The sequence below is a fragment of the Pseudomonas sp. URMO17WK12:I9 genome (assembly GCF_900230165.1).
GTDB classification, from domain to species: Bacteria; Pseudomonadota; Gammaproteobacteria; order Pseudomonadales; family Pseudomonadaceae; genus Aquipseudomonas; species Aquipseudomonas fulva.
In genome coordinates, this window is sequence record NZ_OCMQ01000002.1 from 397,647 (window position 1) to 511,838 (window position 114,192).

At 60.1% G+C, this 114,192-nt stretch carries 108 protein-coding genes (1 of these 108 cut by a window edge); 48 read left to right on the forward strand and 60 right to left on the reverse strand.

Going from position 1 to position 114,192, the window contains the following annotated elements:
* The 4 genes from coaBC to argB all read left to right on the forward strand — a co-directional run.
* A protein-coding gene (gene coaBC, locus CRP40_RS06490; RefSeq protein ID WP_023532606.1) for a bifunctional phosphopantothenoylcysteine decarboxylase/phosphopantothenate--cysteine ligase CoaBC crosses the window boundary here: on the forward strand, positions 1-556 show its end. Its footprint begins 656 nt before the window's first position; 556 of the gene's 1,212 nt are visible here — the last part of the coding sequence; its start codon lies off the left edge, out of view; its stop codon occupies positions 554-556.
* A 5-nt stretch (positions 557-561) separates the two neighbouring features.
* On the forward strand, positions 562-1,017 hold the full coding sequence (dut, locus tag CRP40_RS06495; protein WP_027913372.1) for a dUTP diphosphatase: 456 nt from the start codon (positions 562-564) through the stop codon (positions 1,015-1,017).
* Between the two features lie 119 nt (positions 1,018-1,136).
* Entirely contained in the window at positions 1,137-2,528 is a 1,392-nt protein-coding gene (locus CRP40_RS06500) for a phosphomannomutase/phosphoglucomutase (protein ID WP_097223507.1), read from the forward strand.
* Positions 2,529-2,557: 29 nt separating this feature from the next.
* A complete protein-coding gene (gene argB, locus CRP40_RS06505) occupies positions 2,558-3,466 on the forward strand; it encodes an acetylglutamate kinase (RefSeq protein WP_023532327.1) in 909 nt (302 codons plus the stop codon).
* A 102-nt stretch (positions 3,467-3,568) separates the two neighbouring features.
* On the opposite strand, the gene pyrE is transcribed toward argB, so the two are convergent.
* On the reverse strand, positions 3,569-4,210 hold the full coding sequence (gene pyrE, locus CRP40_RS06510; RefSeq protein ID WP_027913370.1) for an orotate phosphoribosyltransferase: 642 nt from the start codon (positions 4,208-4,210) through the stop codon (positions 3,569-3,571).
* Positions 4,211-4,290: 80 nt separating this feature from the next.
* On the opposite strand from pyrE, the gene CRP40_RS06515 reads away from it, so the two are divergent.
* A complete protein-coding gene (locus CRP40_RS06515) occupies positions 4,291-5,070 on the forward strand; it encodes an exodeoxyribonuclease III (RefSeq protein WP_023532406.1) in 780 nt (259 codons plus the stop codon).
* Between the two features lie 34 nt (positions 5,071-5,104).
* Here the strand turns inward: CRP40_RS06515 and CRP40_RS06520 are convergent, their stop codons facing one another.
* Positions 5,105-5,473, reverse strand: a complete 369-nt coding sequence (locus CRP40_RS06520) for a DUF4870 domain-containing protein (protein ID WP_023532399.1) — start codon at positions 5,471-5,473, stop codon at positions 5,105-5,107.
* A 22-nt stretch (positions 5,474-5,495) separates the two neighbouring features.
* Positions 5,496-6,218: a ribonuclease PH gene (gene rph, locus CRP40_RS06525; protein WP_023532860.1), complete on the reverse strand. Its 723-nt coding sequence runs from the start codon at positions 6,216-6,218 to the stop codon at positions 5,496-5,498.
* 225 nt (positions 6,219-6,443) lie between these two features.
* Between rph and CRP40_RS06530 the strand changes: the two genes are divergently transcribed.
* Together CRP40_RS06530 and gmk are read left to right on the forward strand one after the other, a co-directional pair.
* Complete coding sequence (locus CRP40_RS06530) at positions 6,444-7,307, forward strand: YicC/YloC family endoribonuclease (protein ID WP_027913369.1); 864 nt, start codon at positions 6,444-6,446, stop codon at positions 7,305-7,307.
* 13 nt (positions 7,308-7,320) lie between these two features.
* On the forward strand, positions 7,321-7,941 hold the full coding sequence (gene gmk, locus CRP40_RS06535) for a guanylate kinase (protein WP_027913368.1): 621 nt from the start codon (positions 7,321-7,323) through the stop codon (positions 7,939-7,941).
* Between the two features lie 63 nt (positions 7,942-8,004).
* Here gmk and CRP40_RS06540 read toward each other — a convergent pair whose 3' ends face one another.
* Both CRP40_RS06540 and CRP40_RS06545 read right to left on the reverse strand, forming a co-directional pair.
* Positions 8,005-9,546 carry an APC family permease gene (locus CRP40_RS06540; protein WP_027913367.1) on the reverse strand — a complete coding sequence of 514 codons (1,542 nt, stop codon included), beginning with the start codon at positions 9,544-9,546 and terminating at the stop codon, positions 8,005-8,007.
* Between the two features lie 109 nt (positions 9,547-9,655).
* Entirely contained in the window at positions 9,656-11,038 is a 1,383-nt protein-coding gene (locus CRP40_RS06545) for a glutamine synthetase family protein (protein WP_027913366.1), read from the reverse strand.
* Positions 11,039-11,244: 206 nt separating this feature from the next.
* Between CRP40_RS06545 and CRP40_RS06550 the strand changes: the two genes are divergently transcribed.
* From CRP40_RS06550 to CRP40_RS06570, 5 genes are all read left to right on the forward strand, one after another.
* Positions 11,245-12,117, forward strand: coding sequence for a LysR family transcriptional regulator (locus CRP40_RS06550; protein WP_027913365.1), 873 nt, complete (start codon positions 11,245-11,247; stop codon positions 12,115-12,117).
* A 237-nt stretch (positions 12,118-12,354) separates the two neighbouring features.
* Entirely contained in the window at positions 12,355-12,618 is a 264-nt protein-coding gene (gene rpoZ, locus CRP40_RS06555) for a DNA-directed RNA polymerase subunit omega (RefSeq protein WP_012312123.1), read from the forward strand.
* A gap of 59 nt (positions 12,619-12,677) precedes the next feature.
* On the forward strand, positions 12,678-14,786 hold the full coding sequence (gene spoT / locus CRP40_RS06560; RefSeq protein ID WP_027913364.1) for a bifunctional GTP diphosphokinase/guanosine-3',5'-bis pyrophosphate 3'-pyrophosphohydrolase: 2,109 nt from the start codon (positions 12,678-12,680) through the stop codon (positions 14,784-14,786).
* Between the two features lie 23 nt (positions 14,787-14,809).
* Entirely contained in the window at positions 14,810-15,190 is a 381-nt protein-coding gene (locus CRP40_RS06565) for a RidA family protein (protein ID WP_009684531.1), read from the forward strand.
* Positions 15,191-15,247: 57 nt separating this feature from the next.
* Positions 15,248-15,979: a hypothetical protein gene (locus CRP40_RS06570; protein WP_027913363.1), complete on the forward strand. Its 732-nt coding sequence runs from the start codon at positions 15,248-15,250 to the stop codon at positions 15,977-15,979.
* Positions 15,980-16,039: 60 nt separating this feature from the next.
* Here the strand turns inward: CRP40_RS06570 and CRP40_RS06575 are convergent, their stop codons facing one another.
* Complete coding sequence (locus CRP40_RS06575; protein WP_027913362.1) at positions 16,040-16,891, reverse strand: SDR family oxidoreductase; 852 nt, start codon at positions 16,889-16,891, stop codon at positions 16,040-16,042.
* 165 nt (positions 16,892-17,056) lie between these two features.
* Between CRP40_RS06575 and exbB the strand changes: the two genes are divergently transcribed.
* The 6 genes from exbB (at position 17,057) to CRP40_RS06605 (ending at position 23,761) form a co-directional block, all read left to right on the forward strand.
* Positions 17,057-18,019: a tonB-system energizer ExbB gene (exbB, locus tag CRP40_RS06580; protein WP_027913361.1), complete on the forward strand. Its 963-nt coding sequence runs from the start codon at positions 17,057-17,059 to the stop codon at positions 18,017-18,019.
* Between the two features lie 3 nt (positions 18,020-18,022).
* Positions 18,023-18,451 (forward strand): TonB system transport protein ExbD, encoded by a 429-nt coding sequence (gene exbD, locus CRP40_RS06585; RefSeq protein ID WP_027913360.1) that lies wholly within the window; start codon positions 18,023-18,025, stop codon positions 18,449-18,451.
* Positions 18,448-19,179, forward strand: coding sequence for an energy transducer TonB (locus CRP40_RS06590; protein ID WP_027913359.1), 732 nt, complete (start codon positions 18,448-18,450; stop codon positions 19,177-19,179). The genes exbD and CRP40_RS06590 overlap by 4 nt, the downstream gene beginning before the upstream one ends.
* 94 nt (positions 19,180-19,273) lie before the next feature.
* Positions 19,274-20,200 (forward strand): hydrogen peroxide-inducible genes activator, encoded by a 927-nt coding sequence (locus CRP40_RS06595; RefSeq protein WP_023532770.1) that lies wholly within the window; start codon positions 19,274-19,276, stop codon positions 20,198-20,200.
* A gap of 3 nt (positions 20,201-20,203) precedes the next feature.
* The gene (recG, locus tag CRP40_RS06600; RefSeq protein ID WP_027913358.1) at positions 20,204-22,282 is read left to right on the forward strand and encodes an ATP-dependent DNA helicase RecG; all 2,079 of its coding nucleotides are present in this window, start codon (positions 20,204-20,206) and stop codon (positions 22,280-22,282) included.
* 75 nt (positions 22,283-22,357) lie between these two features.
* Positions 22,358-23,761: an aminoacyl-tRNA deacylase and HDOD domain-containing protein gene (locus CRP40_RS06605; protein ID WP_027913357.1), complete on the forward strand. Its 1,404-nt coding sequence runs from the start codon at positions 22,358-22,360 to the stop codon at positions 23,759-23,761.
* 32 nt (positions 23,762-23,793) lie between these two features.
* On the opposite strand, the gene CRP40_RS06610 is transcribed toward CRP40_RS06605, so the two are convergent.
* The 4 genes from CRP40_RS06610 to CRP40_RS06625 form a co-directional block, all read right to left on the reverse strand.
* Positions 23,794-24,168: a helicase gene (locus CRP40_RS06610; RefSeq protein WP_027913356.1), complete on the reverse strand. Its 375-nt coding sequence runs from the start codon at positions 24,166-24,168 to the stop codon at positions 23,794-23,796.
* Positions 24,169-24,314: 146 nt separating this feature from the next.
* A complete protein-coding gene (locus CRP40_RS06615; RefSeq protein ID WP_023532344.1) occupies positions 24,315-24,614 on the reverse strand; it encodes an HU family DNA-binding protein in 300 nt (99 codons plus the stop codon).
* Between the two features lie 189 nt (positions 24,615-24,803).
* A complete protein-coding gene (locus CRP40_RS06620; protein WP_027913355.1) occupies positions 24,804-25,952 on the reverse strand; it encodes an FAD-dependent oxidoreductase in 1,149 nt (382 codons plus the stop codon).
* A 14-nt stretch (positions 25,953-25,966) separates the two neighbouring features.
* Entirely contained in the window at positions 25,967-26,134 is a 168-nt protein-coding gene (locus tag CRP40_RS06625; protein WP_023532601.1) for a rubredoxin, read from the reverse strand.
* 167 nt (positions 26,135-26,301) lie between these two features.
* On the opposite strand from CRP40_RS06625, the gene CRP40_RS06630 reads away from it, so the two are divergent.
* Together CRP40_RS06630 and ubiA are read left to right on the forward strand one after the other, a co-directional pair.
* Complete coding sequence (locus tag CRP40_RS06630; RefSeq protein ID WP_027913354.1) at positions 26,302-26,859, forward strand: chorismate lyase; 558 nt, start codon at positions 26,302-26,304, stop codon at positions 26,857-26,859.
* The gene (gene ubiA / locus CRP40_RS06635) at positions 26,859-27,749 is read left to right on the forward strand and encodes a 4-hydroxybenzoate octaprenyltransferase (RefSeq protein WP_027913353.1); all 891 of its coding nucleotides are present in this window, start codon (positions 26,859-26,861) and stop codon (positions 27,747-27,749) included. Before CRP40_RS06630 ends, ubiA begins: the two co-directional genes overlap by 1 nt.
* A 94-nt stretch (positions 27,750-27,843) precedes the next feature.
* Here the strand turns inward: ubiA and CRP40_RS06640 are convergent, their stop codons facing one another.
* The gene (locus CRP40_RS06640; RefSeq protein WP_027913352.1) at positions 27,844-28,215 is read right to left on the reverse strand and encodes a hypothetical protein; all 372 of its coding nucleotides are present in this window, start codon (positions 28,213-28,215) and stop codon (positions 27,844-27,846) included.
* Positions 28,216-28,387: 172 nt separating this feature from the next.
* Between CRP40_RS06640 and phoB the strand changes: the two genes are divergently transcribed.
* The 3 genes from phoB (at position 28,388) to CRP40_RS06655 (ending at position 31,979) form a co-directional block, all read left to right on the forward strand.
* Positions 28,388-29,077 (forward strand): phosphate regulon transcriptional regulator PhoB, encoded by a 690-nt coding sequence (gene phoB, locus CRP40_RS06645; RefSeq protein WP_023532543.1) that lies wholly within the window; start codon positions 28,388-28,390, stop codon positions 29,075-29,077.
* A gap of 114 nt (positions 29,078-29,191) precedes the next feature.
* A complete protein-coding gene (gene phoR, locus CRP40_RS06650) occupies positions 29,192-30,499 on the forward strand; it encodes a phosphate regulon sensor histidine kinase PhoR (protein WP_027913351.1) in 1,308 nt (435 codons plus the stop codon).
* Between the two features lie 139 nt (positions 30,500-30,638).
* Complete coding sequence (locus tag CRP40_RS06655) at positions 30,639-31,979, forward strand: hemolysin family protein (RefSeq protein WP_027913350.1); 1,341 nt, start codon at positions 30,639-30,641, stop codon at positions 31,977-31,979.
* A gap of 33 nt (positions 31,980-32,012) precedes the next feature.
* Here the strand turns inward: CRP40_RS06655 and CRP40_RS06660 are convergent, their stop codons facing one another.
* The 8 genes from CRP40_RS06660 to CRP40_RS06695 all read right to left on the reverse strand — a co-directional run bounded on the left by CRP40_RS06660 (position 32,013) and on the right by CRP40_RS06695 (position 42,457).
* Entirely contained in the window at positions 32,013-32,909 is an 897-nt protein-coding gene (locus CRP40_RS06660; protein ID WP_027913349.1) for a M23 family metallopeptidase, read from the reverse strand.
* A 110-nt stretch (positions 32,910-33,019) separates the two neighbouring features.
* A complete protein-coding gene (locus CRP40_RS06665) occupies positions 33,020-33,916 on the reverse strand; it encodes a response regulator (protein ID WP_027913348.1) in 897 nt (298 codons plus the stop codon).
* Between the two features lie 165 nt (positions 33,917-34,081).
* Positions 34,082-34,852: a phosphate signaling complex protein PhoU gene (gene phoU / locus CRP40_RS06670; protein WP_027913347.1), complete on the reverse strand. Its 771-nt coding sequence runs from the start codon at positions 34,850-34,852 to the stop codon at positions 34,082-34,084.
* Positions 34,853-34,958: 106 nt separating this feature from the next.
* Complete coding sequence (gene pstB, locus CRP40_RS06675) at positions 34,959-35,792, reverse strand: phosphate ABC transporter ATP-binding protein PstB (RefSeq protein ID WP_027913346.1); 834 nt, start codon at positions 35,790-35,792, stop codon at positions 34,959-34,961.
* A 104-nt stretch (positions 35,793-35,896) separates the two neighbouring features.
* On the reverse strand, positions 35,897-37,513 hold the full coding sequence (pstA, locus tag CRP40_RS06680; protein ID WP_173645903.1) for a phosphate ABC transporter permease PstA: 1,617 nt from the start codon (positions 37,511-37,513) through the stop codon (positions 35,897-35,899).
* Positions 37,514-37,584: 71 nt separating this feature from the next.
* Positions 37,585-39,873 carry an ABC transporter permease subunit gene (locus tag CRP40_RS06685; protein ID WP_027913344.1) on the reverse strand — a complete coding sequence of 763 codons (2,289 nt, stop codon included), beginning with the start codon at positions 39,871-39,873 and terminating at the stop codon, positions 37,585-37,587.
* Positions 39,874-40,010: 137 nt separating this feature from the next.
* On the reverse strand, positions 40,011-41,009 hold the full coding sequence (locus CRP40_RS06690) for a phosphate ABC transporter substrate-binding protein PstS (protein ID WP_027913343.1): 999 nt from the start codon (positions 41,007-41,009) through the stop codon (positions 40,011-40,013).
* Positions 41,010-41,167: 158 nt separating this feature from the next.
* Positions 41,168-42,457, reverse strand: a complete 1,290-nt coding sequence (locus CRP40_RS06695) for an MFS transporter (RefSeq protein ID WP_023532734.1) — start codon at positions 42,455-42,457, stop codon at positions 41,168-41,170.
* A gap of 352 nt (positions 42,458-42,809) precedes the next feature.
* Here CRP40_RS06695 and CRP40_RS06700 point away from each other — a divergent pair, with 352 nt between their 5' ends.
* On the forward strand, positions 42,810-43,208 hold the full coding sequence (locus CRP40_RS06700; RefSeq protein WP_003253317.1) for an acyl-CoA thioesterase: 399 nt from the start codon (positions 42,810-42,812) through the stop codon (positions 43,206-43,208).
* 70 nt (positions 43,209-43,278) lie between these two features.
* Entirely contained in the window at positions 43,279-44,184 is a 906-nt protein-coding gene (locus tag CRP40_RS06705) for a D-hexose-6-phosphate mutarotase (RefSeq protein ID WP_027913342.1), read from the forward strand.
* A 15-nt stretch (positions 44,185-44,199) separates the two neighbouring features.
* On the opposite strand, the gene CRP40_RS06710 is transcribed toward CRP40_RS06705, so the two are convergent.
* The 5 genes from CRP40_RS06710 to CRP40_RS06730 all read right to left on the reverse strand — a co-directional run bounded on the left by CRP40_RS06710 (position 44,200) and on the right by CRP40_RS06730 (position 47,894).
* Entirely contained in the window at positions 44,200-44,733 is a 534-nt protein-coding gene (locus CRP40_RS06710; RefSeq protein WP_027913341.1) for a DUF3299 domain-containing protein, read from the reverse strand.
* A gap of 47 nt (positions 44,734-44,780) precedes the next feature.
* A complete protein-coding gene (locus tag CRP40_RS06715) occupies positions 44,781-45,026 on the reverse strand; it encodes a GlsB/YeaQ/YmgE family stress response membrane protein (RefSeq protein ID WP_023532347.1) in 246 nt (81 codons plus the stop codon).
* Positions 45,027-45,134: 108 nt separating this feature from the next.
* A complete protein-coding gene (locus CRP40_RS06720) occupies positions 45,135-46,217 on the reverse strand; it encodes a 5-(carboxyamino)imidazole ribonucleotide synthase (protein ID WP_027913340.1) in 1,083 nt (360 codons plus the stop codon).
* 10 nt (positions 46,218-46,227) lie between these two features.
* Positions 46,228-46,719 carry a 5-(carboxyamino)imidazole ribonucleotide mutase gene (gene purE / locus CRP40_RS06725; protein ID WP_023532690.1) on the reverse strand — a complete coding sequence of 164 codons (492 nt, stop codon included), beginning with the start codon at positions 46,717-46,719 and terminating at the stop codon, positions 46,228-46,230.
* A gap of 257 nt (positions 46,720-46,976) precedes the next feature.
* On the reverse strand, positions 46,977-47,894 hold the full coding sequence (locus CRP40_RS06730) for a LysR substrate-binding domain-containing protein (protein ID WP_027913339.1): 918 nt from the start codon (positions 47,892-47,894) through the stop codon (positions 46,977-46,979).
* Between the two features lie 182 nt (positions 47,895-48,076).
* Between CRP40_RS06730 and aspA the strand changes: the two genes are divergently transcribed.
* The 4 genes from aspA to CRP40_RS06750 all read left to right on the forward strand — a co-directional run bounded on the left by aspA (position 48,077) and on the right by CRP40_RS06750 (position 52,966).
* On the forward strand, positions 48,077-49,501 hold the full coding sequence (gene aspA / locus CRP40_RS06735) for an aspartate ammonia-lyase (protein ID WP_023532531.1): 1,425 nt from the start codon (positions 48,077-48,079) through the stop codon (positions 49,499-49,501).
* Positions 49,502-49,678: 177 nt separating this feature from the next.
* Entirely contained in the window at positions 49,679-50,671 is a 993-nt protein-coding gene (locus CRP40_RS06740; RefSeq protein ID WP_027913338.1) for an AraC family transcriptional regulator, read from the forward strand.
* Between the two features lie 148 nt (positions 50,672-50,819).
* Positions 50,820-51,863: a histone deacetylase family protein gene (locus CRP40_RS06745; RefSeq protein ID WP_027913337.1), complete on the forward strand. Its 1,044-nt coding sequence runs from the start codon at positions 50,820-50,822 to the stop codon at positions 51,861-51,863.
* A complete protein-coding gene (locus CRP40_RS06750; protein ID WP_027913336.1) occupies positions 51,863-52,966 on the forward strand; it encodes a polyamine ABC transporter substrate-binding protein in 1,104 nt (367 codons plus the stop codon). Before CRP40_RS06745 ends, CRP40_RS06750 begins: the two co-directional genes overlap by 1 nt.
* A gap of 49 nt (positions 52,967-53,015) precedes the next feature.
* On the opposite strand, the gene CRP40_RS06755 is transcribed toward CRP40_RS06750, so the two are convergent.
* Complete coding sequence (locus CRP40_RS06755) at positions 53,016-54,545, reverse strand: PLP-dependent aminotransferase family protein (RefSeq protein WP_027913335.1); 1,530 nt, start codon at positions 54,543-54,545, stop codon at positions 53,016-53,018.
* Positions 54,546-54,669: 124 nt separating this feature from the next.
* Between CRP40_RS06755 and CRP40_RS06760 the strand changes: the two genes are divergently transcribed.
* Together CRP40_RS06760 and CRP40_RS06765 are read left to right on the forward strand one after the other, a co-directional pair.
* Positions 54,670-55,116 carry a GNAT family N-acetyltransferase gene (locus CRP40_RS06760; protein WP_027913334.1) on the forward strand — a complete coding sequence of 149 codons (447 nt, stop codon included), beginning with the start codon at positions 54,670-54,672 and terminating at the stop codon, positions 55,114-55,116.
* 6 nt (positions 55,117-55,122) lie between these two features.
* Positions 55,123-55,800 carry a GNAT family protein gene (locus tag CRP40_RS06765; protein WP_027913333.1) on the forward strand — a complete coding sequence of 226 codons (678 nt, stop codon included), beginning with the start codon at positions 55,123-55,125 and terminating at the stop codon, positions 55,798-55,800.
* A 71-nt stretch (positions 55,801-55,871) separates the two neighbouring features.
* On the opposite strand, the gene oadA is transcribed toward CRP40_RS06765, so the two are convergent.
* Positions 55,872-57,680, reverse strand: coding sequence for a sodium-extruding oxaloacetate decarboxylase subunit alpha (gene oadA, locus CRP40_RS06770; RefSeq protein ID WP_027913332.1), 1,809 nt, complete (start codon positions 57,678-57,680; stop codon positions 55,872-55,874).
* Positions 57,681-57,777: 97 nt separating this feature from the next.
* Positions 57,778-59,193, reverse strand: a complete 1,416-nt coding sequence (locus CRP40_RS06775; RefSeq protein ID WP_027913331.1) for an acetyl-CoA carboxylase biotin carboxylase subunit — start codon at positions 59,191-59,193, stop codon at positions 57,778-57,780.
* Between the two features lie 190 nt (positions 59,194-59,383).
* On the opposite strand from CRP40_RS06775, the gene CRP40_RS06780 reads away from it, so the two are divergent.
* Positions 59,384-60,346: a LysR family transcriptional regulator gene (locus tag CRP40_RS06780; RefSeq protein ID WP_027913330.1), complete on the forward strand. Its 963-nt coding sequence runs from the start codon at positions 59,384-59,386 to the stop codon at positions 60,344-60,346.
* On the opposite strand, the gene CRP40_RS22155 is transcribed toward CRP40_RS06780, so the two are convergent.
* Together CRP40_RS22155 and hexR are read right to left on the reverse strand one after the other, a co-directional pair.
* Entirely contained in the window at positions 60,288-60,506 is a 219-nt protein-coding gene (locus CRP40_RS22155) for a hypothetical protein (RefSeq protein WP_080992801.1), read from the reverse strand. The genes CRP40_RS06780 and CRP40_RS22155 overlap by 59 nt on opposite strands.
* Before the next feature lie 122 nt (positions 60,507-60,628).
* Entirely contained in the window at positions 60,629-61,495 is an 867-nt protein-coding gene (gene hexR / locus CRP40_RS06790) for a transcriptional regulator HexR (protein WP_023532857.1), read from the reverse strand.
* Between the two features lie 104 nt (positions 61,496-61,599).
* Between hexR and zwf the strand changes: the two genes are divergently transcribed.
* From zwf to CRP40_RS06815, 5 genes are all read left to right on the forward strand, one after another.
* Entirely contained in the window at positions 61,600-63,042 is a 1,443-nt protein-coding gene (zwf, locus tag CRP40_RS06795) for a glucose-6-phosphate dehydrogenase (protein WP_027913329.1), read from the forward strand.
* Positions 63,043-63,124: 82 nt separating this feature from the next.
* The gene (locus CRP40_RS06800) at positions 63,125-63,439 is read left to right on the forward strand and encodes a hypothetical protein (protein WP_027913328.1); all 315 of its coding nucleotides are present in this window, start codon (positions 63,125-63,127) and stop codon (positions 63,437-63,439) included.
* A 137-nt stretch (positions 63,440-63,576) separates the two neighbouring features.
* The gene (gene uvrD / locus CRP40_RS06805) at positions 63,577-65,763 is read left to right on the forward strand and encodes a DNA helicase II (protein WP_027913327.1); all 2,187 of its coding nucleotides are present in this window, start codon (positions 63,577-63,579) and stop codon (positions 65,761-65,763) included.
* 166 nt (positions 65,764-65,929) lie between these two features.
* Positions 65,930-66,784: a Tim44 domain-containing protein gene (locus tag CRP40_RS06810; RefSeq protein WP_027913326.1), complete on the forward strand. Its 855-nt coding sequence runs from the start codon at positions 65,930-65,932 to the stop codon at positions 66,782-66,784.
* Positions 66,785-67,064: 280 nt separating this feature from the next.
* Positions 67,065-67,472, forward strand: a complete 408-nt coding sequence (locus tag CRP40_RS06815; RefSeq protein ID WP_023532298.1) for an SMI1/KNR4 family protein — start codon at positions 67,065-67,067, stop codon at positions 67,470-67,472.
* A 76-nt stretch (positions 67,473-67,548) separates the two neighbouring features.
* Here the strand turns inward: CRP40_RS06815 and CRP40_RS06820 are convergent, their stop codons facing one another.
* Entirely contained in the window at positions 67,549-69,309 is a 1,761-nt protein-coding gene (locus CRP40_RS06820; RefSeq protein WP_027913325.1) for a cation:proton antiporter, read from the reverse strand.
* A 330-nt stretch (positions 69,310-69,639) separates the two neighbouring features.
* On the opposite strand from CRP40_RS06820, the gene CRP40_RS06825 reads away from it, so the two are divergent.
* Positions 69,640-70,125 carry an acyl-CoA thioesterase gene (locus CRP40_RS06825; RefSeq protein ID WP_023532667.1) on the forward strand — a complete coding sequence of 162 codons (486 nt, stop codon included), beginning with the start codon at positions 69,640-69,642 and terminating at the stop codon, positions 70,123-70,125.
* On the opposite strand, the gene pdxY is transcribed toward CRP40_RS06825, so the two are convergent.
* Positions 70,122-70,994 (reverse strand): pyridoxal kinase PdxY, encoded by an 873-nt coding sequence (pdxY, locus tag CRP40_RS06830; RefSeq protein WP_027913324.1) that lies wholly within the window; start codon positions 70,992-70,994, stop codon positions 70,122-70,124. The two genes, CRP40_RS06825 and pdxY, sit on opposite strands and share 4 nt — an antisense overlap.
* 119 nt (positions 70,995-71,113) lie before the next feature.
* On the opposite strand from pdxY, the gene CRP40_RS06835 reads away from it, so the two are divergent.
* A complete protein-coding gene (locus CRP40_RS06835; RefSeq protein WP_023532824.1) occupies positions 71,114-71,506 on the forward strand; it encodes a DUF3301 domain-containing protein in 393 nt (130 codons plus the stop codon).
* Here the strand turns inward: CRP40_RS06835 and CRP40_RS06840 are convergent, their stop codons facing one another.
* From CRP40_RS06840 to zigA, 3 genes are read right to left on the reverse strand one after another with little or no spacing between them, the layout of a single operon-like run.
* Positions 71,507-72,478 carry a CobW family GTP-binding protein gene (locus CRP40_RS06840; protein WP_027913323.1) on the reverse strand — a complete coding sequence of 324 codons (972 nt, stop codon included), beginning with the start codon at positions 72,476-72,478 and terminating at the stop codon, positions 71,507-71,509. It lies immediately after the preceding gene.
* 40 nt (positions 72,479-72,518) lie between these two features.
* Positions 72,519-73,139, reverse strand: a complete 621-nt coding sequence (locus CRP40_RS06845; protein WP_027913322.1) for a DUF1826 domain-containing protein — start codon at positions 73,137-73,139, stop codon at positions 72,519-72,521.
* Entirely contained in the window at positions 73,136-74,344 is a 1,209-nt protein-coding gene (zigA, locus tag CRP40_RS06850; RefSeq protein WP_027913321.1) for a zinc metallochaperone GTPase ZigA, read from the reverse strand. Before zigA ends, CRP40_RS06845 begins: the two co-directional genes overlap by 4 nt.
* A 223-nt stretch (positions 74,345-74,567) precedes the next feature.
* On the opposite strand from zigA, the gene folE2 reads away from it, so the two are divergent.
* On the forward strand, positions 74,568-75,479 hold the full coding sequence (folE2, locus tag CRP40_RS06855; protein ID WP_027913320.1) for a GTP cyclohydrolase FolE2: 912 nt from the start codon (positions 74,568-74,570) through the stop codon (positions 75,477-75,479).
* Here folE2 and CRP40_RS06860 read toward each other — a convergent pair.
* Positions 75,463-75,990, reverse strand: a complete 528-nt coding sequence (locus tag CRP40_RS06860; RefSeq protein WP_027913319.1) for a DUF3617 domain-containing protein — start codon at positions 75,988-75,990, stop codon at positions 75,463-75,465. The genes folE2 and CRP40_RS06860 overlap by 17 nt on opposite strands.
* A gap of 130 nt (positions 75,991-76,120) precedes the next feature.
* Between CRP40_RS06860 and cls the strand changes: the two genes are divergently transcribed.
* Positions 76,121-77,560, forward strand: a complete 1,440-nt coding sequence (cls, locus tag CRP40_RS06865) for a cardiolipin synthase (RefSeq protein ID WP_027913318.1) — start codon at positions 76,121-76,123, stop codon at positions 77,558-77,560.
* A gap of 67 nt (positions 77,561-77,627) precedes the next feature.
* Here cls and cfaB read toward each other — a convergent pair whose 3' ends face one another.
* From cfaB to rpmH, 23 genes are all read right to left on the reverse strand, one after another.
* A complete protein-coding gene (cfaB, locus tag CRP40_RS06870) occupies positions 77,628-78,812 on the reverse strand; it encodes a C17 cyclopropane fatty acid synthase CfaB (RefSeq protein ID WP_027913317.1) in 1,185 nt (394 codons plus the stop codon).
* A gap of 111 nt (positions 78,813-78,923) precedes the next feature.
* Positions 78,924-80,975 carry a TonB-dependent receptor gene (locus tag CRP40_RS06875; RefSeq protein ID WP_027913316.1) on the reverse strand — a complete coding sequence of 684 codons (2,052 nt, stop codon included), beginning with the start codon at positions 80,973-80,975 and terminating at the stop codon, positions 78,924-78,926.
* Positions 80,976-81,327: 352 nt separating this feature from the next.
* The gene (gene glmS, locus CRP40_RS06880; RefSeq protein ID WP_027913315.1) at positions 81,328-83,163 is read right to left on the reverse strand and encodes a glutamine--fructose-6-phosphate transaminase (isomerizing); all 1,836 of its coding nucleotides are present in this window, start codon (positions 83,161-83,163) and stop codon (positions 81,328-81,330) included.
* A gap of 6 nt (positions 83,164-83,169) precedes the next feature.
* The gene (locus CRP40_RS06885; RefSeq protein WP_027913314.1) at positions 83,170-83,943 is read right to left on the reverse strand and encodes a DeoR family transcriptional regulator; all 774 of its coding nucleotides are present in this window, start codon (positions 83,941-83,943) and stop codon (positions 83,170-83,172) included.
* Between the two features lie 198 nt (positions 83,944-84,141).
* The gene (glmU, locus tag CRP40_RS06890) at positions 84,142-85,509 is read right to left on the reverse strand and encodes a bifunctional UDP-N-acetylglucosamine diphosphorylase/glucosamine-1-phosphate N-acetyltransferase GlmU (RefSeq protein ID WP_027913313.1); all 1,368 of its coding nucleotides are present in this window, start codon (positions 85,507-85,509) and stop codon (positions 84,142-84,144) included.
* A 120-nt stretch (positions 85,510-85,629) separates the two neighbouring features.
* Positions 85,630-86,049, reverse strand: a complete 420-nt coding sequence (locus CRP40_RS06895) for a F0F1 ATP synthase subunit epsilon (RefSeq protein WP_023532701.1) — start codon at positions 86,047-86,049, stop codon at positions 85,630-85,632.
* A gap of 44 nt (positions 86,050-86,093) precedes the next feature.
* Entirely contained in the window at positions 86,094-87,470 is a 1,377-nt protein-coding gene (atpD, locus tag CRP40_RS06900) for a F0F1 ATP synthase subunit beta (RefSeq protein ID WP_023532615.1), read from the reverse strand.
* A 27-nt stretch (positions 87,471-87,497) separates the two neighbouring features.
* On the reverse strand, positions 87,498-88,358 hold the full coding sequence (gene atpG, locus CRP40_RS06905) for a F0F1 ATP synthase subunit gamma (RefSeq protein ID WP_023532742.1): 861 nt from the start codon (positions 88,356-88,358) through the stop codon (positions 87,498-87,500).
* A 48-nt stretch (positions 88,359-88,406) separates the two neighbouring features.
* Positions 88,407-89,951, reverse strand: coding sequence for a F0F1 ATP synthase subunit alpha (gene atpA / locus CRP40_RS06910; RefSeq protein ID WP_023532736.1), 1,545 nt, complete (start codon positions 89,949-89,951; stop codon positions 88,407-88,409).
* A gap of 21 nt (positions 89,952-89,972) precedes the next feature.
* Entirely contained in the window at positions 89,973-90,509 is a 537-nt protein-coding gene (locus tag CRP40_RS06915) for a F0F1 ATP synthase subunit delta (RefSeq protein ID WP_023532623.1), read from the reverse strand.
* A gap of 12 nt (positions 90,510-90,521) precedes the next feature.
* Complete coding sequence (locus CRP40_RS06920; protein WP_011536505.1) at positions 90,522-90,992, reverse strand: F0F1 ATP synthase subunit B; 471 nt, start codon at positions 90,990-90,992, stop codon at positions 90,522-90,524.
* 57 nt (positions 90,993-91,049) lie between these two features.
* Positions 91,050-91,307: a F0F1 ATP synthase subunit C gene (gene atpE, locus CRP40_RS06925; protein ID WP_003097235.1), complete on the reverse strand. Its 258-nt coding sequence runs from the start codon at positions 91,305-91,307 to the stop codon at positions 91,050-91,052.
* A gap of 145 nt (positions 91,308-91,452) precedes the next feature.
* Positions 91,453-92,322 carry a F0F1 ATP synthase subunit A gene (gene atpB, locus CRP40_RS06930; protein WP_023532311.1) on the reverse strand — a complete coding sequence of 290 codons (870 nt, stop codon included), beginning with the start codon at positions 92,320-92,322 and terminating at the stop codon, positions 91,453-91,455.
* Positions 92,323-92,338: 16 nt separating this feature from the next.
* A complete protein-coding gene (locus CRP40_RS06935) occupies positions 92,339-92,746 on the reverse strand; it encodes a F0F1 ATP synthase subunit I (RefSeq protein WP_023532288.1) in 408 nt (135 codons plus the stop codon).
* Positions 92,747-92,894: 148 nt separating this feature from the next.
* Positions 92,895-93,767 (reverse strand): ParB/RepB/Spo0J family partition protein, encoded by an 873-nt coding sequence (locus CRP40_RS06940; protein ID WP_027913312.1) that lies wholly within the window; start codon positions 93,765-93,767, stop codon positions 92,895-92,897.
* Positions 93,768-93,776: 9 nt separating this feature from the next.
* Positions 93,777-94,568, reverse strand: coding sequence for a ParA family protein (locus CRP40_RS06945; protein ID WP_027913311.1), 792 nt, complete (start codon positions 94,566-94,568; stop codon positions 93,777-93,779).
* A gap of 18 nt (positions 94,569-94,586) precedes the next feature.
* Positions 94,587-95,237 carry a 16S rRNA (guanine(527)-N(7))-methyltransferase RsmG gene (rsmG, locus tag CRP40_RS06950; protein ID WP_027913310.1) on the reverse strand — a complete coding sequence of 217 codons (651 nt, stop codon included), beginning with the start codon at positions 95,235-95,237 and terminating at the stop codon, positions 94,587-94,589.
* Positions 95,234-97,126, reverse strand: a complete 1,893-nt coding sequence (gene mnmG, locus CRP40_RS06955) for a tRNA uridine-5-carboxymethylaminomethyl(34) synthesis enzyme MnmG (RefSeq protein WP_027913309.1) — start codon at positions 97,124-97,126, stop codon at positions 95,234-95,236. Before mnmG ends, rsmG begins: the two co-directional genes overlap by 4 nt.
* A 483-nt stretch (positions 97,127-97,609) precedes the next feature.
* A complete protein-coding gene (gene mnmE / locus CRP40_RS06960; protein ID WP_027913308.1) occupies positions 97,610-98,980 on the reverse strand; it encodes a tRNA uridine-5-carboxymethylaminomethyl(34) synthesis GTPase MnmE in 1,371 nt (456 codons plus the stop codon).
* Between the two features lie 87 nt (positions 98,981-99,067).
* On the reverse strand, positions 99,068-100,756 hold the full coding sequence (gene yidC, locus CRP40_RS06965) for a membrane protein insertase YidC (protein WP_027913307.1): 1,689 nt from the start codon (positions 100,754-100,756) through the stop codon (positions 99,068-99,070).
* Positions 100,757-100,758: 2 nt separating this feature from the next.
* Positions 100,759-101,004 carry a membrane protein insertion efficiency factor YidD gene (gene yidD / locus CRP40_RS06970; protein ID WP_078477749.1) on the reverse strand — a complete coding sequence of 82 codons (246 nt, stop codon included), beginning with the start codon at positions 101,002-101,004 and terminating at the stop codon, positions 100,759-100,761.
* Entirely contained in the window at positions 100,997-101,401 is a 405-nt protein-coding gene (gene rnpA / locus CRP40_RS06975) for a ribonuclease P protein component (protein WP_027913306.1), read from the reverse strand. Before rnpA ends, yidD begins: the two co-directional genes overlap by 8 nt.
* Before the next feature lie 13 nt (positions 101,402-101,414).
* A complete protein-coding gene (gene rpmH, locus CRP40_RS06980) occupies positions 101,415-101,549 on the reverse strand; it encodes a 50S ribosomal protein L34 (protein ID WP_003253163.1) in 135 nt (44 codons plus the stop codon).
* Between the two features lie 598 nt (positions 101,550-102,147).
* On the opposite strand from rpmH, the gene dnaA reads away from it, so the two are divergent.
* From dnaA to gyrB, 4 genes are read left to right on the forward strand one after another with little or no spacing between them, the layout of a single operon-like run.
* Positions 102,148-103,674, forward strand: a complete 1,527-nt coding sequence (dnaA, locus tag CRP40_RS06985; protein WP_027913305.1) for a chromosomal replication initiator protein DnaA — start codon at positions 102,148-102,150, stop codon at positions 103,672-103,674.
* A gap of 40 nt (positions 103,675-103,714) precedes the next feature.
* The gene (gene dnaN, locus CRP40_RS06990) at positions 103,715-104,818 is read left to right on the forward strand and encodes a DNA polymerase III subunit beta (RefSeq protein ID WP_023532585.1); all 1,104 of its coding nucleotides are present in this window, start codon (positions 103,715-103,717) and stop codon (positions 104,816-104,818) included.
* 14 nt (positions 104,819-104,832) lie between these two features.
* On the forward strand, positions 104,833-105,936 hold the full coding sequence (recF, locus tag CRP40_RS06995; protein WP_027913304.1) for a DNA replication/repair protein RecF: 1,104 nt from the start codon (positions 104,833-104,835) through the stop codon (positions 105,934-105,936).
* A 4-nt stretch (positions 105,937-105,940) separates the two neighbouring features.
* Entirely contained in the window at positions 105,941-108,361 is a 2,421-nt protein-coding gene (gyrB, locus tag CRP40_RS07000; protein ID WP_027913303.1) for a DNA topoisomerase (ATP-hydrolyzing) subunit B, read from the forward strand.
* A 278-nt stretch (positions 108,362-108,639) separates the two neighbouring features.
* Here gyrB and CRP40_RS07005 read toward each other — a convergent pair whose 3' ends face one another.
* Entirely contained in the window at positions 108,640-109,938 is a 1,299-nt protein-coding gene (locus tag CRP40_RS07005; RefSeq protein WP_027913302.1) for a sigma-54-dependent Fis family transcriptional regulator, read from the reverse strand.
* Positions 109,939-110,167: 229 nt separating this feature from the next.
* On the opposite strand from CRP40_RS07005, the gene CRP40_RS07010 reads away from it, so the two are divergent.
* From CRP40_RS07010 to CRP40_RS07020, 3 genes are read left to right on the forward strand one after another with little or no spacing between them, the layout of a single operon-like run.
* Complete coding sequence (locus tag CRP40_RS07010; RefSeq protein ID WP_027913301.1) at positions 110,168-111,052, forward strand: MBL fold metallo-hydrolase; 885 nt, start codon at positions 110,168-110,170, stop codon at positions 111,050-111,052.
* A gap of 37 nt (positions 111,053-111,089) precedes the next feature.
* Positions 111,090-112,361, forward strand: a complete 1,272-nt coding sequence (locus tag CRP40_RS07015; protein ID WP_027913300.1) for an FAD/NAD(P)-binding oxidoreductase — start codon at positions 111,090-111,092, stop codon at positions 112,359-112,361.
* Positions 112,358-113,176 carry a sulfite exporter TauE/SafE family protein gene (locus CRP40_RS07020; RefSeq protein ID WP_027913299.1) on the forward strand — a complete coding sequence of 273 codons (819 nt, stop codon included), beginning with the start codon at positions 112,358-112,360 and terminating at the stop codon, positions 113,174-113,176. The genes CRP40_RS07015 and CRP40_RS07020 overlap by 4 nt, the downstream gene beginning before the upstream one ends.
* On the opposite strand, the gene CRP40_RS07025 is transcribed toward CRP40_RS07020, so the two are convergent.
* Positions 113,165-114,052, reverse strand: a complete 888-nt coding sequence (locus tag CRP40_RS07025) for a LysR family transcriptional regulator (RefSeq protein ID WP_027913298.1) — start codon at positions 114,050-114,052, stop codon at positions 113,165-113,167. The genes CRP40_RS07020 and CRP40_RS07025 overlap by 12 nt on opposite strands.
* Positions 114,053-114,192 lie beyond the last annotated feature (140 nt).

Sequence of the window (114,192 nt, forward strand, 5' to 3'; positions counted from 1 at the left end):
CCTGGCCGAGGCGGCCGCCGAAGCCGGGGCTCGGGTGACCCTCGTGACCGGTCCCGTCCACCTGCCTACCCCCGACCGGGTCAGCCGTATCGACGTGGTCAGCGCGCGGGACATGCTGGCAGCCTGTGAGGCGGCCATGCCATGCGACCTGTTCATCGCTTCGGCGGCGGTGGCGGACTACCGCCCAGAGGTCATAGCGCCACAAAAGCTGAAGAAAGATCCTACGACTGGCGATGGCATGCTGCTGCAGATGGTGCGCAATCCCGATATCCTTGCCACCCTGGCCGGTCGCACCGACCGCCCTTTCAGTGTCGGCTTCGCCGCCGAGACCGAACACTTGCTCGATTACGCCACGCGCAAGCTCAAGGACAAGAACCTCGACCTGATCGTCGCCAACGATGTGGCCAACCCCAGCATCGGCTTCAACAGTGAAGAGAACGCCTTGACCGTGATCGATCGCCAGCAGCACCAGACCCTCTTCGCGCAGACCAGCAAGGGCAAGATCGCCCGTCAGCTGGTTGCCTTCATCGCCGAACGGCTCAATCAGGTTCAGTAAGTTACATGCACGCATTACAAGCCAAGATCCTCGACCCACGCCTGGGTACCGAATTCCCGTTGCCGCAGTACGCCACTCCGGGCTCCGCCGGCCTTGACCTGCGCGCGCTGCTCACGCAGGACACGGTGCTCGAACCCGGCCAGACGGTCCTGATTCCAACGGGCCTGTCCATCCATATCAGCGACCCGGGTCTTGCCGCACTCGTGCTGCCGCGCTCGGGCCTGGGCCACAAGCATGGCATCGTGCTGGGCAACCTGGTCGGGCTGATCGATTCGGACTACCAGGGCGAACTGATGGTGTCGTGCTGGAACCGCGGCACCACCGCCTTCACCATCGCTGTCGGTGAGCGTATCGCCCAGCTGGTGCTCGTGCCCGTGGTACAGGCGCAGTTCGAGATCGTCGAATCGTTCGATCAAAGCCAGCGCGGCGCCGGTGGCTTCGGTCACTCCGGCACCCGTTGAACCGGACATGAGCACATTCGCCATGGATGGCGAACTCCGGGCCGCAACCTTCGTCCAAGCGCTCTGCGTGCGCCTGCAACCGAGCGCTTCTGACTGATGGGGTTTTCCAGATGAACGACATGGCCCCGGCGGGCCGCGCCCACTTGCCGCCTGGTATTTTTCGCGCTTACGACATCCGCGGCATCGTCGGCAAGACGCTGCACGCTGATACCGCCTACTGGATAGGCCGCGCCGTCGGCGCACAGAGCCTGGCCATGGGCGAACCCCAGGTCAGCGTGGGCCGCGATGGTCGCCTGTCCGGCCCGCTGCTCGTCGAGCCGCTGATCCGCGGCCTGGTCGAAGCAGGCTGCCATGTGAACGACCTTGGTCTGGTACCCACGCCGGCGCTGTACTACGCCACTCACGAACTGGGCGGCAAATCGGGCGTGATGCTCACCGGTAGTCACAACCCCCCGGACTACAACGGCTTCAAGATCGTCATTGCAGGCGACACCCTGGCCAACGAGCAGATCCAGGCGCTGCTCGGCCGCTTGCAGGCCAATGACCTGACCCTGGGCACAGGGCACGTGCAGCAGGTAGCGATTCTGGAGCGCTATTTCCAGCGGATCGTCAGTGACGTGAAGCTGGCCAGAAGGCTCAAGGTGGTCGTGGACTGTGGCAACGGCGTCGCTGGCGTGATCGCCCCGCAACTGATCGAAGCGTTGGGTTGCGAGGTGATTGCGCTGTTCAGCGAAGTGGATGGCAACTTCCCGAACCATCACCCCGACCCCAGCAAGGCGCAGAACCTTCAGGTGCTGATCGACACGGTCAAGCGCACGGGTGCGGACCTCGGCCTGGCATTCGACGGCGACGCGGATCGCGTCGGCGTGGTGACCGAGGCCGGCAGCATCATCTACGCCGACCGCTTGCTGATGCTGTTCGCCCAGGATGTCCTGGCTCGTAACCCAGGCGCCGAAATCATCTTCGACGTCAAGTGCACCCGACGCCTCATCCCCCTGATCGAACGATTGGGCGGTCGTACCCTGATGTGGAAGACCGGTCATTCGTTGATGAAGAAGAAGATGCATCAGACCGGCGCCTTGCTCGCAGGCGAGATGAGCGGTCATCTCTTCATCAAGGAACGTTGGTACGGTTTCGACGACGGCATCTACAGCGCTGCGCGCCTGTTGGAAATCCTCAGCAAGACCGAACAGAGTGCCGAAACCGTGTTCGCCGCTTTTCCTGATGATATTTCCACGCCGGAACTCAATATTGATGTGACCGATGAACGTAAATTCAGCATCATTGATGCACTGCAACGCGACGCCGATTGGGGTGACGCGCGCCTGACCACCATCGACGGTGTGCGAGTGGACTATGCACAGGGCTGGGGCCTGGTGCGTGCCTCCAACACCACACCGGTTCTGGTACTGCGCTTCGAGGCCGACAGCGACGCCGAGTTGCAGCGTATCAAGGATGTTTTCCGCACTCAGTTGCTGCGGGTAGAACCTGACCTGCAACTGCCGTTCTGACCGACTATCTGGCCTCACAGGAGCCCTGCATGACCCTCGATCGCGATGCCGCCACCCACGTAGCCGAAGTTCTGTCCGAAGCCTTGCCCTACATTCGCCGCTTCGTCGGCAAGACGCTGGTGATCAAGTACGGCGGCAACGCGATGGAAAGCGAGGAGCTCAAGACGGGCTTCGCCCGCGACATCGTGCTGATGAAGGCCGTGGGCATCAACCCGGTGGTAGTGCACGGGGGTGGCCCGCAGATCGGTGATCTGCTCAAGCGGCTTTCCATCGAAAGCCATTTCATCGACGGCATGCGCGTGACCGATTCGGCGACCATGGACGTTGTGGAAATGGTACTGGGCGGCCAGGTCAACAAGGACATCGTCAACCTTATCAACCGGCACGGTGGCAGCGCCATCGGCCTGACTGGCAAGGACGCGGAACTGATCCGTGCACGCAAGCTCACCGTCAGCCGCCAGACGCCGGAAATGACCACCGCCGAGATCATCGACATCGGCCATGTGGGTGAAGTGGTGAGCGTGAACACCGACCTGCTGAACATGCTGGTCAAGGGTGATTTCATCCCGGTGATCGCCCCCATCGGCGTCGGCATCAATGGCGAGTCCTACAACATCAATGCCGACCTGGTAGCAGGCAAGGTGGCCGAAGCGCTGCAGGCCGAGAAGCTGATGCTGCTGACCAACATCGCCGGGCTGATGGACAAGCAGGGCCAGGTCTTGACCGGTCTGACCACAGAGCAGGTCAACGAACTGATCGCCGACGGCACCATCTACGGTGGCATGCTTCCGAAGATCAAATGCGCCCTGGATGCGGTGCAAGGCGGCGTGAACAGCTCGCACATCATCGATGGCCGCGTGCCGAACGCGGTGCTGCTGGAAATCTTCACCGACAGCGGCGTGGGCACCTTGATCACCAACCACAAGTCGCTTTCCTGACCTGCCAGGCCTGTCGCCGCCAAGCCGGCGACAGGCCAGAACTGGCGACACAAAAAAGGCGACCTCAAACCGAGGTCGCCTTTTTCGCTTTCAGACCCTGGGTCAGATCCCGTACTGCGCCCGGTAGGCCTCGACCGCAGGCAGGTGCTGCTTGAGTTGCGGGTCGTCAGCCAGGAACTCCAGCACCTGGGTCAGCGAGACGATGCTGACCACCGGTATGCCGAAGTCGCGCTCCACTTCCTGGATGGCCGACAGCTCGCCATTGCCACGCTCCTCGCGGTTCAACGCGATCAGCACGCCAGCGGCGTTGGCCTGCTGCGCCTTGATGATCTGCATGACTTCGCGAATGGCGGTACCGGCAGTGATCACGTCGTCGATGATCAGCACATCGCCTGCTAGAGGCGCACCGACCAGGCTGCCGCCCTCGCCGTGATCCTTGGCTTCCTTGCGGTTGAAGCACCAGGGCACATCTTGCCCATGCTGGTCAGCCAGCGCGACGGCAGTGGTCGCGGCCAGGGGAATACCCTTGTAGGCCGGGCCGAACAGCACGTCGAACGAGATCTTGCTGTCGACGATGGCGGCGGCGTAGCAACGCCCCAGCTCGGCCAGTGCCGAACCTGTGTTGAACAGGCCAGCGTTGAAGAAGTACGGGCTGGTACGCCCGGACTTGAGAGTGAACTCACCGAAACGCAGGACCCCGCGATCGATGGCAAAACGGATGAAGTCGCGCTGATACGGCTGCATGGAAAGTCCCGGACACCACGGATTTAGCTAAATGGGTTGAGCTCGGGTATCATACACGCACGAGATTTATGGGGCCATTTATGCGGATCATCAGTGTGAACGTTAATGGCATTCAGGCTGCGGCCGAGCGTGGTTTGCTCAGCTGGCTACAAGCCCAGAATGCCGACGTCATCTGCCTTCAGGATACCCGCGCCTCGGCCTTTGAACTCGATGACCCAGCTTTCCAGCTCGATGGCTATTTCCTTTATGCCTGCGACGCGGAGGTGCCTGCCCAAGGTGGTGTGGCCCTTTATTCGCGCATGCAGCCCAAGGCAGTCATCACCGGCCTGGGCTTCGAGACAGCCGACCGTTACGGGCGTTACCTGCAAGCAGATTTCGACAAAGTCAGTATTGCCAGCCTGCTCCTGCCTTCGGGCATGAACGGGGATGAAGACTTGAACCAGAAATTCAAGTTGATGGACGACTTCGCCAAGTACCTGGACAAGCAGCGTCGCAAGCGCCGTGAGTACATCTACTGTGGGTCGTTCTATGTTGCCCAGCAGAAGCTCGACATCAAGAACTGGCGTGACAGCCAGCAGTCGCCGGGCTTCCTGCCGCCAGAGCGTGCCTGGATGGATGCCATCACCGGCGAGATGGGTTACGTGGATGCCCTGCGCGAAGTCAGCCGTGAGGGTGACCAGTACAGCTGGTGGCCGGACAACGAGCAGGCCGAAATGCTGAACCTGGGCTACCGGTTCGACTACCAGATCCTCACCCCAGGCCTGCGCCGCTTCGTGCGCAACGCGCGCTTGCCACGCCAGCCGCGCTTCTCCCAGCATGCGCCATTGATCGTCGACTACGACTGGACGCTGACTATCTGAACAACCAGTGGGGCTGCCTTGCAGCCCCACTTGGCTATTTGATCGGCCGCCAGATCATCGGGTAGCGGTAAGGCTTGCCTTCGTTGGCGCGTACCGCAGCGATGACGATCAGAATCATCACCGCCACTGACAGCACGGCAAACAGCACCAGCCCGATCACCACGAATATCAGCAGCAGGCAGATGAACCCTGCCACGGTCACGCTGATCTGGAAATTCAGCGCTTCCTTGCCTTGCGCATCGATGAACGGGTCCTGCTCGCGCTTGAGGTGCCACAGCACCAACGGCCCCAGCAGGTGCCCGAGCGGGATCACCAGGCCAAGGAGCGCGGAAAGGTGACAGAGCATCGCCCACTGCCTGACCTCGGCACTGGGCGGGATGATCGAAAGATTCGGATCGGTCATGCCTGCACCCTCCTGATCAGGTTCAGTCTGCCAGCGCGGCTTGCTGCAGCTGGAAGATCTCATCCATGCCCTTCTGCGCCAGGGCGAGCATGGCGTTGAAGTCTTCTGGCTGGAACGGCGCACCTTCTGCCGTACCCTGCACCTCGATGAAACCGCCAGCGCTGGTCATGACCACGTTCAGGTCGGTTTCGGCTGCCGAGTCCTCCAGGTAGTCCAGGTCGAGCACCGCTTCACCCTGATACATGCCCACCGACACGGCGGCGATCATGTGCTTGAGCGGGTTGCCCGCCTTCAGGCCACCACGCTTCTTGATCACGGCCAGGGCATCGCAGACGGCAACCATGGCACCGGTGATGGAGGCTGTACGGGTGCCGCCATCGGCCTGGATGACATCGCAATCAATGTACAGCGTAATGTCACCGAGCTTGCTCATGTCCAGCGCTGCGCGCAGTGAGCGGCCGATCAGGCGCTGGATCTCCAGCGTGCGACCGCCTTGCTTGCCACGGCTGGCTTCGCGTTGGTTACGTTCGCCCGTCGAGCGCGGCAGCATGCCGTATTCGGCGGTCAACCAACCTTGGCCCTGGCCTTTGAGAAAGCGCGGCACGCCGTTTTCCACGCTGACCGTGCAGATGACTTTCGTGTCACCGAACTCGACCAGTACCGACCCTTCGGCGTGCTTGGTGTAGTTGCGGGTGATGCGGATCGAGCGGAGCTGATCGGCGGCGCGACCACTTGGACGTTTCATCTGGGATACCTGTACTGGGACATTGAATCTGGCAGGCATTATAGAGCCCGTAGCCTAGTGAGGACACGCCTATCGTCGCTGACGGTCGTGCGCGCCTGCATTTGCGACGGTCCTGTCCGTCGCTCAGGCGCACTGGCGCATTGGGTCGCAAGGCCCCAGTGCGCTACAATCCTGCGCCTCGCAGCCAGCAGGCTGCCATGTCCAATCTTTATGCGAGGTACCCCCATGGTGCACAGCATGACCGCGTTTGCGCGGGTCGAGCGCGCCGGCAGCCAAGGCACCCTGGTCTGGGAGCTGCGCTCGGTCAACCATCGTTACCTGGAACCGCACCTGCGTCTGCCCGACGCCCTGCGTGACCTTGAAGGTGGCGTGCGCGAAGGCCTGCGCCAAGGCCTTTCCCGAGGCAAGGTGGAATGCACCCTGCGCCTGAACGAGGACAGCAGCGGCAAGCCGTTGCAGGTCGACCGCGAGCGCGCTGCGCAGCTAGTGGCCGCCGCCGAGCAAGTGGCAGCGCTGATCCAGCAGCCGGCGCCGCTCAACCCGTTGGAAGTGCTGTCCTGGCCGGGCGTACTGGTCGCTGACGCCAGCGACCCACAGGCACTCAATGCCCAAGCCATGGCGCTGTTCAACGACGCGCTTGCCGAACTCAAGGCCGGGCGTCAGCGCGAAGGCCAGGAATTGGCCCGTCTGATCAACGAGCGCCTGGACAGCATGGCCGAAGAGGTCACGACGCTGCGAGCGCTGGTGCCACAGATGCTGGCCGCGCAACGCCAGAAGATCCTGGATCGCTTCAACGACCTTCAGGCCGAAATCGACCCGCAGCGCCTGGAGCAGGAAATGGTCCTGCTGGCCCAGAAGAGCGACGTGGCCGAGGAGCTTGATCGCCTCGACACCCATGTCGCCGAAGTACGGCGCGTACTCAAGGGTGCAGGTGCCGCCGGGCGCCGCCTGGATTTCCTGATGCAAGAGCTCAATCGCGAAGCCAACACGCTCGGTTCCAAAGCCTTCGATCCCCGCAGCACGCAGGCGGCGGTCAACCTGAAGGTCCTGATCGAACAGATGCGTGAACAAGTACAGAACATCGAGTAAGGCCACACCGACCATGAACCACACCAGCGGCACCCTCTATATCGTTTCCGCTCCGTCCGGCGCCGGCAAGACCAGCCTGGTCAACGCCCTGACCCAGGACGACAAGCAGATTCGTGTTTCCGTCTCGCACACCACCCGGGCCATGCGTCCTGGCGAGCAGCATGGTGTGAACTACCACTTCGTCGAGCATGACGCGTTCAGGGCACTGATCGAACAGGGCGATTTTCTGGAGCATGCCGAGGTGTTCGGCAACTTCTATGGCACCTCTCGCAGTGCATTGCAGCAGACGCTGGACCAAGGCTTCGACCTGATCCTGGAAATCGACTGGCAAGGCGCGCAGCAGGTACGCAAGCTGATGCCACAGGCGTTGTCGGTCTTCATCCTGCCGCCAAGCCAGGCCGCATTGCGCGAGCGCCTCGATGGCCGCGGCCAGGACAGCGACGCGATCATCGCCGGGCGCATGAAAGAGGCCGTCAGCGAGATGGTGCATTACGACGAGTACGACTACGTGATCATCAACGATGTTTTCGATACGGCACTGGCGGACTTGAAAGCCGTGTTCCGCGCCAATCGCCTGCTCCTGAAGAAGCAGCAACACCGCCATGGGGCGCTGCTCGAGCAGTTGATCGGCTGACGCGCGCGGGCCTTCCGGAAGGCCCTCGCGCAATCTTCTGCACGTCGCAGGTAGTGGCCCTGGTCAGTCCCGCAACGGCAAGGTAGCGTGCTGACGCAGCGTGGCTCCCAGGAAGTAGGCGGGGGCTCGCAGCCGGGACATCAGCATCAGCACGATCCCCAGGACGGAAATAATCCCCGCGATCACGAAGACCAGCCCGACCCCGCCGACGTGCGAGCCACTGCCGAAGTCCGGCGAGGCGCTGTCGATGGCTGTGCGCACGAAGATCACCGACAGGATGACACCGCCCACCAAAGGGCATAGCCCGCGCATGAGCAAATGCCGAAGGCTGCCGAACAGACTGCTGCGGAAATACCAGACGCAGGCGAACGCCGTGAGTGAGTAATAGAAGCAGATCATCATGCCCAGGGCGGTGATGGTGTCGGCCAGTACGTTTTCGCTGAGCGTGCGCATGGTGACGTAGAACAGCCCGGCGGCCACCCCGGCGCATACCGTGGCGTAACGCGGCGTCTGCGAGCGCGGGCAGACCTTGGCAAACTTCTGCGGTACCGCCCCGTAATAGCCCATGGCAAGCAAGGTGCGCGCAGGCGAAACGAAGGTCGATTGCAGGGAAGCAGCGGTGCTGGCCAGTACCGCGATGGACATCAGGATCGCCAGCGGCCCCATGACCGGGCCGGCCAGATGGGCGAACACGTTTTCCTGGATGCGCGGGTTGTTCAGGCCCAGCCCCGACTCGCTGATGCCGGCGAACTGCAACGTGGCAATGGCCGTCAGCAAGTACAGCCCCAGAATCAACAACACGGTCCAGGTGGCCGCCTTGCCCGGAACCTCTTCGCTGCCTACCGATTCTTCACTGACGGTCAGGCATACGTCCCAGCCCCAGAAAATGAAGATCGACAACGACAGCCCGGCGGCGAACGCCGAGAAGGATTCGACCCCGAACGGGTTGAACCAGGCGAAATCGAATGCCAGGGGCGGTGGCGCCGTCGTTTCGCCGAATGCTGCGAAGGCGAAACCAACCAGTACCAGCAGTTGCAACGCCACCAGACCGTACTGCACGGTCATGGTCGTGGTCATGCCCCGGCAACAGATCCACACGGCCAAGGCGATGAACACGCAACAGGTCACGATATTGATCAGCAAGTTGTCGGCAAGCGCCGCCAGTCCAGGGTTGCCTGTGATCTGGCCGAGGAACAGGTAGAAAAAGTCCACTGCCACACCGGCCAGGTTCGACAGCACGATGGTGGTCGCCACCACCAGCCCCCAACCGCCGATCCATCCAATCATCGGGCCGAAGGCTCGCGCCGACCAGGTGAACGACGTACCGCTGTCCGGCTCGGCCGAATTCAGCTCGCGATAGCCCAGGGCGACCAGCAGCATGGGCAGGAACCCGACGATGAACACCGCCGGCAGGTGAGCGCCGACCTCGCGCACGGTCGGGCCCAAGGCGCCGGTAAGGGTGTAGACCGGGGCGATGGTGGAGATGCCCAGCACCACGCTGGCCAACAGCCCTAACCGGCCTTTGGCCAGGCCCTTGCCACCCTGTTGGATGCTTTCGCCAGCCGCCACATCGGGTGGGCGGCCGGCTTCTGTGTAATCGCTCATGAATATCAGCCGTAGTGTTGGAATTGTTTTTAACAAGCCTCTCGCCAAGGCCTGCCCACTCAGAGCCCGCTGCAAAACCTTCCCCTGGCTTCATGCAGGCGCCTTGGCGCTACACGGTGTGCAGGTACCAGTTGTATTCGAGGTCGGAAATCGACACCTCGAATTCGGCCAGCTCGCTGTCCTTGCAGGCCACGAAGATATCGATGTAATGCGCACTGATGTACCGCTTGAGCACTTCGCTGTCTTCCAGCGCGCGCAGCGCGTCGCGCAGGTTGTTCGCAAGGCTCTGTTCCAGTTGCTCGAAGGCATTGCCTTCAATGGGCGCCTGCGGCTCGATCTGATGGGTCAGGCCATGGTGAACGCCAGCAAGAATCACCGCAAGCGTCAGGTAAGGGTTGGCGTCTGCACCTGCCACGCGATGTTCCAGGCGGGCGCTGTGGCTGTTTTCTGTGGGCACACGCAGGGCCACGGTACGGTTATCCAAGCCCCAGCCTGGGGCGTTTGGTACATTGAACTGGGCGCCGAACCTGCGATACGAATTGATGTTCGGGCACAGGAAGGCCATCGACGCGGGAAGTGTCTCCAGTACACCGCCGATGGCATGGCGCAGCGCTTCGCACCTGAGCGGTTCGTCGCTTGCAAAGAGGTTCTTGCCGCTGTGTTTTTCTACAAGCGACAGGTGAACATGCAGACCATTGCCCGCCTGATCGGGATAGGGCTTGGCCATGAATGTCGTGTCCATTTCATGGTCGTAGGCAACGTTCTTGATCAGGCGCTTGAGCAGGATCGCTTGATCACAGGCTTTCAGAGGGTCGGCCACGTGATGCAGATTGACCTTGAACTGCGCAGGCGCGCTTTCCTTGACGATGGCATCGACAGGCAAGCCTTGGGCCTTTGCCGCTTGGAGGATGTCCTGCAAACAGTCGGCGTACTCGTCCAGGTCGTCGATGAAGTAGGCCTGGGTCGAATGCGCACGCTTTCCGGACAACGGCGAGCGCGGCGGCTGCGGTCGCCCATTGAGGTTGTCCTGATCGATCAGGTAAAACTCGAGCGCCAATGCAACGCGCAGGGTCAGGCCAAGCGCTTCGAACCGGCCCACGACCTGACGCAAGACTTCGCGCGGATCGGCGAAGAACGGCTGGCCGTCCAGTTCGTGCATGGTCATGAGCAACTGGGCGGTGGGGCGCTTCTGCCAAGGTTCATGCGCAAGCGTACCGGCAATGGGGTGGCAGATGCGATCGGCATCGCCCATGTCCAGGCCCAGTCCAGTGCTTTCCACGGTAGCGCCGTTGATGTCGAGCGCAAACAGCGATGCTGGCAGATTGATACCTCGCTCATACACCTTGTGCAAGCTCGCCCGCTCGATGCGCTTGCCACGCACGACTCCATTCATATCGGCAATCAGCAAGTCGACGTATTGGGTGTCGGGGTGTGCCTGCAGGAAGTCATTCATCTCGCGTGAGAAGCGGGCGCACGGGGCTAGCGACGTCATGGCTGTACATCCTTTGCTTGGCTGCGGCGATGTGGAGAGACGGCTGGCGCCTGGTAGGCGACGATGGTTGCAGCTGTTGTTGTTTTCACTTTCCCATCGTGGGGATCGGTAACCGCAGCGGGCGCATTGATTCCCGGGGGTCGTTTCACTATAAAATGGCCCTGACGCAACAGACATTGGCAATTCGGCAACGAGAGCGTGCACCGATGCAATATCAAATTACCCATGCCGACCTTTCGCTGGTCCTGGCGTTGGAACGCGGGCGCTCTCTGGCCAAGGCGGCCGAGTTGCTCAAGGTGGACGTGTCGACCGTTTTCCGGTCGATACGTCGCCTGGAATCAGCGCTGGGCACGGCCCTGTTCGTCAAGAGCCGCAAAGGCTACTTGCCCACCGACACTGCACAGGCCCTGGCCGAGCAGGCCGAGCGCGCAGAACAGGCACTCGAGGCGGCGCGCATTGCCATGACCAGCGGTGAACAGGTCGTCAGTGGTACCGTGCGGCTGACCTGCACGGAGGCCGTCATGCACAGCCTGCTGCTGCCTGCACTGGCCGACTTCATGCAGAATTACCCCGCGCTGTCGCTGGAGATGGGCACCTCCAATGTGTTCGCCAACCTCAGCCGGCGAGACGCAGACATCGCCCTGCGCCTGACCAACACGCCGCCCGAGCACCTGGTGGGGCGCAACCTGGGTTCGACTTCCTATGTGATATGCGGCCAACCCCATTGGCGCGACCGCCTCGGTGAAAGCGCCAGCGCGGTGCCATGGATCGCGCCGGATGACGCCATGCAGGACCATCCGACGGTGGTCTGGCGCAACCAGCAACACCCTGGCCTGAGCCCGCGCTACCAGTGCAGCGGTATGTCCACCATTGCCCAACTGGTCACCGCTGGCCTGGGCGTGGCAGCGCTGCCGGACTACATGGTGCATAGCCTGCCAGGGGTCGATGCACTCAGCGGGCCGTTGCCGGGTTGCGACACCCAGTTGTGGCTCTTGACCCGACCGGACTGCCGCGCGCTGCGCTCGGTGCAGACCCTCTTCGAGGAGCTCACCCCACGGTTGCGTGACGCAATGCTCTGAGGTTATTGTCAGGGCCATTGCAAGGCGTCTATGGCGGTCCTTGCACTGCGTTCCAGCGGTATGATCAGGCCTGGCAAACGCGGACATGCATCGAAGTACCTGAATGATTCGCACCGCACCGCACGGCGACGCTCGACAAAACAGCGCTTCCCTATTGGCTGGTGAATTTTTATACTATCGAGTCCGCCTGCCCACTAATGGGCTGCACGCCTACCGCATTTGCTACTGAGGAAGACCATGGCCCGCGTAACTGTTGAAGACTGCCTGGAACACGTGGATAACCGTTTTGAGCTGGTCATGCTCTCGACCAAGCGCGCTCGCCAGCTGGCGACCGGCGGTAAAGAGCCACGCGTTGCATGGGAAAACGACAAGCCTACCGTCGTCGCCCTGCGCGAAATCGCCGAAGGCATCGTGACCAACGAATTCATCGCCGCTGAAGAAATTGTCACCGAGGATCCGGTCTTTGCCGCGTTCGAGGACGAGTCGAACGAGGCTGTCTGATTGATGCCCGGTCGACGTCGCGAGGCGCAAGGCCCCCTATCTCGGCAGGAGGCTAAGCCATGCCGGGTATAGAGGCCTTGGCCGAACGGCTGTCGACTTACCTAGGCCCCGAACAGGTCAACCTGGTACGGCGCGCCTACTTCTACGCCGAACAGGCGCACGATGGGCAACGTCGTCGCAGCGGTGAGCCCTACGTGACGCACCCGCTGGCCGTGGCCAGCATCCTTGCCGACATGCACATGGACCATCAAAGCCTGATGGCGGCCATGCTCCATGACGTGATCGAAGACACTGGTATTGCCAAGGAAGCCCTCAGCCAGCAATTTGGCGAGACGGTTGCCGAGCTGGTGGACGGGGTCAGCAAGCTGACCCAGATGAACTTCGAAACCAAGGCCGAGGCGCAAGCCGAGAACTTCCAGAAGATGGCCATGGCCATGGCACGCGACATTCGCGTGATCCTGGTCAAGCTGGCCGACCGCCTGCACAACATGCGCACCCTGGAAGTGCTGTCCGGCGAGAAACGGCGCCGGATCGCCAAGGAAACCCTCGAGATCTACGCCCCCATCGCCAACCGCCTGGGGATGCACACGGTACGCGTCGAGTTCGAAGACCTTGGCTTCAAGGCCATGCACCCGATGCGCTCGTCGCTGATCCATCGCGCCGTCAAGAGTGCACGGGGCAACCGCAAGGAAATCGTCGCCAAGATCGAGCAGTCGCTGGCCAACTGCCTGGCTGCCGACGGTATCGAAGGCGAGATCAGTGGTCGACAAAAACACCTCTATGGCATCTACAAGAAGATGCGCGGCAAGCGTCGCGCCTTCAACGAGATCATGGACGTGTATGCCTTCCGCATCATCGTCGACAAGGTCGATACCTGCTACCGCGTCCTCGGTGCCGTGCACAACCTGTACAAGCCGCTGCCAGGGCGGTTCAAGGACTACATCGCCATTCCCAAGGCCAACGGCTACCAGTCGTTGCACACCACCTTGTTCGGCATGCACGGCGTGCCCATCGAAATCCAGATCCGTACGCGCGAAATGGAAGAGATGGCCAACAACGGTATCGCTGCGCACTGGCTGTACAAGGCCAATGGGGATGAGCAGCCCAAGGGCAACCATGCCCGTGCCAGGCAGTGGGTCAAAGGCATTCTTGAATTGCAGCAGCGTGCAGGCAACTCGCTGGAGTTCATCGAGAGCGTCAAGATCGACCTGTTCCCGGACGAGGTTTACGTTTTCACGCCCAAAGGCCGCATCATGGAGCTGCCCAAGGGCTCCACTGCCGTGGACTTCGCCTACGCGGTGCACACCGACGTCGGCAACAGCTGCATCGCTTGCCGTATCAACCGGCGCCTGGCACCGCTCTCCGAGCCGTTGCAGAGTGGCTCGACGGTAGAGATCGTCAGCGCACCAGGGGCCCGACCCAATCCGGCCTGGCTCAATTTCGTGGTCACCGGCAAAGCGCGCACACATATTCGCCATGCGCTCAAGCAGCAGCGCCGCTCCGAATCCATCAGTCTGGGCGAGCGGCTGCTCAACAAGGTGCTGACCGGTTTCGACAGCGCGCTGGAACAGATTCCGCGCGAGCGCGTGCAGGCCATCCTCAGCGAATACCGCCTGGAGTTGATCGAAGACCTGCTCGAAGACATCGGGCTGGGCAACCGCATGGCCTACGTGGTCGCTCGCCGCCTGCTGTCTGCAGAAGGCGAGCAACTGCCGGCCCCTGAAGGCCCGCTGGCGATTCGCGGCACCGAAGGCCTGGTGCTCAGCTATGCCAAGTGTTGTACGCCGATTCCGGGCGACCCGATCGTGGGCCACCTTTCGGCGGGCAAGGGTATGGTCGTGCACCTTGAGAACTGCCGAAACATCAGTGAAATTCGTCACAATCCCGAGAAATGCGTCCAGCTTTCCTGGGCCAAGGACATCACTGGCGAATTCAACGTCGAATTGCGCGTAGAGCTGGAGCACCAGCGCGGCCTGATCGCCTTGCTGGCCAGCAGCGTCAACGCGGCCGATGGCAACATCGAGAAGATCAGCATGGACGAACGCGACGGCCGTATCAGCGTGGTCCAACTGGTGGTCAGCGTGCACGACCGCGTGCACCTGGCGCGTGTGATCAAGAAGCTGCGTACCCTGACTGGTGTAGTTCGCATCACCCGCATGCGTACGTAGTCCGCCAACCGCAAGGAGTCATCATGAGCAAGACCGTCATCAACAGCGACAAGGCCCCTGCCGCCATCGGCACCTACTCGCAGGCGATCAAGGCCGGTAACACCGTGTACATGTCTGGCCAGATCCCGCTGGACCCCAAGACCATGGAACTGGTCGAAGGCTTCGAGGCCCAGACCGTCCAGGTGTTCGAGAACCTCAAGGCTGTGGCCGAAGCAGCAGGCGGTTCGTTCAAGGACATCGTCAAGCTGAACATCTTCCTGACCGACTTGAGCCATTTCGCCAAGGTCAACGAGGTAATGGGTCGCTACTTCGAGCAGCCTTATCCCGCTCGCGCCGCCATTGGCGTAGCCGCGCTGCCAAAAGGCGCGCAGGTCGAGATGGACGCCATCCTCGTCATCGAGTGATGCCCCAGGCGGCGAGCATTGCCCTCGCCGCCCTCTCTCTCCTGAAAGGTTCCCGTCATGCGCATAGCTTTGCCTCTCACGCTGGCAGCCCTGGTTCTGGGCGGCTGCGCCAGCCACAAACCTGAAGACTTCAACGGCACCTGGATCAATCAGGACGCCATCACTGCGGCCGTCAAGCAAGGCAACCTTCGCCAGGCCCTGAACGAGCATGGCCCGGTGTTCGAGTGGAAGCTCGATGTTGCCACCCAGCGCGCCAGCTACAGCAATGGGTTCGAGGCCTCGGACGGTCAGCTCAGCGCCAATGACAAGCAGTGGCTGGCCACCTTCGAAGGCGGTGCCACCGAGCAATTGTCGCTGGACGGCGACGAACTGCAAACGGTCGACCAGCAGGGCGCCAAACAGCGCTTTGAGCGCGCCAAGACGCCCAGTGGCAACAATGCGCCATTGGGAAGCAGCTTCGAGCAGGCGCTGTATCAGGCCTGGCTCGGCGGCGCCTGGACGATCATGGAGGGCCCAGGCAAGGGTGCCAACGTGACGTTCAGCGACAGCGGCAACGTCACCGGCCTACCTGGTCCGGATCGCTTTGCCCTGTGCCTGGCCGGTGATTGCGCAACGATGGGCGGCAGCAATGACAGCCTATGGCTGGAGCGCAACCAGCGCGGGGCGCCATTCATCATCAAGCGCAATGGCAACCAGCTGGAAATCTTCCAGGCGGTAAACCGCGCCCAGCCGGATGAAATGCCGATGCTGGCCGCCGGCAAGCGTCAGTGGCTCCTGCAACACAACTGACCCTACCCGTCCAGTCAGCGCTCAGGTAGCACGCAGGCTACCTGAGCGTCAGCCAGGCGATCACTGCCCAAGGATTGCCCCGTAGCCTTCCTTGTAGCTGGGGTACTGCGGCGACCAGCCTAGCCCCCGTGCGCGGGCGTTGCTGCAGCGCTTGCTGCCCGTGCGACGCACTCGCTCCTCATCGGACCACTGCGTGACCCCCAACTGATGACGCAGCCAAGTTACGACGTCAGCCAGTGGCGCCGGGCTGTCGTCCACGCCGATGTAGCAATCGTCCAGCGCCTTGCCTTCGCTGTCGCATTGCAGCAGGAATGCCAGCAGACTGGCAGCATCGTCTACATGAATGCGGTTGCCATACAAAGGCGGTTGCTCGGCGACGCGATAACCCTGACGCACCTGACGCAACAGCCACTCGCGGCCTGGGCCATAGATGCCGGTCAGGCGAACCACGCTGGCTGGGACAGCACCGGATAACGCCAGCCTTTCAGCCTCGAGCATGATGCGCCCCGAGTAGCCGTCAGGTTCGGTGGCCGATTGCTCATCAACCCACTCGCCCCCCTTTTGCCCAAATACGCTGCTGCTGGATACGAACAAAAGGCGTCGTGGTCGTTGCCCTCGCTCGGCCAGCCAGCGCTGCACATGACGCAACCCCTGGACATACGCCGCCTCATAACCTGCCTCGTCATGCTGGCTGGCAGCCACGCAATACACCAGGTAGTCAGGTGCCTGCTCAGGCCAGGCGGCTGGAATGGTCGGGTCCGACAGATCAGCCGCGATCGGCACTACACCTTCAGGCAACTGCGCCACCGAACGGCGCAAACCGCTGACCTGCCAACCACGCGCAAGCATTTGTCGCGCGAGGCGACTACCGACGTCACCACATCCTACGATCAACACACTCAAGTCAGACATCTGAAGCCCTCTAGGGCCGATTACTCAGCCCGCCTGCAGGAGAAAAAGCAACAATATTACTTTTGTTAACAAGAATTACTTGCAATAATGGCGGCCAAATTGTTCTCGGCCTGCCTCGAGGCCTTGAAGAACGCTCACCCATCATCTTCATCAGGTCCGGCCAGCATGACACGTACCCAACCTTCCGCTTCGCCAACCCCATCGCGCGCCTGGCGCGCCACCGCTGCGCTGATTCTAAGCCTGGCGCTGGCCCCGGTCGCCATGGCCGATGAGCCCAATGCCACCGCTCCGGTAACGGCCCCGGCGGCCAGCGCTGCAGCGCCCGCTAGCGCTCCGGCCGGCGAAGCGGCACCGGGTACCGTCGCACCGGCTCCTGTTGCTGCAGACCCTAACGTGCAAGCCCTGGTGGAAGATACCTCGCTCGGCATGGCCCATGACCTGTCGCCCTGGGGCATGTACAAAAACGCCGATGTCGTGGTCAAGGCCGTCATGATCGGCCTGGCCATCGCCTCGATCATCACTTGGACCATCTGGATCGCCAAAGGCTTCGAATTGATGGGTGCCAAGCGCCGCCTGCGCGGGGAAATCGCCCGCCTGAAGAAATCGGCCAGCCTCAAGGAAGCCAGCGAAGTCTCCAACAAGGAAGGCACCCTGGCCCACACCCTGGTTCACGATGCGCTCGAGGAAATGCGCCTGTCGGCCAATGCCCGTGAAAAGGAAGGCATCAAGGAGCGCGTGAGCTTCCGTCTGGAACGACTGGTCCACGCCAGCGGACGTAACATGAGCAGCGGCACGGGCGTGCTGGCCACCATCGGCTCCACTGCGCCCTTCGTGGGTCTGTTCGGCACCGTGTGGGGCATCATGAACAGCTTCATCGGCATCGCCAAGACCCAGACCACCAACCTCGCCGTGGTCGCCCCGGGTATTGCAGAAGCGCTGCTGGCCACTGCACTGGGCCTGGTTGCCGCCATCCCCGCCGTGGTCATCTACAACGTCTTCGCCCGCTCTATCGCCGGCTACAAGGCGCAGGTGTCCGACGCGTCGGCCCAGGTACTGCTGCTGGTCAGCCGTGACCTGGACCATCAGGGCAGCGATCGCGCCGCCCCGCACATGGTGAAAGTGGGGTAAGCCATGGGCCTGCATCTGAACGAAGGTGGCGACGACCTCGCCGAAAACCACGAAATCAACGTGACGCCGTTCATCGACGTGATGTTGGTACTGCTGATCATCTTCATGGTCGCAGCGCCCCTTGCCACGGTCGACATCAAGGTCGACCTGCCTGCCTCGACGGCCAAGCCGGCGCCCAGGCCCGAGAAGCCTGTCTTCGTCAGCGTCAAGGCCGACCAGAAGCTCTATGTCGGTGATGACCCGGTTCCGGCGCCCGAGCGCCTTGGCCCGATGCTGGACGCCAAGACCAAGGGTGACAAGGACACCACCATTTTCTTCCAGGCCGACAAAGGCGTGGATTACGGTGACCTGATGGAAGTGATGAACAACATGCGCGCGGCCGGCTACCTCAAAGTCGGTCTGGTAGGTCTTGAGACGGCAGCCAAGAAATGACGAAGACGCGGCACAATCTGGCGCGTTACAGCGGCAGCCTGGCGCTCGTGCTGGGTGTCCATGCCGTCGCTGTGCTGCTCATGCTCAACTGGTCGGTGCCCCAGGCCATCGAGCTGCCCCCGGCAGCCATGATGGTCGAGCTGGCACCACTGCCGGAGCCTGCGCCACCACCTCCTCCCAAAGCAGTTCCCCAACCACCGGCGCCGGTCGAAGAACCCCCGCTGCCGAAGGTAGTGGAAGCCCCTAAACCCAAAATCGCCATTCCCAAGCCGCCCAAGCCGAAGGCCAAGCCACAGCCGCCCAAGCCTGAGAAAAAGCCTGAGCCGCCGAAGGAAGCGCCGCCTACCAAGGAAACGGTAGACGCACCACCCAGCAATACGCCGCCGCAGAAATCCGCAGCACCGGCACCGAGCGTCGCATCCAACAGCACCGCACTGCCGACCTGGCAGAGTGACCTGCTGCGCCACCTGGCGAAGTACAAGCGATACCCGGAAGACGCGCGCCGCAGAGGCTTGCAGGGCATCAATCGCCTGCGCTTCGTGGTCGATGCCGAGGGCAAGGTCGTGTCGTATTCACTGGCCGGGGGGTCGGGTAGCGCGTCACTGGACCGGGCGACCATGGAAATGATTCGGCGAGCGGGCAAGGTGCCCAAACCGCCGGCTGAGCTGCTGAACAACGGGACGATCGAAGTCGTCGCGCCGTTCGTGTACTCACTGGACCGCCGCTGACGCTTTTGTTTCTGTCACAAATCGGCAAGTCTGATAACGTGCGTCTATCGATTGCAGCCGCTATGCTGGGCTCGCAACTTCATGGACGCACGTTATGACCCTCACAGAACTCCGTTACATCGTCACACTCGCCCAGGAACAGCACTTCGGCCATGCAGCCGAGCGTTGCCACGTGAGCCAGCCTACCCTTTCGGTGGGTGTGAAGAAGCTCGAGGATGAGCTCGGCGTACTGATCTTCGAGCGCAGCAAGAGCGCGGTGCGCCTCACGCCAGTTGGCGAAGGCATCGTGGCCCAGGCTCAGAAAGTCCTCGAACAGGCTCAGGGCATCCGCGAGCTGGCACAGGCCGGCAAAAACCAATTGACCGCTCCGCTCAAGGTGGGCGCGATCTACACGGTCGGCCCTTACCTCTTTCCTCACCTGATCCCACAGCTGCACCGCGTGGCACCGCAGATGCCGTTGTACATCGAGGAAAATTTCACCCATGTGCTGCGTGAGAAGCTGCGTAACGGTGAACTGGATGCGGTGATCGTCGCCCTCCCCTTCAACGAGGCCGACGTGCTGACCCTGCCGCTCTACGACGAGCCTTTCTGCGCACTGATGCCAGCCGACCACCCATGGACGGCGAAGAAAACCATCGATGCGGCATCGCTCAACGACAAGAGCCTGTTGCTGCTGGGCGAGGGTCACTGCTTCCGCGACCAGGTGCTGGAGGCGTGCCCCACCTTGAACAAGGGCGGTGAAGGCGCACGCCACACCACGGTCGAATCCAGTTCGCTGGAAACCATTCGCCACATGGTGGCCTCTGGGCTGGGGGTCTCTATTCTGCCGCTGTCGGCCGTGCACAGCCATCACTATGCACCGGGCGTGATCGAGGTGCGCCCGCTGACTGCACCAGCGCCATTTCGTACCGTGGCGATCGCGTGGCGCGCCAGTTTCCCGCGGCCCAAAGCCATCGAGATTCTTGCCGACTCGATCCGCCTGTGCTCGGTCGCCAAAACGCCCACTGAGCAAACTGCCTGAGCCATGAGTGAGTTGTCGAAGGTACCGGTCACGGTACTCAAGGGTGTCGGAGACGCCATGGCGCAGAAGCTTGCCAAGGTGGGCCTGGAGAACCTGCAGGATGTGTTGTTCCACCTGCCCTTGCGCTACCAGGACCGCACCCGCGTGGTGCCGATCGGGCAACTCCGGCCGGGGCAGGATGCGGTGATCGAGGGCGTGGTCAGCGGCGCGGACGTGACCATGGGCAAGCGACGTAGCCTCGTCGTTCGTCTCGGCGACGGGAGCGGCGTGCTGAGCCTGCGCTTCTACCATTTCAGCAACGCACAGAAGGAAGGGCTCAAACGCGGCACCCACCTGCGTTGCTACGGCGAAGCCCGGCCGGGCGCGTCGGGCCTGGAGATCTATCACCCGGAATACCGTGCACTGAACGGCGACGAACCGCCGCCGCCGGTCGAACAGACGCTTACCCCGATTTACCCGTCCACCGAGGGGCTCACCCAGCAACGGCTGCGCCTGCTCTGCCAACAGAGCCTCGCCCTGCTCGGGCCGCGCAGCTTGCCGGACTGGCTACCCGAGGAGCTTGCACGCGATTATCAGCTGGCCCCGCTGGACGATGCCATACGTTACTTGCACAACCCGCCGGCTGACGCCGACCTCGATGAGCTTGCCGAAGGCCACCACTGGGCCCAGCACCGCCTGGCATTCGAAGAACTGCTGACCCACCAGCTGTCGCAGCAGCGACTGCGCGAAAGCCTGCGCAGCCTGCGCGCGCCGGTGCTGCCCAAGCCCTCGCGCCTGCAGGACGAGTACCTGGCCAATCTCGGCTTCAAGCCTACCGGGGCGCAGCAGCGGGTCGCCAATGAAATTGCCTACGACCTCAGCCAGCACGAACCCATGCTGCGCCTGGTTCAAGGTGATGTGGGGGCCGGCAAGACCGTGGTTGCGGCACTGGCAGCCCTTCAGGCGTTGGAGGCGGGTTACCAGGTTGCGCTGATGGCGCCTACCGAGATTCTTGCCGAGCAGCACTACATCACCTTCAAGCGCTGGCTGGAGCCACTGGGCATCGAAGTCGCCTGGCTCGCTGGCAAGCTCAAGGGCAAGGCCCGGGCCAGTGCACTGGAGCAGATCGCCGTCGGTGCGCCAATGGTGGTGGGTACCCATGCCCTGTTCCAGGAAGAGGTCAAGTTCAAGCACCTCGCCCTGGCCATCATCGACGAGCAGCACCGTTTTGGCGTCCAGCAGCGCCTGGCCTTGCGCAAAAAGGGTGTGAATGGCGAGTTGTGTCCGCATCAGCTGATCATGACGGCGACGCCCATTCCGCGTACGTTGGCCATGAGCGCCTATGCTGACCTGGATACGTCCGTGCTGGACGAATTGCCTCCCGGGCGTACACCGGTCAACACGGTGCTGGTGGCCGACAGCCGCCGCTTCGAAGTGGTCGAACGGGTACGCGCTGCCTGCGCTGAAGGCCGTCAGGCCTATTGGGTCTGTACCCTCATCGAAGAGTCTGAAGAGTTGACCTGCCAGGCCGCCGAGAGCACTTACGAGGAACTTGGCAGCGCCCTGGGCGAGTTGCGGGTCGGGCTGATTCACGGGCGCATGAAACCGGCAGAAAAAGCCGAGATCATGGCCCAATTCAAAGCCGGTGATCTGCAACTGCTGGTTGCCACGACCGTGATCGAAGTCGGCGTCGATGTGCCCAACGCCAGCCTGATGATCATCGAAAACCCGGAACGCCTGGGGTTGGCCCAGCTGCACCAGTTGCGTGGGCGGGTGGGCCGTGGCAGCGCTGCCAGCCACTGCGTCCTGCTGTATCACCCGCCCTTGTCACAGGTGGGCCGCGAACGCCTGGGCATCATGCGCGAAACCAACGATGGCTTCATCATCGCGGAAAAGGACCTGGAGCTGCGCGGCCCTGGCGAGATGCTCGGCACGCGCCAGACGGGCCTGCTGCAGTTCAAGGTCGCTGACCTGATGCGCGATGCCGACCTGCTTCCGGCCGTTCGTGATGCAGCCCAGGCATTGGTGGCCCGCTGGCCGGAACATGTCAGCCCCTTGCTTGAACGCTGGCTGCGTCACGGGCAGCAGTACGGCCAAGTCTGACCCAAGTGGTCAATGGATCCAGCCTCCCGGCGAGGCTGGTTATACTTCGCTTTTAGGAATCAGTGGACACGGACCATGACTCAAGCTGCCTTGGACACCGCAACCCCACAAACACCGTCGGTTATCCGGTTGCTGCTCGACAAGCTCGGCGTCGCCTACCGTGAGGTGTTGGCACATTCACGCCCGCCGGCTCAGGCCTGTGTGCAGGCGGTGCTACTGGACGACGAGGTGGGCGCACTCATGGTGCTGCTGCCGCAAAGCCAACTGCTGGACCTGAGCCGGCTTACCGAGCTGACCGGCCGCACGCTCACCGCTGTGCCGGTGCCCCGCTTGCGCCAAATGCTGGAAAAACACCATCTCAAGGTTCTCCCGGGCATACCGGCGCTGACCAGCTCACCTTGCCAGTACGAAAAAAGCCTGCTCGAACCGGCGACCGTATTCATCCAGTCAGGCCAAGAGGGCCTGCTGCTGGCCATCGACCGTGACCCGTTCAAACGCCTGCTGAGCAAAGCCAGCGCCAGTGCCTTCGGGCAGGAGGTGCAGGCCATTACCCTCAACCTGGACCGCCCGGACGATGACACCCGCGAGATCAACCAGGCAGTTCAGGCCTTCACTGCGCGACGCATTCAGAAGCGGCTCGAAGAAACCATTGAAATTCCGCCTCTGGCCGATACCGCGCAGAAGATCATGAAGCTGCGTGTCGACCCCAATGCCAGCATCGACGATATCACCGGCGTGGTGGAAACCGACCCGGCACTGGCGGCGCAGGTCGTGAGCTGGGCGGCATCGCCCTATTACGCCTCGCCCGGCAAGGTACGCTCGGTCGAAGATGCGATTGTCAGGGTGCTGGGTTTCGATCTGGTGATCAACCTGGCCTTGGGCCTAGCGATGGGCAAGACGCTCAGCCTGCCCAAGGACCAGCCTCAGCAAGCGACGCCTTACTGGCAGCACTCTATCTACACGGCAGCTGTCATCGAGGGTCTCACTCGTGCAATGCCCCGTGCCGAACGACCCGAGGCAGGGCTCACCTACCTTGCCGGCCTTCTGCACAATTTCGGGTACTTGCTGCTGGCGCATGTGTTTCCGCCGCATTTTTCGCTGATCTGCCGGCACCTGGAGGTCAACCCACATCTATGCCACACCTATGTGGAGCGCCACCTGTTGGGAATCAGCCGCGAGCAGATTGGTGCCTGGCTGATGAAGCTATGGGACATGCCCGAGGAGTTGTCCACGGCGCTGCGCTTCCAGCATGACCCCACCTACGACGGCGATTATGCAGCCTTTCCCAACCTGGTTTTCCTCGCCACCCGATTGCTTCGCTCACGGGGTATCGGTTCGGGCCCGAAAGAGGAGATTCCCGATGCATTGCTTGAGCGGCTCGGGCTTTCCCGCGACAAGGCCGAGGATGCCGTAAACAAGGTACTCGATGCCGAGGCCTTGCTGCGCGAGCTTGCCTCTCAGTTCGCGGCGCCGCACTGACTGACAGGGGCGCTAGCTCGGCCCCTGCGCGGTCAATGCTTCTTTTTTGGTTTCAGGTACTTCATCAGGCCCTGAAACCACATCACCAAAGCCGGGTTGCCCTTGATCTGGATCGCCTTGTCCTGGATGCCCTGCATGAATGCCAGCTGCTTGTTGCGCGCCTGCAAGGTAGTGAAGCCATAGGCAGCGTCCTTGAAGGCGATGGCGAAGGCAGGCTGCGCGAACGCGCCACTTTTGCTACGGATGCGTTCGTTGGCGACGATGAAATGACGGACGATCTTGCCATCGAGGGTCTGCATCTGGAATACCAGATCCTTGCCCTTGAGCTGCTGCTGGAAAGCCGGATTGTTTCGGCTTGCCCTGGCCATCAGCAGGCCCATGACCCAGAGAAGTAAGCGGAACTTCATTCAAGCGTCTCGTATAAAAAGTGACTGTGAGCGCCAGTTTATCCGCTTTATATGCTTTGCAGGGGCTCAACGAATCTTTTTTCGCATGCAACGGCAACGGGCGCTGTCAGCGCCCGTTCGATCGTCATGACGCTGACAGGCCTGGGTTATTTCGTCTTTTTGGCAGGCTTGGCAGGCACGTTGATACTGTCGCGCAAATTCTTGCCTGGCTTGAAGGCTACCGTGTTACTTGCCTTGATCTTGACGGGCTCACCCGTCTGCGGGTTTTTACCGGTCCGCGCCCCACGATGACGCTTCTCGAAGGTGCCGAAACCCACCAGCGTCACTGTATCGTTGTTCACAGCCTGGGTAATGCTTTCGAGGATCGCGTTCAGCACCTGGTTGGCCTGGTCTTTGGTCAGGTCGGTCTTCTCGGCGATGACAGCGGCGAGTTCTGGTTTGCGCATGATGATGAAGCCTCTTTGACGGGATTCTTGTTGTTATGCCGTGCCGCCTCGTGGGCAGCGTTCAAGGCGCCACAGGCTCTAAGCCGCAGCAGACGAGTGTGAGAATGGCACGCGCTTGAGTACCGCGCCAGTATCGGTACGGCCATAATGCATGCGCAAAAAAGGCATACACGACAGTTCGGGCGCCATTTACGCCATAACCGGTGGCAGCTGGCGATTGAGGGTCAGTCGTTCCATCACGGCATTGCCCGTAAGGGCGTACCCGATCAGCTGGCCATCGGCTGCATGGCAGAGCGCCTTGACGTCATTGCCCTCCCCCTCCGCCTGCCACGTCCCGACTTGTCCATTCGGTGGTGGCGAAACCACCAGAGGACAGGCAGGCGTCTTGACCGTGATGGGCATGGGCCCATAGCTGACGGCAGTGGGGGTGCCTGTCAGCGTCTGCGCCAGTGCTCGAACACCACTCATCAACGGCATGACGTACAGCAGGTTGATGCCGTCCACCTCGGCGCAGTCGCCCAAGGCGTGGATATTGGCATGAGAGGTACGCAGAAACCGGTCCACACGGATACCCCGCCCCGTCTGCAGGCCCGCTGCGGCAGCCAGGTCCGTTCGGGGGCGCAGGCCTACGGCCGACACGACCAGATCGCATGCGATGACCTGGCCGTCGGACAACTGTGCGCACACGCCGTCACCCTGGCGCTGCAAGCGCGTCAGCACGGGCCCGAGATGAAAACGAATACCGATACCCTGCAGCCCGCCCTGTACCGCCTGTGCCGCCGCCGGGTGCAACAGGGTGGGCATGATCTGCTCGCAGGGCGCGACCACGTCGACCTCGAAGCCGCCAAGACGCATGTCGTTGGCAAACTCACAGCCGATAAGACCGGCGCCCAGGATCAACACCCGCTGCTTGCCGTCAGCCGCAGCACGCAGGCGCGCGTAGTCTTCAAGGTCGTTGATCGGGAACATCAGGTCGCTGGCATCCCCTTCGACAGGCACGCTGATGGTCTGTGCACCCAGCGCCAGGACGAGGTCACGATAGGGCACTGCCTCCTCGCCGATCCACAGGCGCTTGTGGCCTGGGTCGATACCCGTTATGCGCGTATGCGTGCGCACCTCGACGTTCAATTGCTCGGCCATGGCGCCGGGCTCGGCCATGCACAACCCCTCGGCGTCCTTCTGCTTGGCAAAGCCGGTCGAAAGCATGGGCTTGGAATAGGACCGCCCATCATCGGCAGTGATCATCAGCACGGGTGTGAGCGCATCAAACTTGCGCAATTCCCGGGCGAGGTTGTAGCCCGCAAGCCCGGTGCCGATGATGACTATAGGAGGCGTCATAGGGGTTTCCTCGATCAACCGATGGCGATCATTTCAAAGTCGCTCTTGCCAACCCCGCAGTCCGGGCAGAGCCAGTCTTCGGGTACGTCTTCCCAGCGCGTGCCGGGTGCGATTCCATCATCCGGCCAGCCATCGGCTTCGTCATAGATCAGACCGCAGACAATACATTGCCACTTTTTCATCGGAACGGGTTTCCTCGGTTCAGGCTCGGCTTGGGTTTGAACTTGCGGCCTCTTCACGGGCCAAGGTGCAATCGAAAGGCTTTGTAGCGGCCCTGCCGGCAGTATGCAAGCAGTCGGGGCATTCATGCTAAGCTCGCGGCCTCTTTGGTTGTAACAAGCAGACCGACGTGTCGTACCCAACCCCGCACGCAGCCGCTGTCGCGTGGCTAGCGTATCCACAGGTGCAGGCCAGCCTCGCCCCCTCCATGCTGGACTGGTTATTCGATGAGGGCTCGCTCACACGTCGGCTGACTCGACTGTCCGGCGACGATTTCTGCGTAACGCCACTGTTCGAAGGCTGGCAGCCGCTGCGCGAAGATGAATGCCTGGCCCTTGGTATCGCACCCGGCGCCCAAGGTTGGGTCAGGGAGGTGTTCCTGCGCGGGCATGGCCAGCCGTGGGTATTTGCCCGCAGCGTGGCCAGCCGTGTGGCGCTGGAACGTGGCGGCCTGGACCTCGAGTCGCTCGGCAGTCGCTCGCTGGGCGAGCTGCTGTTCTGCGACCGAGCGTTCACCCGCCACCCCTTGCAGGCATGCCATTACCCCGAAACCTGGCTGCCCGCTGAAGTCGCAAGCCCAGGCCTGTGGGGACGCCGTTCACGCTTCTCCCGAGATGGACTCGACCTGCTTGTCGCCGAAGTATTTCTGCCGGCGTTGTGGCAGGCGGCACGCGAGGATACCCGTTGATGTACGTGCAACTGCTCAAGTCGTTGAACCGCCTTCACCCGCGCGCCTGGGACTTTGTCCAGCTAAGCCGTATGGACAGGCCCATCGGCATTTATCTGCTGCTCTGGCCAACCCTGTCGGCGGTGTGGATTGCCGGTCAGGGTTCACCGACGTTGGCCAATGTGCTGATCTTCGGGTTGGGTGTGGTGCTCATGCGCGCCGCAGGTTGCTGCATCAATGATTTTGCCGACCGCAAAGTGGATGGGCACGTCAAGCGCACCGCCGATCGACCTTTGGCCAGTGGGCGTGTACGCCCACGCGAAGCGCTGACGCTGTTTGCCGTCCTGGTGGGCGTGAGTTTCCTGCTGGTGCTGTGCACCAACAGCGAAACCGTCTGGCTTTCGTTCGCGGCGGTCGCGCTCGCGTTCTGCTACCCCTTCATGAAGCGCTACACCTATTACCCACAAGTGGTGCTGGGCGCCGCCTATTCATGGGGCATTCCCATGGCCTTCACCGCGGCCGGAGGTGAGCTGCCGGCCGCCGCCTGGCTACTGTACATCGCCAATCTGCTGTGGACGGTGGCTTACGATACCTACTACGCCATGGTCGATCGCGACGATGACCTGAAGATCGGTGTGAAGTCCACGGCCATCCTGTTTGGCGAGGCTGACCGGGTGATCATCCTGAGCTTGCAGGGGCTTTCGCTGGGCTGCCTGATGCTGGCCGGCAGCAGCTTCGCCCTCGGCGGCTGGTTCTACCTGGGCCTGCTGGGCGCCGCGTGCTGTTTCGTCTGGGAATTCTGGTCCACACGCCGCCTGGACCGAGAGGCATGCTTCAAGGCGTTCCTGCACAACCACTGGGCCGGGTTGCTGGTGTTCATGAGCGTGGTACTGGATTACGCGCTGCGTTGAGCGGTGCGCTGAGGCGCGGTACCGCCTCAGCAAGGTCCGCGTGGTTCACACCGCATGGCGACCTGTTCAGGTGAGAGGCCGTGTGGCTAACCCATCAGGGTTTGGCAATGTGCCAGACGTCCTTGATCCCGTCACCGTGCCTGTCCCCCGCCTGCTTGTCCTTGACGAAGGTATACAGCGGCTTGCCGGCATAGGCCCATTGCTTGCTGCCGTCATCACGCATGACCACGGTCCATTTGCCTTCGGCTGCCTGATCCTCGGCCTTGACCATCAAGGGCGGCCAATTGCTAGCACACTCGCCGTTGCACATCGACTTGCCACCGGTGTCCTTGTCGAAGGTATAGAGCGTCATGCCCTGGTCATTCACCCACATGCCCTCCTTTTCCATGGCCGGCTCGGCCAAGGCGATGCCCGGTAGCGAAAAGGCCGCGCAAAGGGCCATCCAGCTCAGCGTATGTCGTGTCATTGGATTCACCGTATCGTGAGGAAAAGGTTCGGTTGCAGGCGCAACCGCCGCCCTGTGAAGCCTAGCCCAGTCATTGAATGTCGCGAGAACCGCCAATACCCTGTCACACAGCTGCAATAATTCCGTTATCTAATGCGGGGCCAAGACAGCGAATCCAGGAGAGGTTTTGAGCATGGCTGGCAGGAATATTCTGATCGTCGACGACGAGGCGCCCATCCGCGAGATGATTGCCGTGGCCCTGGAGATGGCAGGTTATGAGTGCCTGGAAGCAGAAAGCTCCCAACAGGCCCATGCCATCATCGTCGACCGTAAGCCGGACCTGATCCTGCTGGACTGGATGCTTCCCGGCACCTCGGGCATCGAGCTGGCCCGGCGGCTGAAGCGCGACGAGCTGACCGGGGACATTCCGATCATCATGCTTACCGCCAAGGGCGAGGAAGACAACAAGATCCAAGGCCTGGAAGTGGGTGCGGACGACTACATCACCAAGCCGTTTTCGCCGCGTGAACTGGTGGCCCGCCTCAAGGCAGTGCTGCGACGCACCGGCCCCAGTGATGGCGAGACACCCATCGAGGTCGGCGGACTGCTGCTGGACCCTATCAGCCATCGCGTCACCATCGATGGCAAGCCGGCCGAGATGGGGCCTACCGAGTACCGCCTGCTGCAATTCTTCATGACCCACCAGGAACGCGCCTATACCCGCGGCCAGTTGCTGGACCAGGTCTGGGGGGGCAATGTCTACGTCGAGGAACGCACGGTCGATGTCCACATTCGCCGCTTGCGAAAGGCGCTGGGTGAGGCCTATGAAAATCTGGTACAAACGGTGCGCGGCACAGGCTACCGCTTTTCGACCAAGGTCTGACCTGAAACGCAGCTCTCGGCTCAAGGCCGTCGAATGGACGTGAACGCGCTACCGATCCGCTTCTGCGTGCAGGTTCGTACTTGCTGTTGATCGCTGGATTCGAAGGATCCCCAATTGAACCAGAACTGGCATGCGACCCTGATCCGCCACCTGCTGCTGTTGATCACCCTCTGCCTGATCGGTGGCCTGATCAGTGGCTACTATGGCTGGAGCCTGGCCATTGGCCTGGCCCTCTACCTGGGCTGGACGCTCAAGCAACTGCTACGCCTGCATGCCTGGCTGCGCAATCACCAACCGGACGAAGCACCGCCTGACGGCTATGGCCTGTGGGGCGAGGTATTCGACAGCATCTACCATCTGCAACGCCGGGATCAGCGTGTGCGTGGCAGGCTTCAAGCAGTGATCGACAGGGTACAGGAGTCCACCGCGGCGCTACGTGACGCGGTGATCATGCTCGACAGCCACGGCAACCTGGAGTGGTGGAACCGCGCAGCCGAGACGCTCCTGGGCTTCAAGACACCCCAGGACGGCGGCCAGCAGGTCACCAACCTGGTGCGACATCCGCGCTTCAAGGAATACTTCGAAGCCGAGAACTATGTCGAGCCACTGGAGATTCCCTCACCCATCAACGATCGCATGCGGGTGCAACTGCACATCACACGCTACGGCAACAACGAGCACCTGATGCTGGTTCGGGACGTGACCCGCATCCACCAGCTCGAACAGATGCGCAAGGACTTCGTGGCCAACGTGTCCCACGAACTGCGAACGCCGCTGACCGTGATCGCCGGCTACCTGGAAACCCTGCTGGATAACGTCGAGGACGTGAACCCCCGCTGGCGTCGAGCGTTGCAGCAGATGAGCCAACAGGGCTCGCGCATGCAAACGCTGCTCAACGACCTGCTGCTGTTGGCCAAGCTGGAGGCCACCGACTACCCATCCGACAACCAGCCAGTGGCCGTGGACACCCTGCTCAATGCGATCAAGCAGGACGCGCAGGCGTTGTCCGGGCCCCGCAATCAGCGCATCACCCTGGAAGCCGAGCCAGGCATCTGGCTCAAAGGCAGCGAGTCGGAATTGCGCAGCGCTTTTTCCAACCTGGTATTCAATGCCGTCAAGTACACGCAGGACGAGGGCAGCATTCGCATTCGTTGGTGGGCCGATGCCCAGGGCGCCCATCTGTCGGTGCAGGACTCAGGGCCCGGCATCGATGCCAAGCACCTGCCACGGCTGACGGAGCGGTTCTATCGGGTGGATTCGAGCCGTGCGTCCCATACCGGTGGTACGGGCCTTGGGCTGGCCATCGTCAAGCATGTGCTGATGCGCCACCGCGGGCGCCTGGAGATCAGCAGCGTGCCAGGCCACGGCAGCACCTTCACCTGCCATTTTGCAGCGGCGCAACAGATCACGGGCACGGTTTGAGGCCGTTCGGGCCACTTTGCAGCACCGATCAATGGGCTGCCCTTTGCTTTTGCGGCCCTAGCCGCTACATTTGATCCCTTGCGCCGGCTGGAGCCGGCACTTTTCTCATCTTCAAGACGGATCCCGTAAAAACTCCATCATGGACCCTTCCCCTGGTATCAGCTTCACCTCCCTGTTCGCCGATTTCGGCATGATCATTTTTGCTTTGGTCCTGGTGCTGCTCAACGGCTTCTTCGTCGCCGCCGAGTTCGCCATGGTCAAGCTGCGCGCAACCCGCGTGGACGCCATCGCCGAGCAGCACGGCTGGCGCGGCAGCATTCTGCGCAAGGTTCACAACCAGCTCGATGCCTACCTCTCGGCATGCCAGCTCGGCATCACCCTGGCTTCGCTAGGGCTGGGCTGGGTGGGCGAGCCGGCCTTCGCGCACTTGCTCGAACCGCTGCTGGCCTACTTTGGCGTTGATACCCCCGAGCTGATCAAGGCCGTCTCGTTCTTCGTCGCCTTCTTCGTGATCTCCTACCTGCACATCGTGGTCGGTGAGCTGGCGCCCAAATCGTGGGCCATTCGCAAGCCGGAACTGTTGTCGCTGTGGACCGCAGTACCGCTGTACCTGTTCTACTGGCTGATGTACCCGGCCATCTACCTGCTCAATGCCAGCGCCAACACCATCCTGCGCATTGCCGGCCAAGGCGAACCCGGCCCGCACCACGAGCATCATTACAGCCGGGAAGAGCTCAAGCTGATCCTGCACTCCAGCCGTGGCCAGGACCCAAGCGATCAAGGCATGCGCGTGCTGGCATCCGCCGTGGAAATGGGTGAACTGGAGGTGGTGGACTGGGCCAACTCTCGCGAAGACATGGTCATCATTGATGCCCATGCCCCGCTCAAGCAGATACTGGCCCTGATCCGTCGTCACAAGTTCAGCCGCTACCCGGTGTACGACACCGAGCGTGAGGAGTTCACGGGCCTGCTGCACATCAAGGACCTGCTGCTCGAACTCGCCGAACTCGAGCACCTGCCAGAAACCATTGACCTGGAAGACCTGGCTCGTCCCCTGGAGCGCGTTTCCAGGCACATGCCGCTGTCCCAGTTGCTCGAGCAGTTCCGCAAGGGCGGTGCGCACTTCGTGCTGGTCGAGGAGGCCGATGGCAAGGTCATCGGTTACCTGACCATGGAGGATGTGCTGGAAGTGCTGGTGGGCGACATCCAGGACGAACACCGCAAGACCGAGCGCGGCATCCTGGCCTATCAGCCAGGAAAGCTGTTGGTGCGCGGCGATACCCCGCTGTTCAAGGTCGAGCGCTTGCTGGGCGTGGACCTGGACCATATCGAGGCAGAAACACTGGCCGGCCTGGTCTACGAAACGCTCAAGCGCGTACCGGAAGAAGAAGAAGTGCTCGAGGTCGAAGGGCTGCGCATCATCGTCAAGAAGATGAAAGGCCCCAAGATCGTGCTGGCCAAAGTGCTCAAGCTGGACTGAGCTTATAAAACCCCTGGCTCGGTCCACCCCTGATCAGGGGTTGCCTGCGGTGTAGTCGGGCAGCCCACTGATCGGCCGGTCGAACCGATAGGGAATCGACTCGAGCGCCAGCCCCACGTTGCGCTGAACCACGAAGTGCAGATGGGGCCCGGTGCTGTTACCCGTGTTGCCCGACCTGGCCAGCACCTGCCCTTGGCGCACACGCTGCCCAGACGCGACCACGATCGACCCCCTCATCAAGTGCAGGTACACCCCCATGGTGCCGTCAGGGTGCAGGATGCGGACAAAGTTGCCCGAGGGATTGTCCCCTCGCCCGCTCTGCTCGCTACGCGTGCTCACCACCACCCCTTCGCGTGCCGCCACAATGGTCGTGCCTTCGGGCATGGCGATGTCCATTGCATAGCGCCCTTTGGGCCCGAAGTGGCTGAACCTGCCATTGGGCCCCTGGGTCACCCGAAACGGCCCACCCACCCATGGAAACGCATAACGATAACCTTGCGGGCGCTTGCCGGGGTCGCCCATGGCTTGCAGCAGCGTCGAACGGTAGTTGAGCAACTTGCCTGGCTGTCCCCGGACGATGCTGAGTACTTGCGTCGATCGCGGCGGCAACAGACGCCGCACGGTTCGCGGCGCATCGCCACCCTGCGCATTCACCAGATTATCCAGGCGCAGTTCCACCTGCACCGCGACTGGCAATTCGTTGCGGGCCGAGAAGCTCACACCGCCCTGAAACACGATCGCGTTGAGGCGCACGTCGTGTTCGTTGATTTCCACGGTGGACTCATCCACGACCGTGGGCTTGATGCCCGGGCCGGGTCGCTGCGCATAGGAAACCCTGCCCGTTTCGTCGGTGACGGGGTGCAGTGTCACCCCCAGGCTAGAGGCGCTGACCAGGGTTAACGTACACAGCAGCAGAAAGCGCAGATGCATGATGATGGCTTTTTGACAGTGGAGGACCTGTCCAAGCCTAGCAGCAGGCACCCTGTTCACCATGACAGTTGGTCGGATGCTGCTGGCCAGCTTGCTGTTGCGGCGGCCCGTCAGGCCCCTGGCGTGAAATGCTTCTGGGCAGTGCCGCGGGCGATCAGGCGGGACAGGTAATCCAGCTTCTGGGCGTCTTGATCGACGAACTTGAACGTCAATTGCAGCCAGTCGCTATCCGGCTTGGGCTCGAAGGCCGCCACCGCGTGCAGATAACCGTTCAAACGCGCCACCTCTGCGTTTTCGCCCTGCTCCAGGTTCAGCACAGCGCCTTCGAGTACCTGCGGCAGTGTCTCACTGCGCCGCACGACCAGCAGGGCTTCCTTCAGGCTCAACGCCTTGATCACGCAGGCCTGCATGCCGCTCGCCAAACGCAGCTGGCCCTGGCCGCGACCGCTGGGTGCGGGTGTCGCTACGCTAGGTTTGCCAGGGGTGGCGGCCACCTTGGTTGGAACAGGTGCTGGCGCAGCCACCTTGACGGCTTCGGGCCGCCCAGCCGTCAGGGCGTTGAGCGAGTCATTGGCGAACGCGGCATTGGCCCGTGCAGGCCCTGGGCTCATGAGGCTGTCGAGCTTGCCGATCTTGGCCAAGGCCTTCTTTACCTTGGTCAGCAACTGCTCGTTGGTGAACGGCTTGCCGACGAAATCCGACACGCCGGCCTGAATCGCCTGGATGACATTTTCCTTGTCGCCACGGCTGGTCACCATGATGAACTGAAGGCCCTTCAGCTCAGGTTGCTGACGGCACCAGGTGAGCAGCTCCAAGCCCGACATTTCCGGCATTTCCCAGTCGCACAGCACCAGGTCGAACGCTTCCTTGCCCAACAGGGTCATGGCCTTGCGACCGTTGACGGCATCCTCCACGGTCATGCCAGGAAACGCGTTGCGCAGGCACTTACGGATCAGGTCACGGATAAATGGCGCGTCATCCACCACCAGCACATTCACTTTACTCATCGATACTCCTTCTGAACCCGACTAGCCTACTGCCATTTACTGGCCACTTGCTACCACCTGTGTGTTACGCCGGGTCATCTACAGCCGGTCGATGGTCTCTGGCACCTCCAGGCGGACTAACGAAAACGCCCGGCACAAGCCGGGCGCCGATGCTCGGAGAGAACTTTATTTATCGTCCGCCTCGGCTGGAACATTAGGTATTTCACCATCGACACTGGCTCGACCCTGCACCTCCGCGGTCATGCGCTTGAGGCCCATGTGGCGTACATCGGTGCCGCGCACCAGATAGATCACCAGTTCGGAGATGTTGCGTGCATGGTCGCCGATGCGCTCCAGCGAGCGCAGGACCCAGATGACACTCAGCACACGGGAGATCGAGCGGGGATCTTCCATCATGTAGGTCACCAGCTCGCGCAAGGCTGTCTTGTATTCACGGTCGATGGTCTTGTCGTATTGAGCCACCGACAAGGCCAGGTCGGCATCGAAGCGGGCGAAGGCGTCGAGTGCGTCGCGCACCATGTTGCGCACCTGATCGCCGATGTGCCGAACTTCTACATAGCCCCGCGGGGATTCACCCTCCTCGCAGAGCTGGATGGCCCGCCGGGCGATCTTGGTCGATTCGTCACCGATACGCTCAAGGTCGATCACCGATTTGGAGATGCTGATGATCAGGCGCAGGTCCGATGCCGCCGGCTGGCGACGCGCCAGAATGCGCAGGCATTCCTCGTCGATGTTGCGCTCCATCTGGTTGATCTGCTCGTCGACCTCGCGCACCTGCTGAGCCAGGCCGGAATCGGCCTCGATCAGCGCAGTGACCGCATCGTTGACCTGTTTCTCGACCAGCCCGCCCATGGCCAGCAGGTGACTGCGAACCTCTTCGAGCTCGGCGTTGAACTGCTGGGAAATATGATGCGTCAGGCTTTCTTTGTTGATCATGCTGTGGCTCCGCGAAGCTGCTGGCTGCGAGCTTCAAGTCGTTCGAGGCGTGCCCCTGCCTACGCCGAGTGCCTCCACCCGGCGAGCAGCAGTGCGCGGTGCTTCTTCAGCCGTATCGGCCAGTGATGTAGTCTTCGGTCTGCTTCTTGGCGGGGTTGGTGAACAGGGTATCGGTGTCGCCGAATTCCACCAGTTTGCCCATGTACATGAAGGCGGTGTAATCCGATACCCGGGCCGCCTGCTGCATGTTGTGGGTCACGATGACGATGGTGAACTTGGTTTTCAACTCGTAGATGAGCTCTTCGACCTTGAGCGTGGAAATCGGGTCCAGCGCCGAGCAAGGCTCGTCCAGCAACAGGACCTCGGGCTCTACCGCGATGGTGCGTGCGATGACCAGGCGCTGCTGCTGCCCACCGGACAGACCCAGCGCCGACTCGTGCAGACGGTCCTTGACTTCGTCCCACAGTGCCGCGCCCTTGAGGGCCCACTCTACGGCCTCGTCCAGGACCCGCCTTTTATTGATGCCTTGAATCCGCAGGCCATAGACCACGTTCTCGTAGATGGTCTTGGGGAAGGGGTTGGGTTTCTGGAACACCATGCCCACGCGGCGACGCAGCTCGGCTACGTCCTCGCCCTTGCGGTAGATGTCATGGCCGTACAGGTTGACGGCGCCTTGCACACGGCAGCCGTCTACCAGGTCGTTCATGCGGTTGAAGGTGCGCAGCAAGGTGGACTTGCCGCAGCCGGACGGGCCAATGAACGCCGTCACGCGCTGCTTGGGAATATTCATGCTGACATCGAACAGGGCCTGCTTGTCACCGTAGAACAGGCTCAGCCCAGGCACTTCGATGGCAACCGTTTCCTCGGCCAGGCGCAGGCCCTGTTTGCTGCGGCCCAGGGCGGACATGTCGATGCCGTGGTTAGGCGGTTGTTGCTGCATGGTCTCACTCCATTGGGAGCTGCCGGCGTATGGCCGCCAGTAGCATGTTGGGACGAAGCGGACGCCTCGCGTCGGCGACGCCGCTTGAACGTTCGACGCCTGGCTCAGCTGTCGAGCGCCTTGTATTTCTCACGAAGGTGGTTACGGATCCACACGGCCGACAGGTTCAGTGTCGCGATGACCATCACAAGCAGCAGTGCCGTGGCGTACACCAGTGGCCGCGCCGCTTCCACGTTCGGGCTCTGGAAGCCCACATCGTAGATATGAAAGCCCAGGTGCATGATTTTCTGATCCAGGTGCAGGTAGGGGTAATTGCCATCCACCGGCAGCGACGGCGCCAGCTTGACCACGCCCACCAGCATCAGCGGTGCGACTTCACCCGCGGCGCGAGCAACGGCCAGGATCATGCCGGTCATCATGGCCGGGCTGGCCATGGGCAGAACGATCTTCCACAGCGTTTCTGCCTTGGTGGCACCCAAGGCCAACGAACCCTCGCGCAGGGTGCGTGGAATGCGCGCCAGCCCTTCCTCGGTGGCCACGATCACCACCGGCACGGCCAACAATGCCAGTGTCAGTGACGCCCACAACAGGCCCGGCGTGCCCAGGGTGGGCGCCGGCAAGGCTTCGGCGAAGAACAGGCGATCGATCGAGCCGCCCAGCACGTACACGAAGAAGCCCAGGCCGAAAACGCCGTAGACGATGGCCGGTACACCGGCAAGGTTGTTGACGGCGATGCGGATCAGGCGTGTCACCGGCCCCTGCCGGGCATACTCGCGCAGATAGACCGCTGCCAGCACGCCAAAGGGCGTGACGATCACGGCCATGATCAGGGTCATCATCACCGTGCCGAAGATGGCCGGGAAGATACCGCCCTCCGTGTTGGCCTCACGCGGGTCGTCGCTGAGAAACTCCCACACCTTGGCGAAGTACACCCCCAGCTTGGCCAGGGTCGACATGCCGTTGGGCTGGATGGCATGGACCACCTTGCTGAGGTTGATCTCGACTTCACGGCCATTGCCATCGCGCGCCACCAGTGTGTCGCGGGCAAAATCCCGATGAAGCGTGGTCAGGCGATCTTCGATGGCTTTGTAGCGGCTGTTGAGCTCGGCGCGGTCAGCCTCGATGTCAGCCTGGGCCGCTGCGTCCAGCTTGCCTTCAAGCTCGAGTTTGCGCGCCTGCAGGCGCAACCGCTCCAGGCCATGGTTGATGGCACCGATGTCTTTCTTCTCCAGCGCTTGCAGCGTCTTGTTGAGCTCGCTGGCCCGGGCCAGGCGCGCTTGCAGCTCACCCCAGGCCGCAGCCCCTTGCGCCACCACTCGGCCTTGTTCCTTGACGCTCACCAGATAGCCATAGAAGTTGCCCCACTCGCGGCGTTCCAGGGCCATCAGCTGTTCGGGGCGCTGCTGATCGACAAGCCAGTCGCCCACGACCCAAGTGAAGTCGCTGCCATTGAGGTCCCGGTTTCCGACCTTGATCAATTCGCGTGTCATGAACTCCGGGCCCTGGTCGGGCACGGGCAAACCGGCGCCCTTGAGGCGCGCACGCGGCACTTCTTCCTGCTGTACCACTTCACCGATGACCGTCTGCTGGGCCTGGCCCGGCACGGCGTAGGTGGCCTGGATCAAATCGGCCGGCCAGAAATGCCCCAGGCCGCGTACGGCGATCACTGCCAGCAGGCCAACGGTCATGATCACCGCCATGGCCACCGCGCCGCCGCTCATCCATACACCGGGGGCACCGCTCTTGAACCAGCCTTTGAGGGATTCCTTTTTCACGGATCGCTACCTTTCTATCAAAGCGACGAGTATTTCTTGCGCAGACGCTGGCGAATCAGCTCGGCCAAGGTGTTCATGACGAAGGTGAACATCAGCAGCACCAACGCGGCGAGGAACAGCACCCGGTAGTGACTGCCCCCGACTTCGGATTCCGGCATTTCCACCGCTACGTTGGCAGCCAGCGTGCGCATGCCTTCGAACAGGTTCATCTCCATCACCGGTGTGTTACCGGTGGCCATCAGCACGATCATGGTTTCACCGACAGCCCGGCCCATGCCGATCATCAGCGCCGAGAAAATGCCGGGGCTGGCGGTCAGGATCACTACCCGGGTGAGGGTCTGCCAAGGCGTTGCACCCAGTGCCAGGGAGCCCAGCGTCAGGCTGCGCGGCACGCTGAAGACGGCGTCCTCGGCAATCGAGTAAATGTTGGGAATGACGGCAAAACCCATCGCGATCCCGACCACCAGTGCATTGCGTTGGTCATAGGTGATACCCAGGTCATTGGTGATCCACAGGCGCATGTCGCCGCCAAAGAGCCAGCTTTCAAGGTACGGGCTCATGCCAAGGGCAAACCAGCCGGTGAGTAGAATGACCGGGATAAGAATGGCCGCCTCCCAGCCATCCGGTACCCGCAGGCGAATGGATTCAGGCAGCCGGCTCCAGGTGAACCCTGCCAGCAGGATGCCGACCGGCATGAGCAGGAACAGGCTGAAGACCCCTGGCAGGTGGCCTTCCAGGTACGGCGCCAAAAACAGCCCCGCGAAGAACCCCAGGATGACCGTGGGCATCGCCTCCATCAGTTCGATCACCGGCTTGACCTTGCGGCGCATGCCAGGGGCCATGAAGTAGGCTGTGTAGATCGCGGCGGCAATGGCCAGCGGCGCGGCAAGGATCATGGCGTAGAAGGCAGCCTTGAGCGTACCGAAGGTCAGCGGCGAAAGGCTCAGCTTGGGCTCGAAATCGGTATTGGACGCGGTCGACTGCCACACGTACTTGGGCGCGTCGTAATTCTCGTACCACACCTTGCCCCACAGCGCGCTGAAAGACACTTCCGGATGGGGGTTGTGCAGCTTCAATGGCAGCAACCTGCCGGGCTCTTCGATCATGATCCGGTTGGCGCGCGGTGACAGGGCAAGGATACCCGGCCCCTGGGCCACGGACTCGACCAAGAGGGTGCGGTGCGCCGTGCTGTGGAAAACACCCAGCTTGCCTTCTGCGTCCAGGGCGATGAAGCCCTTGCGGCGCTCTTCGGCGTCAATCTGCACGATGGGCGAGGTGCCCAGCTGGAAGGTACGAATCTGCTTGAAACGGGACTCCCCATCTGGGTCACGGGCCATGAACCACTGGGCCAGCCCACCGTGCGAGTCACCGATGATCAGTGAAATGCCGCCTACCAGCTGCGCAGTGGCCGTCACTTCGGTATCAGCGCTCTGCGCCAGGGTGTAGCGCCCGTTGAGGCTCTTGTCGCGCAGGCTGAACACGTCGGCAGTGGCACGACCATTGATCACGTACAGCCACTGCTGGCGCGGATCGATGAAGATGTTCTTCACCGTTTCGGTCATTTGCGGCAGCTCGATGCGGGTCTGCTCGGTCGTGACTTCGGCGGTCATCATGTTTTCGCTGCGCGTCAACGCGATGACCTGCAGGTGCGCCCCCGTGGAGCCAGCCAGCAACAGCGTGTCGCCATTGACGCTGGCGCTGACGTGCTCCAGCACCCGCGCCTGTTCATCCAGCACGAAAGGCTGTTTGCCATAGGGGTAGTCGATGGTCGGCGTAATGGTTTTTTTGTTGTCGGGGTAGGTGATCTTGTAGGTATGGGTGAACACCAACGCCTGGCCATTGGACAACCCCAGCATCACCATTGAGCTGCCTGGCTGGTCGGTACCGATCGAAGAGACCTGTACGCCGGCAGGGATGGGCAGGTCGACGCGCTCGAGCGCTTCGCCGGTCTTGGTGTCGAAGAACAGCACCTGGCCCTGGTCCGAAACCCGCATGCCAACCAGGTTCTGCTCCTCGAGGGCGATCATCAACGGCTTGCCCGCCTCCTCTTTGAGCCAGGCAGGTTGCAATGCCTGCCTGCTGGTCAGTTCCGCGCCCTGGAACAACGGAAGGACCACATACGCCAGGTAAAAGAAGATCAAGGTGATCGCGGCCAGCACAGCCAGCCCGCCCACCAGCACATACCAGCGCGTCAGGCGGTCCTTGAGCGCACGCAGGCGTCGCTTGCGCTGCAACTCCGGCGTGTTGAAATCGATGCGTGCAGGCTGGGAATCTTGGGTCATTGTGGAGTTGGCCAGATCATTCATGGGGCACACCCTAGCGGTCCCGTATGACAAAAACATGACAATGCAGTGACGCACGAAAGCCCGAAGCACAGTAAGGCTGGCCCCGGGCTGGGAGTGCTGAAGAGGCTAGCCCAACGGCTTGCCCCTGCAGGGTTCGATTACTGCTTGGCGACGTTGCCGGCGTGGGACAGGCCCAGGTCGGCCAGGGTCTTGTCGACGACTTTGGCAGGCAGCGGGATGTAGCCATCCTTGACGACCACCTGCTGGCCGGCCTGCGACAGTACCAGCTTCACGAACTCGGCCTCCAGCGGGGCCAGCGGCTTGTTCGGCGCCTTGTTGACGTAAACGTACAGGAAGCGCGAGAGCGGGTAGCTGCCGTTCAGGGCGTTGGTCTCGTTGTCCTCGACGAACTCGCCGCCCTCCTTCTTGGCCAGCGGCACGGTCCTGACGCTGGCCGTCTTGTAGCCGATACCCGAGTAGCCGATACCGTTGAGCGACGAGCTGATGGACTGCACCACCGAGGCGGAACCAGGTTGCTCGTTGACGTTGGGCTTGAAGTCACCTTTGCACAGGGCTTCTTCCTTGAAGTAACCATACGTGCCGGACACCGAGTTACGGCCGAACAGCTGGATCGGCTTGTTGGCAAGGTCGCCGGTTACTCCGGCATCGCCCCAGGTCTTGATCTCGGCCTTGCCACCACACAGGCGGGTCGAAGAGAAAATGGCATCGACCTGGGCCATGGTCAGACCCTTGATCGGGTTGTCCTTGTGCACGAACACCGCCAGGGCGTCGACCGCAACCGGAATGGCGGTCGGTTTGTAGCCATACTTCTGCTCAAACGCCTGCAATTCGACGTCCTTCATCTTGCGGCTCATGGGGCCGAGGTTGGCGGTGCCTTCGGTCAGCGCCGGTGGCGCAGTGGACGAACCCGCTGCCTGGATCTGGATGTTGACGTTCGGGTATTCCTTTTTGTAGGCCTCGGCCCACAGGGTCATCAGGTTCGCGAGGGTATCGGAGCCGACGCTGGAGAGGTTGCCCGAAACACCCGTGGTCTTGGTGTAGGTCGGGATAGCAGGATCGACAGCGGCCACTGCGTTGGCGGTTGCAACGCCAGCGGCGGCAAAGGTAAGGGCCGCCATCAAACGCTTCACTTTCATGCCTTGCTCCTAGCTGGAATGGGGGTGCAGAGAGGGAACGGGGGCCAGTATCTGCAGCGCGCATGAACACGATATGACTTGATTGTGACAATTGGATGAAATGCCATCATCGTGTCGAAGCGCTGCTACAGGGAGCAAGTGTCAGTGGCCAAGGCGATTCAACGCTTGTTGGCGAGCAAGTACAGACCTACCGAAAAGCCGACCATGCACAGGACAGCCACATAGTAAGCGGGCGCCATGGGGCTGACCTTCAGAAGCCCGGTTACCGCCATCGGCGTCAGGCCGCCAAAAATGGCATAGGCGACGTTGTAGGAAAACGACAAGCCGCTGAAGCGCACCGCAGCCGGAAATGCCTTGACCATCACGTAGGGCACTGCGCCAATCACGCCCACGCACAGGCCGGTCACCGCATACAACGGGAACAACAGCTCGGGCCGTGTGGGCAAGCTGTGGTAAAACGCCCAGGAACTGACCAACAGCATCAGGCTGCCGACCACGAACACACGGCCCGCGCCGAAGCGATCGGCCAGGCTACCGGCGCCAATGCAACCCAGGCTCAGCAGCACGATGGCCAGGCTGTTGGCCTTGAGCGAGTCGGTAGGGCTGATGTGGTAGATGCTCTGCAACAAGGCTGGCGTCATGAGGATCACCACCACGATGCCTGCCGACAGCATCCAGGTCAGCAACATGGACAGCACGATGGGCCCGCGATGATCGCGCAGCACCGCCCGCAGCGGCAGCTCTTCGGCCAAGGCTTTGCGTTGCTGCATTTCTGCGAACACCGGGGTTTCATGCAGCCAACGGCGCAGGTAGACCGAAAACAGACCGAACACACCGCCCAGCAGAAACGGAATTCGCCAGGCATAGCTGGCCACTTCTTCAGCGCTGTAGACGCTGTTGATCAAGGTCGCGACCAGCGAGCCCAGCAAGATACCGGCCGTCAAACCGGCAGTGAGCGTGCCGCAGGCATAGCCGGTATTGCGCGCCGGCACGTGCTCCGAGACGAATACCCAGGCGCCCGGCACTTCCCCGCCGATGGCCGCCCCCTGGATCACCCGCATCAACAGCAACAGGATCGGCGCCCACAGGCCAATCTGCGCGTAGGTCGGCAACAGGCCCATGATCAGGGTGGGCAGGGCCATCATGAAGATGCTCAGGGTGAACATCTTCTTGCGGCCCAGCAGGTCGCCGAAATGCGCCATGATGATGCCGCCCAGGGGCCGCGCCAGATAGCCTGCGGCAAAAATGCCGAACGTCTGCATCAACCGCAGCCACTCTGGCATGTCGGCTGGGAAGAACAGCTTGCCGACCACGGTGGCGAAGAACACGAAGATGATGAAGTCGTAGAACTCCAGCGCCCCGCCCAGCGCAGACAGCGAAAGGGTCTTGTAGTCACTGCGGGTCAGCGGCCGCGGGGCCTGCTCGATACTGCTCGGCGCGGAAGTCATCACGGTTATTCTCTTTATAGGGCAAGGCCACACGGGATGCGGCTTGTTCAAGGCGAAGGCGAAGATAGCAAATTGCCGAACGCGGCTGAAAGCGACACGCAATCCATACCGACCTGCAAGAACGCATGGTCGTCGCTTGCGTAGATGCTCTATATACTGGCGTTTCGTACGAAATGTGTCCTGCTAGCGTGGGATATTGTGCGAAAACTCCGGTCACTATACTCAGACGGTTTCGAAGCATTTCCCACGGCCGTCTCGTCATACGAATCGGCGTAGTATGTTGTCAGCTGAATCGTTTACCGGCCTAAGCGCCGCATCCAGGAAAAGCGTCACGGGTCAGAGGCCCCACCGCATGATTGAGCTCGAACAAGAAGATCCAATTCCGCAGGGTGACCTTGCTTTGCAGATCACCGCACTGCCACGCGAAACAAACGGCTTTGGCGATATCTTCGGCGGCTGGCTGGTCGCCCAGATGGACCTGGCAGGTACCGCAATGGCCAGCCGTGTTGCCGGTGGCCGCGTCGCTACCGTGGCGATAGATCGCATGGCGTTTCTGGTACCGGTGGCCGTGGGCGCACAGTTGTCCTTCTATACCCAGACGCTGGAGATCGGGCGCAGCTCCATCCAGATGATGGTCGAGGTATGGAGCGACGATCCACTGTCCAGCGAATGGCGCAAGGTGACCGAAGCCGTCTTCGTCTTCGTCGCAATCGATGGCAGCGGCCGCACCCGTTCCGTCCCTCGTCGCTGAGGCCTGCCGGCGGTAAACTCATTGCCTGCGCCCGGGTCCAAGGCCCACTGGCAACCAATGAGATGACGCAATGGCCACCTTCCAGGTAACGACCGAGCAACATGGCGAGCTTCACTGCTGGCGTATCCGCAGTAGCTTCGCCGAACTACTGATCGCCCGCCAGGGTGCACAGGTCCTCAGCTACCAGCGCACAGGCGAGCCGCCGTTGCTGTGGTTGAGCGACAAGGCCATTTTCTGCCAGGGGAAGTCGGTTCGGGCAGGGGCGCCTGTGTGCTGGCCATGGTTTGGCGACCTGCAGCGCAACCCTGAAACCGTCCAGTCCATGTACCACGCGGAACAAGCGCCAGCCCACGGCCTTGTCCGCACGCGTGACTGGCAATTGCTGAGCCTGGAGGAAGTGGGCGAAACCCTGCGGATCGAGTTCGAAATGGCCGAAGCGCAAGGTGGATTGCCCGGGTGGCCGCACACCGTGGCGCTGAAGCTGGTGGTCGTGCTGGACGAGGCGTTGACGCTGCAACTGACCAGCCGCAACCTTGGCGATAGCCCGGTCACTATCAGCCAGGCCCTGCACAATTATTTTGCCGTCAGTGATGTGCGCCAGGCCAAGGTCGACGGTGTCGAGGGGTTGGCTTACATCGAAACCCTGGCCGACTGGCAACAGCGCCTGCAGCAGGGTGCGCTGGCGTTTACCGGCGAGACGGACCGGATCTATCTGGATACGCCGCCAACGCTGAGCATCGTCGACCCGGCCTGGGGCAGGCGGATCATCCTGACCAGCAGTGGATCCCGCTCGGCGGTGATCTGGAACCCCTGGACCGCACGGGCCAAGGAATTGCCGGACATGGCCGATGACGGCTGGCAACGCATGCTGTGCATCGAGACGGCGAACGTCTGGGACGACGTGGTGCAGTTGCAGCCCGGGGCCAGCAGTTCGCTGGGGGTCAGGATCGATTGTGAAGTGACCCCGCGCGACTAGCCACTCGGACACGCCTCAAAGATCGGCGTCCACCACTACCCTCACCTTCGCGGCGTCCAAGGCATAGGCCGCGTCGGCCAGGTCGTTGCTGACCTTTTCCACCTTCAGCGTGCCGCTGACCCACAGCGGCGTGTAGATGTCATCGATCTTCAGCCCTTTTGGATAGCGCACCAACACCAGCTGGTTGGGTGGCGGTGGCGGGACGTGGATGCATGCACCTGGGTATGGCACCAGGAAGAACAAGGTGCTGTGGCCCTTGGCATCGCTTTCAAGCGGCACGGGGTAGCCACCCAGGCGAATGCTCTTACCGTTCAGGGCGGGCACGGTTTTCGTCGAGTACATGACCGCAGGCAGCCCCTTGCCCTGCTTCAAGCCACCTTTGGCGGTGAAGGTGCCCATGGCTTCGGGAGAGTTATGGTCGATTTCGGGCATCTGCTCGAGCGCCTTCTGGTCCGACTTGGGCATCAGTTCCAGCCAGTCGGTCTCGGGCAATTCGGCATGGGCCAGGGAGCTGGCCGACAACAGGAGGGCAATGAAGAAGGCACGCATGGAATGCTCGGCAACTCGGGATGAATTGCCGGCATTCTAACCAGTATTCAGCGTTTCTTGATGAATCCGTAGATCACCAGAAGAAGGATGGCGCCTACCAGTGCGCCAAAGAAGCCGGCTGCCTGACCTGCCTGGTAGATACCAAGCGCCTGACCGCCATAGGTGGCCAACAGCGAGCCCGCGATACCGAGCAGGATGGTCATGATCCAGCCCATGCTGTCGTCGCCCGGTTTGATGAAACGAGCCAGCAGGCCGACGATGAGGCCGATGAAGATGGTTCCGATGATACCCATGGCAATCCCCTTGCAGTAAAGATGGAACAAGCCAAAGCCTAGGCAGCGCTTTGGCTTGTTGCCACTTCAGAGGGCCAGCCGGATGCAGAAGTTCGAATTGGCGCTCGATCAGTTGCCGATCAGCGCCTGGACTTGCGCAATCTTGTGCTCGAGTGTGACCATGTCCTGGCACCGCAATGTGGCATGGCCAACCTTGCGTCCGGCCTTGAACGCCTTGCCATAGTGGTGCAGGTGGCAGTCGTCGATGGCCACGACCTGCTCCACTGGGGGGACTTCACCGATGAAGTTGAGCATGGCGCTCTCTCCGACCTTGGCAGTCGAACCCAATGGCAAACCGGCGATGGCACGCACGTGGTTTTCGAACTGGCTGCACTCGGCGCCTTCGATGGTCCAGTGCCCGGAGTTGTGCACGCGCGGTGCAATTTCATTGGCCTTGAGCCCACCGTCGACCTCGAAGAATTCGAACGCCATGACCCCGACATAATCGAGTTGTTGCAACACGCGACCGACGTAGTCTTCAGCCAGCGCTTGCAACGGATGCGCCTGACTGGCGACCGACAGGTGCAGGATGCCGCTGTCGTGCGTGTTGTGCACCAGCGGATAGAACCGCGTTTCACCATCGCGGGCCCGGACCGCGACCAGCGATACTTCACCGGTAAAGGGTACGAAGCCTTCGAGCAGGCACGGCACGCTGCCCAGTTCGGCAAAGGTGCCGACCACGTCTTGCGCGGTGCGCAGGACTTTCTGGCCCTTGCCGTCATAGCCCAGGGTGCGGGTCTTGAGCACCGCTGGCAGGCCGATGCTCGCCACTGCGGCGTCCAGGTCTGCCTGGGACAGGATGTCGGCGAACGCGGGGGTGGGGATCCCCAGGTCACGGAACATGCTTTTCTCGAACAAGCGGTCACGGGCGATGCGCAGGGCCTCGGCACTTGGGTACACCGGCACGAACTGCGAAAGAAACGCCACGGTCTCGGCCGGAACGCTCTCGAACTCGAAGGTAACCAGGTCAACCTGATCGGCCAGCTGACGCAGGTGTTCCTGGTCGCCATAGCCCGCGCGCAGGTGCTCGCCCAGAGAGGCGGCACAGGCATCGGGCGCCGGGTCGAGGAAGGCGAAGTTCATGCCCAGCGGAGTACCCGCCAGTGCTAGCATGCGGCCCAACTGGCCGCCACCGATTACACCGATTTTCATGGGTTGAACCTCAAGCCTGACGCGGATCTGGATTGTCCAGCACGGTGTCGGTCTGTTCCGTGCGGAACTGCTTCAACGCCGCGTGGTACTGAGGGTGCTTGGCGCCAAGGATGCTGGCCGACAACAGCGCGGCATTGATTGCGCCCGCGCGGCCGATGGCCAGGGTGGCAACCGGCACGCCGGCAGGCATCTGTACGATCGACAGCAACGAATCAACGCCCGAAAGCATCGACGACTGCACTGGCACGCCCAGCACCGGCAGGTGGGTCTTGGCCGCGCACATGCCAGGCAAGTGGGCTGCACCACCGGCACCGGCGATGATCACCTCGATGCCCCGGCCATCAGCCTCTTCGGCGTACTGGAACAGCAGATCCGGCGTACGGTGGGCGGAAACCACCTTCACCTCGTAAGGAATGCCGAGTTTTTCCAGCATATCGGCGGTGTGGCTAAGGGTGGACCAATCGGACTTGGAGCCCATGATCACGCCAACCAGTGCACTCATCGTCGAGCCTCTCCTGCAAGCGCCTTCTGGCGCGCTAAAAGCAACAAGCCACGCAGGTGGACCGGCGTGGCTCGTCATACGGATTATGAATCGACCGGGTCGGCCGAAGGCGCAGGATTGTAGCGTATTCATGGAGGGAGCGCCCACCCCCATAAGCACATGCCGGATCAAAGGGCAAGCTGTCTCGCGGGACAAGTTTTCCCGCTCGAACGGCTATGGCTACAGCGACAAGAATCGCGGATTATCTGAAATACACTTCAAATTGATGCCTCGCCCTGAACGCCGGTCGACTCCAGTTTGCGCCACAGCAAACGGACGTTGGCCTTGCGGACCAAGGCGCAGCGGTACAGGCGAATTTCCAGCGGCACGTGCCACTGGCTGCCACCACAGATCGCAAGTTCTCCACGCTCCAGTTCGCCGCGCATGGACAGGCGCGGTACCCATGCCACCCCCATCCCCTCCAGGGCCATGCTCTTGAGGCTGTCAGCCATGGCGGTTTCATAGACGGTGGTGTAACGCAGATTGCGCTGGCGCAGCAGCAGGTTCACCGAACGACCCAGGAAGGCCCCGGCGCTGTAGGCCAATAATGGCACGCTGGTTTCACCCTCCAGGGTAAACAACGGTTTGCCTTCTGCATCCACGGCACAAACGGGCAGCATTTCGGTGGTGCCCATGTGCAGCGAGGGAAAGATTTCGGCATCCATCTGCAAGGCTGCGTCAGGGTCGTAGAACGCTAGCATCAGGTCGCAGCCGCCTTCCCTCAAGGCATGCACTGCATCGCCGACGTTGGTGGCAACAAGCCGGGTGGCGATGTTCAGCCCATCGTTGCGCAGTTGGGCCACCCAGCGTGGGAAGAAGCCCGATGCGAGCGAGTGCGCGGCTGCCACTTGAATCACTTCGCCCTGACCACCTTCAAGATGATGCAAATGGCGAAGAATTTCGCTCAGCTGGTCGACAACCGTGCGGGCCGTTACCAAAAACAGCTGGCCCGCCTCTGTCAGCTCGATGGGGGTGCGGGATCGGTTGACCAGGGTAAGACCCAGGGCCGCCTCCAGGCTACGAATCCGCCGGCTGAACGCCGGCTGCGTTACGAAGCGCCGCTCCGCCGCCTGGGAAAAACTGCGGGTCGAGGCCAGGGCACTGAAGTCCTCCAGCCATTTGCTTTCTAGGTTCATCGGGCCGCTCCCCTGCCGTGCACCAAAATGGAACACGCTCGAAAATCAATCGGCGTCACATCTATCACTATGCCGTTTGTGCATAGGTTAGCGTGCAACAGCATTGGCCGCAAAAACACCTTAGGGCCTAGGATTGGCGCCATTCCGGCATGTGCCGGGTCAAACTCGAGATGATATTTATCATGTCCGCTGCTGCATCGTTCCGCGTCGAAAAAGATCTGTTGGGCACCCTTGAAGTTCCTGCCGATGCCTACTACGGCATCCAGACCCTGCGCGCTGCCAACAACTTCCACCTCTCTGGCGTTCCTCTGTCGCACTACCCCAAGCTGGTCGTGGCCCTGGCCATGGTCAAGCAGGCCGCTGCCGACGCCAACCGTGAGCTGGGCCACCTGAGCGATGCCAAGCACGCTGCCATCAGTGCAGCCTGCGCCCGTCTGATCAAGGGCGACTACCACGAGCAGTTCGTGGTCGACATGATCCAAGGGGGTGCCGGTACCTCCACCAACATGAACGCCAACGAAGTCATCGCCAACGTCGCGTTGGAGGCCATGGGTCACCAGAAAGGTGAGTACCAGTACCTGCACCCCAACAACGATGTGAACATGGCGCAGTCGACCAACGACGCCTACCCCACTGCTATTCGCCTGGGCTTGCTGCTGGGTCACGACGCCCTGCTGGCCAGCCTTGAGAGCCTGATCCAGGCCTTCGCCGCCAAAGGCAAGGAATTCGACCACGTACTGAAGATGGGTCGCACCCAGCTGCAGGATGCCGTGCCGATGACCCTGGGCCAGGAATTCCGCGCCTTCGCCACCACCATGACCGAAGACCTGCAGCGTCTGCGCTCGCTGGCACCTGAGCTGCTCACCGAGATCAACCTGGGTGGCACCGCGATTGGTACCGGCATCAACGCCGACCCGGGCTACCAGGCCCTGGCTGTACAGCGTCTGGCAACCATCAGTGGCCAGCCGCTGGTACCGGCTGCGGACCTCATCGAAGCCACCTCCGACATGGGCGCCTTCGTACTGTTCTCCGGCATGCTCAAACGCACCGCGGTCAAGTTGTCGAAGATCTGCAACGACCTGCGCCTGCTGTCCAGCGGCCCACGTACCGGCATCAACGAGATCAACCTGCCGGCTCGTCAGCCCGGCAGCTCGATCATGCCAGGCAAGGTGAACCCGGTGATCCCGGAAGCCGTAAACCAAGTGGCCTTTGCCATCATGGGCAACGACCTGGCCCTGACCGTCGCGGCCGAAGGCGGCCAGCTTCAGCTGAACGTGATGGAGCCGTTGATCGCCTACAAGATCTTCGACTCGATTCGCCTGCTGCAACGCGCCATGGACATGCTGCGCGAGCATTGCATCGTCGGCATCACCGCCAACGAACAGCGTTGCCGTGAACTGGTCGAGCACTCGATCGGCCTGGTCACCGCCCTGAACCCTTACATCGGCTACGAAAACGCCACCCGTATCGCTCGCGTTGCCCTGGAAACCGGCCGCGGGGTGCTTGAGCTGGTGCGTGAAGAGAAGCTGCTGGACGACGCGATGCTCGACGACATCCTGCGTCCGGAAAACATGATCGCCCCGCGTCTGGTTCCGCTGAAGGCCTGACCAGAACGCTGTAACCGTCTCACCAGGTCGAGGGACTAGACACCTCTCAACCTTTCCTAAGCCCGGGCGTATGCTTCGGGCTTTTTTTTGCCCGCCCGGTGCCGATTGGCAGCCATCGACGACACTCGGCATACAACTTGCTCGATAATGCGTCCCAGACCCACGGGACCACTCCGCATGCTGCACAGCCACCTGACTACCCTCAACGCGGTTTCGCTGATCCTCAACGTCTTTCAGGCCCAAGGCTGCGAGGCCTCGGAGCTGCTAGCCGGCAGCGGCATAGGCCCAGCGGACCTTGGCCATGCCGATGCACGCATCACGACCCAGCAGGAACTGCAGGTCTGTGCCAACGCCGTGGCCCGCCGGGAGGACATTGGCCTGGAGTTGGGCCAGCGCATGCGCGTGTCTGCCTACGGCATGCTGGGGTACGCGCTGCTGTCCAGTGCCACTTTGGGTGACGCCCTGGGCCTGGCATTGCAGTATCCGGCACTGCTGGGAACAGTTTTCACCTTGCGCCTGCTCGACGACGGCCACCGTGTCTGGCTCAGCGCCAGCGATTACCGGGATAGTCCTGCGCTGAGCGCTTTCAACGCCGAATTCTGCCTGGTGTCGTTGAAGGTCATCTGCGACGACTTGCTAGGCCATGATCTGCCGCTGCTTGGGGCGCGCTTCGAGCACCTGCGCCCGGGTTACCACGCGCGCTACAGGCGCCTGTTTCAGTGCCCAATCACCTTCGCCTCGCCTGACAACGCCTTCGCCTTCGAGCGGCACTGGCTGAGCGCGCCACTGCCTCTGGCCGACCCGATCACCCACAAGGCCATGAAGGAGCGATGCCGACGCCTGAACCTAGAATTCACCGGCCGGCAGGCATGGTTGGGGCGCGTTCGCCAACTGCTTGTCAACCAACTGGAAGCGGCGCCGGGCCTGGAGGGCCTGGCACGGCAGATGAATTGCTCGTCCCGTACACTTCGCCGTCACCTGCAGGCGCTGGGCAGCAGCTATCAGCAATTGCTCGATGAGTTGAAGTTCGAACGGGCCAAGGAACTGCTCGCCGACGGGCACATGCCGATCCACCGCATTGCCGAAACGCTTGGGTACAGCGAGACGGCCAGTTTCCGTCACGCCTTTGTGCGCTGGAGTGGCGTGGCGCCGACTCGGTTTCGCGGGTAAGCCTGCTGGTAGGCCTAGGGTAGCTGCCTCACACGATGAAGGTGTTCGACGTTGGCCATATCTATCCCCTTTTGGCCGGTTCAGATGTTCTCGCTGAGCGGCCCGTTCGTGACAATGAAGGCACGCCAGTACCCACCGGAGAACAACAATGCTGACGATCTATTCCGATGATCACCGCCTGCACCATGGCCGCTGCGAGCTGATCGATGGCAAGCTCATGCCTTGCTTCGAGATGCCTTCGCGTGCCGACCATGTCCTGGCCCAAGTCCGCAAACGCGAGCTGGGTGAGGTCAAAGGCCCTGATGATTTTGGCCGTACGCCATTGCTGCGCGTGCACAGCGCCGATTATCTCGACTTCTTCGAAGGCGCCTGGGCGCGCTGGGCAGCCATGGGCCAGGAGGGCGATCTGCTCCCCTATACCTGGCCTGCTCGCACGCTGCGGGCGGTCAAGCCTACAGGGTTGCACGGCGAGCTTGGTTACTACAGCTTCGATGCAGGTGCTCCGATCACGGCAGGCACCTGGCAGGCCGCCTACAGCGCAGCCCAGGTCGCGCTCACGGCGCAAGCGGCCATCGAGCAGGGTGCCCACGCCGCGTTCGCATTGTGTCGTCCACCGGGGCACCACGCGGCAGGCGACGTGATGGGGGGCTACTGCTACCTGAACAATGCAGCCATCGCTGCCCAGGCCTTCATCGACCAAGGACGGGCAAAGGTTGCCATCCTCGACGTGGACTACCACCACGGCAATGGTACCCAAGACATTTTCTACAGCCGCGCCGATGTTTTCTTCGCCTCCATCCATGGTGATCCTCAGGACGAATTCCCCTTCTTCCTGGGCTATGCCGACGAAACCGGGGCGGGTGCCGGCGAGGGCTGCAATGTGAATTATCCGCTACCGGCAGGCAGTGACTGGTCGACCTGGCGCGCAGCCCTGGAAGACGCTTGCGAACGCATCGCCGCGTATGAGCCTGAGGTAGTGGTGGTGTCGCTGGGGGTGGACACGTTCAAGGATGATCCGATCTCCCAGTTCAAGCTCGACAGCCCTGATTACCTGGAGATGGGCAAGCGCATCGCGCAGCTCGGCAAGCCCACCCTGTTCGTGATGGAAGGTGGCTATGCCGTGGAAGAAATCGGCATCAACGCCGTCAACGTGCTCGAAGGCTTCCAGCGCGCACAACCCGGAGCTCGATAATGGCCACGATCAAACAGCTACTCGCCCCTCTCGTCGCTGCGGTACTGTGCGCAGGCACCCTGCCCGCCCAGGCCGAACAGCGCACGCTGCGCGTGTACAACTGGTTCGACTACATCACCCCGCAGACGCTGACCGACTTTCAGAAGGACAGCAGTGTGAAGCTGGTGTATGACATCTTCGACACCAATGAAGCGCTGGAAGCCAAGTTGCTGACCGGCAACTCTGGTTACGATGTGGTGGTACCGTCCAACGTGTTTCTGGCCAAGCAGATCGAGGCCGGCGTATTCCAGCCGCTCGATCGCAGCAAACTGCCGAACTGGCAGCACCTGGACCCGGCCCTGATGAAGTTGATCGAAGCCAACGACCCCGGTAACCGCTTTGCCGTGCCGTACATGTACGGCACCATACTGATCGGCTTCAACCCGGCCAAGGTCAAGGCTGCGTTGGGGGAAAACGCACCTGTGGACAGTTGGGACCTGATCTTCAAGGAAGAGAACATCGCCAAGCTCAAGCAATGTGGCGTGGCCCTGCTCGACTCACCCTCCGAGATCATGCCGCTGGCCCTTCAATACCTGGGCCTGCCGCCCAACAGCGAAAACCCGCAGGACTACAAGAAAGCCGAAGCCCTGTTGCTGAAAATTCGCCCATCCGTCACCTACTTCCACTCCTCCAAGTACATGGCAGACATGGCCAACGGTGACATCTGCGTCGCTGTGGGCTACAGCGGCAGTTTCTCGCAGGCTGCCAACCGTGCCCGCGAGGCCAACAACGGTGTCGTGGTGGACATGCGCCTGCCCAAGGAAGGGGCGCCGATCTGGTTCGACATGCTGGCAATTCCAAAAAATGCTGCCAATCCGCAGGACGCTCACGCCTTTATCAATTACCTGCTCCGGCCTGAAGTGATTGCGCCGATCAGTGACTTCGTGGGCTATCCGAACCCGAATAAAGACGCTACGGACAAGGTGAGCCCAGCGATTCGCAACAACCCCAACTTGTATCCAACCGCCGATGCAATGACCAAGCTGTATACGCTAAAGCCACTGGCTCGCGATGCAGAGCGCGCACGCACACGGGCATGGACACGCATCAAGTCCGGATCATGACCACCTGCGGCTGGGGTCGTGGCCCCAGCCGCTCTTCACGGTGCGCCGTTCAAGACCGCCAGGCCTTGCGTAGCTTCAGCAAGGCCTCGGCGATTTCCCTTTCAGGCACTGCCGCAAAGCCCACTACCAGCCCTGCCCGTTTATCCACAGGGCACGTGCTGTCATCCAGCCAAAAATGGCTCAAGGGCGTCACTTCCACGCCAACTGCTTCGGCCTGGGCCACTAACGCCCTTTCCCGGCTGACGTTATCCACAGCCAGTGTGACATGCAGGCCAGCTGCGATATCCGGCATGGCGCCCATGCCTTGGATACCGGTAGGCCACCCGGCCAGTATCGCGTCGCGCCGTGCAAGGGCGGCCTTGCGCATGCGCCTTATATGCCGCTGAAAATGCCCACGCGCCATGAACTCCGCCATCACGCATTGACTGCTGATTTCCGAATGCCGGGAGGCCAGCGCCCTGCCCTGGCTGAAGGGTTTGGCCAATGCGGGCGGCAACACAAGATAACCAAGGCGCAGGGCTGGGAAAGCGATCTTGCCGAAGGTACCGACGTACAGGACCCGTCCATGTTGGTCCAGCGCAGCCAAGGGCGCCAGGGGCGCACCGCTGTAACGGTACTCGCCGTCGTAATCGTCTTCGATGATCCAGCCCTGGGTACGGCGGGCCCAGGCCAGCAGCTGTAGGCGTCGGGCCAGGCTCATGGTGACACCTGTCGGGTACTGGTGAGCCGGAGTCACGTAGGCCAGCCGACATTTTTCCAGCCGTTCGAGCTCGGTGCAATCCATTCCCTGTGCATCAACGGCGATACCCTTTACCTCAGCTCCGCTCAAAGCAAAGGCATGGCCCGCGGCGCGATAGCCCGGGTTTTCCACAGCCACGGTATCGCCAGCGCCTAGCAGCAACTGTGAACAAAGACTGATGGCGTCCTGTGCGCCATGGGTGATCACAATTTGTGCAGCTGTACAATTCAGCCCTCGCGAACGGCGCATGTAAGTAGCGATCAGCTCACGCAAGGCGGGTTCACCCGCCGGGTCCCCATAGCTCAACCTGACTGGAGACGGATTACGCCAGAAAGCCGCTTGCAGCTTGGCCCAGACGTCGAAAGGAAATAGGTCGAACGCGGGCAGGCCGACGCGAAACGCTCGTGGCTTGCCACCTCTGGGGGGTGCCAGATGATGTTTTTCGAGCAGTTGCAAGGCGGCATCAGCACGGCTGTAACTGGATAAATCCTCAGTGTCAGACGAAGAGTTTGTGGATAACCTTGTTGATAACCCAGGGTATAAGCCTGTGGATAGGTGTGTGGACAGTTTGCTCGATGTCCCTACATAGGTCCCATCACCGACCCGCGACTCGATGAAACCCTCCGCGTGAAGCTGCTCATAGGCCTGGACAACGCTGTTGCGCGAAATGCCCAACATCCTGGCTATTTCCCGGGTTGCAGGCAGCCGAGTACCGCTGCCCAGGCGACCATCGAGCATTCGTTCCCGTAGGGCTTGATACAACTGCTGGCTGAGCCCCAGACGGCGGTCTAGCGTGATCCCGGCAGGGTCGAAGGAAAGATCGTGATGCAACTCGCTCACGGCATTGGCTCTATCAAAAGCGGAGTAAATGGCTCTTACCGAGAGCCAATCTTGTGCATAGCATCACCCTTATACCTGCAAACGAACAGGCTGCGCACACGTGCCAGCTGCCAAGGGATAGCCCATGACGAACATTACCGTACGCCCGGTAACTGCCAACGACCACGCCACTTGGCTTGCCCTGTGGCAGGCCTACTTGCAGTTCTACAAGACAGAACTGTCCGAGACGGTCAGTCTCACGACCTGGGGGCGTCTGCTCGATACTCGCGAGCCCACGCACTCGGCGCTCGCCTGGCTGGATGAGAAAGCGGTGGGCATGGTCAACTTCATCTACCATCGTTCCAACTGGAGCATCGAGAATGCCTGCTACCTGCAAGACCTGTACGTGGCTGGCGAGCAGCGTGGCTTGGGTATTGGCCGCCAACTGATTCAGCACGTCTATCAGGCGGCGAGCGCGGACGGCTGCACCAAGGTGCACTGGTTAACCCATGAAACCAACTCCACTGCCATCGACCTGTATGAGCGGGTAGCCGAGCGCTCAGGGTTCATTCAATTCCGTAAAGGGGTCTAGGCCAGCATGAGCGATACATTGAACTGGAAGCCGGCCAGCGCGCCCACGGCGCAGCCTATCGATGGGCATTTCATTCGCCTGGAAAAACTCGAGCCTGCACGGCATGGCGACGATCTATGGGAGGTGCTGCAAGGTGCGGCTGCCGATCCAGCGCTGTGGGATTACCTGCCTTATGGCCCATTTGCCGAGCGCGCAGGGTTCGACCGTTGGCTGCAAGTCAACGCTGCGGGTAAAGACCCACTGTTCTTCACCGTCATCGATCGCACCTCGGGCCAGGCGCAGGGGCTGCTCAGCTTGATGTCGATCGTGCCCGATCATGGTCGCATCGAGATTGGTCACGTTGCCTTCGGAGCCGCGATGCAGCGAACGCCCAAGAGCACCGAGGCGGTGTATCTGCTGGCAAGACTTGGCTTTGCGCTCGGCAACCGACGCCTCGAATGGAAGTGCAACAACGCCAATGCTCGCTCCAGACGCGCAGCTGAGCGATTGGGCTTCGTTTTCGAAGGCGTGTTCCGAAAGCATCTGGTGGTAAAGGATCACAACCGGGATACCGCCTGGTATTCGATTACCGATGACGAGTGGCCGCAGGTGGCCGCCGCTTTCGAGCGCTGGTTGAGCGCTGAGAACCAAAGCCCGGCAGGTCAGTTGCGAACGCTCGAGGCATGCCGCCTGGCAAGCCCTTGAAGGAACGCACCCTGATAAAAAAGGGGAGCATTGCGCTCCCCCGAGGTTAACCCATGGTCAAGGGATCAGGTTCAGCCCTCGATCTCGATCAGGATTTCGCCCGGCGTCACGCGATCGCCCTTGCCCACGTGGATGGCCACGACCTTGCCCGCGATAGCCGCCTGCACTTCGGTTTCCATTTTCATCGCCTCGGTGATGAGCACAGCCTGCCCGGCTTTGACCGTATCACCTTCCTTGACCAGCACATCGACGATGTTGCCAGGCATGGTGGTGCTGACATGGCCCGGGGCGCTGGCCTGCTTGCGCTTGCTGCTACCGCCGCTGACGAACTCGTTGAGCGGCTCGAACACCACCTCTTCCGGCATGCCGTCGATCGACAGGTAGAAGTGACGCTTGCCCTCTGCCTTGACGCCTACACCGGTGATGTCCACGCGGTAGGTTTCACCGTGCACATCGATCACGAATTCGGTCGGTACGCCTTCTCCGCCCGGGGCGGAAACGGCGCCGGCTTCAGGGATAGGCAGCAGCGCTTCGGGGGCCAGGGTGCCGGCCTCGCGCTCTTCCAGGAATTTGCGGCCAATGTCCGGGAACATGGCGAACGTCAGCACGTCCTCTTCACAGCGCGCCAGGGCCCCGATGTCGGCACGCAGCTTGGTCATCTCCGGTTTGAGCAGATCGGCCGGGCGTACATCGATCACCTCTTCGCTGCCGATCGCTTGCCGACGCAGTTGCTCGTTGACCACCCCCGGCGCCTTGCCGTAACCGCCTTGCAGGTACAGCTTCACCTCGTTGGTGATGGTCTTGTAGCGCTCACCGGCCAGTACGTTGAAGAATGCCTGGGTGCCGACGATCTGCGAAGTGGGGGTAACCAGCGGTGGAAAGCCCAGGTCTTCACGCACACGCGGGATTTCCGCCAGCACTTCGTTCATGCGGTTCAGCGCGCCCTGCTCCTTGAGCTGGTTGGCCAGGTTGGAAATCATGCCGCCTGGCACCTGGTTGACCTGCACGCGGGTATCCACGGCAGTGAACTCGCTTTCGAACTGGTGATATTTCTTGCGTACGGCATAGAAATACAGGCCGATCTCCTGCAGCAGCTCCAGGTCCAGCCCGGTATCGAACTCGCTGCCTTTGAGCGCCGCCACCATGGACTCGGTACCCGGATGGCTGGTGCCCCAGGCGAAGCTGGAAATGGCGGTGTCGATGTGATCAGCGCCGTTTTCCACAGCCTTGAGCTGACACATGGCAGCCAGGCCCGCGGTGTCGTGCGAGTGAATGAAGACCGGCAGCGACTGCTCGGCTTTGAGTGCCTTGACCAACTCGCCGGTGGCAAACGGGGTGAGCAGGCCGGCCATGTCCTTGATGGCGATCGAGTCGCAACCCATGGCCTCCATCTGCCTGGCCTGATTCACGAACGCCTCGATGGTGTGCACCGGGCTGGTGGTGTAGGCGATGGTCCCCTGGGCGTGCTTGCCCGAGGCTTTGACCGCCTCGATGGCCACACGCAGGTTACGCACATCGTTCATGGCGTCGAAGATGCGGAATACATCGATGCCATTGACGGCGGCCTTGGCGACGAATGCCCTGACCACATCGTCGCTGTAGTGACGGTAACCCAGCAGGTTCTGGCCGCGCAGCAGCATTTGCAGGCGCGTGTTGGGCAGTGCTGCACGCAGCTTGCGCAGGCGCTCCCACGGGTCTTCCTTCAAGAAACGCACACAAGCATCGAAGGTGGCGCCACCCCAGACTTCCAGTGACCAATAACCGACCTTGTCGAGTTTCTCGCAGATCGGCAGCATGTCTTCGGTGCGCATGCGGGTGGCCAACAGGGACTGGTGGGCGTCGCGCAGGATCGTATCGGTTACGTGAATCTTCTTGGACATTGTTATCTCCTCGTCGCGGCAAGCTTCGCGCCTCAGTCGGCCTGCACAGACGCGTTGGCGCCGGCTGGCAATCTGGGTTCGCAGCGTGCAGCTGTATTCAAATGCCTGCGTGGGCGGCGATGGCGGCAGCGATGGCCAGGGCCAGCTCTTCGGGTTTGCGCTTGATCGAATAGTTGGTCAGTTCCGGGTGGGTCTCAACGAAGCTGGTGTTGAACTGACCGCTACGAAATTCCGGATTACGCAGGATTTCCTGGTAGTACGCCGCGGTGGTCTTGACCCCCTGAACGCGCATGTCATCCAAGGCCCGCAGGCCGCGATCCATGGCCTCTTCCCACGTCAATGCCCACACCACCAGCTTCAGGCACATCGAGTCGTAGAACGGTGGAATGGTGTAGCCGGTGTAAATGGCGGTATCGGTACGTACACCTGGGCCACCCGGCGCGTAATAACGGGTGATCTTGCCAAAGCTGGGCAGGAAGTTGTTCTTCGGGTCTTCGGCATTGATCCGAAACTGCAGGGCATAACCACGGTGCTGGATATCTTCCTGCTTCACCGACAGGGGCAGGCCCGATGCGATGCGGATCTGCTCACGCACGATATCGATACCGGTGATTTCCTCGGTGATGGTGTGCTCGACCTGCACGCGTGTGTTCATTTCCATGAAGTACACTTCGCCATCGGCCAGCAGAAACTCCACGGTACCGGCATTCTCGTAGTCCACCGCCTTGGCTGCACGCACTGCCAGGTCGCCGATGTACGCGCGTTGCTCGGGCGTGAGTTGAGGGCTCGGAGCAATTTCGATGAGCTTCTGGTTACGCCGCTGGATGGAGCAGTCGCGCTCGAACAAGTGCACGACGTTGCCAAAGCTGTCGCCGAGAATCTGCGCCTCGATGTGCTTGGGGTTGACGATGCACTTTTCCAGGAACACTTCTGCCGAACCGAATGCCTTGGTGGCCTCGGAGATCACACGCGGGAAGTTCTGCTCCAATTCTTCACGGCTGTTGCAGCGGCGGATACCACGGCCGCCACCGCCCGACGTCGCCTTGAGCATGACCGGATAACCAATGCGGTCGCCTTCACTGAGCGCCTCGTGAATGTCGGCGACGTTACCCTCTGTGCCAGGGGTGACCGGAACGCCTGCGGCGATCATGGTGCGGCGCGCTTCGGTCTTGTCGCCCATGCGGCGAATGACGTCGGCAGCGGGCCCGATGAACTTGATCCCGCGCTCGGCGCAGATCTCGGCCAACTCCGCGTTTTCCGAGAGAAAACCATAGCCAGGGTGCAGGGCATCGCAGCCCGTTTCCACGGCCAGGTTCACCAGCTTGCGCGGGTTCAAATAACCGGCCAGTGGCTCTGCGCCAATGCTGTAAGCCTCGTCTGCACGCTTTACATGCAGCGCATGCCGGTCGGCGTCGGAAAAGATCGCTACCGAGCGGATGCCCATTTCGGCGCAAGCGCGCACGATCCGAACTGCAATTTCACCTCGGTTGGCGATCAGGATTTTTTTTATCACTGGATTCTTCCCAAAGCCGTATGAACAGTCGACACGGTTCTACCGGTCGGCGCGTGACCCGTTGTTGTTTGGCCAGTCGCAGATTCACCCTAGCGCTGTAGGTCGATAAACAAAAATCAATATTTGTTAGGGACAGTATTAGCAAAAGCTTATAGTGAAGTTACAAGGTATTGCCGACGAGACGAATAAAATGCGTAAGTCCTTGATGCGTATGACATTGCGCCAGTTGCAGATCTTCAATGAGGTGTGTGACCTTCGCTCCTATAGCCGCGCGGCCGAAGAGATGGCACTCACGCAACCCGCCGTTAGTCTACAGATCCGCCAACTCGAAGAGCTGATTGGCCAGCCGTTGTTCGAATACGTGGGCAAGAAGTTGTACCTCACGGAAGCCGCCGAAGCGCTGCAACGCGCCAGTCACGACATCTTCGGGCGTCTGGAAAGCCTGGATATGCAGTTGTCGGACATGCAGGGGTCTTTGCAAGGGCAGTTGAAGCTGGCGATCGAGTCCAGCGCCAAGTACTTCGTGCCGCATCTGTTCGCGGCATTCAAGCAGCGCCATCCGGAGGTCAACTTGACCTTGACCGTGGTCAACCGGGCACAGGCCATCAGGCGGCTGTCCGATAACCGTGATGACCTGATCATCATGTCCATGGTGCCGCAGGACATGGGGCTGGACTTCCTGCCGTTCCTGAACAACCCGATCATCGCCGTCGCACCGCCCGAGCATGCCCTGTGCAGGCTGCCGCAGCTGCGCCTGCAGGACCTCGAGCCCCACACGCTGCTGGTACGCGAACAAGGCTCAGGCACACGCAAGGCCTGTGAGGAATATTTCAAGGAAAAGCGCGTGCACTTCACGCAAACCCTCGAAGTGGCCTCGGCCGATGCCCAGCGTGAATGCGTGATCGCCGGGCTGGGCATCGCGTTGTTGACCCGCCATGCCGTGAACATGGAGCTGGCCACGAGAAACCTAATCGAACTGCCCGTCGAAGAATTACCGCTGTACCGCAGCTGGTGCGTCGTTCAATCCAAGGCCAAGCGGCAATCGCCGGTCGCACTCGCCTTTCAGGCGTTCATACGCAGCGAGCGGTCACTGATCAGCGCATTGGTCGAGCGATTTTCAGGTCAGTCGGTGCCGCTGTCTGCCAGGCAGTGAGCCCTTCGAAGTCAGGGTAATCGGCGACATCACGCAGGAGCTGCCGTTGGTCACAGTAGCTTTCGATGGCGCGGCGATACGCCATGCGTCGCTGGTCCTTTTCCTGCTGCTTGCGAGCCTTGGCGTTAGGTTGGTAGATACCGTCGTGGTCACGAGCCATTGCCTGATTCCCAGAAAGGATGCGGAAGGCTCAGACTGACCCAGCGGTTTTACCGTTTGGAGGCGCGATGATGACAGCGTCGTGACCGATGATGGCTTCTACTCGAAGAACCGAAGCAGGCCTCAGTCGTCATGAGCCTTGATCGACTTGGGCGACAGTCGCAGGCTACGCAGGCTGCGCTTCACGCTCTTGAGGTGGTTGACCAGGCTTGGCCCGCGCGCCATGGCAACGCCCATGGCCAGCACGTCGATGACCACCAGATGGGCAATGCGCGAGGTCAGGGGCGTATAGATCTCGGTGTCTTCGTGAACGTCAATGGCCAGGTTGACCGTGGACAGTTCGGCCAACGGGGTCTGGCTGGGGCACAGCGTGATCAGATTGGCGCCGCTTTCGCGGACCAGGTTGGCCGTGATCAGCAAGTCCTTCGAACGGCCTGATTGCGAAATGCACACCGCCACATCGCCAGGCTTGAGCGTCACCGCAGACATGGCCTGCATGTGCGGGTCGGAGTACGCCGCCGCGCTGAGCAGCAAACGGAAGAACTTGTGCTGGGCATCTGCTGCCACGGCCCCGGATGCGCCGAAACCATAGAACTCCACACGCTGCGCCTGTGCCATGGCGCTGACGGCCTGCTGCAGCGCCTGTGGGTCAAGGTGCTCGCGTACCTCCATCAGGGTATGCAAGGTCGTGTCGAATATCTTCAGGCTGTAATCGGCGACGGAGTCGTCTTCATGAATAGCGAACTGACCAAAACTGGCCCCGGCGGCCAGGCTCTGCGCCAGTTTCAACTTCAGGTCCTGGAAACCCGAGCACCCGATGGCCCTGCAAAAACGCACAATGGTCGGTTCACTGATGCCGACACTGTGGGCCAGGTCTGCCATCGAGCTGTGCATGACGGCGGCTGGGTCCAGCAGCACATGATCGGCCACTTTCAGTTCCGATTTGCGCAGCAGGTGGCGCGATTGGGCGATATGTTGCAACAGATTCACGGGCTGGACTCGGGTTATGATCGACTGGCCGGGTTGTAGCTTTCTTGTAGTTATACTACATGGACGGCAACCCGCCCAGTTAAACGAACGTGGAGCGTGGTGGTTTGACTATTCCTTGCGACATTCTGGTCTTCGGTGGCACGGGTGACCTGGCCCTGCACAAGTTGCTGCCAGCGCTCTACCACCTGTTTCGCGAAAGCCGTCTGGACCCAGCCGTGCGGATAATCGCCCTGGCCAGACGCCACCTGCTGCGCGATGACTACCTCAAACTTGCAGAGCGACATTGTCGGGCACAAATCGCTCGCCGCGACTTTGACGAAGAAATCTGGCGTCGGTTTTGTGCACGGGTCGACTATTTCGCGATGGATGCGACACAGAGTGCTGATTTCGTTCGGCTGGCGCGCTACCTGGGTGAGCCAGGGGGCCTGATGCGGATCTTCTACCTTGCCACCGCGCCTTCGTTGTTCGCTCCCATTGCAAGTCATCTGCACATCGCCGGTCTCGCCGACAGCGAAGCACGTATCGTGCTGGAAAAGCCGATCGGTCAGTCCTTGTCGTCGGCCACTGCCATCAACGAAGCGATCGGAGCGGTATTTGAAGAGCGACAGGTTTTTCGTATCGACCATTACCTGGGCAAGGAAACCGTACAGAACCTCATGGCGCTGCGGTTCGCCAACGCACTGCTCGAACCCGTCTGGCGCAACGGCCAGGTCGATCACGTCCAGATAAGTGTCGGCGAGACGCTGGGCGTAGAAAACCGTGGCGGCTACTACGATCGTGCAGGCGCAATGCGCGACATGTTGCAAAACCATCTGCTCCAGCTGCTCTGCCTGGTAGCCATGGAACCGCCGGCCCAGTTCGAGGCGGAGGCAGTGCGTGACGAGAAGGTGAAAATACTGCGGGCGCTTCAGCCGATTACTGGGCAAGACGTTCAGGAGAAAACCGTTCGAGGTCAGTACGGTGCCGGGCACATCGGCGGTCAGGAGGTATGCGCGTACTACTTCGAAAAAGACGTCGACAATGACAGCGACACCGAGACCTTTGTCGCCATAGAAGCACACATCGACAACTGGCGCTGGGCCGGGGTGCCGTTCTATTTGCGTACAGGTAAACGCATGGCAAGGCGTTCTTCGCAAATTGTGCTCCAGTTCAAACCCGTTCCGCACGAACTGTTCGAAGGGGGTCAGGTGAACCAGCTACTGATCCAGTTGCAGCCAGACGAGCGGATCAGCCTGCGGATGATGACCAAGACCCCAGGCAAGGGCATGCGCCTGGAGCCGGTCGATCTGGACTTGAACCTGGCCCAGGTTTTCAGCCAGACGCGCCGCTGGGAGGCCTACGAACGCTTGCTGCTGGACGTACTCGAAGGCGATTCGACCTTGTTCATGCGCCGGGATGAAGTAGAAGCTGCCTGGGCGTGGATTGACCCCATCATCGAAGGCTGGGAGGAGCATTTCCAGGCCCCGCGCTCCTATCCTGCCGGGAGCAGTGGCCCGGAGCAGGCCAATAGCCTACTGGCCCGACACGGCAGACACTGGCATGCATGAAGCGTTGCCCAATCGAAGGTTTCCTTGAAAGCAGCGACAGTAGCGATGCGCGTTTGCGCTACTTATCATCAAGGAGGCTCCCATGAGCACACTCAAGAACTTCGTTGCTTACAACCAAACCGCTGGCGGCCAAACGTCCTTCAGGGTTCACGGCGTCGTCACCGTTCCCAGCCCGGCGTACGAACCAGTGCTGGTCGAACCGGTCAGACGCCACCGAGGTGGCTGGGAGGTCCTGGAACTCAAGCTGGTAGACACCGGTGTCATCGCCATGTCAGTGATGACCGAAAAGACCGTTGAGTACGTCCATGAGGGCGCGAGCGGTTTCAAGACGCTGGAAATCATTCACGGAAGTGACAACCTGCGGATCGCCATCGAGGACATTCAAGCGCCCAACTGATGTAGGCGGCCCGTACGCCCAGGATCGAGCCTTGGCTTGAGCCGGGCGCGATGGTCGCGATGAACGGCAGGGGATGAAGGTGAACATTTATACAGTAGGTGTTTGCCCCTGGCTCGGCCTCCCCCTAGAATGTCGAGATGAGCACAGATGACCTCTCCCTCCTGCTGAATTCCCTCAATGACGCCCAACGCCAGGCTGTAGCGGCCACGGTCGGGCGTCAACTGGTGCTTGCTGGCGCCGGTTCCGGTAAAACACGTGTGCTGGTGCACCGCATCGCCTGGCTTATCCAGGTGGAGCAGGCATCGCCGCATTCGATCCTGTCGGTGACCTTCACCAACAAGGCTGCTGCGGAAATGCGCCACCGGATCGAGCAACTGTTGGGCATCAACCCTGCAGGAATGTGGGTGGGGACATTCCACGGTCTGGCGCATCGGCTCTTGCGTGCTCACTGGCAGGAAGCGGGGCTTGTGCAGAACTTCCAGATTCTGGACAGCGACGATCAGCAGCGCCTGGTCAAACGGGTGATGCGCGAGTTGGGGCTGGACGAACAGAAGTGGCCGGCACGCCAGGCTCAATGGTTCATCAACGGCCAGAAAGACGAAGGCCTGCGCCCGCAGCACATTCAGCCAGGCGGCGACCTGTTCTTGACCACCATGCGCGACGTCTATACCGCCTATGAGCAGGCCTGCGAGCGCGCGGGTGTCATCGATTTTTCCGAATTGCTGCTGCGCGCCCTGGATTTGTGGCGCGATCACCCAGGCCTGTTGGCCCACTACCAGCGCCGCTTCCGTCACGTACTGGTCGATGAGTTCCAGGACACCAACGCCGTGCAGTACGCCTGGCTACGTCTGCTGGCCCGCGGTGGTGACAGCCTGATGGCGGTGGGTGATGACGATCAGTCGATCTACGGCTGGCGCGGGGCGAAGATCGAGAACATCCACCAGTACACGGCCGACTTCCCAGATGCCGAGACGATCCGCCTGGAGCAGAACTACCGCTCCACCGGTGGCATCCTCAAGGCTGCCAACGCCCTGATCGCCAATAACAGCGGGCGTTTAGGCAAGGAATTGTGGACCGACATGGGTGAGGGTGAACCCATTACGCTGTACGCCGCCTACAACGAACATGACGAAGCGCGTTATGTGGTCGAGACCATTGAAAGCCTGATCAAGCAAGGCAACGCGCGTGACGAAATGGCTATTCTGTATCGCTCGAACGCCCAGTCGCGGGTGCTTGAGGAAGCCTTGCTGCGCGAGCGGATTCCGTACCGCATCTATGGTGGCCAGCGCTTCTTCGAGCGGGCAGAGATCAAGAATGCCATGGCCTACCTGCGACTGATTGAAGGCCGCGGTAACGATGCCGCGCTGGAGCGCGTGATCAACGTGCCGCCACGCGGTATTGGCGAGAAAACCGTCGAGGCCATTCGCGAGCATGCACGTCACAGCCAGGTATCGATGTGGCAGGCGATGTGCCAGCTGATCGCAGCAAAGGCGCTCAAGGGCCGGGCTGCCAGCGCCCTGGGTGCATTCATCGAGCTGATCGACGGGCTTGCAGCCAAAGTCGAAGACATGCCGCTGCATACCATGACGCAAACCACCCTCGAACAATCCGGGCTGATCATCTATCACCAGGAAGAAAAAGGTGAAAAGGGTCAGGCACGGGTGGAAAACCTTGAGGAACTGGTTAGCGCAGCGCGCAACTTCGAATCGACCGAAGAAGACGCCGACCTCTCCCCACTGTCCGCCTTCCTGGGTCACGCTTCGCTAGAAGCCGGCGATACGCAGGCTGACGAGCACGAGGACAGTGTGCAGCTGATGACCTTGCACAGTGCCAAAGGCCTGGAGTTCCCCTACGTGTTCCTGGTGGGCATGGAGGAAGGCCTGTTCCCGCACAAGATGAGCCTGGAGGAGCCAGGTCGTCTTGAAGAAGAACGTCGCCTGGCCTACGTGGGCATCACCCGCGCCATGCATCAGCTGGTCATGACCTATGCCGAGACAAGACGGCTGTACGGTAGTGAAACCTACAACAAGGTATCTCGCTTCGTACGCGAGATTCCTGCTGGTCTGGTGCAGGAGGTACGTCTGTCGAACAGCGTCAGCCGCCCGTTCGGCACCCCGAAGACCGCCCTCAACAGCCACCTGTTTGCCAATGCGGATATTCCCGAAACCGCATTCAGCCTTGGCCAGCGTGTACAGCATTCCGTTTTCGGTGAAGGGGTCATCCTGAATTTCGAAGGCTCCGGGGCCCAGGCACGTGTACAGGTCAATTTTGCCGAAGGCAGCAAGTGGTTGATGATGGGCTACGCCAAGCTTGAAGCCATCTGAAGGCAAGCATCGGCCCAGGGGCGCACCCAGGTTTGAACGCCTGCGCCGTTGCTTGCTCAAATAGGTCATACCAAGCAAAAGCTCGAAACATTATGTCGCTGGTCATATGCCTTGGAACATGTGCACCATGACGCGCGTGCAATCCACAACAGGGGATATCCCATTTATGCAACGTTTTCTTAGCATCGCACTGGCGCTCTGCGTCGGCCTGACGCTGAGCCTGGACGCCAACGCCAAGCGATTCGGCGGCGGCAAGAGCGCTGGCTCCGCGCCCATTCACCAGACCCGTCAAGCTACGCCGAACACGCCTGCCGCCGCGCCGACCGCTCCTGGCCGCGCACCGGCCGCCGCCAGCGGTGCTTCGCGCTGGTTGGGCCCTCTGGCGGGCTTGGCCGCCGGTGGTCTGCTGGCATCCATGTTCATGGGTGACGGCTTCGAAGGCTTCCAGATCATGGACTTCCTGATCATCGCGCTCATCGCCTTCCTGGTGTTCCGCTTCATCGCCGCACGGCGACGTCAGCAGCAGCCACACATGGCCATGCCTGGCAATGCCCCCATGCAGCGTGAAGCACAGGGTCAGCCTGCACAGCCAAACATTTTCGGCGGTTCGACTGCGCCGGCGGCAGCGCCATCGCCTGTCATCAACGCGCCAGCCTGGTTCAATGAACAAAGCTTCCTGGCAGCTGCCCGCAATCACTTCCAGTCGCTGCAGCAGCACTGGGACGCCAATGAAATGGACAAGATCGCCGAGTTCGTGACCCCGCAGATGCTTGAGTTCCTCAAGCGCGAGCGTGCCGAGCTGGGTGATGGCTTCCAGTCCACCTACATCGACAACCTCGATGTACAGCTGGACGGCGTCGATGAGCGTGACGACCGTACTGACGCTACTCTCACCTTCCGCGGCGTATCGAAGAACTCGCGCTTCGACCAAGGTGAACAGTTCAGCGAAAGCTGGCACATGGTACGTGCCAAGGGCGAGAACCAGCCTTGGCTGGTCGCGGGTATCCGTCAAAACGGTTAATCCGGTCCAAAAACCACGGGCGTATCCGTAAGCTATTACTTTTGGGGCTGCTCTGCAGCCCATCGCGGCAAAAGGCCGCTCCTGTAAGGTCTCGTGATGCCGTCAATTCGGGTGCCACGCGGTCAATGTAGGAGCGGCCTTGTGCCGCGATGGGCCGTAAAGCGGCCCCAACCATTTCAAGTGAACAGCATTCCGGGCCTACCGGGGTTTTTGCTTTTGCCATAGCGCACTACTAGGGTATAACCCGCAGCGTTGTCATCTAGGTCAGAGGAAGTGAATCGTGGAAGAAGTGATTGAACAACTCCGTGAAGCCAACGAGCCAGTACCGGTCCCCCTTGAGCTTCCAGACGAGGATCAGTTGGTTGAAATCGAAGAGCAGCTGTTCATCAACATTCCGTTCGTGTTCAAGGAGTTCCTGCTGAACGTCAGCGATGTGGTCTATGGCTCGCTGGAACCTGTCACGGTGACTGACCCTCAGTCACACACCTACCTCCCGGACGTTGCTGCAAATGCCTGGGACGCCGGGGTGCCTCGGGAACTGATTCCGCTGTGCCAGGATGGCGACAATTACTATTGCGTCGAGGAAGATGGCACCGTGGTGCTGTGGGATGCCGATGAGGAACTCGTCGGTGAGGACAGCTGGGAATCGGTTTGGCATTGGGCACGGGACGTGTGGCTAGAGAGCTGATCAGCCTCACCCCCACCTCGGTCGAAGGACCTTGCGGGCCGTGATTACGGCCCGTCTGCAGCAGACGCCACTGGGGTCAGTGGCCGTTGTCCCGATTGTTCTCCAGCGTTTCGAGTAACGCAATCTGCATGCGTGTATGCACCCGGATGAACCAACGCCATAACAAAGCGACCACCACCGCTGCCACGATGGCAATGATCAGCAATAGCTCGTTGGTGGGTAGAATGCTCGCCGACAACGCCGACAGCAGCAAAAAGATCACCAGCAGCGAAATCAGCGGAATGACTTCAGCAATCACGCGCCGTACGCGCTGAGTATGGCGCCCAGCCATTTCAGGCTTGACGCCCATTTCGGCCAGCAGCATCGATAGCGCTTTGAGTTTGCGGTAAGCCGCGATCAGAAAAGGTAGCGAAAGCAGTAATGCAGCCCCCCAGATCACCGCCTTCTGCTGGCTCACATCGCTGATCCACTGGCTGAGCCAAGTGCCAAGCCGCCCTGCGAAGTAACCGCCGCTGAAGAATATGGCGATGACCAACGCCAGGTTCACGCCGACCTGCAACAATATGCGCCGTATCATCGCCGCCATCAGGGCACTCTGGCCCTGAGGCTGGATGTTGCGCAGCCACTCCCCATACAAGGACAGCACGCGAGCCAGCCGCCCAGGCACTACGTTACCCAGTTTTATCGACAGCGGATCAGCGGCACGAATCAGATACGGTGTCAGTAGCGTGGTAATGGCCGAGACGGCGACCGCCACCGGGTAGAGGAAGTCGCTGGTGACCTGCAGGGTCATCCCTAAGGCCGCAATGATGAATGAAAACTCGCCGATCTGAGACAGGCCCATACCCACCCGCAACGAGGTGCGCCCGTCGTTTCCCGCGATGAAAGCGCCCATGCCACAGGACAGCATCTTGCCCAGTACAACGGCCAAGGTAATGACCACAATCGGCCAAGCGTAGTCGACCAATACCTGCGGATCGATCATCAAGCCAATTGCGACGAAGAATATGGCGCTGAACAAATCCCTGACAGGTTCGATCAGACGCTCGATTTTCAACAACTGCCGCGACTCGGCCATGATGGCACCAATCAGGAAAGCCCCCAGGACCATGCTGTATTCGAGTTTCACGACCAGCAGACAGAATCCGAAGCACAGACCCAGCACTGTGATGAGCAGCATCTCGTTACTTTCGAACTTGGCCACATAAGCCAGTACGCGCGGTACCAGAAGAATGCCGATCACCAAGGCAACGATCATGAACAAGGACAGCTTGCCGACGGTTGAAAAGACCTCCCCCGAACTGACGGTGCCGCTGACGGCGATACCCGACAGCAGTGCGATGATGCCGATACCCAGGATGTCTTCGACAATCAACACACCGAATATCAGCTGTGCAAACCGTTCGTTCTTCATCTTCAGGTCATTGAGGGCCTTGACGATGATCGTGGTCGAGGAAATGGCGAGAATGGCGCCCAGGAACAAGGAGTCCATGGTGTTCCAGCCGAACCAACGCCCAATCTCGAAGCCGATCCAGATCATCAATACAATTTCCAGAAAAGCTGCTATGAAGGCCGTGGCGCCAACTTTGAACAGCTTGCGCAGGCTGAACTCGAGGCCCAGGCAAAACATCAGGAAAATCACGCCAAGCTCGGCGAGCGTTTTGATGGTGTCTTCGTCGTGAATCAGGCCGAAGGGGGGCGTGTGGGGGCCTATGATGAAACCGGCGACGATATAACCGAGCACCACTGGCTGCTTGAGACGGTGAAAAACAATGGTGACCACGCCTGCAACCAGCATGATGACCGCCAGGTCCTGAATGAAGCTGATGGCATGCATGACGTGATTCTCCTTCTCTCGTCTTGGGCTGTGCTAACGGGCAGGTCGCGCCTGCGCCGAGGCGGGCCCAAGCAAGCAGCGAGTACACACTGTATTCATTGAAAGCGTGCCCATGTTGCATGGGCGTACTCAGATTAACATCGCGCCTTCCCATGAACTGTCGATGCAATATGATGAAACAGATCGACTGCTATCAGGCCGTCACTGGCATAAACAGCGTGACGCTTCAAAGCATGGGAGCGTCCCGTTAAACGCAGGCTGTCGCTTCAACAGAACAGAGCGCCTGCTAGCCTTTGGCGCGATTGCGCACACTCTTACCGTGAGCATTTTATGGAACCTGGAAACGCCCAGCTGAGCATGACCGTCTTGATGACACCCGACATGGCGAATTTCTCTGGCAACGTACATGGCGGAACGCTGCTCAAGTACCTCGACGAAGTCGCGTATGCGTGTGCCAGCCGCTATGCAGGCTCCTATGTAGTCACGCTGTCAGTCGACCAGGTCATCTTTCGCGAGCCGGTGCATGTAGGCGAGCTGGTCACTTTCCTGGCGTCGGTGAACTACACCGGCAATACTTCCATGGAGGTCGGTATCAAGGTCGTTACCGAGAACATCCGTGAACGCTCGGTGCGCCATTCCAACAGCTGCTTTTTCACCATGGTGGCCGTGGACGATAATCGACGGCCAGTTTCGGTTCCCCCGCGTCAACCGCAGAGTAGCGAAGAGAAACGCCGATTCCTGCAAGGCCAGCAGCGACGGCAGATTCGCCAGGAACTGGAAAAGCGCTATCAGAACCTGAAAACCGACGGCGTCTAGGCGTTCAACAACCTCGCCTCAAAACGTACGCGCGGGTGGGCGATGCGGTCCTGGGCACGTATCAGCTGCAGCTCGTAACTGGCGCAGGCCTGAGTTTCCAGCAGTACTTCATGTACGGCGGAGGCTGCAAACTCGAATGCCTGTTCCCAGCTGTCGCCAAGCAGCACCCGCGCCATGAACAAACCGGAAGTCAGGTCACCCACGCCTACCGGTTGCTTGGGGAAGGCCAGCAGCGGGCGGCGCAAATGCCAGCTGTGTTCGGCCGTCACCAACAGCATCTCGAACTGGTCCTCTGCGCGCCCCGGGTAAGCCAGGTGCTTGACCAGCACAACCTTGGGCCCTTTGAGCAGAAGACTGCGAGTCATGCCTACGCAATCCTCCAGTGATGCCGCGCGCCGGCCACAGAAGCTGTCCAGCTCCAGCTGGTTAGGGCACAGGATGTCAGCCTTTGTGACCGCTTGTTCCAGCAAAAACTGGCTAACCTGTGGCGATACGATGCACCCCTTTTCAGGATGGCCCATGACTGGATCGCACAGGTACAACGCCCTCGGGTTGACGGCCTTTATTCGCGCCACGCCTTCCAGAATCGCGCGCCCCTGCTCGGCACTGCCGAGGTAGCCCGAGAGCACGGCATCACACTCCCCCAGCTCACCGATGTTGGAAATGCCTTCCACCAACGCTGGAATTTGCGTTGGAGCAAGCACGTCTCCGCTCCACTGGCCATACTGAGTGTGATTGGAGAACTGCACCGTGTTGAGCGGCCACACATTGATGCCGATACGCTGCATGGGGAATACCGCAGCGCTGTTGCCGGCGTGGCCGAACACCACATGGGACTGGATGGCGAGCAGGTGCGGGGTACGTTTCATGCGAGTCATTTCCAAAGCTGTTCAAGAATCATGCAACGCGCAGTATGAACGTGATTGCCACCTGTACGACAGGCCAGGGACGCAGTTAAGCTGAATCGATCGGTTGGGAGCCTACGCACATGTTGACCCTGGAGAACCTGTTAGTCCTGATGGTGATGGCCACGGCAGGCGCTTGGCTGTGGCACAACCACGGTCTGCGCGAGAAGGCCTTGGAAAGGGTCAAACAGCATTGCGCAAAGCTTGACCTTCAGTTGCTCGATGACGCCGTCGCGCTCAAACGTATTGCCTTCGTGCGTGATGCCAAGGGTCGCAAGCGCCTGGCACGTCTCTATGGCTTCGAATTTACCGTGACAGGGGAGCAACGTCACCCTGGTACCGTGACTCAGTTCGGCGCGCACAGCATGCAGATAGAGCTGGCACCCTACCCCTTCGAAATCAAGACGCCCCCGCGGGCGGACAATGTGATCGAAATGCAGCAGTGGCGCCAGCAACATGACCGTTGGCACAACTGATCAAGGCATAAGGCAGCTCTGCAAGCGGGCTTCCAACTCGTCCACAGGCTGAGGCCTCTCGAAAATCAATTCCAGGCGACTGTCGGCTGTCCATTCACTGGGCTGCCAGGGCGCCAACTTGCCTTCGAGTGCATTGAACGAGCATCTGCCTTGTGCTGTGTGGATAACACCCTTGGCACGCCTCCACTTCAGCGACTTCAATAGCTCATCTATGGCCTGTGGATAAAAGCGCTGCTGGGGGTGCCAGCGCCAGCCTATGCTCCACCCATCCTCTCCTTGAACTACCTGGCGTATCGGCTCGCGCCGGTCCGCCCAAAGAGCACGCATGGCCTTCGGTGGATTGTCGACAATCCCGATATCGCTATCAGGGCTGTCAACAATCTTGTTTTGATAGACAGGCAGACTATTGAAAGGAAGCTGACCTTGCATCGTCCATATCAGCCTTTTCCCTGGGAATTCTTTATTTATCAACAGCTTAAAATCTTTATCCACAGACTCCGACTTATTGATAACCAGGGTTTCACAGGCTTCCAACGCGGCTGATTGAGCCGTCGGTAACGGCCTGCCACTGCGCAGAGATGCGGGTGTGGTGACGACTATCAACGGCTGAATTGTCAGCACATTAGTCCAAGGCGCTTGGGCCAATTGATCAAGCAATTGAAGAGGATGGCCCAGCCCGGAGGGCTCTATGAACAGTCTGTGCGGCTTGCACTGGCGCAGAAGCCTACCCAGCCCTACCTGGAACGGAACCCCATTGACGCAGCACAAGCAGCCTCCTGCGACTTCGGCGATAGAGATACCGTTCTGGCTTGTGGACAAGAGTGCCGCATCCAGCCCTACTGCCCCGAATTCATTGACCAATACGGCCCAGCGCTCGTGGTCAGGCTTTTGCTGTAGCAGGTGATGAATCACCGTCGTTTTGCCGGCCCCCAGCGGGCCAGCAATGACATGGGTGGGAATATTGCGAAGCATGATGGTTCTTCAAGCAGGCGGTTTGCTCAACTATGCGCTGTCAGGCTAGCCAGTCAAGCGTAAGCAACAGTCGCGGTGGACCTGACGGGGAACGATGTACGACGCCTGCGCCTTCATTGCCCTCCCAGCGCTCGCCCTTGAACAAGGCAACGTCACCTGTATTCAGTCGCATCACCTTATCCACAGCAGCATTGCCTGTGGACAACGCAGCTCGCGCTACTGCCTCCTCCGGTAGATATTCACTCCCCGGACCCGCGTAAGTGGTAATTAGCCTCAGTGGAACGTTATCCACATGAAAGCGTGGGCACATCGGACTGGTCAGTGCACGTATGCGCAAACCTACGCGATGCGCTCCAAGCAAACAGCTATAAGCCGAAACCAACCACGTGACATCCGCGACAAAAGCGTCATAGCCGCGGATATCCACAGCCTCGTACAGCAGCTCCTCAATCACTGGGGCCTGATGTTCGTCGACATCGATCACACGCTGGTCTGTTATCGATCCTCCAAGCCTCGCCACAACTTCTGAGAAGTCTTGAAGCTGAGGGGGGAGCTGTCGCTGCCAGACTGCGAGGTTGACACCATCCTGCAGGACTTGCGCCATTGCCTGAGGCGTCTGGCCAAATACCTGACGGATATCCACAGCCACTGACTTACTCACGCTGCCACCTGTTCGTCCCAGGGGCCGAATGGGTCAGGAAAACGCAGCCAACCCATGGGCTCGAGTGCCATTTCTTCATCCGTCAACAGGCACTGATCAAGGGCTGTGGATAATTTCGCCACGTCCATATTTTGCCCTATGAACACCAATTCCTGCCGACAGTCGCCAGTATCCGGTAACCAATGCTCAAGAATGGCAGCAACGTTATCCACATCCTCAGGCCACTGTTCACGGGGAACGAAACACCACCAACGACCCGCCAGCCCATGGCGCATCATGCCGCCTGCCTGGGACCAACTGCCCGCTTCTTTATATTTGCTCGCCAACCAGAAGAACCCTTTGGAACGCAGTAACCGGCCATTACTCCAGGGTGTGTGTACAAAGTCATGGAACCGCTGCGGATGAAAAGGCCGGCGTGCGGTCCAGGTAGTGGCTTGGATGCCATATTCTTCTGTTTCCGGTGTATGTTCACCGCGCAGCTCCTTCAGCCAGCCAGGCGCTTGCGCCGCCTGGTCGAAGTCGAACAAGCCAGTGTCCAGAATCCTGCCAAGGGGAACCTGACCCATGACCATGGGAATGATCTGGGCTCGGCGGTTCAGGCTCCGGAGGATAGCTGAAAGCTCCTCCCGCTCGGCCTGACTAACCAGATCGATTTTGCTCAACAGCACCACGTCAGCGAACTCTACCTGCTCGATCAGCAAGTCGCTGATCGAACGTTCATCGTCATCCCCCAATGTCTGGCCACTGCTTTCCAGGCTCTCTGCGGCTTGGTAATCCCGCATGAAATTCAAGGCATCCACCACGGTGACCATGGTGTCGAGACGCGCCAGATCCGACAGGCTGCGGCCTTGCTCATCACGAAAGGTAAAGGTTTCAGCCACAGGCAACGGCTCTGAGATACCGGTCGATTCAATCAGCAGGTAATCGAAGCGCCCCGCCTCGGCCAGCCGTGCAACCTCTTCAAGCAGATCTTCACGCAACGTGCAGCAGATGCAGCCATTGCTCATTTCCACCAGCTTTTCTTCGGCGCGGTTAAGGGTGACATTGCGCTGAACTTCGCTGGCGTCAATGTTGATCTCACTCATGTCATTGACGATAACCGCGACACGAAGCGCTTCGCGATTGCGCAGCACATGGTTGAGAAGCGTGCTTTTGCCTGCGCCCAGAAAACCGGAGAGCACAGTGACAGGAAGACGATTGGACATGGCAAAACCTCATCACACAGGCGCATTCGAAACGATGCATTGCATAATGTTATAAAGTAACAATACAATTTAGCCAAGCGGTTCCTGACGAATGCTCGGTGCGGTGAACTGGGAATTGACCAGCTCATTTCACAGCGCAGTACCAACGGCTCTGCCGTTACCTCACACGACCCATCAGCAGTGGACCCAATGTTCCACATACACGCATAGCCTTGGAAATCCCATGTCCCAATTCCAGCCCCAGCTTCCTGACGTCGCTGCACAGCACTTGAATTCCACCACACCGTTGGACTGGGTAGGGATGTGTGGGATAGCCATGCCAATGCAGATTGGAGGTCGTCAGGTAGCGGCTACAGTAGATGCTGGCGTGAATCTGGTTGATGGCAGATCACGCGGCATACACATGTCGCGTCTGTACCTAGCGCTTGACGATCTTGAGCATGAGCCGCTGCGCCCGCTATCGCTACGTCGCCTTTTGGCGAATTTTCTCAGCAGCCATGCTGGGCAATCATCTGCGGCATATATGTGCCTGAGCTTCCAACACTTACTCAGGCGGCCTGCCCTGGTTAGCCCTCTAGCTGGGTGGAAAAGCTATGACGTCGAGATCGATGCACGGATCGAACGTGAAATGTTCCACGTGGAACTATCTGTTTTGGTGCCTTATTCGTCCACATGCCCATGCTCGGCGGCGCTCGCTCGACAGCTTATCCAGCAACAGTTCCACGCTCGATTCGGCTCAGGAACTTTGGACAGCGAAGAGGTATTGGCATGGTTGGGGACTTCGGATGGCATCGTAGCAACGCCTCACAGCCAGAGGAGCATGGCGAAGATAAGCGTTAGGCTTGAGGATAATCATCCTGAGCTTCCCATAACCGAGGTCATAGATAAGGCCGAGCAGGCCTTGGGCACTGCGGTACAAACTGCGGTAAAGCGCGCCGATGAACAAGCATTTGCGTTGGCGAACGGACAGAACCTGATGTTTTGCGAGGACGCGGTGAGGCGCTTGTATCAAGCGCTAAGCACTATCGAATGGATTCAAGGGTTCAAGATGCGCGTGGAACATGCTGAAAGTCTACATGCCCACGACGCCGTAGCAACTGCCCAGTGGCAATGGAGCATTACGTCCGAGGCTTGACCGTACCGCAATCATTGCCCAGCCATACCGCACGTGTGTTCATGCTGCCCTGCTGCTGAACACCGGACGCATTGAACGTGCCACTCACTTGGGTGGTGAACTCCTTGTCACTCAGGAAGGTGGCCTGGCCATTACCCTGGGCTTTGGGGCAGCTGAATTGAAACTTCCAAACGTTACCGGTGCGGTCAGTGATCTTCTGAGTGCAGCCGGACTTTGGATCCTGCAGCGGAATGTCGTTGGTTGCCACCTGCTGAGGGGTGAGGCAGGAGCGCACCCCTTTACCACCTACAGTGACACCTTGCTTGGCAAGCATGCCTTCCATCATCGCCCGTTGATCGGGCGGTAGGTTCTTCAACTGGCTGAGCATGAAATCCATATCAGGTAGCGGCTTACCGTCGACCTGCATATTGCTGGTGGTCAGCTCCCACAAGCCGGGTTGAAGCATCTGGGCCTGGGCTGTGACGCTGCCTGCGCACAAGGCCAGCGCCAGCAACGGCATACGAATTTTCATGGAAATCACACTCCTGGAAATGTCGGTCATCCCGACGATGTTTGGGTTAGACGTTGAAACGAACCGCTTGTTGCAGGCGAACCACGTTCGTGTTCTGTTACCTAAGGTGTATTCAACGAGCAGGATGCATATGGATTACCACAGCCCCCTTTTTTTTGGCTACCTACTCGGCGTGATTCATCTGCTGGGTATTATCGCCGCGCTGCATGCGTTGTTCACAGTCCGTACTGCTCAAGGCGCCATTGCCTGGGCAATGCCACTTTTTTTCATTCCCTACCTGACGCTTATCCCTTACCTGATATTCGGTGCGCGCTCTTTCAATGCCTACATCAAGGCCAGGCGCCAAGCCAATCAGGAAATGCATGTCGCCATGGCCAGTTTGAATTGGCGCCCATGGGTCGAAGAAGCGCTGGCCGCGCGCGCATCGGATAGCTACGCCGCTTTGCGCGCCATGCCCAAACTCAGTCGAATGCCATGTCTGGCCAATAATCAGGTCGAGCTGTTGATTGACGGCAAGCGCACGTTCGAGGCGGTTTTCGAAGCCATCGATAAAGCGACACGCGTCGTACTGGTGCAGTTTTTCATCATCCATGACGATGACCTTGGGCGAGCATTACAACAGTTGCTGTTGCGCAAGGCGGCCGAAGGCGTTCAGGTGTTTGTATTGTATGACGGTGTCGGCAGCCATTCCCTGCCCCGCCACTACAGCCAGCAGCTTCGTGCGGGAGGTGTGCAAATACATGCATTCGCTACCCGTCGGGGCCTGTTCAATCGCCTTCAAGTCAACTTCCGCAATCACCGCAAGATCGTCGTGGTAGATGGGTTGGTCGGCTTTGTAGGTGGTCACAATGTCGGCGACGAGTACCTGGGGGCCAACGCCAAGCTTTCACCCTGGCGAGATACACACGTGCAAATCAGCGGGCCAGTGCTAGCGTGCCTACAGGAATCGTTCGCTGAAGATTGGTACTGGGTAACCCGGCAATTGCCTCCCCTGATCCTCCAGGACACCTACCCCGATGACGGCGTGCTGTGCCAGGCATTGGCCAGCGGCCCTGCAGACTCCAAGGAAACCTGCTCGCTGTTCTTTCTGGAAGCAATCCACTCGGCCAAGCATCGAGTCTGGATAACCAGCCCGTATTTCGTACCCGATGAAGCGGTATTCGCCGCCCTGCGTTTGGCGGCACTACGCGGTGTAGATGTGCGTGTCCTGATCCCGTCTCGCCCGGACCACAAGATCGTATACGCCGCCTCCAGCCTGTTCGCATTCGAAGCGGTGCGCGCCGGTGTTCGCATGTTCCGTTATCAACCTGGGTTCCTGCACCAGAAGGTCGTGTTGGTGGATGACGACATAAGTGCTGTCGGCAGCGCCAATCTCGATAATCGATCGTTCCGTCTCAACTTCGAGATCACGTTGCTCACCATCGACAAGGCATTCGCCGATACGGTCGAACGCATGCTCAACAAAGACTTTGCCAACGCGCGGGAGATTACGGTCGAGGAAACAGAGGCCACCCATCGGTTACAGCAAGTGGGCATGCGCATCGCAAGGTTGATTTCACCGGTATTGTAAGGCGCGCCAAGGACGACCTCACTGTTGAAGTGAGGTCGGTCACGCTTGGCCACACCTTTGGTAGGCGCTAGCGGTAAAGGTGCTCACGCGTCCAAGGCAGGTCATGGTGGCCATCCGCGTAGGGTTTGACCGCCAATATCTGATGCAGGTTGATCCAGCCTTTCTCGAACGCGTACGCGCAACCTGCCAAATAAAGGCGCCAGATACGCAATGTTTTTTCAGGGACCAGCGCAGCTGCATTGTGCAGTTGGTTTTCCAGGTTCTCGCTCCAGTGATGCAGGGTCTTGGCGTAATGCATGCGCAAGCTTTCCACATCCACCACTTCCAACCCTGCCTCACAGACAGCGGCGCTGATCATCGACAAGTGGGGCAGCTCGCCGTGGGGGAACACATAACGGTCAATGAACTCTCCAGCCCCCCGACCCACCGGGCGGCCATCCACATGCTTGGCCGTGATGCCATGGTTCATGACGAGGCCGCCTTCGCGTACTGCGCCGAACAGCGTCTTGCAATACAACGGCAGATTGGCATGACCTACATGCTCGAACATGCCTACGCTGACGACCTTATCGAAGCGCCCGTCTTGTGGCAGGTCACGGTAATCAAGAATCTGCAGGTCTACGCTGTCGGCCAGGCCCTCGGCCTCCACCCGTTCCCTGCCCAGCTTTAGCTGCTCTTTGCTCAACGTGATGCCCAACACGTTCGCCCCATATTCACGTGCCGCAAAGCGCGCCAGACCGCCCCACCCACACCCCACATCCAGCAAGTAGTCACCGGCAGCCAAGCGCAGCTTGCGGCACAGATGATCGAACTTGTCTTGCTGGGCCTGTTGCAGCGTATTGTCCGGCTCACGGAAATAGGCGCAGGAATAAACCATGTCCTGGTCCAGCCATAACCGGTAAAAGTCGTTGGACACATCGTAGTGGTAGGAAATAGCTTCGGCATCGGTTCGCTTGTCATGCGCCAGGCGCTGGGGAGCATGATCGCTATCATCGGGTAGCAGTGCTTCGCTGAGTTCATCGCAGACACGGATGGCCTCACCGATGTCGCCTTCGAGTTCGAGCTTGCCTTCCACGAAAGCAGTACCCAACTCATCCATGCTTGGATGGGTGAGTTGGGAGATGAGCTGAGGCTCCTTGACCAGGATGGTCACTTGCGGGCTGGGGCCCAGGTCGAAATGGTTGCCGTCCCACAATTTGAGACGCAACGGCAGGTGTAGACTCTGCAAAGCCGGCGGAAGCTGAGCAAGCATGTAACCCTTCCTTCCCATGTACGGGGCAAGACCCAAGACATTTCGAAAGCCACCGGTTCAGCGTAGACCATCTGTAGGAGCTGTCTGTAAAACGAAAGTTTAAGCCGAGGTCTACAGCTTCAGATTCAGGGAAACGAATGCCGACCGACCAGGTGCTGGCGAAAACATCGCCTGGTCGTCACCGCCCCAGAAGAAGTTGTCGTACCAGACGTATTCGTATTTGCGGTCCAGCAGGTTCTTGACCTGCACATCGACGCTGGCAGCGGACGTGATGCGGTAGCTGACGCTGGCGTCCGCAACGACAAACCCACCGTATTTGCCTTGCTCATTGAGCTCGTCGATGTAGTAGCTACCTTGCGCCCTGCCCTGCAGACCGAACTTCCAGTCATCGTTATAACGATAATCGACGCCCACGGTGCTCACGTACCGAGGCGTGGAGAACACTTCCTTACCCGAGAGTGATTGCCCTGCGGCAGAAAACGCTTTGACCACCTTTGCTTCCTGGATGGCGTGGGAGGCATAGACAGTCCACTGATCATCCAGTTGAGCATTGATCTGCAAATCCACGCCGCGACGGCGCGTTTCACCCAACCCGACCGTGGTGCCGGTGCTGGGCATGTTTGCCACTTCATCGGTAGCATCCTGCTGCCAGATCGCCACTCGCGCTTGGGCGCCCTCGAACGGTCTGAACTTCATACCGACCTCTTTGCCTGTGTTGATCGACGGGTCGTATGAAGGCTGCCCAGGGGTCAAGTAGGCGGGCTCGGTCGAGCCGGTGAGTATCTGGAAGGTACGCCCCCAATTGGCGTAAACGTCGATATCGGGGGTAACGCTATAGATCACGCTCAGCTTGGGCTGTCGGATCCAGCCGTAGTCTTGCAGCGAGCCTTTGACGCCACCCAAGAGCTGCGTACTACCGGTGAACTGGTCCACCCGCATGGCCGGGATGATCTTCAGTGACTCGATGGGCTGGATAACGGCCTGAACATAGGCACCGGTGTTGCGCAGGGTATAGCGATCGTCATTCTGCACGCGGGCCGGTACGGTATCGAAGTGGGTCGGAACGCTGAAGCTGTAGCGCTGGCGACGGTAGGTATTGTCCTGCTCTTCGTAGTTGACGCCGCCATCGAGGGTGAGGTGCTCGTTAACGCGCCATGTCAGGTTATTGAGGATGCCCGTCTGCTGTTCGTCCCATTGCCGACGCTGACGGGGCGCATTACCTGGGCGATAGTCCGTGAAGGTAACGGTGCGATCATCGTTGTAGCCGTTGTAATACAGCTTGCTGCTAAGGCTCAAGTCATCATTGAGCTGCCAATCCGCGTGCAGGCTGAGGTGCTTCATGTCGCGGTCATCACCGTCATTAGCGTTCTTGGCCGGTGATTGTGTACGGCTGGCGTGCATCTGGTCACGGGTGAGAAACCCGGACTCCTGGGCCTGGTGATGGTACAAGCGCGCGATCAGCCCAATGCGGAAATTCTGCTCGTCGTTGCTGACGAACCACTTACCCCCCAGTGCGTATTTGTTCGAGTTGCTGTGATCGCGGTAGCCATTGCTGTCCTGCTTGGCAAGGATGTAGTTCTGGGCAAAATTCCCCTCCTCGTGCCCGACCGCCAACTGCACTTCACGGGTGTCGAAGCTGCCATAGGTCAGCCGGCTATCGACATAGTTGCCGCCTTGGCGCGTGGCGAAATTAATGTTGCCCGCAATGTTGTGCAACCCGTAACGAGGGTCGTTCGTGCCCCGGACCACTTCGATGTAGTCGATGTCCAGGGGAAAGATCATGTCGATGAAGCGCTGGTTACCGCTGTTGACGTTGCTCGGGATGCCATCGATCAATGTCTTGATACCGTTGATGTACCCTTCGCCGTTGAAAGCGCGGAACGTAACCTTGCCCGATTCGGCCCCCTGCCCTGTTTCGGTGAGCTGAATGCCCGGCATCTGGCCCAGCAGTTGCCAGCTGTTCATGACGTTCTTGTCCTCTACCTGATCACCGCCCAGCACATCGACCGACGTGAGCACGTTCTCGGTGCTCAGGGCCACCTTGGCGTCCTGCGTAATGTTCACGGCGCCAAGGGTGATCGTGGAGCTGCCTGTTTGGTCGGCGAACAGTTCAGGGGTAACCATTACCGTGAACATGGCAAGGGAGGCCGGGGTGACTCGCATGGGTGCTCCTAGGTGAGTAGACAGGGGTGGGATCAGGTGCGCAAAGCTCGGGACAATCATGCAGAGCTATTAACACGTTATATCATAACTAATTAAACGTTATGATATATCAACTCAATTCCAACCGCCCAATGTTCAACGCACCCAGATTCGAGATAGGCCTTAGGGGTTGTTACGTGAAGGGTTCAGCCGCATCCAACCCTGAAGCACAACCGTATAAACATCATCGATAAAAAAAACCCCGTGATACGGGGGTCTTAGCTGCGGGTTGATCCGATGATCACCTGCCATGTTTCACGGCTAGCCCTGCTCAGGAGCAGGACAGTATGCCGGCACTGTTGAAACGCTACCTTTACTCCACCGTCACCGACTTCGCCAAGTTGCGCGGCTGGTCAACATCAGTCCCTTTGAGCACGGCGACATAGTACGAGAGCAGCTGCAAAGGAATGGTGTACAGAATTGGGGCAAGCGCATCCGCGATATGCGGGACTGGAATCACATGGGTGCCTTCGCCGTTGCTCAAGCCGGCTTGCTCGTCAGCGAAGACCACCAGCTCACCGCCGCGTGCACGCACTTCCTGCAGGTTGGACTTGAGCTTCTCCAGCAGTTCATTGTTCGGCGCAACGGTCACCACGGGCATGTCGTTATCCACAAGCGCCAGTGGGCCATGTTTGAGCTCGCCCGCAGGATAGGCTTCGGCGTGGATATAGGAGATTTCCTTGAGCTTGAGCGCACCCTCCATGGCCACCGGATATTGAGCGCCGCGCCCCAGGAACAAGGTGTGATGCTTGTCTGCGAACAGCTCGGCGATTTTCTCGACGGTTGCGTCCATGGCCAATGCTTCACCCAGACGGGTTGGCAAGCGGCGCAGCTCCTCGACCAGCTCAGCTTCGACGCCCTTGTCCAAGGTGCCGCGCACCTGGCCCAAGGCCAAGGTCAGAAGCATCAACGACACCAGCTGGGTGGTGAAGGCCTTTGTCGAGGCGACGCCGATTTCCGGTCCGGCCAGGGTCAGCAACGTCAGGTCAGATTCACGCACCAGCGAGCTGATGCCCACGTTGCAGATCGCCAGGCTGCCAAGGAAGCCCAGCTCCTTGGCGTTGCGCAGCGCTGCCAGGGTATCGGCGGTCTCGCCCGACTGGGAGATGGAAACGAACAGCGTATCGGGCTGCACGACCACCTTGCGGTAACGGAACTCGCTCGCCACCTCTACTTGGCAGGGGATCCCTGCCAGGCTTTCCAGCCAGTAACGTGCAACCATGCCAGCATGATAGCTGGTACCACAGGCCACGATCTGCACATTGCGCACTTTGCCGAACAACTCGGCTGCCTGCGGGCCGAATGCCTGGACCAGCACATGGTCACTGCCCAAGCGACCTTCCAGTGTGCGTTGCACCACGCGTGGTTGCTCGTGGATTTCCTTAAGCATGAAGTGGCGGTACTGGCCCTTGTCGGCGGCCTCGGCACCCTCGTGGTACTGCACGGTTTCACGCTGCACGGGGTGGCCATCATGGTCCCAGATGGCAACGTGGTCGCGACGGATCTCGGCGATGTCCCCTTCTTCGAGGTACATGAAGCGGTCGGTGACCTGTCGCAGGGCCAACTGGTCGGAGGCGAGGAAGTTCTCACCGAGCCCCAGGCCAATCACCAATGGGCTGCCGCTACGGGCAGCGACCAGGCGGTCCGGCTGGCTTTTGCTGATCAACGCCAGGCCATAGGCACCGTGCAAGCGCTTGACCGCAGCCTTCAAGGCGTCTGCCAGGTCGGGGATGCCCTTGAGGATATGGTCGATCAGGTGGACGATCACTTCGGTATCGGTCTGTGACACGAAGGCATAGCCCAATCCTTTCAGTTCCTCGCGCAGCGCCTCGTGATTCTCGATGATGCCGTTGTGCACCACGGCCACGTCATGGCCTGAGAAATGAGGGTGGGCATTGGTTTCAGTAGGCGCGCCATGAGTGGCCCAGCGGGTATGCGCGATGCCGAGCCGTCCTGCGATTGGCTCGAGCACGACGGCTGCTTCGAGCTCGCTGACCTTGCCAATACGGCGACGGCGTTGCAATTCGCCTTCCGGCGTCAGCACCGCCAGGCCTGCGCTGTCATACCCACGGTATTCAAGACGCTTCAGGCCCTCGATAAGGATGGCGGTAATGTTGCGTTCGGCCACAGCACCTACGATTCCACACATGCTTGGTTACTCCTGACTGATAGCGGCGCAGATCAAATTGACGCCGCGTGCTGTAATTTGTTCGCGTGCCTGTTCGCACAGGCGTTCGTCCGAGATCAGGGTATGCACCCTGCCCCACGGCAGTTCGAGGTTGGGAATCTTGCGGCCGACCTTGTCCGACTCGACCATCACGATCACCTCACGGGCGACCTCGGCCATGACTCGGCTCAAACCCAGCAACTCGTTGAATGTGGTGGTGCCGCGTTCCAAGTCGATGCCATCGGCCCCAATGAACAATTGGTCGAAGTCATACGAACGCAGAACCTGTTCGGCCACCTGGCCCTGAAAAGACTCGGAATGTGGGTCCCAGGTGCCACCCGTCATCAGCAGCACCGGCTCGTGCTCGAGTTCGCTGATGGCCCTGGCAACATTGAGCGAATTGGTCATGACCACCAGACCAGGCTGGCGTCCGAGTTCAGGGATCATGGCAGCGGTGGTACTACCGCTGTCGATGATGATCCGGGCGTGTTCGCGGATGAGGCTCACGGCGGCGCGAGCAATGGCGCGTTTGTAGGCCGATACGGGTTGTGCCGGCTCAGCCAGCAATTCCTGCGGCATGGTTACCGCACCGCCGTACCGGCGTAACAACAAGCCGTTGGTTTCAAGTGCCGCCAGGTCCTTGCGGATAGTGACCTCAGACGTGTCAAACCGCCTCGCCAGCGCGTCCACGCTGACTTCACCCTGTTCCGCGAGCAGGGCCAGTATGTTATGGCGACGTTGTGGCGTGTTTCGTTTCGACATCGGCGCTTTAAGTTTCGTTTCGAAAGATAATGATCGCAATCAAAACCTAAATGCTCGGGTTCGTCAACCCGTCTTAGCGCTGTGGATAAAAAACGCTGTGCAGAGGCATAGCCAGCTTTGGCTATCCATCTGATGCCGGACAAATAAAAAGGCCGGCTTGTTATGCACAAGGCCGGCCTTGATAGAGCTGTGGATAAATCAGGGCTTCTTGATTTTCTCTGGACGCTTCCACCCCGAGATGTTGCGCTGACGGGAGCGTGCTACCGCCAACTCACCTGCTTCCACGCATTGAGTGATCGTCGAGCCCGCGGCAGTCGTGGCCCCGGCCTTGATTTCCACAGGCGCGACAAGGGCGCTGTTGGAGCCGATGAAGACGTCTTCGCCCATGACTGTCTTGAATTTGTTTGCGCCATCGTAGTTACAGGTGATGGTGCCAGCACCAATATTGGTACGGGCACCGATATCGGCATCACCCAAGTACGACAGGTGCCCCGCCTTGGCGCCTTCACCAAGATGAGCATTCTTCAACTCGACGAAGTTACCCACATGGGCCTTGGCATCGAGTACGGTCCCCGGACGCAAGCGTGCAAATGGACCTGCATCACTCCCCTCGCCCATGACGGCACCCTCAAGGTGACTGTTGGCCTTGATCACGGCACCTTTGCGCAGCGTGCAATCCTTGATCACGCAATTAGGGCCAATCTGCACGTCGTCTTCGATGACAACCTTGCCTTCCAGAACGACGTTGATGTCGATCAGCACATCCCGGCCGACCGTCACTTCGCCCCGGACATCAAAACGCGAAGGGTCACGCAAGGTCACACCCTGCGCCATCAGGCGGCGGCCTTCACGCAACTGGTAGTGACGCTCCAGTTCGGCAAGCTGACGACGGTCATTGGCACCCTGCACTTCCATGGGATCGGCGGGTTGCTCGGTGGCAACCATCAAACCATCAGCGACTGCCATGGCGATCACATCCGTCAGGTAGTACTCGCCCTGGGCATTGTTGTTCGACAAGCGGCCCATCCAATCCGCCAGGCGAGCGCCAGGAAGCGCCAGAATGCCGGTGTTGCCCTCACAAATGGCCTTCTGCGCCTCGTTAGCGTCTTTATGCTCGACGATGGCCGTTACTTGCCCATGCGCATCACGCACAATGCGGCCATAGCCCGTCGGGTCTTCGAGCGTGACCGTGAGCAAACCGAGTTGCTGCTCGCTGGCTTTGGCCAACAAACGTTGCAGGGTCGGTACCTCGATGAGCGGAACGTCGCCATACAGCACCAGCACGGTGTCCGCCGACAGTGCTGGCAAAGCTTGCGCCAAGGCATGCCCCGTACCCAGTTGCTTGTCCTGCATGACAAAGTTGAGGTCGTCGCCTGCCAGTCTCGCCTGAACCAACTCTGCCCCATGGCCTATCACCACGTGGATGCCCTGCGGCTGAAGCTGGCGAGCGCTGTGGATAACATGACCGAGCATGGAGTTGCCGGCTACCGGGTGCAGTACCTTGGGCAGCGACGAGCGCATGCGGGTGCCTTGGCCGGCGGCAAGAATAACGATATCGAGGGACATGACTGGCTACCAATCCTGGGCGGTCAGTTGCTTGACCGAAAGGGGGAAATCGAAAAAAGAAAAAGGGTAGCCGAGGCTACCCTTTTACTCAATCGCAACACAAATGATGGCCGTAGCCGATCACTTGCCTCTGCGCATCTGCTGGACAGTACGCAGCTGAGCCGCAGCCTCGGCCAGACGTGCGGCAGCAGCGCCGTAGTCGAAGTCCGAGCCTTTGGTGTTCAGCGCGTTCTCGGCAGCCTTGAGGGCTTCCTGAGCCTGAGCTTCGTCCAGGTCGGCAGCACGTTGCACGGTGTCGGCAAGAACCTTCACCATGTTCGGCTGCACTTCGAGGAAGCCACCGGAGATGTAGTACACCTCTTGAGTGCCACCCTGCTTGGTCAGCGTGATCGGACCCGGCTTGAGATTGGTGATCAGCGGGGCGTGACCTGGTGCGATACCCAGATCGCCCAAGTTGCCGTGCGCTACTACCATCTCGACCAGACCGGAGAAGATTTCTCCTTCCGCGCTGACGATATCGCAATGGACTGTCATAGCCATCTGCTTGCCTCAACCTGATTAGCGCCCCTTGCGGAGCGCCGGGATTACAGTTTCTTGGCTTTCTCGATCGCTTCGTCGATGCTGCCGACCATGTAGAACGCTTGTTCTGGCAGGTGGTCGTAGTCACCTTTGAGGATGCCGCTGAAGCCAGCGATGGTGTCTTTCAGGGAAACGTACTTGCCTGGCGAACCGGTGAAGACCTCGGCCACGAAGAACGGCTGCGACAGGAAGCGCTGGATCTTACGAGCGCGCGCTACCAGTTGCTTGTCGGTCTCGGACAGTTCGTCCATACCCAGGATCGCAATGATGTCTTTCAGCTCTTTGTAGCGCTGCAGAACATACTGAACCTGACGGGCAGTTTCGTAGTGCTCGGTACCGATCACGTTCGGGTCCAGCTGGCGCGAAGTCGAGTCCAGTGGGTCGACCGCTGGGTAGATACCCAGGGAGGCGATGTCACGGGACAGAACGACGGTGGCGTCCAAGTGGGCGAAGGTGGTCGCTGGCGACGGGTCGGTCAAGTCATCCGCAGGCACGTAAACGGCCTGGATGGAGGTGATCGAACCTTCCTTGGTCGAAGTGATACGCTCTTGCAGAACGCCCATCTCTTCGGCCAGGGTCGGCTGGTAACCTACTGCCGAAGGCATACGGCCCAGCAGTGCGGATACTTCGGTACCGGCCAAGGTGTAACGATAGATGTTGTCGACGAACAGCAGAACGTCGTTACCTTCGTCACGGAATTTCTCAGCCATGGTCAGGCCAGTCAGCGCAACGCGCAGACGGTTTCCTGGTGGCTCGTTCATCTGACCGTAGACCAGCGCTACTTTGTCGAGAACGTTGGAGTCCTTCATCTCGTGGTAGAAGTCGTTACCCTCACGAGTACGCTCACCCACACCGGCGAACACGGAATAACCGCTGTGCTCGATGGCGATGTTACGGATCAGCTCCATCATGTTCACGGTCTTGCCGACACCGGCACCACCGAACAGACCGACTTTACCACCCTTGGCGAACGGGCAAACCAGGTCGATAACCTTGATGCCGGTTTCCAGCAGGTCGTTGCCGCCTGCCTGGTCAGCGAACGAAGGCGCCTTCTGGTGGATACCACGACGCTCTTCTTCACCGATCGGGCCGGCTTCGTCGATTGGGTTACCCAGGACGTCCATGATGCGGCCCAGGGTAGCCTTGCCGACAGGAACGGAGATGGCCGCGCCGGTATCGACGACGTCCAGACCGCGCTTCAGACCTTCGGTCGAGCCCATCGCAATGGTACGAACCACGCCGTCGCCCAGCTGCTGCTGAACTTCCAGGGTGGTTTCCGCGCCTTGTACTTTCAGCGCGTTGTAAACACTCGGCACGACGTCACGTGGGAATTCCACGTCGATGACGGCGCCGATGATTTGAACGATACGTCCGCTACTCATAGCTGGATCCTCTGAATTTTTGAACCGTTAAACCGCGGCAGCGCCGCCGACGATTTCCGAGATCTCCTGGGTGATCGCAGCCTGACGCGCCTTGTTGTAGATCAGCTGGAGTTCGCTGATCAGGTCACCGGCGTTGTCTGTGGCGTTCTTCATGGCGATCATCCGGGCTGCTTGTTCAGCAGCATTGTTCTCGACCACCGCCTGGTACACCTGCGACTCCACGTAACGCACCATCAAGCCGTCCAGCAGCTCTTTTGCGTCGGGTTCGTACAGGTAGTCCCAGTGATGCTTGAGTTCCTGATCCGGGGTTGCCACCAACGGTACCAATTGCTCGACCGTCGGCTTTTGGGTCATGGTGTTGATGAACTTGTTCGAAACCACCGAAAGGCGATCGATACGACCATCGAGGTAGGCGTCCAGCATGACCTTGACGGAGCCGATCAAGTCATTGATCGATGGCTCTTCGCCCAGGTGGCTGATCGCGGCTACTACGTTGCCGCCAAAGATACGGAAGAAAGTCGCACCCTTGCTGCCGATCACGCACAGGTCGATTTCCACGCCCTGTTCGCGGTTTTCGTTCATGTCCTTGACCAAGGCCTTGAACAGGTTGGTATTCAAGCCACCGCACAGACCACGGTCACTGCTCACCACGATATAACCGGCGCGCTTTACAGGGCGCTCGATCATGAACGGGTGGCGGTATTCCGGGTTGGCGTTGGCCAGATGACCGATCACCTGGCGGATACGCTCCGCATAAGGACGGCTAGCAGCCATGCGCTGTTGTGCCTTGCGCATTTTGCTGACCGCCACTTTTTCCATGGCGCTGGTAATTTTTTGCGTGCTTTTGATGCTCGCAATCTTACTGCGAATCTCTTTTGCGCCTGCCATGTATCACCTATCAGGTTAGCAAGCGGGGGCCTGGGCCCCCGCTGCGGCTTACCAGGTCTGGGTGGCCTTGAACTTCTCGATACCGGCTTTCATGCCTGCGTCGATTTCGTCGTTGAAGTCACCCTTCACGTTGATCTTCGCCATCAGTTCGGCGTGATCACGGTGGAAGAAGGCGATCAGTGCTTGCTCGAAGCTGCCGACCTTGGAGACTTCTACGTCGGTCAGGAAGCCACGCTCAGCGGCGTACAGCGACAGGGCCATGTCCGCGATGGACATCGGCGCGTACTGCTTCTGCTTCATCAGCTCGGTAACGCGCTGACCATGCTCCAGCTGCTTGCGGGTCGCTTCGTCCAGATCGGACGCGAACTGGGCGAATGCCGCCAGTTCACGGTACTGAGCCAGTGCGGTACGAATACCCCCGGACAGCTTCTTGATGATCTTGGTCTGAGCGGCACCACCTACACGCGATACCGAAACACCGGCGTTCACTGCAGGGCGGATGCCCGAGTTGAACATGGCCGATTCCAGGAAGATCTGACCGTCAGTGATGGAAATCACGTTGGTCGGAACGAACGCCGAAACGTCGCCAGCCTGGGTTTCGATGATCGGCAGAGCGGTCAGGGAACCGGTCTTGCCAGTGACTGCGCCATTGGTGAACTTCTCGACGTATTCTTCCGAAACGCGCGATGCACGCTCCAGCAGACGGGAGTGGAGATAGAACACGTCGCCTGGGTACGCTTCACGTCCTGGTGGACGACGCAGCAGCAGGGAGATCTGACGGTACGCAACAGCCTGCTTGGACAGGTCATCGTAGACGATCAGGGCGTCTTCACCGCGGTCACGGAAGTACTCGCCCATGGTGCAGCCGGAGTACGGCGCCAGGAACTGCAGTGCAGCCGATTCCGAGGCGCTGGCGGCAACAACGATGGTGTTGGCCAGGGCACCGGCTTCTTCGAGCTTGCGCACGACGTTGGCGATGGTCGACTGCTTCTGGCCAACGGCCACGTATACGCAGAAGATACCGCTGTTTTTCTGGTTGATGATCGCATCGACCGCCATGGCAGTCTTACCGATCTGACGGTCACCAATGATCAGCTCACGCTGGCCACGGCCAACCGGGATCATGGCGTCGACCGACTTGTAGCCAGTCTGTACAGGCTGGTCTACCGACTTACGCCAGATCACGCCTGGAGCAACTTTCTCGACCGCGTCGGTCTCGGTGTTGTTCAGCGGACCTTTGCCGTCGATCGGGTTACCCAGTGCGTCCACGACGCGACCCAGCAGTTCCTTACCAACCGGAACTTCCAGGATGCGACCGGTGCACTTGGCGCTCATGCCCTCGGCGAGGGAGGTGTACGCACCCAGTACCACCGCACCTACGGAGTCTTGCTCCAGGTTCAGTGCCATACCGTATACGCCGCCCGGGAACTCGATCATTTCGCCGTACATAGCGTCGGCCAGACCGTGGATCCGTACGATACCGTCGGAAACGCTTACGACGGTACCTTCGTTACGGGCTTGGGAGCCGACATCGAGCTTCTCGATGCGACCCTTGATGATTTCACTAATTTCGGAAGGATTGAGTTGCTGCATTGCTCTGCTGCCCCTTCAAACTCAAGATTTCAATGCTTCGGCCAGTTTCGCGATTTTGCCGCGAACAGAGCCATCGATTACCAGGTCGCCGGCGCGGATGACGACGCCGCCGATCAGGCTGGCATCCTCCGACGCGTGCAGGCGCACTTCCCGGCTGAGCCGTGCACTGAGAACCTTGGCGAGTTTGTCTTGCTGTTCTTGGTTCAACGCAAAAGCACTGGTGACTTCCACGTCCACGGATTTCTCTTGTTCTGCCTTGTACAGGTCGAACAGAGCGGCAATCTCCGGCAGAAGCAGGAGACGGTCGTTTTCCGCGGCAACATGAATGAAATTCTGTGCCGATGCATCGAACTTGTCACCGCAAACGTCAATGAATGCGGCGGCCTTTTCTGCGCTTGTCAGTCGCGGGGCCTTGAGCAGGCGCTGCATGGTGTCGTCTTCGGACACTGCAGCAGCCAGGCCGAGCATGGCTGACCAATTGGCCAGTTGCTGATGGGCCTGGGCATGCTCAAAGGCAGCCTTAGCGTAAGGTCGGGCCAACGTGGTCAGTTCTGCCATGATCGCCCTCGCTTAAATTTCAGCGGCCAGTTTGTTAACCAGCTCTGCATGCGCGTTTTGATCGATTGTGGCGCCAAGGATCTTTTCAGCACCGCCAACAGCCAGGGCACCCACTTGGGCACGCAGGGCGTCTTTGACGCTGTTCAGTTCCTGTTCGATCTCGGCCTGAGCCTGAGCCTTCACACGGTCAGCTTCGACACGAGCCTGTTCACGGGCTTCGTCTACAAGCTGAGCAGCGCGTTTCTTGCTTTGCTCAATGATTTCAGCTGCCTGTGCCTTTGCTTCACGCAGTTGCTGACCCACTTTTTCTTGGGCCAGCTCCAGGTCGCGAGCTGCGCGGTTGGCAGCGTCCAAGCCGTCTGCAATCTTCTTCTGACGCTCTTGCAGAGCAGTGATGACCGGAGGCCATACGTACTTCATGCAGAAGAGTACAAAAATCAGAAAAGCAACGGATTGGCCAATCAGGGTTGCATTAATGTTCACGCCAACACCTCGCTCGGTCTTTGTCCATCACACCAATCAACTCGTCGAAACGAGTGATTAGCCGGCGATTTGACCAACGAAGGGATTCGCGAAGGTGAAGAACAGAGCGATACCAACACCGATCATGGTGACGGCGTCGAGCAGACCGGCAACGATGAACATTTTGACCTGCAGCATCGGAACCATCTCAGGCTGACGAGCAGCGCCTTCCAGGAATTTGCCGCCCAGCAGGCCGAAACCAATGGCGGTACCCAGAGCACCCAGGCCGATCAGCAGAGCAACAGCGATAGCGGTCAGACCAACTACAGTTTCCATCTTTCCTCCCGACTTTTACGTCGTATTGGTTAGGTTTTTTAGTTTGAAGCGGTAAAACGAATCGTTTGGTACAGCATGCCCTTGCGGACTTTTTAAGCCCTCCCCCCAAACGAGCGGGGAAGGCTATCAGACACGCCAGGCGGTCTTAATGGTTATCTTCGTGAGCCATCGACAGGTAGACGATGGTAAGCATCATGAAGATGAAGGCTTGCAGGGTGATGATCAGGATGTGGAACACAGCCCACGCCCATTGCAGCACGATACCCAGGCCGCTGAGCCACAGGATGCCGGCGCCGAACATCACGGCAATCAGGATGAACACCAGTTCGCCGGCGTACATGTTGCCGAACAGTCGCAGTGCCAGCGAGATCGGCTTGGCGATCAGGGTCACGAATTCCAGCAGGAAGTTGACCGGGATCAGCAGGATCTGCAGGAAGATGTTCTTGCTGCCGAACGGGTGCAGGGTCAGCTCACCGATGAAGCCACCCAGGCCCTTGACCTTGATGCTGTAGAAGATGATCAGCGCAAACACGCAGAAAGCCATGGCCAGGGTCGCGTTCGGGTCGGTGGTCGACACGGCGCGGAACGGAATGTGCGGATCACCCGAGATCAGGATGGCCAGCTGAGGAATCCAGTCGACCGGTACCAGGTCGATGGCGTTCATCAGGAATACCCAGACGAAGATGGTCAGCGCCAGCGGCGCGATCACCGGGCTACGGCCGTGGAAGGAGTCCTTCACGCTGCCGTTGACGAAGTCCACCAGCACTTCGACGAAGTTCTGCAGGCCGCTCGGTTGACCGGAAGTCGCCTTCTTGGCCGCCATGCGGAAGATGAACAGGAAGATCAGACCCAGTGCGACGGACCAACCCAGGGTATCCACGTGGAATGCCCAGAAGCCCATAGCCTTGGCTTCTGCAGCCGAATGGGCGAAGCCCCAGCTGCCGTCTGGTAGTTGACCGTAAGTCAGGTTCTGCAAGTGGTGCTGGATATAGCCCGAAGCGGTTTCTGCTGCCATGGTTGCCTCAAACGCCCTAAGGTCTCGAAAGTCTTTTATTCATCAGCAGGGGCGCGAACCAGCTGACCAAAAGGGTCAACACGAAGACGCCGAATACTGCCAGCGGCGCCAGTGGCTTCACTCCTGCGAAGGTCAGTGCGAAAAGCACTGCCGTCAAAATCATCTTGCCTGCCTCGCCAGCGTAGAACGACTTGACGATGGCCTGCGCCGCCCGAGCTCCGCTAAAGCGAAAAGCCTTCCAGGCGAAATAAACATTGGGCAGCCAGGCAATCAGGCCTCCGCAGAGCCCTGAATATCCGCTGACCGTCCCAGCCAACTGCCACAACACCAAGGTTGCCAGCAGCAGCACGACGAATTGCGTCAGCAATACCGGAAAAACCGCCCAGCGATGGAAAGGCAACCGGTTTGGCGTGCGGATTTCCATCACAACTGCTCCCCGTGAATCGGCCCGCCAGTCAGCGATGACTTGGCATAATTTGTGCCGACAAAATGCGCGCAGAGTATAGGGGTGGATTAACCCCTATTCAACTATTCGTAGTGATTTCCGATTGCGCGCTACAACAGGAATTGTTTCAGCGAATGTGTGCGAGTACGCCCTGCAACTCATCGAGCGAGTTGTAGCGAATGACCAGTTGGCCCTTGCCTTTAGTGCCGTGGCGAATCTGTACAGCCGAGCCCAAACGCTCTGCAAGCCGCTGTTCCAGGCGTGCAATGTCCGGATCAGGTTTGCCGGGTTCTACCGGATCAGGCTTGTCGCTCAGCCACTGGCGCACCAGTGCCTCGGTCTGACGTACGGTCAGCCCACGTGCGACAACATGACGCGCCCCTTCCTCCTGGCGATTCTCCTCCAGGCCTAGCAAAGCCCGTGCGTGACCCATTTCCAGGTCTCCATGGGCGAGCATGGTCTTGATCGCCTCCGGCAATGTGATCAACCGCAACAGGTTGGCCACGGTCACCCGTGACTTGCCTACCGCATCGGCCACTTGCTGCTGGGTCAGCTCGAACTCCTGCTGCAACCGCTGCAAGGCCAGCGCCTCTTCCAGAGGGTTCAAGTCCTCGCGCTGGATGTTCTCGATAAGGGCCATGGCAATGGCCGCTTCGTCAGGGACCTCGCGGACCATGGCCGGAATGGTGTCCAGCCCAGCTTGCTGAGTCGCGCGCCAGCGCCGCTCACCGGCGATGATCTCATAGCGCTCATCGCCAACCGGCCGCACCACGATCGGTTGCATCACGCCATGGCTGCGGATCGAGTGTGCCAGTTCTTCGAGCGCCTGCGGGTCCATGTCGCGACGCGGCTGGTACTTGCCCCGTTGAATCAGCTCGACGGGCAGGTGCTGAAGCTCCTTCAGGTCGATCTTTACAGCCTGCTCTTCGAGCGCGCTCACGGTTGGACCGCTGAGCAGCGCATCCAATCCACGTCCGAGACCCCGTTTCTTGACGGCCATGCGGATTCCTTAAGTTGCTTGTGCAGTGCGGGACTGGCGGCGTTGACGACGGACCAATTCTCCCGCCAGGGCGAGGTAGGCCTGTGCGCCGCGCGATTGCTTGTCGTAGGCCAATGCCGGCATACCGAAGCTGGGTGCTTCGGCCAGGCGGATGTTTCGAGGAATGACGGTGTCGTACAACTGCGAACCGAAGTGCTCCTTGAGCTGCGCCGATACATCGTTGTTCAGGCTCAGCCGCGGATCATACATGGTTCGCAGCAACCCCTCGATCTTGAGCGCGGGGTTCAACTTGGCGGCAATGCGCTTGATGTTGTCCACAAGGTCGCTCAGCCCTTCCAGCGCGTAGTACTCGCACTGCATGGGAATGATCACGCCATCGGAAGCCACCAGGGCATTGAGCGTCAGCATCGACAGTGAAGGCGGGCAGTCGATGAGGATGAAATCGTAATTGTCGCGAATGGGCGCCAGCGCATTGCGCAGGCGGCTTTCCTTGACCTGCATCTCCAGCAGCACCACTTCGGCAGCGGTCAGGTCCCGGTTGGCCGGCAACAGCTGGAACCCGCCATGCTCGGAAAAGTGCATGGCCTGGGCCAGGTCACACTCTCCGATAAGCAGGTCGTACACAGAGTGCTCGAGCTCGTGCTTGTCCACGCCGCTGCCCATGGTGGCATTGCCCTGCGGATCGAGGTCGATCAGCAGCACACGGCGCTTGGTCGCCACCAGCGAGGCAGCGAGATTGATACAGGTGGTGGTCTTGCCCACACCACCTTTCTGGTTCGCGATTGCGAATACCTTAGCCATTGATGCGTCTGTTCCCAATCAAGCCTTGCGGCGCAGTATCAGCAGATGACGTTGGCCCTGGCAACCCGGAACGGTCAGGGCCTGCTCGCTTTCCACTGTGAAGTCTGCGGGCAATGCTACCAGTTCATCGGCAGGATGCAGCCCCTTCATTGCAAGCCACTGCGTCCCGGTGTCGCCCAGGTGGCGGGTCCAGTTGGTGAAATTCTCCATGCTGCTGAAAGCGCGGGAGATGATGCCGTCGAACGGCTGGGCCGGCGTGTACCCCTCGACCCTGCTGTGGATAACCGTGAGGTTGTCCAGCTTGAGTTCCATTTTCACCTGGGTCAGAAAGCGCGTCTTCTTGCCGTTGGCATCCAGCACGGTGATTCGTTTTTCGGGATGCAGGATAGCCATGGGCACACCGGGCATGCCTCCGCCGCTGCCAACATCCAGCCAGTTGCTGCGCTCGCTGTGGATAAACGGCATCACGCTGAGGCTGTCGAGCAGGTGACGCGAAACCATTTCGTCCGGATCCCGGACGGCGGTGAGGTTGTAGGCCTTGTTCCATTTGATCAACAGGGCCAGGTAGCCCAGCAGTTTTTCATGGTGTTCAAGGCTCAGGGGCACCCCCAACTGGCGGGCACCTGTGGACAACTCTTCGGCATGTTGCGAGGTAACCAGGGAACTCAAACGCTTTGCTCCAGCTCGCGGCCTGCGCCGCGTTTCTTCAGGTGAATGAGCAACAGGGAAATGGCCGCCGGCGTAACGCCCGGAATGCGCGAGGCTTGCCCCAGGGTTTCGGGACGGGTCTGGCTGAGTTTCCCCTGAATCTCCTTGGACAGCCCCGAAATCGTGGCGTACTCGATATCCACAGGCAGGCGCGTGTCCTCACTGGCTCGAAGGCGAGCAATTTCGTCCTGCTGACGGTCGATGTAGCCCGCATATTTGGTACGAATCTCGACCTGCTCGGCAACCTGTGGGTCGATCGACTCGCCGCCGGTAGCCGCCATAAGCCCTGCGTAGTCGATTTCAGGCCGCGCCAACAGGTTCAGCAGGCTGTACTCGTGGCTCAGTGGCGTACCGAACTTGTCCACAACGGCTTGGCCTAGCTCGGTGTTGGGTCTTATCCAGGTCGATTTCAGCCGCTGCTCTTCTTTTTCGATTCCGTCGCGCTTGGTGCAGAAGGCGTCCCAGCGCTCGTCGTCTATCAACCCCAGCGCTCGCCCTTTTTCAGTCAGACGCAGGTCAGCGTTGTCCTCGCGCAGGATCAACCGGTATTCGGCACGGGATGTGAACATCCGATACGGTTCTTGAGTACCCAAGGTGATCAGGTCATCGACCAGCACGCCGATATAGGCTTCATCGCGCCGCGGGCACCAGGTCTCGCGCCCCTGGGCGCGCAGTGCGGCGTTGGTCCCGGCCAACAGGCCTTGCGCACCGGCTTCTTCGTAACCGGTGGTGCCGTTGATCTGGCCAGCGAAGAAAAGCCCACCAATGACTTTGGTTTCAAGGCTGTACTTCAGGTCACGCGGATCGAAGTAGTCATATTCGATGGCATAGCCTGGGCGCACGATATGCGCGTTTTCCATGCCGCGGATCGAGCGCACCAACTCCAGCTGCACATCGAAGGGCAGCGACGTGGAGATGCCGTTGGGGTAGAGCTCATGGGTGGTCAGGCCTTCAGGCTCGATGAATACCTGATGGCTTTCCTTGTCCGCAAAGCGGTGGATCTTGTCTTCGATCGACGGGCAGTAACGTGGCCCTACCCCTTCGATGACGCCCGAGTACATGGGCGAGCGGTCAAGGTTCGAAGCGATGATGTCATGTGTGCGGGCGTTGGTGTGAGTGATGTAGCAGCTCACCTGGCGCGGATGCATGCCGGCATTGCCCATGAACGACATCACCGGGATGGGCGTGTCGCCGGGCTGCTCGGTCATGACCGAGAAATCAACGGAGCGACCGTCGATGCGAGGCGGCGTACCTGTCTTCAGACGGCCAACGCGTAGCGGCAATTCACGCATGCGATGCGCCAACGCGATGGAAGGCGGATCACCTGCGCGTCCACCCGAGTGGTTCTGCATGCCGATATGGATCAAACCGCCCAGGAAGGTGCCGGTGGTGAGCACGACAGCGTTTGCAAAGAACCGCAGCCCCATCTGGGTGACCACGCCTTTGACTTCATCCTGTTCAACGATCAGGTCGTCACACGATTGCTGAAATATCCACAGGTTGGGCTGGTTTTCCAACATCTCACGCACCACCGCCTTGTAGATGGCGCGGTCAGCCTGCGCACGCGTGGCGCGAACGGCTGGGCCTTTGCGGTTGTTCAACACGCGAAACTGAATACCACTCTTGTCGGTGGCCAGCGCCATGGCGCCGCCCAAGGCATCGATTTCCTTGACCAGATGGCTCTTGCCGATGCCACCAATGGCAGGGTTGCAACTCATGTGCCCGAGGGTTTCCACGTTGTGGGTCAGCAGCAGGGTTTTCACACCCATGCGTGCAGACGCAAGCGCAGCCTCGGTACCGGCATGGCCGCCGCCGATGACGATCACTTCAAAACGGGAAGGGAAATCCACCACGCACCTCGTGCCTGTTGTGCAAATAGAAAAAGGTAAGCCGACAAGTATAGGGACATCACCCCCCTCATTGAAACCGTCTGAGCAAATTTTGATCAGGCTGTGGATGAATGGCATACAACAGAAATCAAGAAGAGAGATTTATAAAAGCTTTGTTTTTATGTTTATTCTTATGCACAGCACTATCTGTGGATAACGCTCTGAAGGCCATGTAGCACGTGCTGTACAGAGATCCTGAACCCTGTGGCTTACCCCCTCTGAGCGCTTGGGATAACGAGGAATAGCCTGTGGATTAAAGTGATGGTTACCCACAGGGCCATTTATCCTCAAGAAAAAGTGCCGCTTATCAACGGAGCTTAGCGAGGGTTTTCCACAGGGCTTAGCGGGTGCCGTTCTTAGGTTATGCCTTGCTGGAGGCTTTGTTCGGGCCAAAAAAAACCGCCTCTAAGAGGCGGTTGGCTGATGTGGGACCTGGCTTGTCTGTTACTTGCCGATGCAAAAACTCGAGAAAATCCGTCCCAACAAGTCATCGGAACTGAAGGCTCCGGTGATTTCCCCAAGCACCTGTTGTGCCTGCCGCAGGTCCTCTGCCAGTAACTCACCTGCACCGGCAAGGGTCAGCTGCGCACGGCCATGCTCCAGGTGCTCACTGGCCTGGCGCAAGGCATCCAGATGCCGTCTACGGGCGCTGAAACCACTTTCGGCGGTCTGTTCATAGCCCATGCAGGCCTTGAGATGGTCGCGCAACAGCTGCAGCCCTCCCCCCTCTCCTTTGGCGCTCAGCGTGATGGTGGCTTGTCCATCTTCGCCCTGGTGCAGCGCGACAGGCTCCCCGCTCAGATCCGCTTTGTTGCGTATGAGGGTTACCCGTGCCGGATCCGGGCGCTGGTCCAGAAACTCGGGCCACAGGGCGAAGGGATCGCCGGCTTCAGGGGCCGTGGAGTCCACAACCAGCAATATCCGGTCTGCCTCACTTATCGCTCGTAGCGCGCGCTCCACACCGATCTTTTCCACATGATCATCTGTCGAACGTAGCCCGGCCGTGTCCACCACGTGAAGCGGCATACCGTCGATGTGGATATGTTCGCGCAGGGTATCCCGGGTCGTGCCGGCGATGTCCGTCACGATCGCCGCTTCACGTCCCGCCAGCTGGTTGAGCAGGCTCGACTTGCCTGCATTGGGGCGGCCAGCGATGACCACTGTCATGCCATCGCGCAGCAATGCACCTTGGCCTGCCTCACGCAGTACTGTGGATAAATGATCCCTTACGGCATCGAGCATCGACAGCACATGGCCATCGGCTAGAAAGTCGATTTCCTCCTCGGGAAAATCAATGGCGGCCTCAACGTAGATGCGCAGCGCGATCAACGCTTCGGTAAGGCTGTGGACATGTCTTGAGAATTCGCCCTGCAGCGATCGCAGTGCGTTTCGCGCTGCCTGGCTGGAGCTGGCTTCGATCAAGTCGGCGATGGCCTCAGCTTGAGCCAGGTCGAGCTTGTCATTGAGAAATGCCCGCTCGCTGAACTCACCCGGCCTGGCCAGGCGACAACCCAGTTGTACACAGCGCTGTAGCAGCATATCCAGAACGACGGGGCCGCCATGGCCTTGCAGCTCGAGTACATCTTCACCGGTGAATGAGTGGGGCCCCGGAAAGAACAGCGCGATACCTTCATCCAGTACCACCCCCTCCTCGTCTCGGAACGGCCCGTAATGAGCATGACGCGGTTGCAGGCTGCGACCGGTTATCCACTGGCCCGCCTTGGCAGCCAGTGGCCCTGACAACCTTACGATGCCTACACCGCCGCGGCCTTGGGCAGTAGCGATGGCGGCAATGGTTTCACGCACAGTATTCATGCTGGGGAAGCCTCTACGACAAAAACGACAGATAGCAAAAACGCCCCACGAAGGGGCGTTTTATTCACAAGCTAGCGTAGCAGCCCGTCAGGCAGCCGCTTTCTTGTTGGCAGCCTCGATGCTGCGTGTGATGTACCACTGCTGCGTGATGGACAGGCAGTTGTTCACAACCCAGTACAGCACCAGACCTGCTGGGAACCACAGGAAGAAGAAGGTGAAGATGATCGGCATCATTTTCATCACCTTGGCCTGCATCGGATCCGGCGGGGTCGGGTTCAGGCGCTGCTGGATGAACATGGTGGCGCCCATGATGATCGGCAGGATGAAGAACGGATCCTTGATAGACAGGTCGGTAATCCACAGCATCCAAGGTGCCTGACGCATCTCGACGCTTTCCAGCAGTACCCAGTAAAGGGCCAGGAATACTGGCATCTGAACCAGGATCGGCAAGCAACCGCCCAGTGGGTTGATCTTCTCTTTCTTGTACAGCTCCATCATCGCCTGGGACATCTTCTGGCGATCATCGCCGAAGCGTTCCTTGAGCGCTGCGAGCTTGGGCGAGACCGCACGCATACGTGCCATGGAACGGTAGCTGGCAGCGGACAGCGGGAAGAACAGGCCCTTGATGAGCATGGTCAGCACGATGATCGACCAGCCCCAGTTACCCAGCAGGCTGTGGATATGTTGCAGAAGCCAGAAGATCGGCTGGGCGATGAACCACAAGAAGCCGTAGTCGACGGTCAGTTCCAGGCCTGGGGACAACTCCTTGAGCTTGGACTGGATCTTGGGACCGGCATACAGCATGGCGCTGGTTTCAGCCTTGCCCCCAGCAGGCACGCTGATAGCCGGGCCGGTGTAGCCGATGATGTAATTACCCTGGCTGTCCTTGCGGGTTTGCACCACGTTGTTGTCGGACTTGGCCGGGATCCATGCGGTCACGAAGTAGTGCTGAAGCCATGCTACCCAGCCGCCGGACACATTTTCTTTCAAACTACCTTTGTCGATGTCCTTCATCGAGACCTTTTTGTAAGGCTCCGAAGGTGTCCACAAGGCCGCACCCAAGTAGGTCGCGGTACCCGTGGCAGTGCTCGACGATGGATCGGAACTGGCATCGCGCTTGAGCTGGGCGAACATGTTGCCGCTCCAAGCCTGGCTGCTCTGGTTGTCGATCAGGTAGCTGACGTTCAGGTCATATTCGCCGCGCTTGAAGCTGAAGCGCTTGATGTAGTTGACCCCGTTGTCGTTGAACTTCAGGTCCACCACCAACTGGTCCTGACCATCGGCCAACTGATAACGCTTTTGATCGGCAGCATAGAGGGGGCGACCGGTCGAGCGGGCATCTGGACCGTTGGCACCAGTCAAGCCGCTTTGCGCGAGATAGACGCGCTCCCCACCGTTGTCGAACAGTTGGAATGGAATGTCCGGATGGTCCTGACGGCGTGGATACTGCGGCAGGTTCAACTGGACGACGTCACCACCTACCGGATCGATAGCCAGGTCCAGCACATCGGTCTTGACCCGGATCAGGTCCTTGCTGACAGCCACGGGTGCCTGATCGGCGGTGTGGGTTTCAGCAGTGGCGCTTGGCACATCGGCGCTGGCACCCGCACCGGAATCACCGGCAGGTACGCCATCGGGCAAACCAGGGTTGGTCGTGCTGGCAGCAGTATTCTGAGTCGGCAGGGCAGCCTGGCCGTAGTCCTGGTTCCATTTAAGGACCATGACGTAGGACACGATTGCCAGGGCGACGATCAGGATCGTGCGTTTAATATCCATGATTACTCGGCTATCGAAGAAGTTCGGGAGGAAGGAGCGGGTGGAACGGGGTCGAAACCGCCGTCGTTCCACGGATGACAACGCCCCAGGCGACGAACGGCTAGCCATCCACCACGCCAGAGGCCGTGGTTTTCGATGGCTTCGTAGGCGTAACAAGAGCAACTGGGGTAGAAACGGCAGTGGCTGGCCATCAGAGGACTAATGGCATAACGGTAAAACTGGATCGGAACGAGTGCCAGTTTACGCATCTTGGCTGCTTACCCCTGCGCGATCGGCGGAGACTGCTGGTGCCGGTCGGCTACGCGCCAGGCGCTTCCAGAGTTTGCCGAAGTGTTGGTGCAATTCCGGGTTTTCTATCTCACCCAATCCCTTGCGCGCGACGATCACGATATCCAATCCGGCAAGTGAATGCTGGTTCAGACGAAAGGAATCGCGCATCAAGCGCTTGAGGCGGTTGCGTTGAACGGCGAGCTTGACGCTTTTCTTGCCAATCACCAGGCCAAGGCGCGGGTGATCCAGACCGTTCTCGCGAGCAAGGATCAGCAGGTTTTTCCCTGGAACCTTGCCGGTTGGGGAGTCGAAGACCGCTTTGAAATGCCGGGGTGTAAGCAGTCGCTTTTCCCGACTGAAGTCCTGACTCACCACCTGTGCCGAAAAATCAAATGGCCAGACGCTTACGGCCTTTGGCACGACGACGCGACAGAACAGCGCGGCCGTTCTTAGTAGCCATACGGGCACGGAAACCGTGAGTGCGCGCGCGCTTGATGGTGCTTGGTTGGAAAGTACGTTTCATGGCGTGTTACCTGGGTTTGTCGACGACGGGCCGGGATGGCCCCCTTTTAAGAGACCGGCGATTCTAGAGAAAGCAAGCCCATAGGTCAATTTCCAACCAACCTTTCCTTTAGGTGTGGGATGAACGGGCGTAAGGATTGGCTAGCGGCACTGACACCTCCATGAGGCTGGGCAGCACACCACTGCTCAACATGAAAAATAAGAAAGACATATAAAAAGCTTCTCTAAAGATCTTAATACTCTTAAGTGGATAACTTTCTGTGGATAACGTGCTGAAGGCCTCATAGCCAGGGCTTCGCAGCATTTTTAAACCCTGTTCGGAAGCCGTGCTGCGACTGTTCTAGAGCTGAATTTAAGCTGTGCATAAAAGGGCTATTTATACACAGGTAGGTTATACACAGGCCAATTCACTGGGTTGTGCATAGCCCTCATGGCTAGTTATCCACATGGTTTATGCACAGCGTATAAGTGGTGTTTCGGTCATTGAATGACAGTTCTGCCATACATGCCGGCGTGTCCGCATGTGGATAACTGAGCGCGTGCCCGGTACAATGGCCGTTTGTTTCAGCCTTCGTGGCTTTCAAGCTCAGGGGATATCCGTGTCAGTGGAACTTTGGCAGCAGTGCGTGGAGCTTCTGCGCGATGAACTGCCTGCCCAGCAATTCAACACCTGGATCCGTCCGTTACAGGTCGAAGCCGAAGGCGACGAGTTGCGCGTCTATGCGCCTAACCGTTTCGTTCTCGATTGGGTCAATGAAAAGTACCTGGGGCGTTTGCTTGAGCTTTTGGGAGAAAAAGGCACGGGCATCGCCCCTGCGTTGTCGCTGCTGATCGGCAGCCGGCGCAGCTCTGCCCCCCGTGCGGCACCTAATGCCCCAGTGAGCGCGGCTGTGGCAGCCTCTCTGGTGCAAACGACGCCCAAGGCCCCCTCCATCACGCCGTCCGAGCCCGCTCCAGTGGCCTCGTCCGACCCCGCGCCTGCAAACGCCAACGACGTGGCCGAGCCTTCTTCGAGGGATAGCTTCGATGCCATGGCCGAACCTGCTCAGGCCCCCGCGGGTAGGACAGAGCAGCGGACGGTGCAGGTGGAAGGTGCTCTCAAGCACACCAGCTACCTGAACCGCACGTTCACGTTCGACACATTTGTAGAAGGCAAGTCGAACCAGCTGGCCCGTGCCGCCGCCTGGCAGGTTGCCGACAACCCCAAGCATGGTTATAACCCCCTGTTTCTCTATGGCGGTGTGGGCTTGGGTAAAACCCACCTTATGCATGCCGTGGGTAACCACCTGCTTAGAAAGAACCCGAATGCCAAGGTGGTGTACCTGCATTCCGAGCGCTTCGTCGCCGATATGGTCAAGGCACTTCAGCTCAATGCAATCAACGAGTTCAAGCGCTTCTACCGTTCGGTCGATGCGCTGCTCATCGATGACATTCAGTTCTTTGCGCGCAAGGAGCGTTCACAGGAAGAGTTTTTCCACACCTTCAACGCACTGCTCGAAGGTGGCCAGCAGGTGATCCTCACCTCCGATCGATATCCCAAGGAAATCGAAGGGCTCGAGGAACGTTTGAAATCGCGCTTTGGCTGGGGCCTCACGGTTGCCGTGGAGCCGCCGGAACTGGAAACGCGCGTCGCGATCCTGATGAAGAAGGCCGATCAGGCCAAGGTGGAACTGCCGCACGATGCGGCCTTCTTCATCGCTCAGCGTATTCGGTCGAACGTGCGTGAGCTGGAGGGCGCCCTGAAGCGCGTGATCGCCCATTCGCACTTCATGGGGCGCGACATCACCATCGAGTTGATCCGCGAATCCCTGAAGGACCTTCTGGCACTGCAAGACAAGCTGGTGAGTGTGGATAACATCCAGCGTACGGTGGCCGAGTACTACAAGATCAAGATCTCCGATCTGTTGTCCAAACGCCGGTCCCGTTCGGTAGCTCGTCCACGTCAGGTGGCGATGGCGCTCTCCAAGGAGCTGACCAACCACAGCTTGCCAGAAATCGGCGACATGTTTGGTGGGCGCGACCACACGACCGTGCTGCATGCCTGCCGAAAGATCAATGAACTGAAAGAATCCGACGCGGATATCCGCGAGGACTACAAGAACCTGCTGCGCACGCTGACGACCTGAGGGCCGTCAGCGCAGCCATATGAAGGCAAGGGACTAGACCATGCATTTCACGATTCAACGCGAAGCCTTGCTCAAACCTCTGCAACTGGTGGCAGGTGTCGTCGAGCGCCGGCAGACGTTGCCGGTGCTTTCAAATGTGTTGCTGGTCGTTCAAGGCCAGCAACTGTCGCTGACCGGTACCGACCTTGAGGTTGAACTGGTGGGCCGCGTGCAACTGGAAGAACCTGCCGAGCCTGGCGAGATCACTGTCCCAGCACGCAAGCTGATGGACATCTGCAAAAGCCTGCCCAGTGACGTACTGATCGACATCAAGCTCGATGAGCAAAAACTGCTGGTCAAGGCCGGGCGTAGCCGCTTCACACTGTCGACGTTGCCTGCCAATGATTTCCCGACCGTGGAAGAAGGGCCAGGCTCGCTCACGTGCAATCTGGAACAAAGCAAACTGCGTCGATTGATCGAACGCACCAGCTTCGCCATGGCCCAGCAAGACGTGCGTTACTACCTTAACGGTATGCTGCTGGAGGTGTCGCGCAATACCCTGCGTGCCGTTTCCACTGATGGCCACCGCCTGGCATTGTGCTCGATGAGTGCACCGATCGAACAGGACGACCGCCACCAGGTGATCGTGCCGCGCAAAGGTATTCTGGAGCTTGCTCGCTTGCTGACCGAGCCTGAAGGCATGGTCAGCATCGTTCTTGGGCAACACCATATCCGCGCAACGACGGGTGAGTTCACATTCACCTCCAAGCTCGTCGACGGTAAATTCCCTGACTACGAGCGTGTGCTGCCCAAAGGCGGTGACAAACTGGTGATTGGTGATCGCCAAGCTTTGCGCGAGGCGTTCAGCCGCACCGCGATCCTGTCCAACGAAAAGTACCGCGGGATTCGCTTGTTGCTCGCTGCCGGCCAGTTGAAGATCCAGGCCAACAACCCCGAGCAGGAAGAGGCTGAGGAAGAAATCAGCGTCGACTACGACGGTAGCTCGCTTGAGATCGGTTTCAACGTCAGCTACCTGCTGGATGTGCTGGGCGTCATGACCACTGAGCAGGTGCGCCTTATTTTGTCGGACTCCAACAGCAGTGCACTGCTGCAGGAGGCAGGCAATGACGACTCTTCGTACGTTGTCATGCCGATGCGGCTGTAAGCAAAGCAGGCCAAATGTCACTTAGGCGTATCATCGTCACCGGGGTGCGAAATCTGCACCCGGTGACGCTCTCCCCTTCCCCGCGTATCAACGTGCTCTTTGGCGATAACGGGAGCGGCAAGACAAGCCTTCTCGAAGCTGTTCATCTACTCGGGCTGGCTAGATCCTTTCGCAGCACTCGCTTGAACCCGGTAATCCAGTACGAGCAAGCCTCTTGTACGGTATTCGGGGAGGTGCTCCTTGCCGAAGGCGGTACCTGTAACCTTGGGGTGTCTCGCGAACGGCAGGGTGATTTCACCATCAGGATCGATGGGCAGAATGCGCGTAGCGCTGCACAGCTTGCTGAATTGCTTCCATTACAGCTCATCAACCCAGACAGCTTTCGACTCCTCGAAGGCGCCCCGAAGATCAGGCGACAGTTTCTCGACTGGGGCGTGTTCCACGTGGAACCTCGCTTCATGCCCGCGTGGCAACGCCTGCAGAGGGCCCTCAGGCAGCGGAACTCATGGTTGCGGCATGGTACACTTGACCTAGCTTCGCAAGCCGCTTGGGACCGGGAGTTATGCCTGGCCAGCGCCGAAATAGATGAATACCGCCGCGAATACATCAAGGCCCTGAAGCCTGTATTCGAAAAGACTTTGAGTGAGTTGCTTGAGCTAGACGGTCTTACCCTGAGCTATTACCGAGGCTGGGACAAAGACCGGGAGCTGCAGGATGTGTTGGCTACTTCCCTCCTTCGTGACCAGCAGATGGGACACACGCAGGCGGGTCCGCAACGTGCAGATTTGCGACTTCGATTAGCTGCAAACAACGCAGCAGACATCCTGTCCCGCGGCCAGCAAAAACTGGTGGTATGCGCACTGCGGATAGCTCAAGGCCATTTGGTTGGCCAAGCACGACGCGGCCACTGCATTTATCTTGTGGACGATTTGCCGTCGGAACTCGATGAGCAACATCGCCGCGCACTATGTCGCTTGCTTGAAGAATTACGCTGCCAGGTATTCATCACCTGTGTAGATCATGAATTATTGAGGGAAGGCTGGCAGACGGAAACGCCGGTTGCTTTGTTCCACGTGGAACAAGGCCGTATCACCCAGACCCACGACCATCGGGAGTGAAGGCATGAGCGAAAATCAGACGTACGACTCCTCCAGCATCAAGGTGCTAAAAGGTTTGGATGCCGTGCGCAAGCGTCCCGGCATGTACATTGGCGACACCGATGATGGTAGCGGCCTGCACCACATGGTCTTCGAGGTGGTCGACAACTCCATCGACGAAGCCCTGGCCGGTCACTGCGACGACATCACAGTAATTATTCACCCTGATGAATCCATCAGCGTGCGTGACAACGGCCGTGGCATTCCGGTCGACGTGCATAAAGAAGAAGGCGTTTCGGCAGCAGAAGTCATCATGACTGTGCTGCACGCAGGCGGTAAGTTCGATGACAACTCCTACAAGGTATCCGGTGGATTGCACGGGGTAGGCGTTTCGGTCGTCAACGCGTTGTCCGAGCAACTGATACTGACGGTGCGTCGCAGCGGCAAGATCTGGGAACAGACGTACGTACACGGTGTGCCTCAGGCGCCGATGGCCATCGTCGGTGAAAGTGAGACGACCGGTACTCACATTCACTTCAAGCCATCCGCAGAGACATTCAAGAATATTCACTTCAGCTGGGACATCCTGGCCAAGCGTATTCGTGAGCTGTCTTTCCTGAACTCGGGCGTCGGCATTCTGCTGAAAGACGAGCGCAGTGGTAAGGAAGAGTTCTTCAAGTACGAAGGCGGTCTGCGGGCATTCGTCGAATACCTGAATACCAACAAGACGCCGGTGAACGCCCAGGTGTTCCACTTCAGCGTACAGCGCGAAGACGGTGTGGGTGTAGAAGTTGCTCTCCAGTGGAACGACAGCTTCAACGAGAACCTGCTGTGCTTTACCAACAACATCCCGCAACGCGATGGCGGTACGCACCTGGTGGGTTTCCGTTCGTCTTTGACGCGCAGCCTGAACAGCTACATCGAGCAGGAAGGCCTGGCTAAGAAGAACAAGGTTTCCACCACTGGGGACGACGCACGCGAAGGCCTGACTGCGATCATTTCGGTCAAGGTGCCCGACCCCAAGTTCAGCTCGCAGACTAAAGACAAGCTGGTATCGTCGGAAGTAAAAACCGCTGTCGAGCAGGAGATGAACAAGTACTTCTCTGACTTCCTGCTGGAGAACCCGAACGAAGCCAAGGCTGTCGTCGGCAAGATGATCGATGCTGCGCGCGCCCGTGAAGCTGCACGCAAAGCGCGTGAGATGACTCGCCGTAAAGGCGCACTTGATATTGCGGGCTTGCCAGGCAAGCTGGCTGACTGCCAGGAGAAGGACCCTGCCCTGTCTGAACTCTACCTGGTGGAGGGTGACTCTGCAGGCGGCTCTGCGAAACAGGGGCGTAACCGTCGGACCCAGGCCATCTTGCCACTCAAAGGCAAGATCCTGAACGTAGAGAAAGCTCGGTTCGACAAGATGATTTCGTCCCAGGAAGTCGGGACTTTGATCACCGCGCTGGGCTGCGGCATTGGCCGGGAAGAGTACAACATCGAAAAGCTGCGGTATCACAACATCATCATCATGACCGATGCTGACGTTGACGGTTCGCACATTCGTACGTTGCTGCTGACCTTCTTCTTCCGTCAGTTGCCAGAGCTGGTCGAGCGCGGCTACATCTACATTGCACAGCCACCGTTGTACAAGGTCAAGCGCGGCAAGCAAGAGCAGTACATCAAGGACGATGAGGCCATGGAAGAGTACATGACCCAATCGGCCCTGGAAGACGCCAGCCTGCACCTGGACGAATCCGCGCCGCCGGTATCCGGCGTGCAACTGGAAGCCCTGGTCAACGAGTTCCGCGGTGTGATGAAGACCCTCAAGCGTCTGTCGCGCCTGTACCCGCAGGAGCTCACCGAGCATTTCATCTACCTGCCTGAAGTCACTCTCGAGCAGCTGGGTGATCATGCGGTGATGGAAGCCTGGAAGAACCAGTTGCATGAGCGCCTGAATTCGACCCAGAAATCGGGCCTGGTCTACAAGGCCAGCCTGCGTGAAGACAAGGAACGTAATGTGTGGCTGCCTGAGGTGGAAATCACCTCCCATGGGCTTGCCAGCTACATCACGTTCAACCGTGACTTCTTCGGCAGCAACGACTACCGCACCGTGGTCAACGTGGGTGCCAAGCTGTCCAGCCTGTTGGGTGAAGGCGCTTATGTGCAACGTGGTGAGCGTCGCAAGGCCATCGTCGAGTTCAAGGAAGGCTTGGATTGGTTGATGAACGAGACCACCAAGCGCCATACCATCCAGCGCTATAAAGGGCTGGGTGAGATGAACCCGGATCAGTTGTGGGAAACCACCATGGACCCAACTGTGCGCCGTATGCTGAAGGTCACCATCGAAGATGCAATCGCGGCTGACCAGATCTTCAACACCCTGATGGGTGACGCCGTTGAACCGCGCCGTGACTTTATCGAAAGCAATGCATTGTCGGTGTCCAACCTGGACTTCTGATCAGCCTTGACCGTTGCACGACCGGGCAGCTTCGAAATTCGAGCCTAACCGGTCATCATCAAGCCCGCGCTAGCGGGCTTTTTCATTTCCAATCTCCGGGTAGGCACGCTCACCCCGCGTTACCTCAAGGGTGTAATTCAGAACGGACTTGCAGTGGGTCTTACGCCTCGACCTTGAGTGCGTCAAGTTTTGAAAGCAGCCAATCGCTGACATGATTCTGCAAGGGCGACGTGCGACGAGGGTGAGCAGTGGCCCAGATCGAGCTTGTGCGTAGGGGATCAATGGTCCTCGGCAATGCCCGCCGCTTTCAAACGCCGATACAAGGTACGTTCGCTGATACCCAAGTGCTTGGCCAGCTCACTGCGCGACCCCCTGAACTGACTAAGCACCTGTAGGAGATCTGCTGGCCGACTTCCGTGGGCGCGCACTTGGGCAGGGAGCGACACCACGTCTTCGGGCAAGTGTTCTGGCTGAATGACGCCTTCATCGGCAAACAGCCGTGCCCGCTCCAGGATGTTGCGTAACTCGCGGATGTTCCCCGGAAACGGATACGTCATCAGTCGATCGAGAGCAGCATTACCGAGTGTGGGCGCGCTGGGCCCTGCGATTCTTTTCAGCAGGCTTTGGACCAGCAGAGGCAGATCCTCGATACGCTCGCGCAGTGCAGGCATCCGGATAGGGAACCCACTGATCCGGTAGTACAGGTCCTCCCTGAACGTACCGTCGGCCACCATCTGCCTCAAGGGTTTATGGGTTGCCGACACCAGGCGGAAATCCGAATGCACGGTGCGCAGGCTGCCAACAGGCCGGAAGCTGCCGGTTTCGATCAAGCGCAACAGCTTGACCTGCATGGCCAAGGGCACTTCACCGATCTCGTCCAGGAACAGCGTGCCGCCGTGGGCAGCTTCTGCCAGGCCGGTCTTGCGCTGGTGCGCACCGGTGAATGCACCCTTCTCGTAACCGAACAGTTCGCTCTCGAAAAGCGCCTCCGTCAGGCTGGTGCAATCGACCACGACCAAGGGGCCATCGGCCTTGGGGCTGCCCATGTGCAACGCCCGCGCGAACAGTTCCTTGCCCGTGCCGGACTCACCCTGGAGCAGGACAGGGATGGCAGCCGGCGCCGCACGTTGCAAGCTGGCCAATGCCGCCGTGAATGCAGGTGCCTGGCCAACGAGCCCTTGCTCTTGCGGCTGGGCAGATGCGATGACGATACGGGTGAGCCGTTCGACGAAAGCAATCACCCTGCCCTGCTCATCCAGGATCGGCCGAAGTTCGACATCCACATGTTCCGGTCCGCGAGGGGTGTGATGCACATGCAGCACGCGCTCGGGCACCTTGCTGGACCAGGCCTTGCGCATCGGGCAGTCCTCGCCGGCCTGGTCGCAGGGAACGTGGTAATGGTGTGAGACCTTGTGACATTTCTGCCCAAGCGGCGCCTGCTGGTCCTGACCGAACTGACGTCGATAAGCGGTGTTGGCGGCCAGAATGTTGTAGTCGGTGTCCAGCACGATGGCGGGCAGGACGTCGTGCTCCAGAAAAGACACCAAGGCAAGCACTGAGGGGTGAGGTTCGGACATGACGGCACCAGTCGGATAACGTGTTCGAGGGTAGCAAGGACTGCCAGCCGCTGCCATCGACTGACACCGCACTGCCACTCTTCACTGCCAACGAAGCGGCCATCTGCCCATGACCCGCCAATCCAGGGCCCCAGGCAGGCATCTGTGCGGTGGCATGTATCTTGATGGGGGGTAGATGTGGCGCCCCTGAACCGTGCAGCAAACGGGGCTAGCCGAATGGGAGACTTGAATGATCATTGGCAAAAACCTTCACGTGGAAGCGTTCTTCGACAGCGCCACCTCAACCATCAGCTATCTGGTCATGGATGGCGAAACGCGCGCTTGCGCCTTGATCGACAGCGTTCTGGATTACGACCCGAAGGCCGGGCGCGTGACGACGGCCTCTGCGGACTGCCTGATCGAACGTGTGAAAGCGCTTGGTGCTCAGGTGCAATGGATACTGGAAACCCATGTGCATGCAGATCACCTGTCCGCTGCTGCCTACCTCAAAGACACGCTGGGGGGGCGCATTGCAATTGGAGCTTGCATCACCCAGGTCCAGAAAGTCTTCGGCAGCTTGTTCAACGCTGAACCTGGCTTCGCCCGTGATGGTAGCCAGTTCGACGTGCTGTTCGACGATGAAGAAATTTTCCACATAGGCAATCTGCAGGCTAAAGCCCTGCATACCCCTGGGCATACGCCTGCCTGCATGAGCTATCTCATCGAGCATGAAGGCCAGGCGGCAGTCTTCGTCGGCGACACGTTGTTCATGCCGGACTACGGGACTGCGCGATGCGACTTCCCTGGTGCCGATGCCCGGACCCTGTACCGCTCGATTCATCGCCTCCTGGCGCTAGGGGATGGCACCCGGCTGTTCATGTGTCACGACTACCTGCCCGAAGGGCGCGAGCTGCGCTACATGACCACCGTGGCCGAGCAGCGCACTCAGAACATTCACATCCATGAAGGTATCGACGAAGACAGCTTCGTGGCCATGCGCGAAGCGCGTGATCGAACGTTGGACATGCCTGTCCTGATCCTGCCCGCCGTCCAGGTGAACATGCGCAGTGGCCAGTTCCCAGCCCCTGAGGCCAATGGGGTGCGCTACCTGAAGATTCCCCTCAATACGTTGTAGTCAGGCACATCCCATAATCAGACAGTCAGGATCGACCATGCCCGCCGTGCCCTCCTCCGTTCCAGCGTTTCATCACCAAGTCATCATCATAGGCGCCGGTGCTGCCGGCATTGCGACGGCGTCCAGCCTCCTCCAGCGCGACCCCTCGCTGGACATCGCCCTGATAGACCCCGCCGAGGTTCATTACTACCAACCCGGCTGGACCATGGTCGGTGCCGGGGTCTTCGATGCCCCGAGCACGGCTCGGCCGATGTCGTCGGTCATCCCCCGCGCGGTGCGCTGGATCAAGTCACAGGTGCAAGGGTTCGATGCACAGTGTCGCAAGGTCCTGCTGGCAGATGGCAGGGCCTTTACCTTTGAACAGCTGGTGGTCTGCCCTGGGCTGAAGCTGGATTGGGCGGGCATCGAGGGGCTGGCAGACACCCTGGGCGAGAATGGCGTCACGTCCAATTACCGCTACGACCTGGCGCCCTATACCTGGGAGCTGGTGCAGGGCCTCAAGCAAGGCCGCGCCGTGTTCTGCCAGCCGCCCATGCCCATCAAATGCGCTGGCGCCCCGCAAAAAGCGCTGTACCTGTCCTGCGACCACTGGCTGCGCCAGGGCCGGCTGGGCGCCGTGCAAGCCAGCTTTTTCAATGCCGGCAATGCCTTGTTCGGGGTGCCCGCCTACGTGCCCGCCTTGATGGCTTACATCGACAAGTACTCGGTAGACCTCAACTTCGGCCATCGGCTGATCGCCGTGGATGGACCAAACCAGCAGGCGGTGTTCGCCCATACGCTTGCGGATGGCACCCAGCACCTTCGCACCGAGCCGTTCGACATGCTGCATGTGGTACCGCCACAGGTCGCCCCCGACTTCATTCGCCACAGCTGCCTCGCCGATGGCGCTGGTTGGGTGGACGTGGACCCCTCTACCCTGCGCCATCGTGTCTTCGCCCATGTGCACGCGCTTGGGGACGTGATCAATGCCAGCAACGCGAAGACGGCTGCCGCTGCACGCAAACAAGCGCCGGTGGTGGCAAACAATGTATTGGTGGCACTGGGTCGACGCACGGGCCTGGCGCACTATGATGGCTACGGCTCCTGTCCGCTGACCGTCGAGCGCGGCAAGATCGTGCTGGCCGAATTTGGCTATGGTGGCGCGCTCAAGCCGAGCTTCCCTCAGTGGCTCCTCGACGGCCGCAAACCCACCCGCTTGGCCTGGCTGCTCAAAGCTCGTCTGCTGCCGCCCTTGTATTGGCAAGGCATGCTCAAGGGCCGTGAGTGGCTGGCCAAGCCGGTTGCAAGAACGACCGAGGCAGCCCAGTGATCGATCAGACGTGGCTCAGCACAGGGCTGGGCACGATCATCGGCGCGGTCTTGGCGCTGACAGGTGCCGGCGGTGGCATCCTTGCGGTTCCGTTGCTGGTGTTTGGCCTGGGGCTTTCGATGGCGCAGGCTGCCCCGATCGGTTTGCTGGCTGTGGGGCTGTCGGCGGCGGTTGGTGCCGGCTTGGGCTTGCGCCAGGGCGTGGTGCGCTACCGTGCGGCCCTGTTCATCGCTGCGGTGGGTATCGTGTTTACGCCGCTGGGGCTGATGCTTGCGCATCGTTTGCCCAACGCACCGCTTCAGCTGATGTTTGCAGGCATCCTGATCTACGCGTGCGTGCGCACCTGGTTGAAGGCCCGTCAGCAATTGAGCGGCGCAAACCCAGGTGCACATCGCTTCATCGAGCCCTGTGTACTCAACCCCCTGCAGGGTCGTTTACGCTGGACGCTTCCGTGCGCGCGGGCGCTCGCCGGCACCGGGGCGTTGTCGGGGCTGCTGTCAGGCCTGCTGGGCGTGGGCGGCGGCTTCGTCATCGTCCCTGCCCTGCGGCGCTACACCAACTTGTGTATGGGCAGTATCGTCTCTACCTCCCTGGCAGTCATCGCGCTGGTTGCCTTGGGCAGTGTTGCCACCGCCACCTTTGCAGGGAGCATGCGCTGGCAGGTGGGTGCGCCGTTTGCGCTGGGTGCGGTACTGGGCTTGCTGGTGGCCCGGCCACTGGCGGCAAGGCTGGAGGGCCCGCGGCTGCAACAACTGTTCGCCATCGCAGGGTGGGCCGCGGCGGCATTGCTGATCAGCAAAGCGCTAGGGCGCTAGCAGCGCATCCTGCTCGGCAGCACACAGGTTCAGCAGGTAATCCCATACCACGCGCAGGCGTACGGATTTATGCAGTTCGCGCCGCGTGCAGATCCAGTAACTGCGCTGGATGGTTTCCCCTGGCAGCACCCGCACCAGCGTCGGGTCATGCCGCGCCATGTAGTTGGGTAGCACGGCGATACCCAACCCTGCACGCGCCGCCGCTTGCTGGGCTATCACGCTGGTACTGCGAAACACCACGTTCGGCGATCGGCAGAAGCTGTTGAGAAACAGCAGCTCCTGACTGAACAGCAAGTCGTCCACGTAGCCAATCCAACTGTGGCGCGCCAGGTCTTCGCGGTTGCGCAGGGGCGCGGCACGCTCCAGGTACGCTGCGCTGGCATAGAGGGCCAGCCGGTAGTCGGTGAGCTTGCGGGTGATCAGCAAGTCTGCACTTGGCCTTTCCAGGTGAATGCTGATTTCCGCTTCACGGTTGAGGATGCTGACAAAACGCGGCACCGCAACCAACTCCACTTCCAGGCCGGGGTAGCGCTCGAACAACTCATTCATCCGTGGCGTGAAGAACATGATGCCGATCCCCTCGGTCACGCCGAGGCGGATCTTGCCAAGCGGCGTGATGGCTTGGGTGATTTCCTCCTGCGCCAGCAAGGCGGTGTTCTCCATGGCTTCGGCATGTTTGAGCAGCGCTTGTCCGGAAGGCGTCAGCTCATACCCTTGGGCATGCTGGACGAACAACGCAGTGCCCAGGCTCTGCTCGATACGCTCGATGTGGCGCGCAACGGTGCTGTGGGTCGTCTCCAGACGCTTGGCAGCCGTCAACAAGCGCCCGCTGCGCTGCAGCTCCAGGAAAAACCGCAAATCATTCCAATCGAACATGCTGGTCCTTGCATATCTGTATCGAACACCCCGGTAAGAGGCGCCGACGCTCCGAGAGGCATCGCTGTGCTTAAACGCACAACGGGTGCGCGAAATCGCGTGTTTCTTCCGCGAAATTACTCACTAAGCTGGTTGGGGAC

Excerpts from the sequence above, each read along its gene's own strand:
- dut (WP_027913372.1), top strand. The coding sequence starts at position 562 with ATGCACGCATTACAAGCCAAGATCCTCGACCCACGCCTGGGTACCGAA.
- CRP40_RS06500 (WP_097223507.1), top strand. The coding sequence starts at position 1,137 with ATGGCCCCGGCGGGCCGCGCCCACTTGCCGCCTGGTATTTTTCGCGCT.
- argB (WP_023532327.1), top strand. The coding sequence starts at position 2,558 with ATGACCCTCGATCGCGATGCCGCCACCCACGTAGCCGAAGTTCTGTCC.
- pyrE (WP_027913370.1), bottom strand. The coding sequence starts at position 4,210 with ATGCAGCCGTATCAGCGCGACTTCATCCGTTTTGCCATCGATCGCGGG.
- CRP40_RS06515 (WP_023532406.1), top strand. The coding sequence starts at position 4,291 with ATGCGGATCATCAGTGTGAACGTTAATGGCATTCAGGCTGCGGCCGAG.
- CRP40_RS06520 (WP_023532399.1), bottom strand. The coding sequence starts at position 5,473 with ATGACCGATCCGAATCTTTCGATCATCCCGCCCAGTGCCGAGGTCAGG.
- rph (WP_023532860.1), bottom strand. The coding sequence starts at position 6,218 with ATGAAACGTCCAAGTGGTCGCGCCGCCGATCAGCTCCGCTCGATCCGC.
- CRP40_RS06530 (WP_027913369.1), top strand. The coding sequence starts at position 6,444 with ATGGTGCACAGCATGACCGCGTTTGCGCGGGTCGAGCGCGCCGGCAGC.
- gmk (WP_027913368.1), top strand. The coding sequence starts at position 7,321 with ATGAACCACACCAGCGGCACCCTCTATATCGTTTCCGCTCCGTCCGGC.
- CRP40_RS06540 (WP_027913367.1), bottom strand. The coding sequence starts at position 9,546 with ATGAGCGATTACACAGAAGCCGGCCGCCCACCCGATGTGGCGGCTGGC.
- CRP40_RS06545 (WP_027913366.1), bottom strand. The coding sequence starts at position 11,038 with ATGACGTCGCTAGCCCCGTGCGCCCGCTTCTCACGCGAGATGAATGAC.
- CRP40_RS06550 (WP_027913365.1), top strand. The coding sequence starts at position 11,245 with ATGCAATATCAAATTACCCATGCCGACCTTTCGCTGGTCCTGGCGTTG.
- rpoZ (WP_012312123.1), top strand. The coding sequence starts at position 12,355 with ATGGCCCGCGTAACTGTTGAAGACTGCCTGGAACACGTGGATAACCGT.
- spoT (WP_027913364.1), top strand. The coding sequence starts at position 12,678 with ATGCCGGGTATAGAGGCCTTGGCCGAACGGCTGTCGACTTACCTAGGC.
- CRP40_RS06565 (WP_009684531.1), top strand. The coding sequence starts at position 14,810 with ATGAGCAAGACCGTCATCAACAGCGACAAGGCCCCTGCCGCCATCGGC.
- CRP40_RS06570 (WP_027913363.1), top strand. The coding sequence starts at position 15,248 with ATGCGCATAGCTTTGCCTCTCACGCTGGCAGCCCTGGTTCTGGGCGGC.
- CRP40_RS06575 (WP_027913362.1), bottom strand. The coding sequence starts at position 16,891 with ATGTCTGACTTGAGTGTGTTGATCGTAGGATGTGGTGACGTCGGTAGT.
- exbB (WP_027913361.1), top strand. The coding sequence starts at position 17,057 with ATGACACGTACCCAACCTTCCGCTTCGCCAACCCCATCGCGCGCCTGG.
- exbD (WP_027913360.1), top strand. The coding sequence starts at position 18,023 with ATGGGCCTGCATCTGAACGAAGGTGGCGACGACCTCGCCGAAAACCAC.
- CRP40_RS06590 (WP_027913359.1), top strand. The coding sequence starts at position 18,448 with ATGACGAAGACGCGGCACAATCTGGCGCGTTACAGCGGCAGCCTGGCG.
- CRP40_RS06595 (WP_023532770.1), top strand. The coding sequence starts at position 19,274 with ATGACCCTCACAGAACTCCGTTACATCGTCACACTCGCCCAGGAACAG.
- recG (WP_027913358.1), top strand. The coding sequence starts at position 20,204 with ATGAGTGAGTTGTCGAAGGTACCGGTCACGGTACTCAAGGGTGTCGGA.
- CRP40_RS06605 (WP_027913357.1), top strand. The coding sequence starts at position 22,358 with ATGACTCAAGCTGCCTTGGACACCGCAACCCCACAAACACCGTCGGTT.
- CRP40_RS06610 (WP_027913356.1), bottom strand. The coding sequence starts at position 24,168 with ATGAAGTTCCGCTTACTTCTCTGGGTCATGGGCCTGCTGATGGCCAGG.
- CRP40_RS06615 (WP_023532344.1), bottom strand. The coding sequence starts at position 24,614 with ATGCGCAAACCAGAACTCGCCGCTGTCATCGCCGAGAAGACCGACCTG.
- CRP40_RS06620 (WP_027913355.1), bottom strand. The coding sequence starts at position 25,952 with ATGACGCCTCCTATAGTCATCATCGGCACCGGGCTTGCGGGCTACAAC.
- CRP40_RS06625 (WP_023532601.1), bottom strand. The coding sequence starts at position 26,134 with ATGAAAAAGTGGCAATGTATTGTCTGCGGTCTGATCTATGACGAAGCC.
- ubiA (WP_027913353.1), top strand. The coding sequence starts at position 26,859 with ATGTACGTGCAACTGCTCAAGTCGTTGAACCGCCTTCACCCGCGCGCC.
- CRP40_RS06640 (WP_027913352.1), bottom strand. The coding sequence starts at position 28,215 with ATGACACGACATACGCTGAGCTGGATGGCCCTTTGCGCGGCCTTTTCG.
- phoB (WP_023532543.1), top strand. The coding sequence starts at position 28,388 with ATGGCTGGCAGGAATATTCTGATCGTCGACGACGAGGCGCCCATCCGC.
- CRP40_RS06655 (WP_027913350.1), top strand. The coding sequence starts at position 30,639 with ATGGACCCTTCCCCTGGTATCAGCTTCACCTCCCTGTTCGCCGATTTC.
- CRP40_RS06660 (WP_027913349.1), bottom strand. The coding sequence starts at position 32,909 with ATGCATCTGCGCTTTCTGCTGCTGTGTACGTTAACCCTGGTCAGCGCC.
- CRP40_RS06665 (WP_027913348.1), bottom strand. The coding sequence starts at position 33,916 with ATGAGTAAAGTGAATGTGCTGGTGGTGGATGACGCGCCATTTATCCGT.
- phoU (WP_027913347.1), bottom strand. The coding sequence starts at position 34,852 with ATGATCAACAAAGAAAGCCTGACGCATCATATTTCCCAGCAGTTCAAC.
- pstB (WP_027913346.1), bottom strand. The coding sequence starts at position 35,792 with ATGCAGCAACAACCGCCTAACCACGGCATCGACATGTCCGCCCTGGGC.
- pstA (WP_173645903.1), bottom strand. The coding sequence starts at position 37,513 with ATGAGCGGCGGCGCGGTGGCCATGGCGGTGATCATGACCGTTGGCCTG.
- CRP40_RS06685 (WP_027913344.1), bottom strand. The coding sequence starts at position 39,873 with ATGAATGATCTGGCCAACTCCACAATGACCCAAGATTCCCAGCCTGCA.
- CRP40_RS06690 (WP_027913343.1), bottom strand. The coding sequence starts at position 41,009 with ATGAAAGTGAAGCGTTTGATGGCGGCCCTTACCTTTGCCGCCGCTGGC.
- CRP40_RS06695 (WP_023532734.1), bottom strand. The coding sequence starts at position 42,457 with ATGACTTCCGCGCCGAGCAGTATCGAGCAGGCCCCGCGGCCGCTGACC.
- CRP40_RS06700 (WP_003253317.1), top strand. The coding sequence starts at position 42,810 with ATGATTGAGCTCGAACAAGAAGATCCAATTCCGCAGGGTGACCTTGCT.
- CRP40_RS06705 (WP_027913342.1), top strand. The coding sequence starts at position 43,279 with ATGGCCACCTTCCAGGTAACGACCGAGCAACATGGCGAGCTTCACTGC.
- CRP40_RS06710 (WP_027913341.1), bottom strand. The coding sequence starts at position 44,733 with ATGCGTGCCTTCTTCATTGCCCTCCTGTTGTCGGCCAGCTCCCTGGCC.
- CRP40_RS06715 (WP_023532347.1), bottom strand. The coding sequence starts at position 45,026 with ATGGGTATCATCGGAACCATCTTCATCGGCCTCATCGTCGGCCTGCTG.
- CRP40_RS06720 (WP_027913340.1), bottom strand. The coding sequence starts at position 46,217 with ATGAAAATCGGTGTAATCGGTGGCGGCCAGTTGGGCCGCATGCTAGCA.
- purE (WP_023532690.1), bottom strand. The coding sequence starts at position 46,719 with ATGAGTGCACTGGTTGGCGTGATCATGGGCTCCAAGTCCGATTGGTCC.
- CRP40_RS06730 (WP_027913339.1), bottom strand. The coding sequence starts at position 47,894 with ATGAACCTAGAAAGCAAATGGCTGGAGGACTTCAGTGCCCTGGCCTCG.
- aspA (WP_023532531.1), top strand. The coding sequence starts at position 48,077 with ATGTCCGCTGCTGCATCGTTCCGCGTCGAAAAAGATCTGTTGGGCACC.
- CRP40_RS06740 (WP_027913338.1), top strand. The coding sequence starts at position 49,679 with ATGCTGCACAGCCACCTGACTACCCTCAACGCGGTTTCGCTGATCCTC.
- CRP40_RS06745 (WP_027913337.1), top strand. The coding sequence starts at position 50,820 with ATGCTGACGATCTATTCCGATGATCACCGCCTGCACCATGGCCGCTGC.
- CRP40_RS06750 (WP_027913336.1), top strand. The coding sequence starts at position 51,863 with ATGGCCACGATCAAACAGCTACTCGCCCCTCTCGTCGCTGCGGTACTG.
- CRP40_RS06760 (WP_027913334.1), top strand. The coding sequence starts at position 54,670 with ATGACGAACATTACCGTACGCCCGGTAACTGCCAACGACCACGCCACT.
- CRP40_RS06765 (WP_027913333.1), top strand. The coding sequence starts at position 55,123 with ATGAGCGATACATTGAACTGGAAGCCGGCCAGCGCGCCCACGGCGCAG.
- oadA (WP_027913332.1), bottom strand. The coding sequence starts at position 57,680 with ATGTCCAAGAAGATTCACGTAACCGATACGATCCTGCGCGACGCCCAC.
- CRP40_RS06780 (WP_027913330.1), top strand. The coding sequence starts at position 59,384 with ATGCGTAAGTCCTTGATGCGTATGACATTGCGCCAGTTGCAGATCTTC.
- CRP40_RS22155 (WP_080992801.1), bottom strand. The coding sequence starts at position 60,506 with ATGGCTCGTGACCACGACGGTATCTACCAACCTAACGCCAAGGCTCGC.
- CRP40_RS06800 (WP_027913328.1), top strand. The coding sequence starts at position 63,125 with ATGAGCACACTCAAGAACTTCGTTGCTTACAACCAAACCGCTGGCGGC.
- uvrD (WP_027913327.1), top strand. The coding sequence starts at position 63,577 with ATGAGCACAGATGACCTCTCCCTCCTGCTGAATTCCCTCAATGACGCC.
- CRP40_RS06810 (WP_027913326.1), top strand. The coding sequence starts at position 65,930 with ATGCAACGTTTTCTTAGCATCGCACTGGCGCTCTGCGTCGGCCTGACG.
- CRP40_RS06820 (WP_027913325.1), bottom strand. The coding sequence starts at position 69,309 with ATGCATGCCATCAGCTTCATTCAGGACCTGGCGGTCATCATGCTGGTT.
- CRP40_RS06825 (WP_023532667.1), top strand. The coding sequence starts at position 69,640 with ATGGAACCTGGAAACGCCCAGCTGAGCATGACCGTCTTGATGACACCC.
- pdxY (WP_027913324.1), bottom strand. The coding sequence starts at position 70,994 with ATGAAACGTACCCCGCACCTGCTCGCCATCCAGTCCCATGTGGTGTTC.
- CRP40_RS06835 (WP_023532824.1), top strand. The coding sequence starts at position 71,114 with ATGTTGACCCTGGAGAACCTGTTAGTCCTGATGGTGATGGCCACGGCA.
- CRP40_RS06840 (WP_027913323.1), bottom strand. The coding sequence starts at position 72,478 with ATGCTTCGCAATATTCCCACCCATGTCATTGCTGGCCCGCTGGGGGCC.
- zigA (WP_027913321.1), bottom strand. The coding sequence starts at position 74,344 with ATGTCCAATCGTCTTCCTGTCACTGTGCTCTCCGGTTTTCTGGGCGCA.
- folE2 (WP_027913320.1), top strand. The coding sequence starts at position 74,568 with ATGTCCCAATTCCAGCCCCAGCTTCCTGACGTCGCTGCACAGCACTTG.
- CRP40_RS06860 (WP_027913319.1), bottom strand. The coding sequence starts at position 75,990 with ATGAAAATTCGTATGCCGTTGCTGGCGCTGGCCTTGTGCGCAGGCAGC.
- cls (WP_027913318.1), top strand. The coding sequence starts at position 76,121 with ATGGATTACCACAGCCCCCTTTTTTTTGGCTACCTACTCGGCGTGATT.
- cfaB (WP_027913317.1), bottom strand. The coding sequence starts at position 78,812 with ATGCTTGCTCAGCTTCCGCCGGCTTTGCAGAGTCTACACCTGCCGTTG.
- CRP40_RS06875 (WP_027913316.1), bottom strand. The coding sequence starts at position 80,975 with ATGCGAGTCACCCCGGCCTCCCTTGCCATGTTCACGGTAATGGTTACC.
- glmS (WP_027913315.1), bottom strand. The coding sequence starts at position 83,163 with ATGTGTGGAATCGTAGGTGCTGTGGCCGAACGCAACATTACCGCCATC.
- CRP40_RS06885 (WP_027913314.1), bottom strand. The coding sequence starts at position 83,943 with ATGTCGAAACGAAACACGCCACAACGTCGCCATAACATACTGGCCCTG.
- glmU (WP_027913313.1), bottom strand. The coding sequence starts at position 85,509 with ATGTCCCTCGATATCGTTATTCTTGCCGCCGGCCAAGGCACCCGCATG.
- CRP40_RS06895 (WP_023532701.1), bottom strand. The coding sequence starts at position 86,049 with ATGGCTATGACAGTCCATTGCGATATCGTCAGCGCGGAAGGAGAAATC.
- atpD (WP_023532615.1), bottom strand. The coding sequence starts at position 87,470 with ATGAGTAGCGGACGTATCGTTCAAATCATCGGCGCCGTCATCGACGTG.
- atpG (WP_023532742.1), bottom strand. The coding sequence starts at position 88,358 with ATGGCAGGCGCAAAAGAGATTCGCAGTAAGATTGCGAGCATCAAAAGC.
- atpA (WP_023532736.1), bottom strand. The coding sequence starts at position 89,951 with ATGCAGCAACTCAATCCTTCCGAAATTAGTGAAATCATCAAGGGTCGC.
- CRP40_RS06915 (WP_023532623.1), bottom strand. The coding sequence starts at position 90,509 with ATGGCAGAACTGACCACGTTGGCCCGACCTTACGCTAAGGCTGCCTTT.
- atpE (WP_003097235.1), bottom strand. The coding sequence starts at position 91,307 with ATGGAAACTGTAGTTGGTCTGACCGCTATCGCTGTTGCTCTGCTGATC.
- atpB (WP_023532311.1), bottom strand. The coding sequence starts at position 92,322 with ATGGCAGCAGAAACCGCTTCGGGCTATATCCAGCACCACTTGCAGAAC.
- CRP40_RS06935 (WP_023532288.1), bottom strand. The coding sequence starts at position 92,746 with ATGGAAATCCGCACGCCAAACCGGTTGCCTTTCCATCGCTGGGCGGTT.
- CRP40_RS06940 (WP_027913312.1), bottom strand. The coding sequence starts at position 93,767 with ATGGCCGTCAAGAAACGGGGTCTCGGACGTGGATTGGATGCGCTGCTC.
- CRP40_RS06945 (WP_027913311.1), bottom strand. The coding sequence starts at position 94,568 with ATGGCTAAGGTATTCGCAATCGCGAACCAGAAAGGTGGTGTGGGCAAG.
- mnmE (WP_027913308.1), bottom strand. The coding sequence starts at position 98,980 with ATGAATACTGTGCGTGAAACCATTGCCGCCATCGCTACTGCCCAAGGC.
- yidC (WP_027913307.1), bottom strand. The coding sequence starts at position 100,756 with ATGGATATTAAACGCACGATCCTGATCGTCGCCCTGGCAATCGTGTCC.
- yidD (WP_078477749.1), bottom strand. The coding sequence starts at position 101,004 with ATGCGTAAACTGGCACTCGTTCCGATCCAGTTTTACCGTTATGCCATT.
- rpmH (WP_003253163.1), bottom strand. The coding sequence starts at position 101,549 with ATGAAACGTACTTTCCAACCAAGCACCATCAAGCGCGCGCGCACTCAC.
- dnaN (WP_023532585.1), top strand. The coding sequence starts at position 103,715 with ATGCATTTCACGATTCAACGCGAAGCCTTGCTCAAACCTCTGCAACTG.
- recF (WP_027913304.1), top strand. The coding sequence starts at position 104,833 with ATGTCACTTAGGCGTATCATCGTCACCGGGGTGCGAAATCTGCACCCG.
- gyrB (WP_027913303.1), top strand. The coding sequence starts at position 105,941 with ATGAGCGAAAATCAGACGTACGACTCCTCCAGCATCAAGGTGCTAAAA.
- CRP40_RS07005 (WP_027913302.1), bottom strand. The coding sequence starts at position 109,938 with ATGTCCGAACCTCACCCCTCAGTGCTTGCCTTGGTGTCTTTTCTGGAG.
- CRP40_RS07010 (WP_027913301.1), top strand. The coding sequence starts at position 110,168 with ATGATCATTGGCAAAAACCTTCACGTGGAAGCGTTCTTCGACAGCGCC.
- CRP40_RS07015 (WP_027913300.1), top strand. The coding sequence starts at position 111,090 with ATGCCCGCCGTGCCCTCCTCCGTTCCAGCGTTTCATCACCAAGTCATC.
- CRP40_RS07025 (WP_027913298.1), bottom strand. The coding sequence starts at position 114,052 with ATGTTCGATTGGAATGATTTGCGGTTTTTCCTGGAGCTGCAGCGCAGC.